Here is a 113,845-nt window from a genome sequence, read left to right as displayed (position 1 = left end):
CGATGACCGGCACGCCCGGCTCATTGTGGAAGTGCGGTACCGCCTTGCCTGCCATCCGGCCCTCGCCTCACCCGCTCCGACCGCGCGGCGAATCTGCCTGCGCACGTCCGGGCGTCTCGCGGCCGCTTATGCCGCCAGCCCCGCGGCCGGCGCAAGCCTCGCCCGACGCGACCCGGTCCGGCGCTTGGCCTGCCGCGCCGCGCACCGTACATAGGTGAGGCTACCGATTTACGACGCCATACAAAGCTTCGATCATGCAACAGGAACAGGCCAGTGCGCAGGGTGCGCGCCGCGCCCCGGAGCCGCCGATTCACGGCCCGGAGGGGTTTGAAGGCATGCGCCGGGCGGGCCGCCTCACGGCCGAGGCTCTGGACCTGCTGATGGAGGCGACGCAACCCGGCGTCACCACCGAGGCCCTCGACCGGCTCGCCTACGAGTTCGCCATGGATCACGGCGCCTATCCGGCGTCCCTGCTCTACCGCGGCTACCCGAAGTCGATCTGCACCTCGATCAACCACGTCGTCTGCCATGGCATCCCGAACGACAAACCCCTGCGCGAGGGCGACATCGTCAACCTCGACATCTGCCTGATCCTCGACGGGTGGCACGGCGATTCGAGCCGGATGGCCTATGTCGGCGAGGTCCCCCGCAAGGCGCAGCGCCTGTGTGAGATCACCTACGAGGCGCTCATGCGTGGCGTGGCGGCGGTGAGGCCGGGCGGCTCCACCAACGACATCGGCCGGGCCATCCAATCCTACGCCGAGAGCGAGCGCTGCTCGGTGGTGCGCGACTTCTGCGGTCATGGTCTCGGGCGGACATACCACGACGCGCCGACCATCCTGCACTACGTGGAAGCGAGCTACGACGTGCCATTCAGGCCGGGGCAGTTCTTCACCATCGAGCCCATGATCAATCTCGGTCGCCCGGCCGTGAAGGTGCTCGGTGACGGCTGGACCGCCGTCACCCGCGACCGGTCCCTGTCCGCCCAGTTCGAGCACACTGTGGGCGTGACCGAGACCGGCGTCGAGATCTTCACGATCTCGCCCAAGGGGCTGCATCAGCCCGTCAACCCCGCGGCCTGACCGGCCGTGACGGCGCTGCCGGAGGACGGTGAGGCGGGGCTGTTCGCCGAGAGCGCTGCCCCCTCACCGGCGGCGAAGGAGGCGCCGCACTATCATGGTCACCGCGACCGCCTGCGGGAGAAATTCGCGGCGCTCGGCGGAGACGCGCTGCCCGATTACGAACTGCTGGAACTGGTCCTGTTCCGCGCGATTCCCAGGCGGGACGTTAAGCCGCTCGCGAAGGCCCTGGTGCGCCGCTTCGGCAGCTTCGCCGAGGTGGTGAGCGCCGAGCCCGCGCGGCTGACGGAGGTCGAGGGCATGACCGCCGGGATCGTCTCCGACCTCAAGGTGGTCGAGGCCGCGAGCCGACGCCTCGCCCGGGGGGCGATCCGCGAGCGGGAACTCCTGTCCTCCTGGGGGGCGCTCAGCGAGTATCTGCGCGCCACGATGGCCTTCGCGCCGCGCGAGGAGTTCCGCGTCCTGTTCCTCGACAGGCGCAACTATCTCATCGCCGACGAGGTGCAGGGGCGCGGTACCGTCGATCACACGCCGGTCTATCCTCGGGAGATCGCCCGCCGGGCGCTGGAACTCTCGGCGACCGCCATCATCCTGGCCCACAACCATCCGTCCGGCGATCCGACCCCCTCCTCCGCCGACGTGGCGATGACCCGCGAGATCGTGGCCGTCCTGGCACCGCTCAAGATCGTCGTGCACGACCATGTCATCCTGGGTCGAAACGGGCACGCCAGCCTGAAAGGCCTTAAGCTCATCTGATCTTCCGGCCGCCTTGAGCGTTGTCGAGCGCGCATATAGCCATGATCGAGTGGCGCGCCTCTTGCCTCAAGAGCGGGAGCGACAGGGAGGAGCGAGATGGCGTTGACGGCCTTCGACGAGATGAACGGGATCGGTGCCGCCGATCCGGCCGCCGTCCGCGATGCCTACGGCAAGCTCAAGACCTGGCTCGAGACGACGCCGCCTGAGCACTTCAACACCCGCCGCAGCCAGGCCGAACTGCTGTTCCGGCGAATCGGTATCACGTTCGCGGTCTACGGCGACAATGAATCCACCGAGCGCCTGATCCCGTTCGACATCATCCCCCGGGTGATCACCAAGCCGGAATGGGCCTTCCTGGAGCGCGGCCTGAAGCAGCGCGTCACCGCCATCAACCTGTTCCTGAAGGACGTATACGGCGCCCAGGAATGCATCAAGGCCGGCATCATCCCGGCCGATCTCGTCTACCGGAACGCTCATTATCGTATGGAGATGCGCTCGTTCCGCGTGCCGCACGACCTCTACGTCCACATCGCCGGCATCGACATCGTGCGGACTGGCGAGAACGATTTCTTCGTCCTCGAAGACAATGCCCGTATCCCGTCCGGCGTCTCCTACATGCTAGAGAACCGGGAGGTGATGCTGCGCCTCTTCCCGGACCTGTTCTCCAAGCACCGGGTCGCCCCGGTGGAGAACTATCCGGACGCGCTGCTCGCCACCCTGCGCAGCCTCGCCCCGGTATCGGCCACCCGGGACCCCACGGTCGTGCTGCTGACCCCCGGCCGATACAATTCGGCCTTCTACGAGCACTCGTTCCTGGCCGACAAGCTCGGCGTCGAGCTGGTGGAGGCGTCCGACCTCTTCACCAAGGACGACGTGGTCTACATGCGCACCACAGAGGGGCCGCGCCGGGTCGACGTGATCTACCGCCGCCTCGACGACGACTTCCTCGATCCGCTGGTCTTCCGCCCGGATTCGGTTCTCGGCGTGCCGGGCCTGATGAATGCCTACGAACGCGGCTCCGTCACCCTCGCCAACGCTGTGGGGACCGGCATCTCCGACGACAAGGCAGTCTACAGCTACATGCCGGAGATCGTGAAGTTCTTCACCGGCGAGGAGCCGATCCTGCACAACGTGCCCACCTACCGCTGCCGCGAGAAGGATGCCTTCGCGTACGTGATGGACAATCTGGCGGACCTCGTGGTGAAGGAGGTCAACGGCTCGGGCGGCTACGGCATGCTGGTCGGCCCGCATGCGAGCAAGCGCGAGCTCGACGACTTCGCCAAGAAGCTGAAGCACGCTCCGGACGGCTTCATCGCCCAGCCGACCCTGTCGCTCTCCACCTGCCCGACCTTCGTCGCCTCCGGTGTCGCGCCGCGTCACGTCGATCTGCGCCCCTTCGTGCTCTGCGGTGCCGATCAGATCCGCATCGTGCCGGGCGGCCTGACCCGGGTCGCGCTCAAGGAGGGATCCCTGGTGGTCAATTCGAGCCAGGGCGGTGGTACGAAGGATACCTGGGTGCTCGACGCCTGAGGTTCATGACGTCCGGACGTTCCGCGGCGCGGACTTTGGGGTCCGCACGACTTGGCTGAAGACAGATGCTCTCCAGGACTGCCGACAACCTCTTCTGGCTCTCGCGCTACGTCGAGCGTGCCGACTTCGTCGCGCGCATCCTCGACGCGGCGCACCGGCTGGCCTCGCTGCCGACGAGCTACGGCGGCGGCGAGACCAATGAGTGGGAATCGGCGCTCGCCTCGGCGGGTGACCCGGATGCATTCAAGACCCATTACAGCGCGGTGAACGCCGACACGGTCTGCGACTTCCTGGCCTTCAGCCTGCACAACCCGTCGTCGATCCGCTCCTGCATCGAGGCGGCCCGCGAGAATGCCCGCTCGGTGCGCACCGCGCTCACCACCGAGATGTGGGACGCGATCAACGGCGCGTGGCTGGAACTGCGCAACTACGCCGGAAAGGACCTCAACCGCGACGAGTTCGGCCGCTTCCTCGACTGGGTGAAGACCGTCTCGCTGACCTTCGACGGCTCGGCCTTCCGGACGATGCTGCGCAACGACGCCTTCTGGTTCACCCGGCTCGGCACGGCGATCGAGCGCGCCGACAACACAGCCCGCATCCTCGACGTGAAGTACCAGATCCTCCTGCCGCACGACGAGACCGTGGGCGGCAGCCTCGACTACTTCCAGTGGACCACGATCCTGCGCGAAGTCTCCGCCTTCAATGCCTATCACTGGGTCTATCGCGAGAGCATCAAGCCGCTGCTCGTGGCGGACCTGCTGATGCTCAACAAACAGATGCCGCGCTCCTTCGCCAACTGCTATGGTGTGATCGTCGAGTATCTCGACCTCATCGCCGATGCTTATGGGCGTCGGGGTCCCAGCCAGCGGCTCGCCGGCAACATGCTGGCGAAGCTGGAGGCTGAAGATATCGACCGGGTGTTCGCCTCGGGACTGCACGAGTTCGTCGAGGCGTTCATCGCCGAGAACAACAAGGTGGGCGAGGCGATCGCCAAGCAGTATCTGGTCGGCTAGACCCTCAACCTGGATCTCGCATCCAGGACGGGGTGTAGTCTCTCGTTTATGCAGCATCGCTTCCGAAAGCCGGCAGCCACCTGTCGGGATGATGCTCTGAGGAAGACGGACAGGACGGCGCATGCGCATCCGCGTGGTCCACGAGACCATCTATACTTATGAGCAGCCGGCCCGCGGGCTCGTCCAGGTCCTGCGCCTGACACCGCGCGACCATGACGGGCAATACGTCCGGAGCTGGCGGATCGACACGACCGTCGACGGTCGGCTCACCGCCCGCGAGGACGGGTTCGGCAACATCGTCCACTGGTTCACCCCGGACGAGCCGTCCGATGCCCTCACCATCCGGGTTACCGGCGAGGTCGATACCGACGACACACACGGGGTCGTGCGCGGCACGGTGGAGCGCCTGCCGGATGAGTTTTACCTCCGCGACACGGATCTCTGCGCCGCGAGCCCGGATCTGCACGTCTTCGCCGAACGTGTTGCCACGAAGGGTGACGCCGCGCCGCTGGCCCTGCTCCATCGTTTGATGGGCGCCGTGCACCGGAGCGTGACCTACGCGCCGGGCCCGGCGGCCAATGGCGTCCCGGCCGGGCGGGCCTTCGCGGCCGGCCGAGGTGTCTGCCAGGATCTCGCCCATGTGTTCATCGCCGCTTCCCGCCATGTCGGCCTCCCGGCCCGGTACGTGGCGGGCTATCGTGCCCGCGACGACGGCCAGGCTGAGGTCGAGGCGCCGCACGGCTGGGCAGAGGCGCTTGTGCCGAACCTCGGCTGGGTGGCCTTCGACCCGTGTTTCGACGTCAGCCCATCGGAGAGCTACATCCGCGTCGCGACCGGACTCGACTATCTCGGGGCCGCGCCGATCCGTGGCAGCCGCACCGGCGGCGGCACCGAGACGCTGGACGTGAAGCTCCGGGTCGAGCAAGGCAGGGCCGCCGCCCAATCCTGATTTCCGAGACACCGGTCCGCCGGCCGCACGAGAGCCCGAAGACGATGACCTACTGCGTCGGTGTCCTGGTCGAGGAGGGGCTCGTGATGGTCGCCGACACCCGCACCAATGCGGGTCTCGACGACATCTCGACCTACCGGAAGCTCCACCACTTCAACGTGCCGGGCGAGCGGGTGATGATGCTGGCCTCGGCCGGCAACCTGTCGATCACGCAGTCGGTCCTGAGTTTGCTGCAGGAGGGCCTGCCCGGCGAGGGGGACGAGCCGGCACAGAAGCTCGTCGAGGCGCCGACCATGTTTCAGGCGGCGCAGCTCATCGGCCGGGCCATTCGGCGGGTGCGGTCGATCGAGCAGGACGGATTCGAGGCGGCCAACATCCGGTTCTCGATCTCGCTGCTGTTCGGCGGCCAGATCGGCGGCGGCGACATGCGGCTGTACCTGATCTACTCGGCCGGGAACTTCATCGAGTGCAGCACCGACGCGCCCTTCCTCCAGATCGGCGAGCATAAATACGGGAAGCCGATCCTAGACCGGGCGATGAAGTACGAGACCGACCTCTACGATGCCCTCAAGGTGAGCCTCGTGTCGATGGATTCGACCATGCGGTCGAACCTGGGGGTCGGCCTGCCGATCGACATCGCGGTCGCCCGCCGGAACGCGCTCAATCTCGAGGTGAACTACCGGATCGAGGCCGGCGAAGGCTATTTCCACGATCTGCGCGAGCGCTGGTCGGCGGCGCTGCGGGCGGCGCACCGGGCAATCCCGCGGCCGCCCTACGGGCCGTCGGACAAGTAGGATTTAGGCCCTCGGACGAACGTGCGGCCTCGACTCCAATCCGTACCCGCATCCAGAGGTGCGGTGGACCCTCCTCGAGAGAGGGCTCCCTCGAGGCCTTCTGCCCTGCGGCATCTCCGGATGAGGGTTTGGGTTGGACGATTCGGGTTCCTCGTCGGAGACGATCGGGACCTTCAGGACCAAGCTCCGCTCCAGGCCTTCAGAAGTACCCCAGTGACGCCGACCGGATCGTCGGCGCGCATCAGGCCACCCATGAGAGCGATTCCCGCCGCGCCCGCCGCGCGGCATTCCGCGACCCGTTCCGCGTCGATGCCGCCGAGAGCCACCACCGGAAGATCGGACTCCCGCGCCGCCGCGAGGCCGTCCGGACCGAGCGCCGGGCCGTAGCCCGGCTTGCTGGCCGTGGCATAGATCGGGCTGAGGGTTACGTAATCTGCGCCCGCGGCCGCTGCCCGGGCGGCTTCCTGGGGGGTGTGGGCCGACACCCCGATCAGAGCCACCTCCCCAAGCACCGCCCGCGCCGCTGCGATCGCCTCCGGACCCGAGGCGCCGCCGAGATGCACGCTGTCGGCGCCGAGGGCACGCGCCAGCGCGACGTCGCCGCCCACCGTCAGGACTCCGCCAGCGGCCCGCACGCGCTCGGCCACGCTCTCGCCGAGGCGTCTGCGCGCCTCCGGCTCCAGGTCGCGGTCGCGGAACCAGATCCAGCGGCCGCCACCCTCCAGGATCGCCCGGACGGTCTCGGCGAGCGGCCGCGCATGCCCGTGCCGGTCCGTCACCGCCAGGAGCGGTGACGGCAGCACCCTCACGAGCCGACGAGGCCGAGCTGCGGGCTCGAGGGCTCGGCACGACCGCGGCGCGGGATCCGGCCCGCCAGATGCGCGTCGCGGCCCGCCTCGACGGCCCGCCGCATGGCGCGGGCCATCCGCACCGGGTCGTCCGCCTTGGCCACCGCGGTGTTGATCAGGCAGGCGGAGGCGCCGAGCTCCATGGCGATCACGGCGTCCGAAGCGGTGCCGATTCCCGCATCGACCACCACCGGCACATTGGCCCGGCGGCAGATCAGCTCGAGGTTGGCCGGATTGGCGATGCCCATGCCGGACCCGATCAGCGAGCCCATGGGCATCACCGCGGCGCAGCCGAGGTCCTCCAGACGCTGGCAGACGATCGGATCGTCGTTGCAGTAGGGCAGCACCACGAAGCCGTCATCCACGAGGTGGCGGCAGGCCTCGATCAGCTCTGCGACATCCGGGTAGAGCGTCTCGCGGTCCCCGATCACCTCGACCTTGATCCAGTTGGTGTCGAGCGCCTCCCGGGCAAGCTCGGCGGTCATGATCGCGTCCCGGGCGGTCTCGCAGCCGGCGGTGTTCGGCAGGAACCGCTTGTCCTTCAGGATCTTCACCGTGTCGGAGCCGTGGCCCTGGAGCGAGACCCGTCGGATCGAGGCGGTCACCACATCGGCGCCGCTCGCCTGGACGGCGTCGCGCATGATCGCCTGCGTCGGATAGCCGGCAGTGCCGATGAACAGCCGGGACGACAGCCTCACTCCGGCGATGGTGAGGCTGTCATCCCCGTTTTCGGGGTGCAGCGGCGTGACGGTGGTGTCCATGCTCAACCTCCCTGCATGGCGCGGACGATCTCGACGCGGTCGCCGTCGGCGATCGGGGTCTCTCCCCAATCCCGGCGGCGCAACACGCGGCCGTTCAGCGCGATGGCGACCCCCTGCGGGCTCTCGATGCCGCTCTCCTCCGCCTCAATGCGGAACAGGGCGTCGATGGTCTCGGCTTCCCGCTCGCGCGGTTCGCCGTTGATGAAGAGTCTCATGCCGAGGCCCTCCGGGGCTCCGGACGCGCGAACCGCGCCCGAGTGAACGGACGGGCGACTTCCGGGAGCGCCCCGTCCGTCACCAGCCCGGCCACGGCATCGGCGGTGACCGGGGCGAGCAGATAGCCGTTGCGGTGGTGACCCGTGGCGGCGACCAGACCCGGCGCGAGCGTGTCGATGATCGGCGCGTCGTCGTCCGAGGTGGGGCGGTAGCCGCTCCACACCGCCTCGACCTCCATCTCCTCGATCCCAGGCAGCACCCGCCGCGCGCCTTCCAGCAGCGCGTAAAGGCCGCCGGCGGTGACCCCCGGCCGGAAGCCGCAATCCTCCACCGTGGCCCCGACGATGAGCTGCCCATCGCTCTTCGGGGCCATGTGGACCTGCTCGGTCCAGACCATGCGGCCGAGCGTTCCGGTGCGGGCGGTGGTGCGCAGGGCGAGGGACTGCCCCTTCAGGGGGCGCACCGGCAGGGCGAGGGCCTCCGGCAGCAGGCCACTCTCCCCGCTCCAGGCGCCGGAGGCGAGAATGACGGTCTCAGCCGCGACGCCGCGATTCCCGGCGCGAACGCCCGTCACGCGACCCCCCGACCAGTCGAGGGCGGTCACGGCAGTCCGCTCCACCACGGCAACGCCGGCCCGCCGGCAGGCTTCGGCCAGAGCACCCATGACGAGGCGCGGATCGACCTGATGGTCGAGTGGGCAATGGACCCCCGCCGTCACCGAGGGGCGCAGGCCCGGTTCCAGGCGCCGCACCTCGCTGCCCGGTAGCCAGGTCGCGTCGAGGCCGGAGCGGCGCTGCAGGTCGTAGCGGAAGCGCAGACGCTCGACCTCGTCGCGGCCGACGGCGAGGACGAGGGTGCCATCGGGGCGATAATCGATCGCAAGACCCGCATCCGCTTCCAGTTCGTCGCGGAAAACCGGCCAACGCCGGAGCGAGGCGAGGGCGAGGGGCAGCAGGGGATCGGAGCCGGGCTCGTGCTCGGCGGCCGGTGCCAGCATGCCGGTGGCCGCGAGGCTCGCGCCCGCCCCGACCGTCTCCCGCTCCAGGACAACGACAGAGCGGCCCGCGCGGGCCAGCCGCCAAGCGGTGGACAGCCCGATCAGGCCGCCGCCGATAACGGCGATGTCGGCCCGCGCCGGCAGGCTCGCATACGTGGGGTTGCCGTCCGGGCTGCGGCGACGTCCGATCGGTGACTCTGGGCGGTCCAAGGGCACGCGCAACTCCGCGGGGTTCCGTCGCGGAGATCGGGCCGTCTGCTTCGGTGAGAAGCTGTGGCCGGCCCTTAAGGCGGCCGCGGTCCAATCCCTACGCCGGTATGAGCCGGATCAGGTTCGAAGGATTTCCGCGCCGCAGGTCCTGACGGACGTGCCAGCGGTTTCTCAGCCCCTTGCCGGGGATCTCCCTGGAACGGTCACAGATTTGGTCCGCCGCACGCCGTCGGTCAACCCCGCCGGCGCCCGGGCTCGCTTGCCCGCACGACAATCGATCGGTTGCGGTCACCGCCTGGACACCAGTTCGGACGAAATCCCGCGTGCGCACGCGACAGCTGGGCACAGAGCACGATCCCTTCATGGCTCGTCGGCCTCATTCCCCCATCGCTCACTCGGAGGCGGGACGTCGTGCGCACAATTCTGGTCCTCTGCACGATCGGCTTCCTGTCAGCCGCCGCTGTGCAGAAGCTGCGGGACCGGCTGTCGCCCGATCCGGTTGCGCCGTTCGCGACCCGCATGTCGACTCCGGACGGGCCGGCCCTCGCCGGCGTCGCGCTTCAGGCGGGGCGCGGCGGCCATTTCTTCGTGAATGCCCTGCTGGACGGCCGCTCTCTCCCGATGATGGTGGATACCGGCGCGACCCATTGCGCCTTCTCGGAGGAGGATGCCGCCCGGATCGGGATACGGGTCGGACCGGCCGATTTCACGCGTGTCTGGAACACGGCGAACGGGACGGTGCGGGTAGCACCGATCCGGATCGGGATTGTGCAAATCGGATCGATCACCGTTCACGACGTCGAGGCGGTGGTGATTCCGCGTGGCCGCCTGTCCACCAATCTTCTGGGCATGTCGTTTCTGAGCCGTCTCCGCGACTTCAGCGTCACCGGGACGACGCTGACGTTGCGGGGCTGATCGCGCTCAGTTCGGATTGCGCGGGCGCAGGAACTTCGGGCGGAACACCGCCATGGGCTCCTGAAAGCCGCTGAGCCTGTGCTCACCCAGTGGGATCGGATCGCCCCAGAGGAAGTCGACGAAGGGCTTCGACATCAGCAGCGGCTCGCCCAAGGCACGGTTCAGCTGCGCGAGGCGGCTCGCCAAGTTCACGTCCCGCCCGATCACCGTGAAGTCGAGCCGCGAGCCCGACCCCACATTGCCGTAGGCAGCCTCGCCGTGATGGAGCGCGATGCCGGCGGCTACCGGCACGGGGAACTGGTGGAGGGCGTTGGCCTCGTCGAGGGCCGCTAGCGCGTGCTGGGCTGCCGTGAGCGCCCCCTTAGCCGCCCCGCCGAGATCGTCGCCGGATTCGCGAAAGATCGCCAGCAGGCCGTCGCCGAGATACTTCAGGACCTCGCCGCCCTCCCGCTCGATGGGGGGCACAAGGCAGTCGAAGAACACGTTGAGCAGGCCCACCACCTCCTCGGGCGTCATGTCGGCGGAGGTGCGGGTGTAGTCGCGCATGTCGGCGAACAGGATCGCCGAGCGGATCCGCGTCACCTGCCCCCGGCGGATGTCGCCCGCCAGGATCGCCCGGTGCGGCTCGTCGCCGACATAGAGCCGCAGCACATGGTCAAGCTGCTTGTTGAGGACGCGCATCTCCATCACGGCGGCGAGCGCCGGCATGACGAAGCGCAGGATCGCGATGTCATCGTCACCGAAGCCCTCCGGCGAGCGGGTCGCGAAGGTGATGCCGTTCTTCGTGCCGTTGGTGAAGAACAGCGGCGCCACGACGTAGCCAGTATAGCCGCCGGCCTTCAGGTCCGGGATGATCGCGTAGGCATCGTCCGGGGTCTCTGCGAGATCGAGGATCAGCCAGTCCCCGGTTTCGTGGACCGTGTGGAACGGGCTGTTGAGGTAGGCGTCCGTCGAGCGGGCGCCGTGCGGGAACAGTCGGACGGTGGTGCCGCCGTCCCGTGTCCAGATCCGGCCGACGCCGGCATATTCCGAATGCAGGGTGTCGATGGCCGTGGACGCCCGATCGACCGGAACGCCGATGGCGATCAGCCTCTCGGCGAGCCCCGCCAGCATATCCTCCGCGTTCGGCATCCGGGCACCCTCGCCCAGCAGCCAGTCACGGATGCCGACCGAGGGTTGCAGCGCCCCGAAGGGAACGTCGTCGGCCTCCGAGCCGTCCGCGAAGGCCGTCGGCAATCCGGGCGTTGACGGGCGGCGTTCGAGCATGGCGCCAGATGGGATGCCGCGGGGCGCCGATGCCACGCGGTTGACGGGAAAGCGCCGCGGCGTCGACCGCGGCGGGGGCTCAGTTGTCCAGGAAGCTCCTGAGCTTCCGGCTGCGCGAGGGGTGCTTCAGCTTGCGCAGCGCCTTCGCCTCGATCTGGCGGATGCGCTCCCGGGTCACCGAGAACTGCTGACCCACCTCCTCAAGGGTGTGGTCGGTGTTCATGCCGATGCCGAAGCGCATGCGCAGCACACGCTCCTCGCGTGGGGTGAGCGAGGCGAGCACCCGCGTTGTGGTCTCGCGCAGGTTCGACTGGATCGCCGCGTCGATCGGCAGGACGACGTTCTTGTCCTCGATGAAGTCACCGAGATGGCTGTCCTCCTCGTCGCCGATCGGCGTCTCGAGGGAGATCGGCTCCTTGGCGATCTTCAGGACCTTGCGGACCTTCTCCAGCGGCATGGCCAGCTTCTCGGCCAGCTCCTCCGGGGTCGGCTCGCGGCCGATCTCGTGCAGCATCTGGCGCGAGGTCCGGACGATCTTGTTGATCGTCTCGATCATGTGCACCGGGATGCGGATCGTGCGGGCCTGGTCGGCGATCGAGCGGGTGATCGCCTGCCGGATCCACCACGTGGCGTAGGTCGAGAACTTGTAGCCGCGCCGGTACTCGAACTTGTCCACGGCCTTCATCAGGCCGATGTTGCCCTCCTGGATCAGGTCCAGGAACTGCAGGCCGCGGTTCGTGTACTTCTTGGCGATGGAGATCACGAGGCGCAGGTTCGCCTCGATCATCTCCTTCTTGGCCTGCCGGGCCTCGCGCTCGCCCTTCTGGACCATGTTGACGATACGGCGGTACTCGCCGATCTCCAGGCCCGTCTCGGAGGCGAGATCGAGGATCTGGGCGCGCAGCTCCCCGACCTGCCGCGAACCCTTCTCGACCAGGTTCTTCCAGCCCTTGCCGCCGAGCGTCCCGACGCGCTCCATCCAGTTCGGATCGAGCTCGTAGCCCTGATAGTGCCGCAGGAACTCGTCACGGGCCACGCCGTGGCTCTCGGCGAAGCGCATCAGCCGGCCTTCGTGGCCGATCAGCTGCTTGTTGATCGAGTAGAGCTGACCGACCAGCGCCTCGATGCGGTTGTTGTTGAGCGACAGGGACTTCACGTCGGCGACGACGATGTCCTTCAGCTCGGCCTGCTTCTGGTCCTGGTCCGGGGTGTTCTGCTCGCCTGCTGCTTTCCGCTCGGTCCCCTCAGTCTGGAACTTGCGCAGCTTGCGATAGTTCGCCGCGATCGCGTCGAAGGTCTCCAGGACCCGCGGCTTGATCTCGGCCTCCATCGCGGCAAGCGAGACGTTGTTCTCGAGATCGTCCTCGTCGTCGCCGCCCTCCGGGGGGGCCGGCGGCTCGCCGTCCTCGGACCCCTCCTCGCCCTCGCCGAGCTGCGGCGCGTTCTTGCCGTCCGGGCCGGCATAGGTCGCTTCGAGATCGATGATGTCGCGCAGGAGGACCTTGCCCTCCACGAGCTCGTCCCGCCAGATGATGATCGCCTGGAAGGTGAGCGGACTCTCGCAGAGACCCGCGATCATCGCTTCGCGGCCAGCCTCGATGCGCTTGGCGATGGCGATCTCGCCTTCGCGGGAGAGCAGCTCCACCGAGCCCATCTCGCGCAGGTACATGCGCACCGGATCGTCGGTGCGGTCCGTCGGCTCCTTGGTGGTCGTGGTGACCGCGACGGCGCGCGTCGGCGCGACTTCGGCGACCTCGCCGCCCTCGGCCTCCTCTTCCTCCCCGTCAGCAGACTTCTCGCCGGCAGCCTCGTCGGTCTCCTCGGCCTCAACGACGTTGATGCCCATCTCGGAGAGCTGCGACAGCACGTCCTCAAGCTGGTCTGGGTCGGACTGGCCCTCGGGCAGGACCTCGTTGACCTCCTCGTAGGTCACATAGCCGCGCTTCTTGGCGAGCTTGACCATTCGCTTGACCGAAGCATCCGTCAGGTCGAGGAGCGGCCCGTCGGTCTGCTGCTCGGGGGCAGCGTCCGTCTCGTCCCGTTCCGTTGCCTTCGTCGCCATGATCAGCCTATTGTTTCGCATGAGGCGCGCTGCGGGGGCCGGGGAAGGCCGCACCACGCTGTCGGCGCCACTGTATGAGTACGGCGCCGGATCGCTCCGTTCGCCTTGAGTCGTCGGTTTCCGTATGCAAGCCTGAGGCTTGACCGATTGTTAACTATGGCGGGACGCTGCCCTCCGCCACCGCCATCGCACAGCCCTCATGCGGCAGTCGAGTCGCTCGACGCCGGTACGTCGGCTTCAGCCTCGGCGGCGATGACGGTTTCAAGCCTCGCCTTCACTTCGCAGAGCCATGCCCATCCGGCATCGGTCGGATCGTTCTCAAACGCCTGCCGTGCTTCGCGAAGTTCGCTATGTAGCGCTCCTGCCTGCCGGTGCAAGATCATCGCCTGTCTGAGCGCGTCTGCGCGATGCGCAGGGTCCGCATGCGGAGCCAGGGTTGTACGATCCCGCGAGCGGGCAAGGGCGAGGATTCGGTCGGCTGCCGCTGTGAGTCCGGCGCGGGTGATGCGATTCTGCAACAGCTCGGCGTCGGTTCGCTCGTCCTCGGCCGCACAGGCGAGGAGGACGGACAGGAGCGCCCGGGCATCGGGGTCCTCGAAATCGAGGTCCGCGATCTCGTCGCCGAATTCCGCGATCATCTCGGGATGCGCCAGGAGCGTGCCGGTGATCACCGCCTCGCGCACCGGCGCGGCGCCGGAAAAGCCCGCCGAAGCCGTCACCGAGGGGCTCGGACTTCCGGTGATGCGCGGTGAGACCGGCTCGCCGGGCCGGACGAAGCGTCCTCGGCTCCGGGCACTTGGCGCCGCGGGTCGCGCGCCATTGCGCGGCGACAAGCTCCGCAGCCGCTCCTCGATCTCGTCGCGGTAATAGCGCCGCACGGTCTCGTCACGGATCGTGGCGACGGTGTTACGCAGCGTCTGAGCGAGGCCCGCGCGCCGCTCGGGTGTATCGGCGGACCCGGTTTCTACCGCCCGTCGCCAGAGCAGTTCCGAGAGCGGGAGCGCCGCCGACAGCACTTGGTCGATCGCCGAGGGGCCGCCGGATCGCAGAAGGTCGTCGGGATCCTGGCCGCCGGGCAGCAGGGCGATCCGGAGGGAGCGCCCCGGCTCGAGGAGCGGCAGCGCGAGGTCGAGAGCCCGGAACGCGGCCCGCTGGCCGGCCTTGTCGCCGTCGAAACACAGGATCGGCTCGTCTGCGTGGCGCCAGAGCAAACCGAGCTGCTCCTCGGTCAGCGCCGTGCCGAGCGGCGCCACCGTCTCCGGATGACCGGCGAGCGCCATGGCGATGACGTCGACATAGCCCTCCACGGCGATAATCGAGCCCCGCTCATGAGCGGCTTTCCGGGCGTCGTGCAGGTTGTAGAGCGTGCGGCCCTTGTGGAAGAGCGGCGTCTCCGGCGAGTTCAGGTACTTGGCGCGCACGTCCTTGGCCAGCGCCCGGCCGCCGAAGGCCACGACCCGGCCGCGGGTATCGGTGATCGGGAACATCACCCGGTCGCGGAAATAGTCGTACGGGACCGAGACCCCCTCTCCTGCGGCGAGCAGCCCCAGTTCGATCATCAGCGCCTTGTCGACGCCCCGGCCGGCAAGGTGATCCCGCAGGGCGTAACGCTCGCCCGGTGCGTAGCCCAGGCGGAACCGCTGCTGGACCTCACGGCCGAGAGCGCGGCGTTCGAGATAGGCGCGCGCCTCGCTGCCCTGCGCGGATTGGAGCCGCTCCTCGAACCAGGAAGCGGCCATCTCCATTACCTCGATGGCGCCGGCGCGCTTGGTCTCGGAGGCGCGGTGATCCTCGGTGGGAGCCGGCAGGCTCACGCCCGCCTCCCCGGCCAGCCGCTCGACCGCCTCAGGGAAGCTCAGCCCCTCCGTCTCCATGAGGAAGGTGAAGATGTCGCCGTGCTTCGACGACGAGAAACAGTGATAGAACTGCTTCTGGTCATTCACGTAGAAGGACGGCGTCTTCTCGGCGTTGAACGGCGACAGGCCGCGCCATTCACGGCCGGCCTTCTTGAGCTGGACCCGCCGTCCGACCACGGAGGAGGCCGGCAGCCGGGCACGGATCTCGTCCAGAATATGGGGCGGGTAGCGCACGGGGCCTGGGGTGGGTTGCGTGAACCGCCAGCTATAGCGCGGCGCACGTACCGGAGTCCCTCGCCTGCCCGGAAAGAGGCGGGGGATTGCGGGGAGAGCCTCAGCCCTTGGCCGCCAGAGCCGCCTTCACCAAGCCGCTCGCCTTGCCGAAATCCATGCGGCCCGCGAAGGTGCCCTTGAGGGCTCCGATCACCCGGCCCATGTCCTTCGGCCCGGCGGCGCCGGTCTCCAGGATCGCCGCCTCGACGGCCGCCTTCATCTCGGTCTCGTCCATCTGCTTCGGCAGGAAGCTCTCGATGATCGCGATTTCGGCGCGCTCGTTGCCGGCGAGTTCCGGGCGCCCGCCCTGCTCGTAGACGGCGGCCGATTCGGTGCGCTGCTTGATCATCTTCTGGAGCAGCGACAGGATCTCCTCGTCGGAGATCGGCTCCTTGCCGTTGCCGCGGGCCTCGATGTCCTTGTCCTTGAGGGCGGCCTGGATCATCCGCACGGTGGCGAGTCGATCCTTGTCGCCGGCCTTCATGGCCTCCTTCATCTCGGTGGTGAATCGTGCGCGCAGCATCTCGATGAGCCTTACCAAGGGTGGAAACGGGGGGCTGGCCTGCGGTTTGCGGGTCTTGAGCCTCGACGACCACAGAGCCACATTGACCCCATCGCGGGCCGCTCGCTAAGAGCGCCGCACACGATCATGCCGCCAGCCGAGAGCGCCGCAATCCGGCGCCTGCCTTCGGCCGGACATAAGCGAGACTCGCCCGATGCTGCAAGACGTCGCCGCGCATGCCCCCGAGCATGCTCCCGAGCCCTGGGCGGAGCCCGTCGCCACGGCTCTGCTTGTCCTGGCCGACGGAACCGTCCTGGAAGGTTTCGGCATCGGGCAGACGGGAATCGCCGACGGCGAGGTCTGCTTCAACACGGCGATGACCGGCTATCAGGAAATCCTGACGGACCCGTCCTATGCCGGGCAGATCGTCACCTTCACATTCCCGCATATCGGCAATGTCGGCACCAACGACGAGGATCTGGAGAGCCTGGAAGCGGCACCGGCCTCCGGCGTACGCGGCACTGTGATCGCCTCGGCCGTAACGAACCCGTCGAACTGGCGCTCGTCGTCGCATCTCGACGGCTGGCTCAAGGCCCGCGGCATCGTCGGCATCACGGGCGTCGACACGCGCGCGCTGACCGCCCGCATCCGCGACCAGGGCATGCCCAACGCCGTGATCGCCAATGACCCGGAAGGCAGGTTCGACCGGGAGGCCCTGAAGGCGCGCGCCGCGGCTCTGGCTCCGATGGAGGGGCTCGATCTCGTGCCGCCCGTGACGAGCCGCACGCGCTCGGAATGGTCCGAGACCGTGTGGGCGCTCGGCAATGGCTACGGCAAGCGCGCACCCGGCCAGGGCCTGAAGGTCGTGGCGATCGATTACGGGGTGAAGCGCAACATTCTGCGGCTCCTCGCCCAGGCGGGCTGCGACGTCACCGTGGTTCCGGCTACCACCAGCGCCGAGGAAATCCTGGCGATGAGGCCGGACGGCGTGTTCCTGTCAAACGGCCCCGGCGACCCTGCCGCCACCGGCGCTTATGCGGTGCCGGTGATCCGTAAGCTGCTGGACGAGAAGATGCCGACCTTCGGTATCTGCCTCGGGCACCAACTCATGGGGCTCGCCCTCGGCGGCCGCACCGTAAAGATGGGCCAGGGCCATCACGGCGCGAATCATCCGGTGAAGGACAAGACCACCGGCAAGGTCGAGATCGTCTCGATGAACCACGGTTTTGCGGTGGATCCGGACAGCCTGCCGGAGACGGCCGTGGAGACCCACGTGTCGCTCTTCGACGGCTCGAATTGCGGTCTCACCCTGACCGACCGTCCGGCCTTCTCGGTGCAGCACCACCCGGAGGCCTCGCCCGGCCCGCGCGACAGCCACTACCTGTTCGAGAGGTTCGTCACGCTGATGCGTTCGGGCGCTCCGGAGACGGGCAAGCAGGCCTGACCGGTGTGAGGCACCCTGGGCGGCGCAATCCCAATCGGGCCGCGCCGGGGCCATAAATTCCGCCGAATCGGACGGCTAAAGAGATCCCACGACGGCCCCTGAACGGCGGCGCATCCGCGTCCGCCGACGGCGGCTCCGTCGCAGGGGATTGCCGGATGACCATCGACGAGGCGCGCGACGATTTCTCCCGCCTGCACCGTACCTTCACGTTCCACCTCGGCGTCGCGGCCGGCCTGTCCTGGCTGACAGCCCTCTACGCCGCCTTCTACGCCCCCTGGGTGCGTAACATCCGGGCGCTGATCGATCCGACCGCCGGCTTCGACCGCGTCGAGAGCACGGTCTCGTATCTGTTCGCCATGCCGGCCGTTCTGGCCCTGGCTTGGGTGTCGCTGTACTTCGGTCGCGAGACCCTGCGCCGCGCGCAGACGCTATCGAACGTCGCCCTGGAGTTCGCGGCCGCCGCCGTCGTGGCGTTCGGGGTGTTCTATCTCTCCATCGACCGCGCCATGGCTGCGCTCCACGCCGGTTTCTGAAAAGGGGTGGCGAGCGCCACCCCGCCTGCCCGGCGCACTGCACCTTCTCGAACAGCGGCTCGAAATGCTTGGCGGCCGGCTTGTTGTGCTGAGCCGCCCGGACTCCTCCAGGTTCTGCTTCCTATCTCCGACCTATTTTGAACCGACCATGCTCAATGCATGATGACGGGTGGCGACTTCTCGAAGCCGAAGCGCCCCGAATTTTCACGGAGCGCGATCTGCTCTTTCGCCGGCCAGGAGCTTGAAGGTCGGCACGCCTGCAGGCGGCGGCGAATCGGGCGTATCTACCGGGCGCCAGAGCCTTGCGATCCGCGAGGGGCCGCGACGGGTTGCGGCGAAATCTCAGGCATAACGCAGAAGAGATCCCCGTCGGAAACCGAACCGGAGGCCATGCAGTGGCTGCGCGTCCAGGTTGCGGATGCGGCCCGGCCTTCTCCCGGCCTTCCAATGAGCCCGCCGCCCGTGTAAACGCGGGGCTCAACGACAATCCCGCCACGCGCGTCCGGGAGCACGGCTGAGACGAGCCGTGCCCGATCGGGCGCGCTTGGCCTGAGAAGGCCGCAGATGCCCAAGCGCACCGACATCTCCTCGATCCTGATCATCGGTGCGGGTCCGATCATCATCGGACAGGCCTGCGAGTTCGACTATTCCGGGACCCAGGCCTGCAAGGCACTCCGCGAGGAGGGCTACCGGATCGTCCTGGTCAACTCGAATCCCGCGACCATCATGACCGATCCGGACATGGCGGACGCGACCTATGTCGAGCCGATCACGCCCGAGATCGTCGCCAAGATCATCGAGAAGGAGCGCCCGGACGCGATCCTGCCGACCATGGGCGGACAGACGGCGCTCAACTGCGCGCTCTCGCTGCAGAAGATGGGCGTACTCGCCAAGTACGGCGTGCAGATGATCGGCGCCACTGCGGAAGCCATCGACAAGGCCGAGGACCGGAGCCTGTTCCGCGACGCCATGACCAAGATCGGGCTCGACACCCCGAAATCGGCACTCGCCAATGCCTCTGCCGCCAAGAAGGCCGACCGCGAGAAGTACCTCGCCGAGGTTGCGCGCATCGAATCCGCCAACACCGATCCGGAGGCGCGCCGGGTCGCCCTTGCGGCCTTCGAGAAGAGCTGGACGGCCGGCGAGACCGACCGGCGCAAGCGCTACGGCGAGCACGCCCTGGGTCAGGCCCTGATCGCGCTGGCCGAGGTCGGCCTGCCGGCGATCATCCGCCCCTCCTTCACCATGGGCGGCACCGGCGGCGGCATCGCCTACAACCGCGAGGAGTTCCTCGACATCGTCGAGCGCGGCATCGATGCCTCGCCGACCAACGAGGTGCTGATCGAGGAGAGCGTGCTCGGCTGGAAGGAGTACGAGATGGAGGTCGTCCGCGACCGGAACGACAACTGCATCATCGTCTGCTCCATCGAGAACATCGACCCGATGGGCGTCCATACCGGCGACTCCATCACCGTCGCCCCCGCGCTGACGCTCACCGACAAGGAATACCAGGTGATGCGCGACGCCTCCCTCGCGGTGCTCCGCGAGATCGGCGTCGAGACCGGCGGCTCGAACGTGCAGTTCGCGATCAACCCCGAGAACGGGCGCATGATCGTGATCGAGATGAACCCGCGCGTGTCGCGCTCCTCGGCGCTCGCCTCGAAGGCCACCGGCTTCCCGATCGCCAAAGTCGCGGCCAAGCTCGCGGTCGGCTACACGCTCGATGAGATCGCCAACGATATCACCGGCGGCGCGACCCCGGCCTCCTTCGAGCCGACGATCGACTACGTCGTCACCAAGATCCCGCGCTTCGCCTTCGAGAAGTTCCCGGGTGCCGAGCCGACGCTGACCACCGCCATGAAGTCGGTGGGTGAGGCCATGGCGATCGGCCGCTGCTTCGCCGAATCGCTGCAGAAGGCGCTCCGCTCCCTGGAGACGGGGCTGACCGGTCTCGACGACATCGAGATCGAGGGCCTCGGCAAGGGCGATGACCACAACGCCATCAAGGCGGCGATCGGCACCCCGACCCCGGACCGACTCCTGAAGGTGGCGCAGGCCCTGCGGCTCGGCGTCAGTCACGAGCAGGTCTACGCCTCCTGCAAGATCGATCCGTGGTTCCTGGAGCAGCTGCAGGCGATCATCGACTTGGAGAACCGGGTGAAGGCCCACGGTCTGCCGGGCACCGCGGGCGCCTTCCGCCAGCTCAAGGCCGCCGGCTTCTCGGATGCGCGTCTCGCGGTGCTGGCAGGCGTCGAGGAGGCCGAGGTGCGCGCCAAGCGCCGGGCGCTCGCCGTGCGCCCGGTCTTCAAGCGGATCGACACCTGCGCGGCCGAGTTCAAGTCGCCCACCGCCTACATGTACTCGACCTACGTGGCCCCCTTCGCCGGTGCGGTGGTGGACGAGGCGCAGCCCTCGGACCGCAAGAAGGTCGTGATCCTCGGCGGTGGCCCGAACCGGATCGGCCAGGGCATTGAGTTCGACTATTGCTGCTGCCACGCCTGCTTCGCGCTCTCGGACGCGGGCTACGAGACCATCATGGTCAACTGCAACCCGGAGACGGTCTCGACCGACTACGACACCTCCGACCGGCTCTACTTCGAGCCGCTCACCGCCGAGGACGTGCTGGAGATCATTGAGACCGAGCGGCAGGCCGGCACCCTGCACGGCGTCATCGTGCAGTTCGGCGGCCAGACCCCGCTGAAGCTCGCCCGCGCCCTCGAGGCCGCCGGGGTACCGATTCTCGGCACCTCGCCCGACGCCATCGACCTCGCCGAGGACCGCGATCAGTTCAAGCGGCTCCTCGACAAGCACGGGCTGAAGCAGCCGAAGAACGGCATCGCCTACTCGGTGGAGCAGAGCCGGCTGGTCGCCGCCGATCTCGGGCTGCCCTTCGTGGTGCGTCCCAGCTACGTGCTGGGTGGCCGCGCCATGGCGATCATCCGCGACGAGACGCAGTTCGCCGACTACCTCCTCGACACCCTGCCGAGCCTGATCCCGTCCGAGGTGAAGGCCCGCTACCCGAACGACAAGACAGGCCAGATCAACACGGTGCTGGGCAAGAACCCCCTCCTGTTCGACCGCTACCTGTCGGATGCGGTCGAGGTGGACGTCGATGCGGTCTGCGACGGCACGGACGTGTTCATCGCCGGCATCATGGAGCACATCGAGGAGGCGGGCATCCATTCCGGCGATTCGGCCTGCTCCCTGCCGCCGCGCTCGCTCTCGCCCGAGATCATGGCCGAGCTGGAACGGCAGACGAAGGCCATGGCGCTGGCCCTGAACGTCGTCGGCCTCATGAACGTGCAGTACGCCATCAAGGACGGCACCATCTACGTCCTGGAAGTGAACCCCCGTGCCTCCCGGACCGTGCCCTTCGTGGCCAAGGTCATCGGCGAGCCGATCGCCAAGATCGCGGCGCGGATCATGGCGGGCGAGACGCTCTCGGCCTTCGGTCTCAAACCGAAGACCCTGCCGCACATCGCCGTGAAGGAGGCGGTCTTCCCGTTCGCCCGCTTCCCGGGCGTCGATGTGCTGCTCGGGCCGGAGATGCGCTCCACCGGCGAGGTGATCGGGCTGGATGCAAGCTTCGGCGTCGCCTTCGCCAAGAGCCAGCTCGGCTCGGGGACTCAGGTCCCGAAGGCGGGCGCGGTGTTCGTCTCGGTGCGGGATGCCGACAAGGCCCGCATCCTGCCGACCATGAAGCTCCTGTCCGATCTCGGCTTCTCGATCCTGGCGACCGGCGGCACGCAGCGCTATCTGGTTGAGAGCGGCGTCCCCGCCGAGCGGATCAACAAGGTCCTCGAAGGCCGACCGCATATCGTCGACGCAATCAAGAACGGCGGGATCCACCTCGTCCTGAACACCACCGAGGGCGCGGGGGCCTTGTCGGACTCGCGCTCCCTCCGGCGCGCGGCCCTCTTGCATAAGGTGCCGTATTACACCACTCTGGCCGGCGCGATGGCAGCGGCCGAGGGGATCAAGGCCTATCTAGAAGGCGATCTCAAGGTCCGCGCGTTGCAGGAATACTTTGCGGCCTGAGCCTCAGGGTCCCGCTGACTTTATCTCGTGGCCCGGAGAGAGTGCTGCACTCTCGGCCGGGCCTCTTCATTGTGGCGCGAGACGATGACGATAGACAAGGTTCCGATCACGGTCCGCGGCTTCGCAGCCCTCGAGGAGGAGCTGAAGCACCGGCAGCAGGTGGAGCGCCAGCGCATCATCCAGGCGATCGCTGAGGCGCGCGCGCTTGGTGACCTGTCGGAGAACGCGGAGTATCACGCCGCCAAGGAAGCGCAGTCCCACAACGAGGGCCGCGTCATGGAGCTCGAGAGCATGATCGCGCGCGCCGAGATCATCGATGTTTCGAAGCTCTCCGGCAACAAGATCAAGTTCGGCGCCACCGTGAAGCTCGTCGACGAGGACACGGAGGAGGAGAAGACCTACCAAATCGTCGGCGAGCCTGAGGCCGACGTGCGGTCAGGCCGCGTCTCGATCACTTCCCCGATCGCCCGCGCCCTGATCGGCAAGGGGGTCGGCGACACCGTCGAGGTCACGACGCCCGGCGGCGGCAAGTCCTACGAGGTCGTCGCCGTGCAGTACGGCGCCTGAACCCAATGCGTCCACGTTTCTGGGGCCGGCTCGCCGGCCTGCTCCTCGGTGCCGTCGCGGGATCCGCGGCGGCGAGCGATTTCCCGCCGACCCCGGTCTTCTCCGACGTCCGGGTCGACGTGCGGCCGCTCCTCGACAAGGGCGCGGGGCTGCAGGCCGAGGCGCTGGCCGGCGACCTGACCGACGCCCTGCGGAAGAACTTCGTCGGCCGGATCGGCGGCCGCGGGCCGCACCTCGTCGTGGTTGTGACGAGCCTGTCGCTGCGGCCCTATGTCGGGAGCGGTGCCCTGCGCGGCTTCGGCGGCAATTTCGAGACCGACTACATGGAGGGCGAGGCGCTGCTCATCGGTCCCAAGGGGCAGGTGCTCGGGCGCTACCCGCAGATGACCGCGACGCCGTCGAGCTACGGCGGCGCTTGGTACGATCCGCAATTCGAGGGGCGACGGCTTGCGGCGATCGCCGACATCTACGCCCAGTGGCTCGCCCGGGACCTGCCGCGGGATTAGAACGGCCGCGAGTCCCTGTCCGTGGCCAGTTCGCGGACCGGGGCGTTTCCGGTGAGGAGCATGGCAAGCATCGACGTGTCGGAGGCGAGAACCGCCCCGCTCAGCCGCCCGGATCCGTGGTCTGAGCGCCTGCCCGAACTCTCCCGCGCCCGCGCCTGGGTCGTCACCGACGGCAAGGCCGGCGACGAGAACCAGTGCGTCGGTATCGCCGAGACCCTGGGCCTCGATTTTGAGATCCGGCAGGTGCCCGCCTCCGGGCCGTTCGGCTGGATGGCACCCTGGGGCCCGATCGATCCCCGCGAGGGACCCCGCCGCCGCGACGGGGCCCTGGCGGGTCCCTACCCCGACCTCCTCATCGCATCCGGACGACGGTCCGTGCCCTATCTCCGGGCCGTGCGCCGCGCCACCGGTGGCCGCACCTTCACGGCCTTCCTGAAGGATCCGCGCACCGGCGAGGACAGCGCGGACTTCATCTGGGTTCCGGATTACGACGATCTGCGCGGCCCCAACGTCTTCACGACGTTGACGGCGCCGCACCTCGTCACGGCGGCGCGCCTGGCCGCAGCCCGTGCCAGACCGGATCCGCGGCTCGCACGGCTCGACGGACCTCGGGTGGCCGTCTTGGTCGGCGGCGACAGCCGGCATCTGAGCTATCGCAAGACCGACATGATCCGCCTCGTGGAGGATCTGCGCAGCCTGGCCGATCAGGGCTGCCGGCTCATGGTCACGATCTCGCGCCGGACGCCCAACCCGCTTCGGGATGCCGTGAAGGCGCTCGCCGCCGAAACCGGGGGGTTCCTCTGGGACGGCACGGGCGACAATCCCTACGTCGCCATGCTGGCCCTCGCGGAGGCGATCGTGGTCACCTCCGATTCGGCCAACATGGTCAGCGAGGCGGTGGCGACCGGCGCCCCGGTTCTGCTGTTCGACCTGCCGCGCACCTATATCCGGCATCGGCGGATGTTCGCCGGCTTGGCGATTGCCGGCGCGTTGCGGCCGTTCACCGGTCAGTTGGTGGATCTGACATACAAGCCCATCGACGCGACGCCGGTGATCGCGCAGGCGCTCGCCGATGCCTATGCTGCGCGCCGTGCGGCCGGACCGGCCTGAGGAGACCGAGAGAGATGGCCCATACCCACGCCAAGCTCGTGATCATCGGCTCGGGACCCGCCGGCTACACGGCGGCGATTTACGCGGCCCGCGCCATGGTCGAGCCGCTGCTGATCTCCGGCTTCCAGCCGGGTGGCCAGCTGATGATCACCACCGATGTCGAGAACTATCCCGGTTTCGCCGAGGCGATTCAGGGCCCGTGGCTCATGGAGCAGATGCGGCTCCAGGCCGAGCACGTCGGCACACGCATCGTCTCGGAATACATCACCAAGGTCGATCTCAAGCAGCGGCCGTTCCGGCTTGAGGCCGATTCCGGGGAGACCTATTCCTGCGACGCCCTGATCATCGCCACCGGTGCGCAGGCGAAATGGCTCGGCCTGCCGTCCGAGGCTGCCTTCCAGGGCGGCGGCGTCTCGGCCTGCGCGACCTGCGACGGGTTCTTCTTCCGCGGCAAGGAGGTGGTCGTGGTCGGCGGCGGCAACACCGCGGTCGAGGAGGCGCTGTATCTCGCCAATATCGCCAGCAAGGTGACGGTGATTCACCGCCGCGACAGTTTCCGCGCCGAACGGATCCTGCAGGAGCGCCTGTTCAAGCACCCGAACGTCGAGGTGCTGTGGCACCGGGAGATTGCCGAGATTTGCGGCGTCCAGAAGCCCGCGCCGAGCGTGACCCATGTGCGGCTCAAGGATCCGCGCTCGGGCGAGATCAGCGAGGTGAAGGCCGACGGCGTGTTCGTGGCGATCGGGCATCAGCCCGCGACCGCGATCTTCGATGGGCAGCTGCCGATGCGCCACGGCGGCTACCTGACCGTGAAGCCCGGCACCACAGAAACCGAGATCCCGGGCGTGTTCGCGGCCGGCGACGTCACCGACGACGTCTATCGGCAGGCGATCACGGCCGCCGGCATGGGCTGCATGGCCGCGCTGGAGGCTGAAAAGTTCCTCGCCAACATGGAGATCGGCGAGAGCCCGGTCCAGGCGGCCGCGGCCGAGTAAGGTCGCGCCGCCGGCCCGTCCGAAAGGCGCTGCCGGCGGCTTCCTTTCAACAACTTCCCCATCGTTGTGCTTGCGCCGGACCATGCACCATGCGCATAGGGGTGCCGACTGCGCCGGGATGCAACTATTGCATACCCGCGCGGTGCCCCGCTTGGCACCGCGTTGTTCGCCCGGTGATTCGCCCACGCGTTGTGCGCTCCCTTATCGAGGCGCAGGGCGCGGGCCCGCGCTGGTAGGGGTTCTTGCCTTGGATTGGGATAAGATCCGGATCTTCCTGAACGTCGCAGAGGCCGGCAGCTTCACCAAGGCGGGCGACGATATCGGCCTCAGCCAATCCGCGGTGAGCCGCCAGATCAGCGCCCTGGAGCGCGAGCTGAAGGCGCCGCTCTTCCACCGTCATGCCCGCGGCCTCCTTCTCACCGAGCAGGGGGATCTGCTGTTCCGCGCGGCGCGGGACATGAAGCTGCGCCTGGAGAACACACGCGCCCGGCTGGTGGAGACCTCCGAGCGGCCGACCGGCGATCTCAAGGTCACCACGACGGTGGGCCTGGGCACGTCCTGGCTGTCCCAGAGGGTCGGTGAGTTCCTCGACCTTTACCCGGACGTGCGCATCGAGCTGATCCTCACCAACGAGGAACTGGACCTCGCCATGCGCGAGGCGGACGTAGCGATCCGCATGCGCCGCCCCGCCCAGCCGGACCTGATCCAGCGACGGCTCTTCACCGTGCACTACCACGCCTTCGCGAGCCACGATTACGTCAAGCGCTTCGGCGAGCCGAAGACCATCGAGGAGCTGGACGACCACCGGCTCGTCTCGTTCGGCGGCAACGAGCCCTCCTACCTTCTGGCCGCCCACTGGCTGGCGGATGCCGGGCGCGAGGGCCGTGAGCGACGCCACGTCCACCTGACCGTCAACAATATCGGCGCCCTGCAGCGCGCCATGGAAGCCGGCGCCGGCATCGGCATCCTGCCGGACTACGCGGTGGATGGTGGCCAGCAGCTCACGCAGGTGCTGCGCGAGACCGAGATGCCGAGCCTCGAGAGCTACCTCGTCTACGCCGAGGAGATGCGCTCGGTCGCCCGGGTCCAGGCGTTTCGCGACTTCCTGGTGTCGAAGGCGCAGCGCTGGACCTACTGAGCACCGGGCTGGTGGCGCTCATGGCCGGTCGAGCGCGTCAGACGAACAGCCGCTCGCCTTCGAGCCCCTTGTAGAGATCGGCGACCTGCTCACCGTAGCCGTTGTAGATCAGCGTCGGCACGCGCTGGTCGGTCCCGAGCACGCGCTCCGTCGCCTGGCTCCAGCGCGGATGTGACACGGCGGGGTTCACGTTGGCCCAGAAGCCGTATTCCGACGATTGCAGCCCCTCCCAGAAAGTTTTCGGGCGGTCGGCGGTGAACGACACCTTCACCAGCGACTTCGCGGATTTGAACCCGTACTTCCAAGGCACCGCGATGCGGATCGGTGCGCCGAACTGGTTGGGGAGCGGCTTCCCGTAGATTCCGGTGACCATGAAAGCGAGGTCGTTGCTGGCCTCAGCGAGCGTCAGGCCTTCCGTATAAGGCCAGGGATAGAAGAAGGCCCGCTGGCCGGGCGCCATCGCCTTGTCCATGAAAGTCTCGAAGCGGATGTACTTCGCGCCCGAACTCGGTTTGGCGAGCGCCACCAGCTTCGAGAGCGGGAAGCCGGTCCACGGTACGGCCATCGACCACGCCTCGACACAGCGGTGACGGTAGAGCCGCTCCTCCAAGCCGACCTTCCGGATCAGGTCGTCGACGCCGATCTCGAACGGCTTCTCCACCAACCCCTCGATCTTCAGCGTCCAGGGCTGCGTCTTGAGCGCGTTCGCGGCCGGCAGGACGGTCTTGGACGTGCCGAACTCGTAGAAGTTGTTGTAGTCGGCGCTGAAGCGCTCGGGCGTGACTGGACGGTCGAGGGTGTAGGCGGGGTTGCGGGAGGCCGGGTAGAGCGCTTCCTCGCCGGAGGCCGCAAACGCCGCCCGACAGTCCAAAAGGGACCCGGCGGCCAGCCCGGCTGCACCGCCGATCAGGGCTCGGCGGTTCAGGAACACGGCCTCGGGCGTGGCGAGGTGCTCCGGAATCTCCCATCGACGCTTGCGCTTGATCAACATGGCCGCCTCCTCGGAACTTCCTTGTGCACAACTCACAGATCGGCTCGCGCCGAAAGAGGTGCAAGCGCCGCAGCCTCACCATTCGGCGATCGGGTCCGGAGGTTACGCTGCCGGGAAGCGCCGGCTTGCCGCCGGCAATTCGAGTCTGGCTTCAGGCCTGCGGAGTCTCGTCCCGCAGCATTCGCCGCAACACCTTGCCGACATTGGTCTTGGGCAGCGACTCGTGGAGCACCACGCGGCGCGGGACCTTGTAGCCGGTGAGCTGCGTGCGCGCATGCGCCCGCAGGGTCTCGGCCGACACGGCTGGGTCCTTCAGGACGACGTGGGCCACGACCATCTCGCCGGTCTCCTCGCTCGGCGCACCGACCACGGCGCATTCGAGCACGGCGGGATGCGCGGCCAGCACGTCCTCGACCTCGTTCGGATAGACGTTAAACCCGGAGACGAGGATCATGTCCTTCATCCGGTCCACGATCTTGAACTGGCCGTCGGCCTGCATGATGGCGACATCGCCGGTCCGGAAGAACCCGTCCGGAGTCATGGCACGCGCCGTTTCCTCCGGCCGGTTCCAGTAGCCGCGCATCACCTGCGGGCCGCGCACGCAGATTTCACCGGGCAGTCCCTGCGGCACCGGCTGACCGGTCACGTCGCGGATCGACACCTCCGTCGATGGCAGCGGGAAGCCGATCGTTCCGGAGAAGCCGCGCATCCCGCGCGGGTTGACGCACACGACGGGCGACGTCTCGGACAGGCCATAGCCCTCGATGATCGTGGTGCCGGTGAGCGCCTTCCAGCGCTCGGCCACCGCCCGCTGCACCGCCGTGCCGCCCCCGACCACGAAATCGAGCTTCGAGAAGTCCACCGTGCCGATCTTCGGGTGGTTGAGCAGCACGTTGAACAGGGTGTTGACGCCCATCAGGTGGGTGAAGGGTGTGCGGCTCAGCGTCTTCACCATGCCGTCGCAGTCGCGGGGGTTGGGGATCAGCAGGCACGAGCCGCCGCTGCGCATGAACTGGAAGAAGCACGCGGTGAGCGCGAAGATGTGATAAAGCGGAAGCGCCGTGACCACGCAGCGCTGGACGTTCGGATCCTTGGAGTCGAACCAGAGCTGCGACTGCTCGACATTCGCCATGATGTTGCGGTGGGTCAGCATCGCCGCCTTGGCGATGCCCGTGGTGCCGCCGGTATATTGCAGGAAGGCGAGATCCTCCGGCTTGACCGGCACCGACACGCGGGGCAGCCCGCGGCCCCGGCGCAGGACGGACTCGAACGGGACCGCGAGACCGTCCGGCAGGTGGAACGGAGGCACCGCCTTGCGCACGTGCCGGCTGGCGAGGTTGATGATCCGGCCCTTCAGGCCGAGCCCGTCGCCCGGTCCCACCAAAGCGACCCGCTGCAGGGTGACGTCCGGCAGGGCCGCCGCGACCGTGGCGCCGAAATTCTCCAGGACGATCAGGATCCGTGCCCCGGAATCGTTGATCTGCTGGGCGAACTCCCGCGGCGTGTAGAGCGGGTTGGTGTTGACCACCGTGCCGCCGGCGAGCAGGACACCGAAGATCGCCACCGCGTAGGCCGGCACGTTCGGCAGCATGATTGCGACGCGGTCACCCTTCGACAGACCCTGCATCCGCAGCCAGGCCGCGAGATCGCGTGCCTGCCGGCCCAAAGTCGCGTAGGTCATGGTCGAGCCGAAGCAGAGCATCGCCGGCCGGTCGGCGAAGGCGGTCATGCTGGTCTCGAACAGATCGACGAGGGTGCCGAGCCTCGCCACGTCGATCTCCGCCGGCACCCCGGGCGGGTAAGAGGCCAGCCACGGGCGCTCCGATCTCCGATCGGCCGTTGGGTCCGACGTCCGCCCGGACGCGGGAGCCTGAGCGCCGTGCTCGATCACGTTCGCCTCGCGCATCGCGGTGCCTCCTGCAGGCTCAGCTCTCGACGGCCGAGTCCCCCCAACGCAGATGCCCCGACTGTGCGCGACCGGGCTCTCGCCCGCAAGGCAGGGGTCTCAGGAGGCTGGACGAAGCCGGCGCAATGTCGCCAGCGTGGCGTGAGGGAGGGCGGCGACGACCAGGAGGAGCCCTGCGAGGCCGGCCTCCTCGGGCCGGAGTGCGCGGCTGGGCCAGGGGCCGACACCGAGGCTTCCGGCCGATCCGATGAGGGTCGCGCCGAACCACAGAGCCAAGAAGGCGAGGGCTGCGGAACCGAACCGGCTGAAGCGCGGCCGCAGCGGGCCGTTCGCCGCGGTCGCGAAGAGACCGAGGATGCCGCCGAACAGGGCCGCCGCCACCCCGGCCCCCAGCGCATAGGCAAGCCACAAAGGCTGATGCGTTAGGAACGCCATCCCGCCGGTGGCGAACCCGGCTCGAAGGATCACGCCGCCGAAGGTCGGATAGAGCCCGGCCAAAGTCAGGGCGATGATGCCGGCGAGGCCGAACAGGATCCGCCGCGGTGTCGAGGCGGGCCCGGGTCCTGCCGCCACCGAGACGAGGTAAGCGATCCCGTAGACGAGCGCGAAGGCGAAGAGCGGGTAGCGCGTGACGAAGTAGCCGTAGATCCAGGGCTCGACCGTCTCCGGCACGGGCGAGCGCTGGCTGAAGCCGCTGGCGGCCACAAGCACGAGCGAAGCCAGCATGACCAGGGTCGGACCGGAGGCCGTGAGCGGGCCAACTCCTCGACGCGCGTGTCCCGCCGCTCCGGCCCGGACCGGATCAGGGGCGGCGTTCGGGTGCGCAGGCATCGGGCCGGAAGGGAACGGCTCTACCGGGCCTCGTAATGATCCCGGACCAGCCGATCCAGCAGGCGCACGCCCCAGCCCGCGCCCCAGCTGCGGTTGATCTCGCTAGCGTTCGACGACATCGCCACGCCGGCGATGTCGAGATGCGCCCACGGCACATCCTCGACGTAGCGCTTGATGAACGACGCCGCGGTGGCCGCGCCGCCGTGACGGCCGCCGGTATTCTTCATGTCGGCGAACTTGGAATCGATCGCCTTGTCGTAGGCGGGGATCAGCGGCATCCGCCAGACCTTCTCGCCCGTCGCCTCGCCGGCGGCGTGGATGTTGCCCGCGAGCGTATCGTCGTTCGAGAACATGCCGGCGATGTCCTGGCCGAGCGCCACGATGATCGCGCCCGTGAGCGTCGCGAGATCCACCATCGCCTTCGGCTTGGCGCTGCGGATCACGTGGGTGATCACGTCGGCCAGAACCAGCCGGCCCTCCGCGTCGGTGTTGATCACCTCGATCGTCTGGCCCGACATCGAGGTCAGGATGTCGGAGGGGCGGTAGGAGCCGCCGTCCGGCATGTTCTCGACGATGCCGATGGCGCCGACCACGTTGCAGCGCGCCTTGCGGGCAGCGAGCGCATGCATCGCGCCGACCACCGCGGCGGCGCCGCCCATGTCGCCCTTCATGTCCTCCATGCCGCCGCCCGGCTTGATGGAGACGCCGCCGGAATCGAACACCACGCCCTTGCCGATGAAGGCGAGCGGCGCCTCGCCGGCGGGGCCGCCGTTCCAGCGCATGATCACGAGGCGCGGCTCGCGGGCCGATCCCTGGGCCACGGCCAGCAGCGCACCCATGCCCAGCTCGCGCATCCGCGCGGGCTCCAGCACCTCGATCTCGACGCCGAGCTTCGACAGTTCCGAGGCGCGCCGGGCGAATTCCTCCGGGAAGAGCACGTTCGGCGGCTCGTTGACGAGGTCGCGGGCCAGCATCACGCCGTCTGCGAGCGTCCTTGCGCTCTCACCCGCGCGCGTCGCTGCCCCGTGATCGGCCAGCAGGAGGGTGAGCGCGGTTCCCGCCTTCTCGTCGGCGTCAGGCTTCTTCTTGGTCTTGTAGCGGTCGAACGCATAGGTGCGCAGCCGGGCTCCGAGGGCGAACTCACCGGCCTCCGTCGCGCTCACCGTCGCGCCGGGCCAGTCGAGCATCACCCGGGCCGTGCGGCCGGAGACCTTGCTGGAGGTGAAGCCGCCGAGCGCGGGCCAGTCGATCTTGGCGCGGTCCTTCTCGGACCCCAGGCCCACGACCACCAGCCGCTCGGCCGGGACGTCCGCCGGCGCCGGCAGGCTCATGGCGCTGAGCGAGCGGCCCTTGAACTTCTCCGAGGTCGCCGCGCGGGCGACGAGGTCCACGCCCGGAGCGCCCAGCATGTCCCGGGCGGCCGGTCCGAGGGCGAGATCGTCGCCGACGAACACCACGAGATCGCCGGATCCACCCGGCCCTTGGCCACTCTGCTCCAGGGGGCCGAAACCGATCTCGATACCGTCCGCCATACCCGCCGCCCTGCCCGTTATCCCGGAGCCGTACTACGCACCCGCACGCCGTCGTGCGGGCCATCCGCCCTGTGTAGCCGCTGAGGCGAAGAACGCAACGCGGCGCGACAGCCCTGGAATCGCCCCTTTTGTCGGTTCCCTGCCGGCCCGAGGGCGCGAGAGGACGGGCGGGACTGCCGGGCCGATGAGGCAGATCGAACGTTACATCTTTCGGATCGCCCTCGGGGCTACCATCGCCTGCCTGGTCGGGCTGACCGGCACGATCTGGCTGACGCAGGCGCTGCGCGAGCTGGACCTCGTGACCGCCAAGGGCCAGACGCTGCTGGTCTTCCTGTTCGTCACGGGCCTGTCGCTCCCGACCCTGCTCGTGGTGATTGCGCCGGTGGCCCTGTTCATCGGCACCGTCTACGCACTCAACAAGCTCAACGGCGATTCCGAGCTGATCGTCATGTCGGCGGCCGGGATGCCGCCGCGCTCGCTCCTGCGGCCGTTCCTGACGCTGGCGCTGATCGTGAGCTTTCTCGTGGGTTTCCTCGTGGTGGTCGTCATGCCGGCGAGCTTCCAGGAGCTGCGCGACGTAATCACCCGGGTCCGGGGCGACTTCATCGCGAACGTCGTCAAGGAGGGGCAGTTCACCCAGCTCGACAACGGCATCACCTTCCATTTCCGCGAGCGCGGACCGGGCGGCACCCTCAAGGGCCTGTTCATCCAGGACCGGCGCGAGGCCGGCAAGACCAAGGTCTACCTCGCCGAGCGGGGCAACGCGGTCGATGTCGACGGCCAGAGCTACCTGATCCTCGAGAACGGCAGCGTCCATCAGCAGCAGAAGGACTCGCACGATTCCTCGATCCTGACCTTCGAGCGGTACACGATCGACCTCGCGGCCTTCGCGCCCCCGGATTCCGACACGATCTACAAGCCGCGGGAGCGCTCGACCGCGCAGCTCCTGTTCCCCGACAGGACTGAGGGCTACTACCAGCTCCAGAAGGGGCGTTTCCGGGCCGAGCTGCACGACCGGCTCTCCGCCTGCCTCTATCCTCTGGCGCTCGTCTTCATCGCCTTCGCGGCGCTGGGAGATCCGCGCACGACCCGCCAGGGACGCGGGCTCGCGATTGCCGGGGCGATCCTCGCCGTGGTGGCCCTGCGCATCGGCGGCTTCGCGGCGGTCAGCGCCGCCGCGCGCAGCCCCGGGGCGGTCGCCGCCGTCTACGGCGTGCCGCTGCTCGCGATCCTCCTCTCCAGTCTCCTGATCTTCTTCGGGCCGCGCGTGCGCGCCTTCAACGCCGCGCTGGGGCGCGGGCTGCGGACCCTGGTTCGCGGCCAACGGCTCGCTCCAGCGACCTGAGCCGGCCATGCTGATCGGTCCAACCCTCGGGCGATACTTCGCCGCCCGGTTCGCCCGCACGGTGCTCGGCGTCTTCGTCACCGTCTTCGCGCTGGTCTACACGCTCGACTTCGTCGAGTTGCTGCGGCGTGCCGGCGATGCCGAGGGTGCGTCCACGGGGCTCATGGCGCAGCTCTCGCTTTACCGCACCCCCGCGGTCGCCGAGGGCGTGCTGCCCTTCGCGGTCCTGTTCGGCTCGATGGCGGCCCTGCTCCAGCTCTCGCGCAAGCTGGAGCTCGTGGTCGCTCGCGCCGCGGGGATCTCGGCCTGGCAGTTCCTGCAGCCGGGCTTCTTCGTGGCGCTGGCCCTCGGCGCGGTGGCGGTGGGGGTCTACAACCCGGTCTCGGCGATGCTGAAGCAGCGCTCCACCGAGATCGAGGCGAAGATCTTCGCCAAATCGACCAAGGCCAGCTCGGGCAAGGATCTCTGGATCCGCCAGAAGGGCAGCGACGGCGAGGCGATCCTGCGCGCCGAGACCGCCGTGGAGGGGACCACGACCCTGTCGGGCGTCTCGGTCTTCACCTTCGACGACGCGGGCAAGTTCGCCGAGCAGCTCGTGGCCGCCCGCGCCACGCTCCACGATGGCTATTGGGAGTTGTCCGATGTGCGCGTTCTCACACCGGACGCACCGCCTGAGTCGTTCGACACCTACCTGATCGCCTCGAACCTCGATCCAGGACAGGTGCGGCAGCGCTTCACGCCCCCGGAATCTGTGCCTTTCTGGCAACTTCCCACAACCATCGCGCGGACGGAGCGGGCCGGTTTGGACGCGACCCGGTACCGCCTTCAGTACGATGTCCTGTGGGCAAGACCGGTCCTGTTCGTCGCCATGGTTATCGTGGCTGCAACCGTTTCCTTACGGTTCTTCCGCTTTGGTGGTGTTGGCAAACTCGTCCTCGGTGGCGTCGCGGCCGGCTTCGCCCTCTACGTGATCCGACAGGTCATGGAGGGGCTGGGTGCGTCCGGCCTCGTCGCCGCACCGGTGGCGGCCTGGTTCCCGGCCGTGGTAGGCAGTCTTCTCGGTACGCTCACGCTTCTGTACCAGGAAGACGGCTGACTCCCGCGATCCTTCGCGGGGAGGGAGACGGGTGTTGAGGTTCGTGGCGGCAAACGTCACAGGGGTTGGGACGCGCGTTGCGTAAGGTCGCCGACATCCTGCGGAAGGCGGGCTCCTTGGCCGCGCTCGCGCTCGTCCCGCCGCTGGCGGTGGGCGTGTCGGCGCACGCCCAGGGTCTGCCCGCCGTGAAGGTCGGCAAGCCCGGCGACAAGCTCCTCGTCGAGGCCGACGAGCTGATCTACGACAACGACCACAGCACAGTGACGGCCCGGGGCAATGCCGAGCTGCATTACGGCTCGCGGACCCTCCAGGCCGACCGCGTCCGCTACGACCGCAACACCGGCCGCGTCTTCGCGGAGGGTAATGTCCGCCTCACAGAGGCCGATGGCGGGGTCGTGACCGGCGAGCGCATGGAGCTCACCGACGATTTCAAGACCGGCTTCGTTGACGCCTTCCGCGGCCAGCAGACGGTGCAGCGGAAGTTCGAGACCGTGCGCACCCGCTTCTCCGCCCCCCGGGCGGAGCGCCTGAACGGCGAGCAGACGAGCTTCGAGTCCGGCAGCTACACCGCGTGCGAGCCCTGCAAGGACAATCCCGAGACGCCGCCGCTCTGGCAGATCAAGGCGAAGAAGATCATCCACGATAACGAGACCCACACGGTCTACTTCGACGAGTCCACCCTGGAGATCGCCGGGATCCCGGTCGCCTACCTGCCGTATTTCGAGGCGCCGGATCCGACCGTGAAGCGCAAGACCGGCTTCCTGACCCCGCGCTTCGTCACGACGACCGCGCTGGGCAATGGCGTATCGCTGCCGTACTTCGTCGACCTCGCGCCCAATTACGATCTGACGCTGACGCCGACGCTGCTCAGCCGCCAGGGCCTGCTCGCTCAGGGCGAGTTCCGCCAGCGGATCGACAACGGCTTCTACAATATCCGCCTGTCGGGCATCTCGCAGACGACGCCCTCGGCCTTCCTGCCGAGCCCACTGGGCGCCGGCGACCGCGATTTCCGCGGCTCGGTGGAATCGGAGGGGCGGTTCTACATCAACCCGCGCTGGCGGACCGGCTGGGATCTCGTCGGCGTCACCGACAAGTGGTTCCTCGACAATTATCGGATCCGCAACCAGAACATCACCACGGACTATTTCCGTGAGGCGACCTCGACGGCCTTCCTTATCGGCCAGGGCGACCGCTCGTGGTTCGAGGCGCGCGGCTACTACTTCAAGGGCCTGTCGAGCTTCGACTGGCAGAAGCAGCAGCCGGTCGTCGCGCCGGTCATCGACTACGACAAGCGCGTCAACGGCCCGTCGGAGATCGGTGGCGAGGTCCGTTTCCAGGCGAACATCACCAGCCTGACCCGCGAGACCACCCAGTACCAAGGTCTGCCGCGCACCGCGAGCTACGTGTTCTCGCCGAGCGTCAACGGCGTCAGCTTCCCGCTCTACCAGACCTGCACGATCTTCCAGCGCGGCACCTGCCTGATCCAGGGACTGGCCGGCACGAACACGCGCGCCTCCGCCGAACTGTCCTGGCGGCGCAGCTTCATCGACGATTGGGGTCAGAAGTTCACGCCGTTCGCCTATCTTCGGACCGATGCGTTCTTCACCAACCCGAGCTTCTCGGGCTACCAGAACAACCTCGCGCCCCAGGTGGCGACGATCAACGAAGGATTCGCCGGCCGCGTCATGCCGGCGGTCGGCCTCGACTATCGCTATCCGTTCGTCGCCAATTTCGGGGCGCTGGGCGTCCATACCCTGGAGCCGATCGGCCAGATCATCGCCCGTCCGTCAGAGACGCGGATCGGCCACCTGCCGAACGAGGACGCGCAGAGTCTCGTCTTCGACGACACATCGCTGTTCGAGTGGGACAAGTTCTCGGGCTACGACCGGGTCGAGGGCGGCGTGCGCACCAATCTCGGCGGCCAGTACTCGGTCGTCACCCCGTCCGGTTGGTACGCGAACGTGCTGTTCGGCGAGTCGATCCAGCTTGCCGGCGTGAACTCGTTCCGCCGCGGCGACATCGCCAATGTGGGTCTCGATTCCGGCCTGGAGACGCAGCGCTCGGACTTCGTGGGCCGCTTCCAGGTCTCCCCGAACCAGAACATCACGTTCATCAGCCGGGCCCGGTTCAACCAGTCCGACTTCCACGTGGCGCGGTTCGAGACCGGGGCGACGGCGCGGTTCGCGCCCTTCGTGCCGCTCACCCTGTCGGCCTTCTACTCGTACTACGAGGCACAGCCGCTACTCGGGTACAGCCACTACCGTGAAGGCATCACGGCCACTGCGACGTACAACATCACGCCGAACTGGTTCCTCTCGGGCTCGCTGCTCGTCGATCTCACGCACTACCTCGACGTGCGCAACACCTACGCGGACGCGCTGACGTCCTACTTGGCCAACCCGGTCGGGACCGTGCCGATCTACCAGAATCCGGGGCGGTTCTATCTCTCGGGCGCCAGCTTCGGCGGCGGCTATCAGGACGAGTGCACCACCGTCTCGCTCAACTACATCAACTCGCCGATCGCCACCGCCACCGGCGTGCGCGAGCGCAATCAGACCGTGCTGCTGCGCGTCGAGCTGAAAACGCTGGGCGAGGCGGATCTGCGGCAGAACGTCGGCACGGCCAATACGGCGGACGGTATCGCCTCGGTGCGGTAGTCGCGAACGGGCCCGCGGCGAGGATGCGCCCGCGCTGCGGGGGCGCTATAGACCCGTCCATGCCACCTCTCGCCCTCACTCTCGGGGACCCTGCCGGGATCGGCCCGGAGCTGGCGCTCAGCGCCTGGCTCGGGCGCGGCGGCGCGGATCCGTTGCCGCCGTTCTTCCTCGTGGGCGACCCGGCTTTCATCGAGCGCCTCGCGCACCGCCTCGGCCGCCCGGTGCCGGTGGCGGAGGTCGATCCGGAGACTGCCGTCGAGGTCTTCCCGCGCGCCCTGCCGGTGGTGCCGCTTCCGAGCGGCGCCAGCGTCGCCGCCGAGCCTGGCGTGCCGGATTCCGTCAATGCCGGTGCGATCATCGAGTCGATCACGGCCGCGGTGGATTTCGTGAAGGCCCGGCGCGCGAGTGCGGTGGTGACCAACCCGATCGCCAAGTTCGTGCTGACCCGGGCGGGCTTCGCCCATCCCGGTCACACCGAGTTTCTGGCCGCCCTGTCGGTGCCCGCTGGCTGCACGCCGCCGCGGCCTGTGATGATGATCTGGAGCACAGAGCTCTCCGTGGTGCCAGTGACGATTCATGTCCCGCTCAAGGACGTGCCGGGCCTCCTCACCCAGGATCTCGTCGAGGAGACCGCTCGCATCGTGGCCCGGGACCTGCGGGAGCGTTTCGGCCTGCCGGAGCCGCGCTTGGTCCTCGCCGGGCTGAACCCGCATGCCGGAGAGGCCGGCACCATCGGCCACGAGGACCGGGACGTGCTCGCTCCGGCGGTGGCGCGGCTGCGCGCCCAGGGGATCGACGTACGCGGACCGCTGCCAGCCGACACCCTGTTCCATGCCCGCGCCCGGCGGACCTACGACGTCGCCCTGGCGCCGACCCACGACCAGGCGCTGATCCCGATCAAGACCATCGCGTTCGATGACGGCGTGAATGTCACCCTCGGACTTCCTTTCGTGCGCACCTCGCCGGATCACGGCACCGCGTTCGACATCGCCGGCAAGGGCATCGCGCGGCCCGACAGCCTCGTTGCGGCACTGCGCCTCGCGGACCGGCTCGCGGCCAACGCGGCCGCCCGCAACGAGGCCGCGCCCGGCAGTGCCGACGTGATCCCGTTCAGCGTCTACGCCGGACGGCCGAAGCCGGCTGGCGCCCGACACTTCGACCCGGAGGACGAGTTGTGAGGGTCGAGCCTTGAGCGCCGGGGACGGACTCCCGCCGCTTCGCGACGTCGTGGCCCGGCACGGCCTGGAGCCGAAGAAGGCGCTGGGCCAGAACTTCCTGTACGACCTCAACCTCACCGGCCGGATCGCCCGCGCCGCCGGACCGCTCGAGGGTATGACGGTGGTGGAGGTCGGTCCGGGCCCGGGCGGCCTGACCCGGGCGCTCCTCGCCGAGGGTGCGGCGCGGGTGGTTGCGATCGAGCGCGATCCGCGCGCCCTGCCGGCGCTCGCCGAGATCGCCGCCCATTATCCCGGTCGGCTCGAAGTGGTTGATGCCGACGCCCTCGCTTTCGATCCCCGGCCACTCGTGGGATCGGGGCCGGCCCGGATCGTCGCCAACCTGCCCTACAATGTCGGCACGGCGCTGCTCACCGGCTGGCTCGACGGCGAGGCTTGGCCGCCCTGGTGGGATCAGGCCGTGCTGATGTTCCAGCGGGAGGTCGCCGAGCGGATCGTCGCGGGCCCGGAGGAGCGGGCCGATTACGGCCGGCTCGGCGTGCTCTGCGGGTGGCGCACCCAGGCCGACATCCTGTTCGATGTCAGCCCCTCGGCCTTCGTGCCGCCCCCCAAGGTCACGTCGAGCGTGGTGCGCTTGGTGCCGCGGGCGCGACCCCTGCCCTGCCGGGCCGGCGCGCTGGAGGCGGTGACCCGGGCGGCTTTCGGCCAGCGCCGCAAGATGCTGCGCCAGAGCCTGAAGGCGCTGACGCCGGAGGCCGGGGCCCTGCTGGCGGCGGCGGGCCTCGCCGAGACGGCCCGGGCCGAGGAGGTCCCGGTGGCGGGCTTCGTGGACCTCGCGAACCTGTGGGACGCCCATAGAAAAACCGGCGCCGCGGTGACGGCGCCGGCGTGACGGATGATCAAGCGGCTCCGGCCCGTGGGCCGGAGTGCGGTCGCGATCAGCGGGTCTGCTGGATCGCCGAGAGCACCCAGCCCCGGCCGGGCTGGCGCGAGAAGGTCCAGAGCTCCGTCGCCTCGGAGGCGTCGGTCTGCACGACACGGCCGCTCGCCCGCTCGACCATCACGTCCTTGAGCGCGTAGCGCATCGCCACGGTCGCGTAGTCGGTGCGATCCTCGCCCCAGGCTTCCGCCAGGTCGCCCTGGAGCAGCTTCACGTCCGAGATCTTGTTCACCACGCCGCGAGCCGCGTTGTTGCGCAGCTCCTCATCGAAGTAGCTCACCATCTCGGGCGTCGACAGGTTCGCAAGCGTCACCCGATCCTCGCGGGAATAGGCGTCCTGGATGTCGCCGAGCAGCCGCTCGAACGCCTGGTAGTCGGCCGGGCCGATCTGCACCGGGCGGGTCTGCGGCGGGCGCTGCCCGCCGAACATGCCGGCTCCGGTGCCACCGGGAGCACCGCCCATCGGACCACCCCGGCCCGGCTGGCCGTCGAAGGAGGAGCGCGCGTAGGGCGCACCGGCACCGGCCGGCTCGCTCCGGCGGCGGAAGAACCGCAGGGCCAGCATCACCACGAGGACGAGGAGCCCGACCTGGAACAGCAGGCCGATCATCGAGGCGAGGCCGCCGAGGCCGCCGAAGAAGCCGCCGCCGAGCAGGGCACCGAGCAGGCCGGCGCCGAGGAGGCCCGCGAAGAAGCCGCCGCCGAACCGGCGCCCGAGCGCGGCCGGAGCCTGCATGCCGGGGCTGCCCATCCCAGGGGATGGCGCGGTCTGGGAGCGCTGCATCGTCATGCCGCCGCCTGGAGCGGTCGGCGTGGCTGACGGCGCCGTGTAGGTGCGCGAGCCCCGGGAACCGAAGGATCCGCCACCGCCCGGACGGGCTTCTGCGACGGGGGCCGCGACGCTCAGTGCGGCGGCCAGCGCCAGGAGGGCGGCCACGCGCCGGCGGCGCGAAGTCTGGGTAAGCATGTACACGCCTCAGAGGACGAGAACAGGATGGCGTCGAGAGCGCCAGTGACCATATGGGAACGGCCGAGGGTAGGTTTTAGTCCTGCGCGAATAGCGCCGCGGTGACGTTTTCCACCGCTCCGCCGATCAGTGCAGCGTGCGCTCCGGCGCCGCGGGAAACGCCAGGCGGACCTGCGTGCCTTCACCCGGCTGGCTGTCGAGGGTGATGGTGCCGTTCTGGCGCTTCATCAGCCCGTGCACGATGGCGAGGCCTGCGCCGCGGCCCGCCTCGCGGCTGGTCTGGAACGGTGCGAGCGCCCGTGCGAGCATCTCGGGCGACATGCCCTGGCCGGTATCGCTTACGACGATGCCGACACTGCCGTCGGCCGGCTGCTGCAGGGCGCGGTCGCCCGGATCGATCCGGAAGGTCGAGAGCGTCAGCATTCCGCCGGACGGCATAGCTTCGCACGCATTGGCGACCAGTTGCCGCAGAGCGAACTCGATCTGTGTCGGGTTGCTGATGGCCCGCGGCAGGCCGGGCGTCGCCGTCACGGTGATGCGGATCCCGGGCGGCAGATCGGGCGCCAGGCGGGCGGCGACATCCGCCACGATGGCGTCGAGGTCGACCGGACGCACGTCGGGGGCGATGCGCCGGGAATAGGCGAGCAGCTGGCGGGTGAGGATCGCGGCCCGCTCGGTGGCATCGGCCGAACGTGTGAGCGCCCGCTGGATGAACGGTTCCTGGCGGTCGCCAAGCCGGCGCTTCAGGCCGTCGATATAGCCGATCAGGATCTGCAGGAAGTTGTTGAACTCGTGTGCCACGCTGTTGGTCAGCAGACCCAGCGCCTCGCGCTGTCGGGAGAGCGCGAGCGCACCTTCGGCCTCGCGCCGCGCCGTGACATCCAGCATCTGGCCGACGCGGCAGGTGGTGCCGGGCAGCGGCGCGGTGTCGAGGCAGGCCCAGAAGTTCGTCCCGTCCGCCCGCACCGCCAGAAATTCCTGCGGCTCGTCGCGGGTCGGGTCGGGCGGCGTGGTTTGGGCCACCAAGATCAGGTCGAGACCGCGCTCCGCCAGCATCGATGCCGAAAAGCCGGACAGCCGTTCGAGGGCCGGATTGGCGTGCCGAATCCGACCCCGCGCGTCGAAGAGGAGGCTCGGCGTCGGGAGGGCGTCGAGGAGCGCGCGGGTCTCGCCCGTGAGCGGCTCACGCTCGTCCGTACCGTGATCCGTCCTGGGCTGCGCCATGCTGCGTTCGCGCTCAGCGGATGCGGAAGGCCCGCGACGGGCCAGCGATAGCGACGAACCGTGCGCTGGCCAAGCGCCGGGCCGAAAGCGAGCCCGCAGCCTGAGGAGCTTACTCTACTGGCGCACCCACATCACCCGGGCCATCCAGGCGACCTCACCGATATTCAGGACGCGGTCCTCGTGCTCCGGATTGAGCGAGGCCAGCTCAACGGTCCGGGCCGTGCGCCGCTTCAGTTCCTTGGCCAGCACCTCGCCCCCGTGCAGCCGGACCACGACGCGGTCGCCCTTGCGCACGCTGGCCGTGGGCGAGACGATCAGCACGTCGCCGTCGCGGAACAGGGGCAGCATGGAATCGCCCTGGATCTCCAGGGCGAAGGCCCGCTCCTCACCGAGATCGGGGAATTCGATCTCCTCCCAGCCGGCGCCGCCGGTGGGCATGCCCTCGTCGGTGAACAGGCGGCCGGCGCCGGCCTGAGTCAGGCCGATCAGGGGAACCATGGTGCGCGCCGGGATCTCCCTGGCCTCGATGAGCCGAAGGAACTCGTCCAGGCTCGCCCCCGTGGCGGCCAGGACCTTGGACACGGACTCGGTGGACGGCCAGCGCTTGCGCCCGTCGGCCCCGATCCGCTTCGAGCGGTTGAAACTCGTCGCATCGAGACCGGCGCGACGGGCGAGCCCGGACGCCGAGTAGCCGTGGCGTTCGGCAAGCCTGTCGATGGCGTTCCAGATCTGCTCGTGAGACAACATGTCAGGCTCGGAGGCTCGTCCTGAGCGGGCCGGCGCCCCCGTCTCGCCAGCCGGCATCCGGCTGCCTCGGGGGCACAGAGACGATCTTCCCGCAGGATAGGGAACGCACCCTGCGGGTACGCGCGGAAATACTGGACAATTCACGATGCGAAGCGGGTCTCCCGCCTCGGACATGGCTCTGTGACGCTCAGCCTAGTCGTAGGAAAGTAGAACTACGGGCTGCAGAATGCAATCGCTCCTCGAATCGCCCGGTTCCCGGAGTTGCCGCCGGGGCGCCGCGCCTCTATCGACGCCTCGATTGCCGGGGAGCTTCGATGCCGCTCATCTACAAGATCTGTCCGCGCGCGCTGTGGCGCGAAGCTGAGGCCGCGGGCCAGTTCACGGGGGCCCCGATCGACCACCAGGACGGCTTCATCCATTTCTCCACCGCCGCTCAGGTTGCCGAGACGGCGGCGCGGCACTTCGCCGGTCAGCGTGACCTGCTCCTCGTGACCGTCGAGACCGGTACGCTCGGGCCGAGCCTGCGCTACGAGCCTTCCCGCGGCGGCGACGATTTTCCGCATCTCTACGGCACGCTTCCGCTCTCCGCCGTGGTCTCGGTGGACGAGTTGCCGCTCGGCGAGGACGGACGCCACAGATTCCCGGCCGGGGTCCTGCCGGCGTGATTGGCGCAGCCTTCCCGCTGGTTCGCCCGCTGCTCCATCGGCTCGACGCCGAGCGCGCGCATGACCTCACGCTCCGCGCCTTGGCCCTCATGCCCCCCGGAGCGGCCCCGGCGGACGATCCACGGCTTGCCGTCGAGCTGCTCGGGCGCCGCTTCCCTAACCCGGTCGGCCTGGCGGCGGGCTTCGACAAGGGCGCGCGGGTGCCGGACGCCATGCTCGGCCTGGGCTTCGGGTTCGTCGAGGTCGGCGGGGTGGTGCCGCTGCCGCAGCCCGGCAACCCGCAGCCGCGGGTTTTCCGCTTGACAGCCGACCGTGCCGTGATCAACCGCTACGGCCTGAACAGCGAGGGGCTCGCGGTCGTGGCCGCCCGCCTGCGCGCCCGAGCCGGCCGGCCCGGCATCGTCGGCGTCAACATCGGAGCCAACAAGGATTCGGCCGACCGCCTCGCCGACTACGCCGCCTGCACGGCGGCGCTGGCGCCGCTGGTCGATTTCGTGACCGTCAACGTCTCCTCGCCGAACACGCCCGGCCTGCGCGACCTTCAGGGCGAGGCGTTCCTCGACGAACTGCTTGCCCGGACGGTCGAGGCCCGCGACGCGGCGGGGGCCTCGGCGGCGATCCTCCTGAAGATCGCCCCCGACATGGCTCTGGACGCCCTCGATGCGGTCTGCGCCACCGCCCAGCGGCGCGGCGTCCAGGCGCTCGTGGTCTCGAACACGACCGTGGCACGGCCGGCGGGCCTCATTGAGCAGAGACTGGCCCGAGAGACGGGCGGCTTATCCGGCCGCCCCCTGTTCGGGCCGGCGACCCGTATGCTGGCCCAGACACGCCTGCGGGTCGGCGACAGCCTGCCCCTGGTGGGCGTCGGCGGCGTGGACTCTGCGGAGGCCGCCTGGACCAAGATCCGGGCCGGCGCGAGCCTCGTGCAGCTCTACTCGGCGCTCGTCTACGAGGGACCTGCGTTGGTCGGGCGCATCAAGGCCGGGCTCTTGGAGCGGATGCGCCGGGATGGCGTGACCAGCTTGGCGCAAGCGGTCGGCCGCGACGCCGCAGATCTCGCCCACGCTGGCTGATGAGCCGGCACCACGGTTTAGAAAGGCTTTGCGGAGTGGGAGCTTAGCCTGTGCTCCGCGCATAAGGGACCTGCGCGCGCACGCCGTTGTGAGGGCGACGCGAGCACGCTTATCTCGCGCTTGCGAGATCGGTCGCGTCTGCAAATTCAGGACGGTTCATGGCCCAGTCTGAGGGGTCTTCCAAGCGCTCATCCGCGGCCGGCGGCTGGGGCGCTCTGAAGAGCTGCGGCAAGCACCTGCTCGGGAGCCGCGCGCCGCTCACCGGCGCCCGCGCCCTGCTGAAGGCCAACCAGCCCGACGGGTTCGACTGCCCCGGCTGCGCCTGGGGTGACCCGGAGCACGGCTCATCGTTCGAGTTCTGCGAGAACGGCGTGAAGGCAGTCTCCTGGGAGGCCACCGACAAGCGCACGCCACCCTCCTTCTTCGCGCGCCACACCCTCACCGAGCTGCGGACCTGGAGCGACTACGCACTGGAGGGCGAGGGCCGCCTCACGCATCCGATGCGCTACGACGCCGCCAGCGACCGCTACCTGCCGGTGAGCTGGGACGAGGCCTTCGCGGAGATCGGCGCGACGCTGCGCGGGCTCGACCATCCGGATCAGGCGGAGTTCTACACCTCGGGCCGCGCCTCGAATGAGGCCGCCTACCTCTACCAGCTCTTCGCCCGGGCTTACGGGACCAACAACTTCCCCGACTGTTCGAATATGTGTCACGAGGCGAGCGGCATCGCCCTCGCGGAGGCGATCGGAGTCGGCAAGGGCACGGTCCTGCTGGAGGATTTCGAGAAGGCGGACGCGATCTTCTGCGTCGGCCAGAATCCCGGCACCAACCATCCGCGCATGCTCGGCGACCTGCGCCGGGCGGCGGAGCGCGGCGCGAAGGTGGTGGTGCTGAACCCGGTGCGCGAGCGCGGTCTGGAGCGTTTCGCGGACCCGCAGAACACCGTCGAGATGCTGCGGGGCGCGAGCCGCCCGATCGCCAGCCACTACCTCCAGCCTCGGTCCGGCGGTGACATGGCTGCCTTCCGGGGCATCGCCAAGGTGATCTTCGCCCGCGATGCCGAGGCCCTCGCGGCCGGCCGCCCGTCGCTGCTCGACCGCGCCTTCCTGGAGCACCACACTGCCGGCCTCGACGCCTACCGCGCTGCGGTGGAGGTGACCTCGTGGGAGACAATCCTCGACCAGTCCGGCCTGACGATGGACGAGATCACCGCCATGGCGGACGTCTATCTCGGAGCGCAGCGGGTCATCGCCACCTGGGCCATGGGCGTCACCCAGCACCGTCATTCCGTAGCGACCATCCGGGAGATCGCCAACCTCCTGTTCCTGCGCGGACATATCGGCCGCCCCGGCGCAGGTCTCTGCCCGGTGCGGGGCCATTCCAACGTGCAGGGTGACCGGACGGTCGGCATCAACGAGCGCCCCTCCCCGACCTTCTTGGACGCGCTGGAGCAGCATTTCGGCACGGCCATGCCCCGGCGGCACGGCCACAATGTGCTCGCGGCGATCCGCGCCATGCGGGACGGCTCGTCCAGGGCCTTCATCGGGCTCGGCGGCAATTTCCTCCGGGCGACCCCAGACACGCCGGTCGTGGCGCAGGCCCTGGCCTCCTGCCGCCTGACCGTGCACATCGCGACGAAGCTCAACCACGCCCATCTGGTGCCCGGCGCGGTCGGCTACCTGCTGCCCTGCCTCGGACGCACCGAGATCGACCGCAACGCCGAGGGCAAGGTCCAGATCGTGACCGTCGAGGACTCGATGAGCATGGTCCACGGATCCGGCGGCATTAACAAGCCGGCCTCGAAGGAGCTGCGCTCCGAGATCGCCATCATCGCCGGGATCGCGCAGGCGACGGTCGGCTCGTCCACCATCGACTGGGCCGGCTTCGCGGCCGATTACGACCGGATCCGCGAGGCGATCGCCGCGACGGTGCCGGGCTTCACCGGTTACAACGCCCGGGTGCGCAAGCCGCGCGGATTCATGTTGCGCAACCTTGCCGCCGAGCGGGTGTTCGAGACCGACACGGGCCTTGCCAACTTCTCGGCGGCCGCCCTGCCGGTCGAGACCGAGCACCAAGCGGCGACGAAGACCCGCGACACCTTCGTGCTGCAGACCTTCCGCAGCCACGACCAGTACAACACCACGATCTATGGCCTCGATGACCGCTACCGCGGGGTCTATGGCGAGCGCCGCGTGCTCTTCGCCCATCCGGACGACCTCGCGGAGATCCGCGACCGGCTCGGTGAGCGCGTTGACATCATCGGAACGCACGATGACGGCATCACGCGCCGGGCGGAGGATTTCCGCCTCGTGCCCTTCGACATGCCCCGGGGTTCGCTCGCGGGCTATTACCCCGAGTTGAACGTGCTCGTGCCGCTCTCGACCTTCGGCGAGAAGAGCGACACGCCGACTTCGAAGTCGGTGCTCGTGACCCTGCAGGCGCGCGAGGCCGCTTGAGCGGTCCGAAGCGGCAGGAGGCACGGGACGCGCTGGATGAGGCGGCCTTCGTGGCCGCTCTCGACCGGACGACGGCGGCGCATCCGGGGCTTTACCCCCTTGAGGCGGGACTGCTGGCGGCTCTCGACCTCGGCCTGCCGGGCGACAGCCGCGCCTTTGCGCGGACCTTCGCGGTGGAGCACGCCCTCGTCCTGCGCGCCCTGGCCGGTCTGGAGGAGGCGGGTCACGTCGCCGTGACGGCGCGCGATCCCCGCACGCAGCGGACTCGCTACTCGGCGTCCGGAGAGCAGTAGCGTGGCGGCACATCTCGAAGGAGCCCTTCAGAGGGCGCCGTGACCCTTGGAGGCCTTCTTCGAGGCCTCCGCTGCGCTCCAGCACCTCAGGATGAGGTCGAGGGTCGGATGTCCCGACAGAGATGGGCGCTCAGAATCCCTTCGCCTTGATCGCCTCGGCCCAGGTCACAGCGCGGCGGTTCACGCCGAGGTGCTGCCGCTCGTAGAGACGGCCCTCAAGCTTGATGGCACCGCGCTTGGCGTATTCCGGCCGCTCGAAGGCTTCGATCACAAGCTTGGCGCGGCGCACCTCCTCCTCGGTGGGAGCGAAAGAGGAATTGGCCGGTTCAAGCTGCGTCGGATGGATCAGGGTCTTGCCGTCGAAGCCGAGGTCGCGCGCCTGCCGGCACTCCTCGCGGCAGCCCTCCGTGTCGGCGATGTCATTGTAGACGCCGTCGAGGATGGCGAGGCCTTCGGCGCGGGCGGCGGCGAGCGCCATCATCATCCAGGGCAGCATCGGCACGCGCCCAGGCACGATCTTCGCCCAGGTGTCCTTGGCGAGGTCGTTGGTGCCCAGTACCAGGCAGGTCAATCGGTTGCGCGGGTCGCGCTTGGCGCGGGCAATGTCCTGGATGTTGAGGATCGAGGCCGGCGTCTCGATCATCGCCCAGATTGCGATGCCCTCCGGCGCGTCGAGGGATTCGAGCCGGTCAGCGATGCTCTCCAGCACGGCCGGAGAGGACACCTTCGGCATCAGGATCGCGTCGGGCTTCGCCCCGATGGCCGCCTGGAGATCCGCCTCGCCCCAGGGCGTCTGGGGAGCGTTGACGCGGATGATCAGCTCGCGGTCGCCGTAAGCCCCACTCTTGACCGCGGCGCAGACCTGCTCGCGGGCGATCTCCTTCTCCTCCGGCCCGACCGCATCTTCCAGGTCCAAGATGATGCTGTCGACCGGAAGGGTCTTCGCTTTGTCGAGGGCCCTCTGATTCGAGCCGGGCATGTAGAGCACGCTCCGGCGCAAGCGCAGGTCTATCGTCGTTGCCATAGGCTTCTCCCTCCTGCAGCCGCCACGCGGCCTGCCGTCGTTGCGCTGCACCCTAAAGCACGCCGCCGTGCAAGCCACACCCCCGTTGGTCGGCGTCGGTGAGTCCGCACGACATTTGACACTGCCTCGGGCCTTCTCTTGTCGAGGCCGCGGTTTGGTCATGTTCGCCCGCTTAAAGGCCGCTCGAAACCAATCCCCGGATCCTTGGACCACGATGATGCGCAAAGTCTTGGCAGTCCTCGCCGTGATCGGGGCCCTGGCCGTTCCAGAGGCGGCCCGGGCACAGAGCCGCACGACGATGGGTGTCGGCTCCGGCGCTGTCGCGGGCGCGCTGGTGGGCGGTCCCATCGGCGCGGTTGCCGGGGCGGTGGTCGGCGGTCTGGTCGGGAACTCGGCGGAGCGCGGACGCCGCCATGTCCGGAGAGGACGCCGCTACGGCTATGCAGGCGCCCGCCATCCGCTCCCGCGTCGGGCAGAGGCCGAGGTCCCGCGCACCCCGCGGGCAGTCGCCCAGACCACGGCACCGACGACCTGGAAGGATCCCCACTAGACCGCAGGCCGGCGGTGTCTCACCTCGCCGGCTGGGCTTCCGGCAAGGCGGCGTCGGAGAACGTCCCACGAGCCAGAGCCGGAAAGGCGACCGCCTGGCCGAGCCCTCGGGCGCCCAGGAAGGCCACGAAGGCGAGCCACAGCCCGGCATTGCCGAGACCGAAAGCCTGAACGAGCCCGAGGATCACGCCGTAGGCGGCGAGCGCACGGAGCATCAGGTTGCGCATCGCCCGCGTCCAAGTCGCACCGATATAGATCCCGTCATACGCAAAGGGTGCGGCAGCCGCGAGGGGCGCCAGGGCTGCGAGCAGCAGATAGGCCCGCGCGGTCTCGCGCACCGGGCCGCTCGTCGTGACGAAGTCGATGAAACCTGGACCGCCGACGATTGAGATCAGGCTGACGGCCAGTCCGAAACCGAGGCACCAGCGCAAGCACAGGCTGCATGCCGACCGGAATGCTTCCGCGTCCCGCGCACCCACGGCCTGCCCGCACAGGGTCTCGGCCGCCGTGGCGAAGCCGTCGAGGAAGAAGCCGCCGATCAAAAAGAGATTCCACAGGACCGAATTGGCCGCGAGCACGACATCGCCCTGTCGGGCGCCGAGCGCCGAGAACAGGACGATCCCGGTGATCAGGGCGAGCGTCCGCAGGATGACGTCGACGTTGACGCTCAGGGTCCTGCGGAGCGCTGCGGCGTCGCGCAAGTCGCGCAAAGGCACCCGGAACGGCCGGGAGCCGAGGCGCGCCAGGACGACCAGACCGAGGCCGAAGCCGGCCGCCTCGGCCCCGAGAGTCGCCAGCGCCGCGCCCGCGAGCCCCAGGCCGAAGCCGAGGACCAGGGCGAGTGTCAGCCCGATATGGGTCAGGTTGATCGCCACCTGGAGCAGGAGGCCGAGATCGGTCCGCCCGCGGCCCAGGACCGAGCCGAGCACGCCGTAGCTCGCCAGCACGAAGGGGGCCGACAGGATGCGGATGTGGAAATAGGTCGTGAGGGCAGCGGTCACGGCGTCGCTCGCCCCGCTGACGGCGAAGGCGACGCGGGCGATAGGCCACTGGAGCACCACCAGGAGGAGCCCGATCAGGGTACCCGCCGTCACGGCCCGGGCCAGGATGCGATCCACCTCCGAACCGTCCCGCGCGCCGACCGCCTGCGCGGTCAGCCCCGCGGTCGCCATGCGCAGGGTGCCGAACGACCAGAAGATCGCGTCGAAAATGATGGCCCCGAGCGCGACCGCGCCGAGCAGGGCGGCGTCCCCGAGACGTCCGATCACCGCCGCGCCGACGAATCCGAGCATCGGCGTGGTGACGTTGGCGAGCGTCATCGGCAGCGCCAGGGCCAGCACGCGCCGATGTGTCGGGCGGCCAGGACTGGAAGCGGCGCGCGTCATGCCGCCGCGACCGGTTCGCGAACGCTCATCGCAGTCTCGGAGGGGTGCGCCGCCTCGCGAACCGTCCGTCAGCGGGAGACGGCAAAGAGGCGGGCGATCAGCCAGAGCGGCACCACTACGACCGCACCCGCAACGATCCAGCCGCCGAAATCGTGGAGCGAGGCGAGGCCGACCTCCAGCAGCGCCCGGGCCGAATCATACAGGTGCCAGAACAGGCGGCCGGGCGTCAGCCCGAGCATCGACATGAAGGCGCCGACCAAGACCGACAGGAATAGCAGGCGCAGGAACACGCCGGCTGGCGAGCCGCCGAGAAAGCGCCGCAGCGCAGCGGGTTGTGGCCGGTAGTGATCCGCCCCATAGGCTGCATTCGGCGGCGGGGCACCGTGCCGGCGCCGGTCGTGATCGACGAGCATCGTGTCCTCGTGAAGCCTGCGACCCACGGATCGGCGACGAAGCGGGCAGAACCGTGGCCGGCGCACCACACCGCGTCGAAACCCGAGCGCGGATCGCGCGTTGGCGGGTTTCTCCCGCGAACCCCAGATGGCAAGCGAGGCCGCTCCCGCCAAGATGTCGGGACTGGCCATGGGTTGGGCACCTCGCGAAACCTCCGCTGCGCCATCTTGGCCAAAAGGAGAACTCCCGGGAATCGGGCGTATTGTTGAGAGGCTCTGAGTGCCGACGGGACCAAAGACACGATGATCGACCACGCCCTGTTCGACCCGGCGACGATCGATCCCGAGACGCTCCGGCTCAATGCCGAGATCGTCGCGGCGCACGCTGCGCTGCCCGATCCCTGGTCGTTGCCGATATCCGAGGTGCGCGAGCGGCGCCGGGCCGGCACGAAGGCGGCACCGGCGATGCCGCACAGCGCCCGCGCGGAATGGCTGACGATCGAGGGCCCCGGTGGCCCCCTCAAGCTCCGCGTCATCCGTCCGAGGCCCGGCACCAAATTGCGGGGCGCGTATCTGCACATCCACCGCGGCGGATGGGTCTGGGGCTCGGCGGATGAGCAGGACCCGTGGCTGGAGCGGATCGCCGACGCCTGTGGTTTCGTCGCCCTGTCGGTGGAGTACCGGCTCGCACCCGAGCATCCCTATCCGGCGGCTCTCCTCGACTGCGAGGCCGCGGCCCTGTGGCTTGCCGGGCCCGGCAAGACCGAACTCGGGATCCACGCCCTCACCATTGGCGGCGAGTCTGTGGGGGCGCATCTCGCCGTGATGGTGCTGCTGCGGTTGCGCGACAAGCACAATTTGCCCCGGGCCTTCCGGGGCGCAAACCTCAACGCTGGCTTCTTCGACCTCGGCCTGACCCCCTCGGTGCGCAACTGGGGCGAGGAGCGACTGGTCGTGAATACCCGCGACCTCACCAAGTTTGCCGACGGCTACGTCCGTGAGGGCATCGACCGGCGCCGGCCGGACGTGTCGCCGATTTATGCCGAGCTGAAGGGCCTGCCGCCGGCTCTGTTCACGATCGGCACCATGGATCCGCTGCTGGACGACACGCTCTACATGTCGGCGCGCTGGGCGGCTGCGGGCAATGGCGGCCATACGGCGATCTACCCCGGCGGCTGCCACGTCTTCGCCCGCTACCCGAGCCCGATGAGCGAGCGGGCTCTGGAGCTGATCGACCGCTTCCTGATGGCGCTCGCCTGAGCGACTCGTCCGAGATCCTGCCGGCGACGTTCCGGGCCTGGTTCGCTGCGCGCGGCTGGGCGCCCAGGCCGCACCAGCTCGACCTCCTGCGGATCGCCGGCGGCGGCCGCTCGGCTCTGCTCGTGGCGCCGACCGGCGCCGGCAAGACCCTGGCGGGGTTCCTGCCGAGCCTCGTCGCCCTCTCCGCGCGCGGAGCGCAGCCGCTGAGGTCGAAGGGGCTGCACACCCTCTACGTCTCGCCGCTGAAGGCGCTGGCGGTGGACATCGCACGCAATCTTGACGCGCCGATCGCCGAGATGGCGCTCCCCATCCAGGTCGAGACCCGTACCGGCGACACGCCCGCCCACAAGCGCACCCGCCAGGTCAGCCGTCCGCCCGACATCCTGCTGACTACGCCCGAGCAGCTGGCGCTGCTGATCGCCCATCGCGAGGCCGCGGCGTTCTTCGCGGGGCTGCGGTGCGTGATCTTGGACGAGCTGCACGCGCTGGTGACCTCCAAGCGCGGCGATCTCCTCGCGCTGGCGCTGGCGCGGCTGCACCGGCTGAGCCCCGGTCTCGCGGCGGTCGGGCTCTCTGCGACGGTGCGCGAGCCGGACGAATTGCGGAAATATCTGGTGCCGCAGATGACGGCTCGTCCTTCCGAAGACGATGACGATCCCGGGTCGGAGACGGCAACCCCGGTTCAGGATTGCGCGCGGGTGCCCACTCCCGCACGGGAGAGGGGGCATGTCGAGCTCCACATGGCCGATCTCGTCACTGTGGCGGGCGGCGCGAAGGCGGACCTGCGCATGCTCGATCTCGGCCGGACGCTGCCGCTCTCGGGCCACACCGCCTGGCACTCGATGCCGGCGATCTACGAGCTGATCCGCGAGCACCGCACGACGCTGGTCTTCGTGAACACGCGCCTCCAGGCCGAGTACACCTTCCAGGAGCTGTGGCGGCTCAACGAGGACGCGCTGCCGATTGCCATCCACCACGGCTCACTGGACGCGCAGCAGCGCCGCCGGGTCGAGGCCGCCATGGCGGCAGGCCAGCTCCGGGCGATCGTCTGCACCGCCACCCTCGATCTCGGCATCGACTGGGGCGACGTCGACCTCGTGGTCAATGTCGGCGCGCCGAAGGGCGCGAGCCGGATCATGCAGCGGATCGGCCGGGCCAACCATCGCATGGACGAGCCCTCGAAGGCCTATCTGGTCCCCGGCAACCGGTTCGAGATGCTGGAGTGCCAGGCCGCGCTGGACGCCGTCGAGGAGGCCGCGCAGGACACTCCCGACGCTCGGCAGGGCGCCCTCGACGTGCTCGCCCAGCACGTGCTGGGCATGGCCTGCGCGGACGCCTTCGATCCTGTCGATCTCTATGACGAGATCGTCTCAGCCGCGCCCTATTCCGCCCTCACCTGGGAATCCTTCGAGCAGGTGGTCGATTACGTCGCCACAGGCGGTTACGCGCTGCGCGCCTACGAGCGCTTCGCCAAGATCGTGCGCGGGCCGGACGGGCTCTGGCGTGTGCGCGATGCCCGCACCGCCCAGGCCTACCGGATGAATGTCGGCACCATCGTCGAGGCAGCGCGGGTGAAAGTTCGGCTCGGGCGGACGCTGCGCGGCAAGCCCGGAACCGTTCTGCCGAAGTCCGGCCGCGTGCTCGGCGAGATCGAGGACGAGTTCGCCGAGACGCTGACGGTCGGCGACACTTTCCTGTTCGCGGGCGAGACCCTGCGCTTCGAGGGTCTCGCCGAGGATGAGTGCCTGGTGACCCGCGCACCGCCTGGCACAGATCCGGCGATCCCCTCCTACGCGGGCGCGAAATTCCCGCTCTCGACCTTCCTGGCCGCCCGGGTCCGGGCGCTCATCGCCGACCCGTTCGAATGGGACCGCCTGCCGAAGCAGATCGGCGAGTACCTGCTGCAGCAGCGCCGTCGGTCGGTCCTGCCGGGTGAGCGCGATCTCCTGGTGGAGACGTTTCCGCGGGGCAAGCGCTACTACCTGACCGCCTTCCCGTTCGAGGGTCGCCTCGCCCACCAGACGCTCGGCATGCTGCTCACCCGCAGGTTGGAGCGCGCCGGCCTGCGGCCGCTTGGATTCGCGGCCAACGATTACGGCATCGCGATCTGGGCGAACCGTGACCTGTCCGAGCGCGCCGCGCTCGATCCGGACTTCATCGGCGACCTCTTCGCCGTCGACATGCTGGGCGACGACCTGGAAGCGTGGCTCGATGAATCGGCGATGATGAAGCGCACCTTCCGGCAATGCGCGGTGATCGGCGGGCTGATCGAGCGCCATCATCCCGGGCAGAAGAAGACCGGACGGCAGGTCACGATCTCCACCGACCTGATCTACGACGTGCTGCGCAAGCACCAGCCCGACCACCTCCTCCTGCGGGCCGCGCGGCAGGATGCGGCAACCGGACTCCTCGACGTGAGGCGCCTCGGCATGATGCTAGAGCGCATCCAGGGGCGAATCATCCACAGGTCTCTCGACCGGGTCTCGCCGCTCTCCGTGTCCGTCATGCTCGAGATCGGGCGCGAGCGGGTCTACGGCGAGGGCGCCGACGAGATCCTGGCCGAGGCCGAGGCGGAGCTTCTTCAGGAGGCTCTGTCCTGACCCGTGATCCGCCCTCCCCCGACGATTCCGAGGATGCGATCTTGGTGGCCGGCCTGAGACTTGAGAAGACATCCAAGCACCCCACCCTGCAGCTCGCGGGCGAGACACTGGTTCTCGACCTCTGCGGCGGTCTCTGGCTGCCGGAGCACCGGACGCTCATCGTCTCGGACCTGCATCTGGAGAAGGGCTCGTCCTACGCGGCCCGGTCCGGTCAGTTCCTGCCGCCCTACGATACCCGCGAGACGCTGGCCTGCCTGCACGAGGCGTTGGTGCGCCACGATCCCGTCCGCGTGGTGGCCCTCGGGGATTCCTTTCACGACGCCCGGGGACCGGAGCGCATGGAGCCCGGCGACCGGGCCATGGTGGCGGCGCTTCAGGACGGCCGCGACTGGGTCTGGATCGCCGGAAACCACGACGCGGCCGTCAGCGAGGGCGTCGGCGGCCGCTACGCCGACGCGCTGACGATCGGCGGATTGGTGCTGCGCCACGAACCGGGTCCTGAGCCCGTGCCCGGCGAGATCGCCGGACATCTCCACCCCTGCGGCAAGGTCGCGATGCGCGGCCGTGCGGTCCGCCGCCGCTGCTTCGTCACCGACGGGACGCGCCTCGTGATGCCGGCCTTCGGCGCCTATGCGGGTGGCCTCAACGTCCGCGACCGGGCGTTTGAGAGCCTGTTCCCGAAGGGCTTTACGGCTCACCTCCTCGGCGACGGACGGGTCTTCGCCATCGGCCGGGCGCAGCTCGCCCGGGACTGACGAGGCCGATCAGGCCGACCTCATGAATCGGGTCACGCTCTCGGAGAGTCCCGCCGAATGGCCGGCGAGGTTCTCGGCGATACCCTGAACGGTCCGGGCGAGCTGACCGGTCGCGCTGGCAGCCTCCGAGACGCCGCCGATGTTGCCGGCCATCTCGTGCGTCGACACCGCCTGCTCCTCGACGGCGCTCGCCATCGCGAGCGTCAGCTTGGAGAGTTCGCCCACCGCCGCGGTGATCGTCTCGATGGCGCCGACCGCCTCGCCCGTGGCGCTCTGGATCGCCGAGACCTGTTGGGTGATCTCGCCCGTGGCCTTGGCGGTCTGCTCGGCCAGCGCCTTCACCTCGCTGGCCACCACCGCGAAGCCCCGGCCGGCCTCGCCGGCCCGCGCCGCCTCAATGGTGGCGTTGAGCGCCAGCAGGTTGGTCTGACCGGCAATCGACTTGATCATGCCGACGACCGCGTCGACCTTGCGGGCGTTCTCGGCGAGCTGCCGCATCGTCGCGTCCGTGGCCTCGGCCTGAACGGCGATCTGCTGCGCCTGTTCCGAGACCCGCGTGACCTGCCCGGAGATCTCCTGGATCGCGCCGTTCATCTGCTCGGACGTCGCCGCGACCGATGAGGCTTTGGCGCGGGCGGATTCGGCCGACTGCATCAACCCCTCGGCCGAGTTCTGCATCTCGTGGATTGCGGAGCCGACGGCGTCGACGACCTGCTTCACCTCCAGTTCCATGTTCACCTGCGCGGTGACCACGGCCCAGGTCAGCATCGGCCCGATGTAGCGGCCGGTCTCGTCGTTCACCGCGGTCACCCGCAGGTTGAGCGTCTCCGGCCTGACCTTGATCTTGGTGGTGTGCGGCAGGCGGCTCGCATCCGCCAGCATGGTGCGCTGGTGGTGCGGATTCTTGTGGAAGACGTCGAAGGAGCACCCGAGCATATCGCCGGCCTTGACCGGCAGATGCTGCTCGATCGTCGCCAGCGTCCGACGCGACGTGGCGTTGAGGTAGTCGATCTTGCAGTCGTCGTTGAGGTCGGCGGTCATCACTGCCACCGGAACGTTGTCGATCATCGTCAGGAGCCGGCTGATCTCCTTTTTCTTCGCCGAGATGTCGGAGGCGAACTTGACCACCTTGATCGGTCGTCCTTTCGCGTCGAGCACCGGGTTGTAGGTGGCCTCGAGCCAGACCGATGCGCCATCCTTGTCGACCCGCAGGAACTCACCGGTGACATACCGGCCGCGCCTCAGGCCGTCCCAGAAGGCGGCATAATCCGGGCTTGCGGCGTAGACCTTCTCGATGAAGAGCTGATGATGCTTGTTCCTGATGTCCGCGAGATTGTATTTCATCAAATTCAGGAAGTTCTGGTTCGCATGGAGGACGTTGCCATCCATGGAGAACTCGATGATCGCCAGCGATCGGTCGAGCGCTTCGATCTCGGTCTGAGCTTCATTGTACATGGTTCGATTGAACATGACGGTGCTCGCAGTATCCGAGTGCGGACCTAACATCTATTATGTTGAAAATTTTATAATTATGCGACGACTGGCAGATTTCGCCGCGCTGTGTCGATGTGATCTGCGGCGCTCTGTTCCGAGAAATCGATCAAAAGACCAGCTAACGGCGCTCAATCCATATTGAGCCGGCAATGTCTTTGTCGAAATACATTTGCAGGCTGAATATCAGAACCAGCCGCGTATCCGGAAGTACACGATCGGCACGACGGCACTGAGCAGGATCAGCCCGAGCGCGTAGGGGTAGCCGTAGGTCCAGTCCAGTTCCGGCATGTGCTTGAAATTCATGCCGTACATGGAGGCGATCAGCGTCGGGGGCACGCCCACGACGGAGACGACGGTCAGCACCCGGAAGACATTGTTCTGCTCGATGTTGATGAGACCGAGGGCCGCGTCCAAGAGGAACTGCACGTTCTCGGCCAGCCGCGTCTCGAACTCATCGAGGGATTCGATGTCGCGCCGGATCGTCTCGAACCGGCCGTCCTCGGGCAGCCCCAGCCCGTCACAGGCCGCCGCGACGAACGGTACGATCCGCTCCAGGCCGAGCAGGCTTGCGCGGATCTTGCCCAACACCTTTCCGCGGTTGCTGATCCCGCGCAAGATCCGGCGCAAGGCAAGGTCGCGGCGGCGGGGCGGCGGGCTCTCCAGCCGCCGCCGATCCGCGCCGCGCACGTCGAAATCGAAGATCCGTGTGGAGAGCGTGTCGAGTTCCGACGCCATGTCTTCAAGTGCGTCCGCGAGACTGTCGACCAGCTCCTCAAGGACGATCAGGAAGATCTCGCTCGGTGTGGCGCTCCCGTCGCCCTCGGCGATGCGCTTTGCCGAGGATTCGAAGGCCCGCAGGTCGTGGAAGCGGATCGTGACGAGGTGGTCCTTCGACAGCAGGAAGCCCAGCGGTTTCAGCTGCGAATCGCTGCGCTCGAAGGTGATCATCGGCGTCGAGAGGGAGAGGCCGCCCTTGACGCGGCGCAGCCGGCTCGACGTCTCGACCTCGGAGAGGGCCGCGCGGGATGGGACGCGGAGGCCGGTCGCGGTCTCGACAGTAGCCGCCTCCTCTGGGCTTGGGTCGTTGAGGTCCAGCCAGACGGCATGGCGGGCGCCTGTGCCGCCGGCTTCCGGTGCCAGCGGCCCGTCTGGTCCGTGCAGGCTCAGCATGAAGGCGCATTATCCATGAGCAGGGAGGAGGCCACCGGGACGTCATCTCGCCGTCACGCGAGGGTGCGACAGCCTTGACTCGGAAGTCACGCGAGACTATCTCGCCGCCGTCATTGGCACTCGCCGAGACAGAGTGCTAACAGTCGGGTTCGCCAGCGGTCCCGCCGGCCGCATCAACGCCAACTCCAGACCTGAAGCAAGAGGGCAGCTCATGAAGTTCCGTCCGCTGCACGACCGCGTGGTCGTCCGTCGCATCGAGAGCGAGGAGAAGACCAAGGGCGGCATCATCATCCCGGACACCGCCAAGGAGAAGCCGCAGGAGGGCGAGGTCGTCGCCGTCGGTCCCGGCGCCCGCGACGAGCAGGGCCGCGTCAACGCGCTCGACGTGAAGGCCGGCGACCGCGTGCTGTTCGGCAAGTGGTCCGGCACCGAGGTCAAGATCGACGGTCAGGATCTCCTGATCATGAAGGAATCCGACATCATGGGCGTCGTCGCCGCCTGATCGGATCACCCCTCCCCGCCCTTTGAGGCCGTCAGGGCCTTGGGGTCCAACCCTACGACAAGAGGCACACAATGGCAGCGAAAGACGTTCGTTTCTCCGCCGACGCGCGTGACAAGATGCTGCGCGGCGTCGACATCCTCGCCGACGCGGTGAAGGTGACGCTCGGCCCGAAGGGCCGCAACGTCGTGATCGAGAAGAGCTTCGGCGCCCCGCGCATCACCAAGGACGGTGTGACGGTCGCCAAGGAGATCGAGCTCGCCGACAAGTTCGAGAACATGGGCGCCCAGATGGTGCGCGAAGTGGCCTCGAAGACCAACGACATCGCCGGTGACGGCACCACCACTGCGACCGTGCTGGCCCAGGCCATCGTCCGCGAGGGCGCCAAGTACGTCGCCGCCGGCATCAACCCGATGGACCTGAAGCGCGGCATCGACCTCGCCACGCAGGCCGCCGTGAAGGACATCACCTCGCGCGCCAAGAAGGTCTCGACCTCCGACGAGGTCGCCCAGGTCGGCACGATCTCCGCCAACGGCGACAAGGAGATCGGCGAGATGATCGCCCACGCCATGCAGAAGGTGGGCAACGAGGGCGTCATCACGGTCGAGGAGGCCAAGACGGCCGAGACCGAGCTCGACGTCGTCGAGGGCATGCAGTTCGACCGCGGCTACCTCTCCCCGTACTTCATCACGAACGCGGAGAAGATGGTCGCCGAGCTCGAGGATCCCTACATCCTCATCCACGAGAAGAAGCTCTCCTCGCTCCAGGCCATGCTGCCGGTGCTCGAGGCGGTTGTTCAGACCGGCAAGCCGCTGCTGATCATCGCCGAGGACATCGAGGGCGAGGCGCTCGCCACCCTGGTGGTCAACAAGCTGCGCGGCGGCCTGAAGGTCGCGGCCGTCAAGGCGCCGGGCTTCGGTGACCGCCGCAAGGCGATGCTCGAGGACATCGCGATCCTGACCAAGGGCCAGATGATCGCCGAGGATCTCGGCATCAAGCTCGAGAACGTGACGCTCCCCATGCTCGGTCGCGCCAAGCGCGTGCGCATCGAGAAGGAGAACACCACGATCATCGACGGCGTCGGCGAGAAGTCCGACATCGAGGGCCGCATCGCGCAGATCAAGGCGCAGATCGAGGAGACCACCTCGGACTACGACCGGGAGAAGCTGCAGGAGCGTCTGGCCAAGCTCGCCGGTGGCGTCGCGGTGATCCGCGTCGGCGGTGCGACCGAGGTCGAGGTGAAGGAGAAGAAGGACCGCGTCGACGACGCCCTCAACGCCACCCGCGCGGCGGTCGAGGAAGGCATCGTCCCGGGCGGCGGCACCGCGCTGCTGCGGGCCAAGAAGGCGGTTTCCGAGCTGAAGTCCGACGTTCCGGACGTGCAGGCCGGCATCAAGATCGTGCTGAAGGCGCTTGAGGCGCCGATCCGCCAGATCGCCCAGAACGCGGGCGTGGAGGGCTCGATCGTGGTCGGCAAGATCACCGACAACACCTCCTCGGAGACCTTCGGCTTCAACGCCCAGACCGAAGAGTACGTCGACATGATCCAGGCCGGCATCGTCGACCCGGCCAAGGTGGTGCGCACCGCCCTGCAGGACGCCGCGTCCGTGGCCGGCCTGCTGGTGACCACCGAGGCGATGGTCGCCGACGCGCCGAAGAAGGACAGCCCTGCTCCGGCGATGCCGGGCGGCGGCATGGGCGGCATGGACTTCTAAGTCCGCGCCATCCATCGAGACGGAGGAAGGGGGTCGCCGAGAGGCGGCCCCTTTTCTTTTGGGCGCGCCGCTCCGCGGAGAGCCCTCTCGTCGTGTATCGCGTCCTCTGGATCGCTCGGGCAGTCTGACCCGCACTGTCATCTCGGAGCCGCGCAATAGGGGCCGGGATCGAGAGCCGCCGACGCGCGAGAGACCGGACCGACAGCGGTTCCCGGATGCCCGCCTCTACCTGCCCGTTCGCGGCCGGGCTCGCCGGCGGGGTTCCGGGATTACGGCGCGGGAGCGAAGACGCTCGCTCAGCAGAACATCATTGTTCGACTGCGATCGCCCCGCTTTCCGGGAGAGGGCATCTCGCCCGCTGAGGGGTCTTGGTGCACGGCGACCAGCCCCTGTGCCCAAAAGAAAACGGGACGGCTTTCGCCGTCCCGTTCGTGGTTGTTCCTATCGGCCTAGGAAGATCGAGGCCAGTCGCTGGAGCAGGCCCCGCGGTGCGGGCGGAGGCGCGCTCTGCCCAGGACCGTCCCCGATCTAAGCGTTGGCGGCGAAGGGGTGCTGGGCCGAGTTGCGCTGCTCGGTGACGGTCGAAGCCTTCGGCTCGCCGTTGACGGCGCGCTGGATCGACAGCTTGGTCGCCTCGTAGTTGTACTTCTGGATCTTGGCGTCGTCCGCCGCCTCCCAGTGGATGAACACGCCGACCAGGATGTACAGGTCGTCGGCCTCGTCAGCCGGGATGATGCCCTCGGCGACGCAGTCCTGAACGGCCTTCGCAACGCCGTGCTGGGCCGGGCCGAACATCTGGACGGCCTGACGGGCGTCGTTGATGGTGACCTTGTTGAACATCAGGGTATTCGGCTTGCACGGCAGGTTCGGCGCGATGACCGCGAGCAGGCTGGTGAAGCCGTGCTTGTTGTTGACCAGGCCGTTGCAGAAAGCCGTCTCGGCCGGCGAACCGCGCGGTCCGATGATGAGGTCGATGTGGGCAACCTCGTTGCCGTCGCCGACGAGTGCTTCGCCGACCTGAACCTTGGTGATCTTCGCCATTCGGTGTCTCTCCCTGGATTCCGAAATAGAGCCGCGCGCCGGGCGATGCCGCGGCCGGGAAGCCATCCTTGTTATCGGCGCCCGACCATGCCGGCCGAGCCGGATGAGCCGAGCCGGTTGGGCCGGACAGCGCGGCGGACCCTACAGCGGGGCCCTGCGGCTCACAACCCGCGCAACGCCCTGCCCCGAAGGAATTTCTGTCCCTCTGCGCCGGGAAAGACCGGAACCTGTGCTCGGTTCAGGCCAAGGCAGCGCCAGCGGCCGCGAGCGCGTCCCAGAACAGGGTCGCGACCGTGAAATCCGCACTCGTTCCGGGGTTGAGCCCGCGCGCCTTCAGCGACGTATCGAGCGCGAGGAGCGTCTCGACCGGCCGGTCTGCAAGGTCGAGCCCGGCCAGCGTCGCCTCGGCTTCCTGACGGAGCGCTTCGGCCGCGACCGCACCCGCCTTGCGCGCGACGTGGCTGTCCGGCACCGATCGCAGATAGGCCAAGTGGATCGCGGTCGTGCACCAAGACGGATCGAGGCCCTTCGCGCGCGCCTCGGCCAGGGTCGCAAGGCCGATACCTGGCACGTCTGCGAAGTCGGTCACGTAGGCCCGTGCGATGCGGTCCCGGTCGGCGGCTTCCGCCATCGCATCCAGAAGGGATTCAGGTGCGGCGGCGGCGACGTCGTGGCGGCCGGCACGCCCGAGGCCGCCGGGATTGGCGCGCCGGATCGCGGTGAAGACGCCCTCGGCATCGCTCCGATCGAGGCTGCGCAATACCGACGCGATCGGTTGATCCCGCTCGGCGGCGGCGGCCAGGGGCGCGCAGAGCAGCAGGATGCCGAGATTGGTGTTCTGACCCACCGCCACCATGGTCGCGGCGACGCCTTCGCGGATGCGCCTGCCGATGCCCGCTCCCGCCTCCGCCAGGGCCGGCGCGGAGACATCGGCGCTGGCCACGAAATCTGCCACTACCATCCGGTGGCCCGCCGCGAAGGCATGGACGTTGCCCGGCTTAAGGGCATCGAGCTCCGCGAGGCAGGCGGCCCGATAGAGCGTTCCGATCAGCGCCGGGTCTAGGCCGGTCATGCCACGACGAGCCGGGGGCGGCTGGCGCCGCGGACGGCGGCGAGGAAACCGCGGACCACCGCGGTGGCGATGTCGGTCTCGCACACGGTCTGAAGGCCCGACCAAGCCGGCATGGAGTTGACCTCCAGGATGGAGAACCCGCCCTCTCCATCCTCGACGAGGTCGACGCCAGAATAATCGACCCCTACGGCACCGGCCGCCGCCTCGGCGAGCTCGGCAGCGGCGCGTGGCATCGCCCACGGCAGCGGGCGGCCGCCCCGGTGAACGTTGGTGATCCAGCCGTCGCCCTCGCGGATCATGCCGGCGATCGCCCGTCCGTCGCAGACAAAGACCCGGTAGTCGCGCCACAATCCGTCCCGGCGCGGAACGTAGCGCTGGAGATAGTAGACCCGCGCCACCGCCTCTTCGTCGGGGAGATCCTCCGGGCGCTCGATCAACGCGAGCCCCTCTCCCTGCGAGCCGAAGAGCGGCTTGAGCACGAGGGGCGCGCCCGGCCGCGCCTCGGCCGCAACCAGGGACGCGGCGGCTTCGCGCTTGGAGAACACCCAGGTGGCCGGAGTTGGCAGGCCTGCCCGGGCGATGAGCAGCGAGGTCGCCGCCTTGTCCACGGAGCGCTCGATGGCGGTGGGCGCGTTCCAGACCGTGACGCCCGCGCCGACCAGAGCGTGCAGGACCCCGAGCCGCATCGTCGTGGCCTCGAAGGTGCCGCCCGCGATGGTCCGCATCAGCACGCCGTCCGGCAGCGAGTCCGGAAAGCCCGGTACCCGCAGGGGTTCGCCGCCGCCCGTCACGACGGCGACGTCGGACAGGGAGAACAGCACCGGCTCGACGCCCTGCGCCTGGAGTGCCGCCAACAGCCGGTTCTTGTGCCAGTTGCCGTTATCGGCCGCGAGCCCGATGTGCATGGGGTTCCTGATCGTCACGGGAGAGGCCCGCCTTCAGAGGCGGGCCGGGGATTGATGCCGCTGAATGCGTCGGGCGCGGACCCCTCTCCCGAGGAGAGGGGGGGCAGTCTTGCTCCCTACAATCGGCTCAGCAGGTGGTCCCGACTCCGGGGAGGGCCGTAGACCTTGAGCGCGGCAAGCGCGCCTCCTCAGGCGAAGGACGCGTCCACGAGCGTCGGCTCCAGGCGGCCGCCCCGATAGGTGGCGCCCGAGCGCACCGACGTGACGATCGCCTCGGCCGGCGAGAACAGGGCGCCGTCGATCTTGTAGAAGTCGCCGTTCACCCGCGCGAAGATGTCGGCGAAGGGAGCGCCGTGGTCGCTCGACGTGGTGGATGGCAGCTGCTCGGCGAGCTGCCTGGCGTCGGCATCGTCGGCGTCGACGAAGAGCTGGACCCGCCCGCCATAGATGATCGCGTCGTTGGTCCGGCCCATCGCCTTGATGAAATCCGGGTGCGGCGGCGAGAGCGGCGCCGAGCCGATGCCGTCCACGATCGCGTGCAGGTCGAAGCCGACCGTGTGCGCCTTGTGCAGGGCGACCTCCAGGACGCGGGCCACCACCTGGGTGGAACCGGCGAGGCTCTGGGTCGGGGCGAAGATGAAGGTCAGGTCCTCGGGCCGCAGCCCGGACGCCTCGGCGACCTTGGCGACGACGCTCTCGGGCGGGCCGCCCGCCGCTTCCAGCACCAGGGTGGTCTTGGTGGCGGAATCGCGAAAGCCGAGCTCCTGGTACAGGTCCTCGACGGCCGCCACAGCGCGGCCCGGGCCCGAGCCGAGGGCGAAGAAGCCGGAATCACCGGTCTCGTCGGCGAGGCTCCAGCCCGCATACTGGCTGCCCAGGCAGGCGAGAACCGGATCGGCGGCGTGCACCGTCACCGAGTAGGGCCAGGACGCGATCGGCCCGCTCGGCGCGATGGTGACGGTGCCGAGACCGCCGAGGCAGATCTCGGCGATGCGCCGCCCGGCCTCGATCGAGCCCCTCGCCTGCGCGCCGGCATCGACCATGCGGGCGCCGCCGGCGGCCTGCGACACGGAGAGCCGCAGCGTCGCGGCGTCGGCCACGAGCCGCTCGACCAGGGGGCCTGAGAGCGCGTTGATGCTGGGATAGGATTGGCTGGCACTCATAACGGGGCTTCCTCGGGGTGTGTTTTCTTCGCCGCGCGGTCGGCCCGCAGGTGTGCCGTCCGCGTTTCCAACAGGGCGAGCACCTCCGCCCGGTCCGCGCCTTCGGCCAGCACCGTGCAGAGCGGCGCGTCGCGGCGGACCACCGAGCCGCGGCACGGACGGTCGCGCACGCAGTCCGGCCAATCGAGGTCCGGCACAGGCGCAAGCTCACGGTCGGCGTAACAGATCTGCGCGGCCGCCGCACCCGCCGGGTGCACGCCGGGATCCGGCATCGTGCCGAGACAGGCGGCGATGTGGGAAGCGAGCAGCGGCGTCCCGCGCCGGTCGAGGATGTCGAGCGTCGCGCCGGGCCTCGGATTGATCTCGGTGAGCCACCAGTCGGTCCCGTGGACCAGCAGGTCGGCGCTGGCGAGGCCGCGAAGACCGGTCGCGGCGACGATCTGCTCGGTCCCGGCGGCGACGGCCTCGACGACGTGAGCGGGAAGCACCGGGGCTTCTCCGGCGCCGCGGGCCAGGGCCCCCGCGTAGCGGAACGGGCGGATCGGCGACGGCGCGCACCATTGCTCGGTGAGCGCGAGGATGCGGATCGTGCGTCCGTCGGCGAGGAAGTTCAGGGCATGCGGCCGCCCCGGCACGCGCGCCTGGAAATAATGGCCCGGCGGCGCGGGCGACCGGGTAGCCGGCCGAATGTGGCTGCCGCCGGAGCCCCCTTCCCGCTTGAGCAGCCAGGCCGCCGGATCCGGCGGCGGGTCGATCGCCACGGCGGGATGCGGCACGCCGAGGCGCGCGCACAGGGCCGCGAAGGCCGGAGGATCCTTGAGGGCGGCGACGGTCCCGGCCGACGCGCCGATCAGCCGGTGCCGCGCGGCGAGGCGGCCGATCAGGCCGGGCGCGTCTTCGAAGCCGCTGCCCAGGACGAGGCCGACCGGGCTCCCGGCCCGCGCGGCGAGGTCGTCAAGCGCCGCCAGGGTGGCGTCCGAGGCGGGGGCGGTGCCGAACCGGCCGGGAAGTGGCCTGTAGGCCTCGGCGAGAGCCAGGGTGTCGGAATCGCCGAACAGATCGGCGACGTAGGGGCGAAGTCCGGCGCGCCGCGCCGCCTCGGCCAGGGCGCGCCCGGCCTGGGCGGCAATCAGGACCGCATCCGCCATTGGAATCCGGTCCGGGAGCGACCTAGCCGGCGATCTCCACCGCGAGCTCGTAGGCGTCGCGGAAATCGAGGCAGAGGGGCGTGTCGGAGGCGAGCATCCGGTCGAACAGGCGCCGCTGCGTCTGGTACTTGACGTTGCCGACCGCCAGCGCGCCGATACCCACGCCCTGGCCGGTGGGCAGGGGCACGTCCACCGCGTTGACGTCGATCCCCGCGATGCCGGCGGGCGGTACGGCGTTCACGTCCGAGGCGACGAGGAGCTTCGGTGCCGATTTCAGGTCGTCCGCCGAGAGGATCGGGATGCCGGCCGGGCCGGCCGAGAGGATCACGTCGGCGTCCCGGATGGCGGCGCGGCGATCCTCGGGCGTGGTGCCGTCGACCGAGCCAACCTCGATGCCGAAGCGCCACTTCATCGTGAAGGCGATCTTCGAGACCCGCTCCTCGCCGTCATGGCCGACCAAGACGGTTGTCGCCCCTTGGAGCGCGCCGATCACCGCCGCCACGTAGGCGACGACGCCGGCACCGCCGAAGATCACGATGCGCTTGCCGGTAAGATCGGTGTTGAATTTCTGCCGCAGCGCGCGGGAGACCTGCGCCACCATGGCGGCGCCGGTGGTGAACGAGCCCGCCGGATCGGCGAAGACATGGTTCACGAAGGGCGGCACGAAGGCCTTCTTGGCGCGGTCGACCATGTCGAGCGCGTCCTCGGCGTTCTTGCCGCCGATGAAGATCCCGGTGCGGGTCCCGTCGGCCGGTGCGCGCGAGAAGATCGAATCCTGCGTCAGCGACACCACATCGGCGAGACTGACCTCGGTGTAGGTCACCACCGTCTCGAAGCCGGCATCCACGGCCATGTTCACATCGAACGGGCTCATGTGCCGGAGCGGCGTCAGCATGTGGAGGATCGAGCGGGCCATGGCGTCCTCTGCGGCGCGCGTCCAATGCGCCTGCCCCGTCCAAACCCGGAGCGGTGTCCTGGGTCAAGTCCGCGGATGCGGGCTCAGTCCGGTCCGGTGACCGCGGCGCCGGCATTTCGGCCGCGCGCGACGAGGAACCGGAGCGTGCTGCCGCGATCCAGGCTTCTCACCAGGGCGCGCGCCTCGCCTTCGGAGGGCATCAGCACGAAGCCGGTGGGCCCCCAGGAGGATTGGCCGTAGCCGGGCACGCCCTGGGCGGCGGCATTGGCCAGCGCCTGCGCCACCGCTCCGCTCGCGTAGCGGCCGCCCTGGTGGGGCGCGAAGTGATCGCCAATCAGGTCTTGAATCCGCGTGATCCCGGCCCCGAAGCCTTGCGGATCGGCAAGGGCGACGGCGGGCAGAACCTGCATCAGCACGATCCGGCAGATCTCGGCCGCCTGAGATTCGGGGAAGCGCGGAAGATCGCGAAACGCCTCCACCTCGCGCGTTCCGTGCACACCGGCCATGCTCGGATCGAGGATGAGCACGACCCGCCATGCCTCGGGATAGGGCAGCCTGGCGATGACCGGGGGCGGTCCGCCGTCCGGTCCGCGGCCGCCGTCGACGATCAGGCCCCCTTCGGTGAAGGCACAGAGGCCGACGCCCGATCGGTTGCCCCGGTCGAGGGTGGCGGAGAACGCGTCGGCCGCGAAGCGTGACCCGTTCAGGCGCGCCATGGCGGCCGCCACTGCCAAAGCGAGCTGCGTCCCGGAGCCGAAGCCGGCATGGGCCGGGATCGCGCGCTCGACCTGGATGGATACGCCTGCGCCGCTTCCGAGATGGGCGGCGGCAGCGCCGACGTAGCCGCGCACGCGCTCGGCCTCCGGGCCTTCGACGGAGAGCCGCGCCGACCGACGGGCGGTCAGCGCCAGGGACGGCTCGTCAATGGCGAGGCCGATGCTGCCGAAACGCCGGCCGAGACCGCCGTGGAGGTCCAGGAAGCCGAAATGCAGCCGCGCCGGCGCCTCGACCCGCACGAGGCCCTCAGGCGCCACATCGTTCCGTTTGGGGACCTCGCCCACGCCAACTCCCTCGAAACCCGCCGGCGGGCCGCCTGATCGGCGCGCTTTTCCCACGCCGCGTGCCGCCGGGGCAACGGGATCGTGAGGTCGATCGGCCGAACCCCCTTGCCGCGGTGCGCGGATGAATGCAAACCTATGATCCGCGACGGCGTGCCGAGTTTGCCGCCTGCCCGGAACTCGCCGGGCGGATGAGCCATTCCGATTCGGTGGGGGAGCCCTTCCATTGGGCGTACCCGCTTCGTCCGGTCTTACGGCCGTCGCCCGCTCCGAAGCCAAGCAAGAACGTTGCGAGAGGGAGCATGGCAGCCTGGGTGAAAGGTGGCGCGACGGACGCGGACACCGCCATCGAGGCGGCCGCATCCCTGCTCGCCAAAGCGCGCTCGCCGGTCATCGCCGGTCTGAGCGCGGACGTCGCCGCAATTCGCGCGGCCTTTGATCTCGCGGGTCGAATCGGTGCGTCGATCGACACCGCCGGAGCCGCGTCGACCTACGCCGAACTCGGATCGCTCAGCCGGATCGGCGGCATGACGACGACGCCGGCCGAGGCGGTCGGGCGCGCCGACACGGTGCTGGCCGTCGGCGCCGCACCCTGGCAGGCGCAGCTCTTGAAGCGGCTGGCGGATTCCAAGCCGTCGCGCGGGCGCGCCGCCGGTGCGGATCGTGCCATCCTTTCCATCGGCGCGAACGTTGGCGGCACCTCCGTGTCGCTGGCTTGGCCGGCCGAAGGCGGTCTGCTGGAGGGACTTGCCGAGCTGCGGGCCTACACCCGCGGCCACTTGGCGGGCGACACGCTTCCGTCGCAGATCGCCAAGCGTCTCGCCGAGGGGCGGTACGGCGTCCTGCTCTACGATCCCGCCGAGATCGGCGAGCTCGGTGTCGAGATGCTCCAGGGCCTCGCCATGGAGCTGAGCGAGACGACGCGCTGCTTCACGCTTCCCGTCGGGCGGGCGGGGCAGGACCGGGCCGTCGTGCCGGTCTCTGCCTGGATGACCGGCCAGGCTCCGCGCAGCGGCTTCGGGCGCCGGGTGCCGGAGCATGATCCGTGGCGCTTCGACGCCGCTCGGCAGGTCGCCGCCGGCGAGGCCGATGCCGTCCTGTGGCTCGCGTCCATGCCGGTCGACCGGCCGGCATGGCTTTCGTCCGTGCCGTCCGTCAGCCTGATCGCGGACGCAGAGGCTGGCGCTGCCGACGTGGTGATCGCGGTCGGTCAGCCTGGCCGCGACCACGGTGGCGTCCTGTGGAACGAGCAGCGCGCCGCGATGACCTACTGGCCGGCTTCGGCGCCGTCCGACCGGCCGTCGGCCGCATCGGTGCTGGGCGCCCTCAAGGAGCGCCTGATCGCCGGCCAAGCCGCGTCGAGGAGTGAGTCCGCATGCTGAGCGTGATCCGGGGCGGGCGCGTCGTCGATCCGACCGCGTCCCGCGATGCCGTCGGTGACGTCTGGATCGAGGACGGCCGCGTGATCGATCCGCCGGGCCGTGAACCCGACCGGGTGATTGACGCGGCAGGCTGCGTGGTGATGGCCGGCGGCGTCGAGGTGCATTCACATATCGCCGGCGGCAACGTCATCACCTCGCGCCTGCTCCTGCCCGACCTCTACGTGAGCGAGACCGCGCCAGAGGGGCATCCCTTCGCGCATGCGGGCGGGGCCGCGGCCTGGATCGGGTCGACTTATGCGCGGATGGGCTACACCACCGCGGTCGAGCCGGCGATGCCGCCGACCCACGCTCTGGGGACACAGCTCGAACTCGCCGACATCCCGCTGCTGGACCGCGGCGCGCTGACCGTGATGGGCAACGACGACCAGCTGCTCCAGATGCTCCGTGACCGCGAGGGCGGGAACGCGGTTCGCGACTTGGTGGCGCTCACGCTCGCCGAATCGCGCGGGCTCGGCGTGAAATGCATCAATGCGGGTGGCGCCTCCGCCTTCAAGGACGGATTCCTCCGCCTGTCCATCGACGAGGAGATCCCGTGCTACGGGCTCACCACGCGTCAGATCATGGGCTCGCTGCTCGACGCGGTGGAGGAGATCGGCGTCCCGCACCCGCTGCACGTCCATTGCAACAATCTGGGCCTGCCCGGCGCGGACGAGTCGTTCATGGCGACGCTGGAGGCGGCCGAAGGCCGGCGAATCCACTTCGCCCACGCGCAGTTCTACGCTTACGGCGCGGTCGATCCGGCGAATCCCGGGACCGGTGGCTTCCGCTCGGCTGCGGAGCGTATCGCCCGAGCGATCACCGACAATCCGAACGCCACTCTCGATATCGGGCAGGTGGTCTTCGGGCAGACCGTCACTGTCTCCCTCGACATCCTCCGCCAATTCGCGGGCCGGAAAGGCGCCAAGCCGAAGAAGTGGGTGCTGAACGCCGGCGACGCGGAGGGCGGCGGCGTGGTGCCGTTCCTGTACCGGCCTCGCGGCCCGACCAGCTCGCTGCAATGGGCAATCGGTCTGGAGATCATGCTGCTCTCCACCGACCCGGAGCGGACGATCCTGACCACGGACCACCCGAACGGCGGTCCGTTCACGCAATATCCCCGCATCATCCATCTCCTCATGGATAAGGCTGAGCGCGACCGCGAGATCGCGACGCTGCCAGGCATCGTGGGCGAGCGCTCGAGCCTGCCGAGCCTGGAGCGCGAGTATACACTGTCGGAGATCGCCCAGATGACCCGGTCGGGACCGGCCAAGCTTCTGGGACTCACCGACCGCGGACACCTGCGGCCCGGCGCCCGAGCGGACGTGGCGGTCTACCGCGACGACACCGACCGGACCGCGATGTTCACGGCCGCCAAGCTTGTCCTCAAGGACGGCGTGCCGATCATCGAGGACGGCGAGGTGGTCGAGTGGCGCTCCGGCCGGACGCTGGCACTTTCGGTCGAATCCGATCGGGCGATGGCGAAGCGCGCCGACGCCTATCTCACCGACCGCTTCGGCGAGGGCCTCGGCAGCTTCGCCGTGCCGGACGCGGCCTTCGGCGGAGGCGCGGAGATCTTCGAGGACGTTGCATGCCGGGCGTGATCAGCGGGGCGAGCCGCGGAAGAACCAATGTCTGACCTCTCCCTCAACGGCATCCGGGTCGTCGACACCTTCGCGGAAGCGTTCGACGTGGCCGGCACCGCCATCATCGTCACCAACGACACCGCCAAATGGGCGATGATCGCCGCGACCACGATGACGGGCTTCGCCACATCGGTCATCGGCTGCGGCGCCGAGGCCGGGATCGATGCCGAACTGTCACCGGAGGAGACTCCGGATGGGCGTCCGGGCGTGCGCATCCTGCTGTTCGGGTTCGAGCCGAACGGCCTCAAGGATCAGCTGATCAAGCGTGTCGGACAGTGCATTCTCACCTGTCCGGGCACGGCCTGCTACGCGGGCGTCGGCGGTCCCACTAAGATCAAGCTCGGCGGCGCGATCCGCTACTTCGGCGACGGTTTCGCGGTGGCCAAGCGCCTACCCGATGCCGCCGGCAAGGCCCGGCGCTACTGGCGCATCCCGGTGATGGACGGCGAGTTCCTGTGCGAGGACTCCGTCCGGGCCGTCGACGGTGCGGTCGGCGGCGGCAACCTGCTGTTCCTCGGCCGCAACCATGCGGAGACGCTGAAGGTCGCCGAGATCGCCGTGGAAGCCGCCAAGGCGGTGCCCGGCGCGATCCTGCCGTTCCCCGGCGGCATCGTGCGATCCGGGTCCAAGGTCGGCGGCCGGACCAAGGGCATGATGGCATCCACCAACGACGCTTACTGCCCCACCCTGAAGGGACGCGCCGGCTCGGCGCTGCCGGCCGAATGCGGAGTGGTCCTGGAAATCGTGATCGACGCTCTCACCTCGCAGGGTGTGTCCGATTCGATGCGGGCCGGCCTCCATGCGGCCACCGAGGTTGGCGGCAAGCACGGGCTGATCGCCGTCACGGCCGGCAATTACGGCGGCAATCTGGGCCGCCACCACTATCACCTGCGCGACCTGATCGCGCGAAACGACTCCAAGTCGGAGGGCTGAGCGTTGAGCACCCTCACCCTGCGCGCGACGCCGCCTGAGCGGCTCGACTTCCTCAACATCAATCCCCTGGCGCTGAGCCGCCTGTCCAAGGCCGAAGCCGAGCGCCTGGAGGTCGGGACGAGCCGGACTGGCGTATGCCTCGGCGACTGCTTCTCCGTCTCCCTCGACGGTTCGAACTCGCTGACCATCGAGGGCGGCCACGAGCGCCTCGACCGCGTGGGTGCGGCCCTGTCGGAGGGCGCGATCCGCGTGACCGGCGATGTCGGCCAGCGCCTCGGCGCCGGCATGGTCGGCGGAAGACTGACGGTAGCAGGCCATGCCGGTCCCTACGCGGCAGCGGGTGCCACCGGCGGCATCATCACCATCGAAGGTGACGCGGGTGACCACGCCGGCGGTGCCGTCTACGCCGCCAAGGCAGGGCTCGACGGGGCGACGCTGATCATCCGGGGCACGGCGGGGGACTATCTCGGCGACCGGATGCGCCGCGGAACGATCGTGGCCGGGCGCGCCGGTGCGTTCGCCGGCGCGCGCATGATCGCCGGAACCTTGGCGGCGCTCACGGTCGGCGATCATCCGGGCTTGGGCATGCGCCGCGGCACGCTCGTCGTCGGCGCACACGGGCGGCTGGCCCCGACTTTCGTGGAGACCGGCTCGCACGACCTCGTGTTCCTGCGCCTGCTGACCAAGGTCCTGCGCGGTCTCAGCGCCGAGCACGCCGAGCTCCTCGGCCGGCCGCTGCGTCGCTACTCCGGCGATCTCGCTACCATCGCCAAGGGGGAGATCTGGGTCGCGTCCTGACGCCGCCTGGGCACGGCCGGTCAGGGCATCATATGCTTGGCCGAAGCCGGCCCGAGCGAGGCCGGCAGCCCGGGGAGGCACCCATGCTGCTGCTGTTGTCAATCTGCCTCGTCGCCCAGCCCTCGACCTGCCGCGAGGACCGGATCGAGATGTCCTACGAGAATTCCAGTCCTTTCGTGTGCCTGCGCAACTCGCAGAGCGCGCTGGCGACCTGGCAGGCCGCGCATCCCGAATGGCACGTGGAACGCTGGCGCTGCGCCGCCAAGGGCAGCCTGCCGAAGGACCTGTGACGGCGCCTTGGCTCCGCATCCGGGCAGTGACATGCTCGGGACCGCGTTGAGAGCGGGACGGGAACGATGCGCTCGCTGAAGGTCCGCTTCGCGCTGCTGCTCGGCGGCACTGCCATCGTGGTGATGCTGGCGGCCGTGGCCGCGCTCACGGCGATCGGGGCGGCCGAGCGCACCGTCGACCGCACCCTGGAGGCCCAGCGTCGGCTGGAGCTGCTCGCTGAGCTGTCCGGCCGTCTCACCCAGTTCGGCCTCGCGGCCGTCGAGACCGTTGGCAATCCTGACGGCCAGCCCGAAGCGATGGGGATCGCCCGCGACAATGCGGATCGCGCCCTGACCACCGTGGACGAGGCACTGGCGAAGAGTTTCCCACCGAGTGACGATCCCGCCGACCGGATGCAGTACGCGGCACGGACGCGCCCCATGGCGCAGCTGAGGGCCGCCCGGGCCATCCTCGACCGGCAGGTGGCGCTGATCAGCCGCCAGACCGATCCCGAGAAGCGTCAGGACGCCATCAAGGGCGCTCTCAACGGGTTCGGTGCCATGACCGGCCAGCCGCTCTCGTTCCTCATCGAGGCGGAGCGGCGCAGTATGGCGCTGGGCTCCGAGCAGGCCCGCGCGCTCTCGGTGCGCCTGCGCGTTGCCGCCGCCGCCGCGGTGGCGGCGGCCCTCGTCCTGCTGGCGATCCTCTATCGCGGCGTCACCCGGCCGACCCTGGCGCGGATCGAGGAGGTTCGGCGGGCGGCGAGCGCCATCGGGCATGGCGCCCTCGACACGCGCCTCTCCGTAGCGACCCGCGACGAACTCGGCCTGCTGATGACCAACGTCAACCGCATGGCCGCCCGCCTCGCCCGGCGCGAGTCCCGGGTGGCGGCGGATCGTGCGGCTCTGGAGGATACCGTAGCGGCCCGGACGGCGGATCTGCGCGCCGCCAATGCCCGCCTTGAGGCCGTCGACCAATCCCGGCGGCGCTTCTTCGCCGATGTCAGCCACGAGTTGCGGACGCCGCTCACCGTGATCCTCGGTGAATGCGACCTCGCCCTGCGCGGCGCGTCCCGCGGGGCTGATCCGGCGCCGATCTTCGCCACGATCAAGAAGCGCGCGCAGCGCCTGAAGCTGCGTGTCGAGGATCTCCTGCGCGTCGCCCGCTCCGAAACGGGCGAGATCGAGTTCGACAAGCGGCCGCTCGGGCTCGCCCTGGTCTTGTCGGAAGCGGTCGACAACATGGCTTCGGAGGCCGCCCGCCGCCGGGTCGCACTCACCCTCGATCCCGGAACCCGGGACGTCGAGTGCCTCGCCGACCGCGAGTGGATCCGGCAGACCGTCGAGAGCCTCGTGGACAATGCCCTGCGGCACGCCACCGGCTTGACCCGGGTCGAGGTTGCGCTGTCGGCCGGTCCGGGGCCAGTCGGGCGGATCACCGTGACCGATGACGGGCCGGGATTCGGCGCGTCCGAGGCCGACCTGTTCGAGCGGTTCCGGCGCGGCAAGGGCGCCGGCCCGGACGAGACCGGGTTCGGGATTGGCCTCGCCCTGGCGCGCTGGATCGTCGAGCAGCACGGCGGCACGATCCGGCTCGGCACGGGTGCCGGGGGCTGCGGCGCCCGCGTCAGCCTGGACATCCCGGCGTACGATCCGGCATGGGAAGGGAGCACGGCCGGGGACGCGGCCGGCAACGCGCAGGTGAGGGAGCCGGCTGCATGACGCGGATCCTGATCGTCGAGGACGATATCGACATCCGGGGCCTTCTGGCCCGGGGTCTGGAGGCGGAAGGATTCGAGGTCGGCACGGCGGCCTGCGTGGACGAGGCTCTCAAGGCCGCGCACGATCCGGCGCCCGGGGCGGTGCTCCTCGACATCAACCTGCCCGATGGTTCCGGTCACGACGTCTGCCGGTCGCTGCGCGAGGGCGGGTTCCCCGGCCCGATCCTGTTCCTCTCCGCCCGGGACGAGATCCGCGACCGTGCCGAAGGTCTGGCGATGGGCGCCGACGACTACATCGTCAAGCCGTTCGAGTTCGACGAATTGGTCGCGCGGCTGCGCACGCACCTGATGCGCCGCGAACAGGCAGAGGCGCCGCGCTCGCGCATCACTGTGGGCAAGCTGATGCTCGACCTCGACACCCGCCAGGCCAGTTGCGGCGAGGCCAGTGCCCGGCTCACTCCCCGCGAGGCGGATCTCCTTGGCATGCTGATGGAGAGCATAGGCAAGCCGGTTTCCCGCGCCGAGATCTTCGACAGGCTCTGGGCGAGCCAGGGTGGCCTGTCGCTCAACGTCGTCGACGTCTACATCGGCTATCTGCGCTCGAAGATGGCCGATTTCGTCCGCTACGGCGGGCCGGGATTGGTCACCGTGCGCGGAAAGGGGTTCATGCTCGAGCTTCGCGGCCCCGACTTTCGTCAGTGACAAACTATACTTAAGTCGAAGCAACGGCGTTTCTCGATGGTTTCTGGGCGTTTAGGCAGTGTCTCGCAAAAAATTTGGGAGGATCCGGCAACTTAGTGCTTGAAGAGCGCAGCTGAATCGTCGATACCGGTTCTGCGCCGGAAATGAGAGCGCCATCAGTGTCTTAGGGTCTTCTTAGGAACCTCGCGACACTCGGTGAGGATACCGCCAAGGAGAAACACCATGAAGTGGGCTGCCCCCGTCGTGTCCGAGATCTGCGTCGGCATGGAAGTGACGAGCTACGAGTCAGCCGAGATCGACACCTTCAACTGAGTTTCCGAGGGCCGGGGATCGCGGGAGCCGCACCATGCGCATCGTGATCCTCGGTTCCGCGGCTGGCGGCGGCCTTCCACAGTGGAATTGCCGCTGCCCCAATTGCACGCTGGCGCGGTCCGAGCCGGACCGGGTGCGGCCCCGGACCCAGTCGAGCATCGCGGTTTCCGCGGACGGGTCGGATTGGCTGCTGATCAACGCCTCGCCGGACATCCGGCAGCAGCTTTTCGACAATCCGCAGATGCACCCCCGCGAAGGCCTGCGCCATTCGCCCATCCGGGCCGTGCTCCTGACCAACGGCGATGTCGATCACGTCGCGGGTCTTCTGACCCTGCGCGAAGGTCAGCCCTACACCCTCTACGCGACCCGCGGCATCCTCGACTCCGTGAACGCGAACCGCGTCTTCGACGTGATGGCGGAGGGCGTGGTTGCCCGGCAGTCGATCGGCATGGGCGAACGGTTCGAGCCCCTGCCCGGCCTGTCGGTCACCCTTTTTCCTGTCCCCGGCAAGGTGCCGCTCTGGCTCGAGGACGAGACCATGGAGATCGGCGCCGAGACCGAAACCACGGTCGGCGCGCTGATCGAGGCCGGCGGGCGTCGCCTCGCCTATATTCCTGGCTGCGCGCGGGTAACGAACGGCCTGCGGGATCGGATCACCGGTGTGGACGCGCTCCTGTTCGACGGCACCGTCCTGCATGACGACGACATGATCCGCGCCGGCGTCGGCACGAAGACCGGTTGGCGCATGGGGCACGTTCCGATGCGCGGGGAGAACGGCTCAATCGACGCCCTCGCCGGCGTGCCGATCGGACAGCGCATCTTCGTGCACATCAACAACACCAATCCGGTGCTGGTCGAGGGCTCGCCCGAACGGGCCGACGTCGAGGCCGCCGGCTGGACCGTGGCTCACGATGGTCTGAGCCTGTCGCTTTAGAACGCTTTTGCCGCAGGGGATCTTGGGGGTTGGGGCCCGACCGCCGGCCCCCGCAGCCGGGACCGGCGGTTGGGTGCCGGGCTGGCCAGCACTATATCGTTCCTGAGGCCCGACAGTCGCCCCGAGGACGAGGGCGGGATCAGGATACAGGAAACGCGACCCGAGAACGGACGCCGGAAACGCCATGAACGCAGTCTTCCCGACCCCCGACACCGCCGACAGCCAGCGTCTCCTGAGCCCTGACGAGTTGGAAGCGGCGCTGCGCGATATCGGCGCGCGCCGGTACCACAACCTGCATCCGTTCCACCGGCTGCTGCACGATGGCAAGCTGTCGAAGGATCAGGTCCGGGCCTGGGCGCTGAACCGCTACTATTACCAGGCGATGATCCCCGTGAAGGATGCGGCGGTGCTCGCCCGGATGACCGACGCGTCGCTGCGGCGGATCTGGCGCCAGCGCATCGTCGATCACGACGGCGACCACGATGGCGACGGCGGGATCGAGCGCTGGCTGAAGCTCGCCGAGGGCGTCGGTTTCGACCGGGACTACGTGCTGTCGACCCGCGGCATTCTTTCAGCCACCAAGTTCTCGGTGGAGGCCTACGTCCATTTTGTCTCGGAGAAGAGCCTGCTCGAGGCGATCGCCTCGTCGCTGACCGAGATGTTTTCGCCGACGATCATCTCCGAGCGCGTCGCCGGTATGCTGAAGAATTATGACTTCATCACCAAGGAGACGCTCGCCTATTTCGACAAGCGCCTCACCCAGGCGCCGCGCGATGCCGATTTCGCCCTCGATTACGTGAAGCAGCACGCGACTACCCCGGATCTGCAGCGCAAGGCGATGGCGGCTCTGACCTTCAAGTGCAACGTCCTCTGGACGCAGCTCGACGCCCTGTACTTCGCCTACGTGGCGCCCGGCATGGTTCCCCCGGACGCCTGGCGACCCGGCGAGGGCCTCGTTGCCGAGGCGGCACCAGCTCGGACGGGTGGCACCGGCAAGATGGCGGCCGGTGACCGTCCGCGCCTGCCGCGCGGCGTGCGGCTGCGCAACGACGAGACGCGCGGCAAGTACGTCCTGCTCGCTCCGGAGCGCACCTTCGACCTCGACGACAACGCGGTCGCGGTGCTCAAGCTCGTGGACGGCTCGCGCAGCGTTTCCGAGATCGCCGACGAGCTGGGCAAGACCTACGCGGCCGACCCGCGTGCCATCGAGGCCGACATCCTGACGATGCTCGACGGCCTCGCCGAAAAACGAGTTCTTGAGCGATGAACGCGCTGACACCGAACCGGCCCGAAGCGCCGGCTCCGGTGGGCCTGCTCGCCGAGCTGACCCATCGGTGCCCGCTGCGCTGCCCCTACTGCTCCAACCCACTGGAACTCGACCGCCGCTCGGGCGAGCTCGATACGGCGACGTGGCAGCGTGTCCTCAAGGAGGCTGCCGGCCTCGGTGTCCTCCACGTGCACCTGTCGGGCGGCGAGCCGACGGCGCGCAACGACATCGTCGAGATCGCCAAGACCTGCGCGGATCTCGGCCTGTACTCCAACCTGATCACATCCGGGGTCGGCGGGGCACTCGCGAAGCTGCAGGCCCTCTACGATGTCGGCCTCGATCACGTTCAGCTCTCGGTGCAGGGCGTCGACGCGCAGAATGCGGAGAAGATCGGGGGATTGAAGAACGCGCAGCCGCAGAAATTCGAGTTCGCCGCAAAGGTGGTGGAGCTCGGGCTGCCCCTGACGCTGAATGCGGTGATCCACCGCGGCAACATCCATGAGGTCGCGGACTTCATCGATCTCGCGGTTGAGATGGGCGCCAAGCGGCTCGAAGTGGCGCACACGCAGTATTACGGCTGGGCCTACGTCAATCGTGCCGCGCTGATGCCCAACAAGGCGCAGGTGGACGAATCGATCCGCATCGTCGAGGCGGCGCGCGAGCGTCTCAAGGGCCAACTCGTCATCGACCTTGTGGTGCCGGATTACTACGCGAAGTACCCGAAGGCTTGCGCGGGCGGCTGGGGCCGCAAGCTGATGAACGTGACGCCGCAGGGCAAGGTCCTGCCGTGCCACGCGGCCGAGACGATCCCGGGTCTTGAGTTCTGGAACGTCAACGACCATTCCCTCGGCGAGATCTGGCGCGACTCGCCGGCCTTCACGGCTTACCGGGGCACGGACTGGATGAAGGAGCCCTGCCGGTCCTGCGACCGACGGGAGAAGGATTGGGGTGGCTGCCGTTGCCAGGCGCTGGCGCTTGCCGGCGATGCTGCGGCCACCGATCCGGCCTGCTCCCTCTCCCCGCTCCACGCCAAAGTGCGCGCTCTCGCCGTCGAGGAGGCGGCCGAGAACCCGCCCGACTACGTCTATCGGACGATCGGCAGCAACGTTCGGTCGCCGTTCAAGGAGGAAGTCCACTCGTGAGAGTTCTTGCTACGACCGCCATCGCGCTGGTGCTGGCCGCGCTGCCGGCTCTTGCCGAGGACGCAGCGAAACCCGCCACCGTCACCCAGGCGAACGCCGTAGCGCCACCGCGGGCGGCCGATCTGCTGTTCGACCAGCCGCACATGAAGAACACGGCGCCGGGCTCGACCATCACGTACGACTATCTGCGCCGCTCCGGCATCTCGAAGGGTCTGTTCGGGGCGCCTCTGGAGGACACGGTCACGCTCAAGCTCGAGCCCGGCAAGAGCCCGGAGGCGCGCGACATCACCGTGACGATGTTCTCCGGTCTGAACCGCGTGCCCGCCGGCCCCTTCGAGGACATGTCGGGCAATCCGATGGTGTCGCTGTTCCTTGAGAACCACCTCCGCGCGCTGGCCAAGGTGCTCGAGGCGAACCCGCGCTACCTGAAGCTCGCGATCCGCCGTGGCCTGCGCGAGCGCGCCACCGTGACGCCCACCAAGGTGAGCTTCGGCGGCCGCGAAGTCGACGGCTGGCGCGTCGTCACCAAGCCGTTCGAGGGCGATCCGATGGCGCAGCGGATGCGCGGCATGGATGACCTGACCTACACCTTCGTCACCGCACCGTCCGTCCCGGGCGAGATCGTCTCAATCGAGGCGTCGTCGAAGAGCCAGGATGGCGGCGAACTGCTTGAGGAGAAGCTGAACTATGATCAGAAGGCTGGCTGAACGCGGCGCGCTGGCCGTCCTCGCCCTGACGCTGTCGGGGATGGCCGGCTGGGCCGCTGAGGAGAACGACTATCCGACCGACGCGCGGGTCGATTACGTCTTCGGCTGTATGGCGGCCAACGGCCAGACCCGCGACAGCCTGCAGAAATGCTCCTGCTCGCTCGACCAGCTTGCCGCGATCCTGCCCTACGACAAGTACGTCCAGGCGAGCACGATCCTGTCGATGCGCCAGGGCATCGGCAACCGCGCCAACGAGTTCAAGTCGACCAAGGTCTTCGACGACAAGGTCGCGGAACTCCGGCGCGCGCAGGCCGAGGCGGAAATCCGCTGCTACCACGGCTGATCGTGAGACGAGGCCGGCCGCCGTTGCGCCGGCCTCGCGATTCAAGCACACCGGGTCCCCGACCGCGCTGGCGAACGAGACCCGATCCGTGATCCCCTCCTCTGGCCTGTCTGACCTGCTGCCCGAACTCGGAGGGCGCACGCTGGTCATGGGCATTCTCAACGTCACGCCCGACTCGTTCTCCGATGGCGGCCTGTTCTCGGGCGAAGCCGCGGCCGTGGCGCAGGCCGAGCGGCTTGTCGCCGAGGGCGCGGCGATCCTCGACGTGGGCGGCGAGTCGACGCGGCCCGGACACGTCCCGGTTCCGGCCGAGGAGGAGCAGGCGCGCGTCCTTCCGGTCATCCGTGCGGTTGCCCCTCGCCTGTCTGTCCCGATCTCCATCGACACCTACAAGGCGTCCACAGCCCGCGCGGCGCTGGAAGCCGGCGCCAGGATCGTCAACGATGTCTGGGGGCTCCAGCGCGAGCCCGACATCGCCGCGGTGGCGGCTGCGCACGGCGCGCCCGTCGTGATCATGCACAACCGCGAGACGATCGACGCCGAACGCGACATCGTTGCCGATATGCTGGCCTTTTTCGAGCGCTCTCTCGCCATCGCGCATCGTGCCGGCATCAAGGACGCCGATATCGTGCTCGATCCGGGCGTGGGCTTCGGCAAGACCTGGGCGCAGCATCTGGAGGCCCTCCGCCGGCTCCCGGAGATCCGCGCCCTCGGCTTTCCGGTCCTGGTGGGCGTCTCCCGGAAGTCGCTCCTCGGGCGGCTGCACGATCGTGAGACCCGACCGGCGGACCGTCTCTACGGCTCCATCGCCGCGCATGCCCTGGCGGCGACGCTCGGCGCCGACATCGTGCGCGTGCATGACGTGGCTGCCCATATCGACGCCATGCGGGTCGTGGATGCCGTGATGCGGCCGGAGGGGCGGTAATCATGGACGGGGATTTGATCCGGGTCACACGGATCGCCGTGTTCGGGCGGCACGGCCTGCTGCCCGAGGAGGCCGTGCTCGGCCAGCGCTTCTACATCTCCCTCGAAGCGCGCCTCGACTTGCGCGAGGCGGGACGCTCGGACGACGTCGCCGGAACCGTGAGCTACGCCGACCTGACGCAGATCGCCTGCGCGATCGCCAGCGAGAGGCGGTTCAACCTGATCGAGGCCCTGGCTGAGGCCATCGCGGCCGAGATCCTGGAACGCTTCCCGCCGGTGGAAGCAATCGGGGTGCGCGTCGACAAGCCGAGCGCGCCGGTCCCGGCGATTCTGGAGGGGGTCAGCGTCGAGATCACGCGGCGCCGGGGAGCGCGCGCATGAGGGCCTATCTCGGGATCGGCAGCAATATCGGCGACATGGCGGCTATGCTGGACCGGGCGATTGCGGGGCTTGCTGCGACGCCCGGCATCACCGTGGTGGCGCGCTCGGCCGATTACCGTACGCCGCCCTGGGGCAAGACCGACCAGCCCTGGTTTCTCAACGGTGCCGTCGCGGTCGATACCGAGCTCGATCCGCACGGTCTGCTCGACGCGTGCCTGACGGTGGAACACGATCTCGGTCGCATCCGCGAAGAGCGCTGGGGACCGCGCGTGATCGACATCGATGTCTTGTCTTACGAGGGTGCTTCCGTGGATGACGCGCGCCTCGTGTTGCCGCACCGTTTTGTCCGTGAGCGGGCCTTCGTGCTGGTGCCTCTCGCCGAGATCGCGCCCGATCTCGTCATCGGCGGCGAGCGCGTCGTGGATGCGTTGGCGAAGCTGGATCGCACCGGCATCGAGCGGGCCTGAGGCCGCCCGAGCTTAGGCTGGAGCACTGTCATTCCTGGCACCCAGGCCCTGAAGCGCCTCGAGGTCGACTTCAGCGCTCGCCGGGCTGGGCCAGCTTGTTCTCTTCCTCATCGAGGAGCGGAACGTCGTAGTCGCGCAGCACCTTGTCGATGTCGGCTTTGTGCTTGCGCAGAACGGTATTGAGCGTGCGCTTCCAGTCGTTCTCACCGATCCGCACCCCCATGGCGATCCGGTAGGCCATCGGCGGCCGCTCCGGCTCCTTGAGCAGCGGCACGACGACCATCGGGGTGCCCGACTGCTTGGCGAGCCAACCGGCGGCCGGACCCCAGAGCACAGCGGCGTCGATCTCCTTGCCGGCGAGCGCCGCGATGATCTCGGCAGCGACCGTCTGGTACTTGCGGGACGGGTCGAGCTGGTAGGGCGCGTAGGCCTTCATGGTCGAGACGAGGCCGAGTTCACCCATCCGGTTCACCGGAGGCGTCCCGGCGATCACGCCGATGCTTTTGCCCTTCAGGCGCGGGTCATCGAGGGCCGTCACGCCATCGAACTCGCCCGCGCGGGTGACCAACGTGTAGGCGGAGCGGTAATAAGGATTGGTGGTCTGAACGAGGTCGCTGCCGAAGGCCTGACCCATGATCAGGTCACACAGTCCGGTGCCGAGCGTGTTGCGCACGAAACCGGGACCTTGAGTCAACCAATAATAGCGGACCTTGACCTTCAGCTCATCGGCGATGATGGCTGCGATCTTGTTCTCGAAGCCGTCCTCCTTGCGCTCGGAGAACGGCATGTTGCCCGGGTCGCCGCAGACGCGCAGCACGTCCGTGGTGACCGTATCCGGCAGATGCTGGGCGAGAGCCCCCTGCGCCCCGGTCAGAGACAGGACGCAGAGGACGGCGATCCGGGCAAAAGACGACATCAGCCGCCCATGCATTCCTTCTCGGCCTTCTTGGCGGCCTCAGGCTTGTCCTCGTGCTCGGAGGGACGAATCCGCCCGATAGCTCCGGCGGCGCGCGCCTTGAGGTAGACGTACAGGTCGTCCGAGTAGCACATGACGTTCTTGTTGTCGCCGAAGGCCGGCATGACCTTCTGCTCGGCGGCGTTTACGTCCTGCTTGCCGCCGACGAGGATGCCGATGAACTCTTCGTAGGAGAGGTGCTTCAGCGAATCCTTGAGCGCCGGCGCGTAGGTCGAGCCCATGCCGTCCGGGCCGTGGCAGACGTGGCACTCGGCGTGATAGCGGCGGTAGCCGGAGTAGGAGTACCAGTCGAGCTTCTTGCCGTCCTGGGTAACGTGGAACGTCGGATGCCCGTCGGCATCCAGATACTTGCCGTCCTCGACCTTCACGGCGGCATCCTGCTTCAGCAGCTTGGGGTCCTGCTCTGCAGTCTTGTCATTCGCATTGAGCGAGTTGGCGAGGGCGGGATCGGCGGGCTTGGCATCCTCAGCATGTACGGCAACCGCGGAGACGGTCGCTAGGGCGAGGGCGGCGATAACCGGCCGCGTTACGATCTTGCTGAGGTTGAGCAACGCATGTGTCTCCCTGGATCGAGGCTCTCCGGCTCCCTCCGAGCCGCAGCCCCTTGCGAGAAAGTCTAATCACAAGGATGCCGGCGCGGGAACCCGCGCCGGCACCGATTTCACAGTCTGACCCTGCGGCCGATTAGTTCGGCAGGGCGAAGACCGTCAGCTGGCCGCCGAGGTTGGTGTACTGCGACAGAGCCGCATAGCCACCCACCGCACCGAGGCCGGCGTTCGGGTCGGTCAGGCCGGCCGCGAGGCCGATGCCAGCCCAGCCGCCGACGCCCGACAGGACGCCAACGTACTGCTTGCCCTTGTGCTGGTAGGTCATCACGTTGCCGATGATGCCCGACGGGGTCTTGAACTTGAACAGCTCCTTGCCGGTCTTGTCGTCGACCGCCTTCAGGTAGCCCTCAAGCGTGCCGTAGAACACGACGTCGCCAGCGGTGGCCAGAGCACCGGACCACACCGAGAACTGCTCGGGGTTGGACCACTTGATCTTGCCGTTGACGCCATCCCACGCGATGAAGTTGCCCATGCCACCGTGCGAGTTCGGGGCCGGGTACATCGAGAGGGTCGCACCGACGTAGGGCTGGCCCGGGGTGTAGGTCACCCGGAACGGCTCGTAGTCCATGCAGACGTGGTTGGTGGGCACGTAGAACAGGTTGGTCTTCGGCGAGAAGGCCGCAGGCTGCTGATCCTTCGACCCGAGGGCCGCCGGGCAGATGCCCTTGGAGTTGGTGTCCTCACCGTTCTGCTCGGTCGAGTACTTCGACACGACCAGAGGCCGGCCGTAGTTCTTCGAGCCCTTGTCCATGTCGACCTTGGACGCCCAGTTGACGGCCGGGTCGTACTTCTCGGCGACCAGGAGGGCGCCGGTCTCGCGGTTCAGCGTGTAGCCGAAGCCGTTGCGGTCGAAGTGGGTCAGGAGCGGCTGCTCCTTGCCGTCAACCTTCTGATCCGTGAGGATCATCTCGTTGATGCCGTCATAGTCCCACTCGTCGTGGGGGGTCATCTGGTAGACCCACTTGGCCATGCCGGTGTCCGGATTACGCGCGAAGATGGTCATGGACCACTTGTTGTCGCCCGGACGCTGCTTCGGGTTCCAGGTCGAGGGGTTGCCCGAGCCGTAGTACATCAGGTCGAGCTTCGGGTCGTACGAGAACCAGCCCCAGGTGCAGCCGCCGCCGGTCTTCCACTGATCGCCTTCCCAGGTCTTCAGCGAGGAGTCCTTGCCGATCGGCTTGCCGAGCGAGGTGGTCTTCTCCGGGTCGACGATCATCTGATCGTCCGGGCCCTCGGAGTAGGCGCGCCACACGCGCTTGCCGTCTTTCAGGTTGTAGGCGGTGACGTGGCACTGCACGCCGAACTCGCCGCCCGAGATGCCGACGATGACCTTGTCCTTGACCGGCAGAACCGTCGCGGTGTTGGTCTCGCCCTTCTTCGGGTCGCCGTTCACGACCGACCAGTTGACCTTGCCGGTCTTGGCGTCGAGCGACACGAGGGTGGTGTCGGCCTGGTGCAGGAGGATGGCGCCGTCGGCGTAGGCCAGACCACGGTTGACCGTGTCACAGCACATGACCGGGATCACGGACGGATCCTGCTTCGGCTCGTACTTCCAGAGGATCTTCGCCTCGTGATCGAGGTCGAGGGCGTACACGATGTTCGGGAACGGCGTGTGCACGTACATGACGTTGCCGACGACGAGCGGCGAGCCCTCGTGGCCACGCAGAACGCCGGTCGAGAAGGTCCAGGCGACCTGGAGATTCTTCACGTTCGACGCGTTGATCTGGTCGAGCTTTGAATACCGAGTATTCGCGTAGTCAACCGTCTGAAGCACTTGCTCCGCCGGGTTGGCGATGCCCTTCATGACGCTTTCATTGGCCAGCGCCGGCGCGGCGATTGCCGCGACGCCCGCGCCGAGCGCAAGGAGATGTACCGCTCTCATGGGTTCCTCCGACAAGTCTTTGAGAGTTCTTGCGACGCGTTTCGAGAACGGCGTCGCTTGGACTCCGACCTGACTGTTTGCGACAGGGATGGACGCCTCGGTAGCGGGCATTGCGGACTCGTGGAGATCAACAGATCCCGAAGCCAGGAGCCGCCATCCCTGAGGCGGCCCCCTCGAAACCGAGGCTTGAACGGACCTTAAGAGATTTTTGAGCGCCGTCAACTCGCTCTTCTGGGGCTCTTGGCACACGGTGAAGGCTTCTTTTCGAGTGACAAAAGCTGGAGCGATGTCATCCGGCTGCGAAAAGAAATGCTGCAACGCACAAACGGCTTGGCAATTATTGCCGGGCGCCTGGTCGCAACGTGAGCGCTGCCCATGCACATCTTGCAATCGGTCAGGGGTTGCTGAGGGTACGCATGCGTCAGCCGCGCGGAGAAAGGCAGTTTTGGCCGGAGCTGCTCCCTTTCTCGGCGGTGTGGTTGATTGCATTGCGAGATAACTCGGCGACGAGAGAGCCGATCGAAAGTTGTCGATACGTCGTGCGCCCGGTCGCCGCAGGCCCTCAAAACGAGGGATCCAAGCGCCGTCTACGTGGTTCGCGCGCGACAAATTGCCGAATCATCCCGCGTGCCTCTTTCGACATCGGACCGAGTCGGGTGCCTCGGGGCTTCATGGGGCGATCAGCGGTGGGTCGAATCGTCGACGCGTCGGATGACGGCTCAGAGGGCTCCGACCGGGCCGGTACTCTCGAAATCCGCGACGTCGCCGATCAGGTCAGTCACGGAGATGTTGAGCCGGCGCCCATTTGCCAAGCGGAGCTGGGCATCCGGCTCCAGCCAGATCGGCCGCAAACCGGCATAGCTGCCATACAGGTTGCCGTAGGCCACGATCCCGCCGTCGCGCCGCTCCACCACGACGCGGTAGCGGACGCGCACGGGCTCACATCCTTCCGCTGCGACGCGCCCGCGCCCCGTCAGCGTCTTGAGGACTTCGTTCGGCTCGAACATGCGCGTGAGGCGGGGGTGGGACTAAACGGCAGTCCCATTGCCGTTTAGTCCCGGTCCGGAGGTGAGTCACGCGTGAGCGACGGAATTGCCGCGGCGGGTGCCGCTCTCTGTCAGTCGGCAATATCGGAAGGTTGAGTGGTCGGCGCCGCTTCAAGAGGCCGAACGACGATGCGCCCGGCCGCTACGGAGAGCGCCAGCTGGCCATGTTTCAAGGCCAGAGCCTTCTCGCCGAACAGGGCTCGACGCCAACCCTGCAGGGCCGGAACGTCGGCGGCATCGTCGTCCGCGATCGCCTCCAGGTCGTCGACGGTGCCGATGATCTTCGGTGCGACGCTCTCGGCCTCGCAGACCGCTTTCAGCAGGACCTTGAGAAGTTCCACAAGCGCACCGTTTCCGCCGCTCCGGCGGACGCGCTCGGGCATGCGGATCTCGCTGGTGTCGCGCGCAAGGCCACGCTCCACCGCAGCCAGGATGTCCGCGCCCGTACGGGAGCGCTCGAAGCCCGCCGGAATCGTGCGCAGGCGGCCAAGGGCCTCGGCGTTGCGCGGTGCCGCCGAGGCGATGTCGATCACCGCCTCATCCTTCAGCACGCGCCCGCGCGGAACGTTGCGCGCCTGCGCCTCGCTCTCGCGCCAAGCGGCCACTTCCATCAGAACGGCGATCTCGCGCGGCTTGCGCATCCGGCCCGAGAGACGCCGCCACGCCTGCGCCGGCTCGGCTCGGTAGGTCTCCGGCGAGGTGAGCACCGCCATCTCCTCGTCGAGCCACACGCCGCGGTCGGTGCGCAGCAGCTCGGCGACGAGGACCTCGTACACCCTCACAAGGTGGGTCACGTCCGACAGGGCATAGGTCAGCTGCGCCTCGGAGAGCGGCCGCCGCGACCAGTCCGTGAAGCGCGATGACTTGTCGATCTTGGCCTTGGCCACGTCGTTGACAAGCTGCTCGTACGAGACGGAATCGCCATAGCCGCACACCATGGCGGCGACCTGCGTGTCGAAGAACGGGTGAGGTAGGATCCCGCCGATCAGCCAGATGATCTCGAGGTCCTGGCGGGCCGAGTGGAACACCTTCACGGTCCGCTCATCCGCCATCAGGTCGATAAACGGCTGAAGGTCGAGGCCGGGCGCGAGGGGATCCACCAGGACGGCCGTGCCGTCCGGAGCCGCCATCTGGATCAGGCACAGCTTCGGGTAATACGTCGTCTCGCGCATGAACTCCGTGTCGACGGTCACGAAGGGCTGCTCGGCGAGACGCGTGCAGATTTCGCGCAGCGCGCCGGTGGTGGTGATCAGGTCCATGGTCCGGCTATACGCAACCGCCGCGACCATGGGGAGCCGCACGCGCGAAGGTCCCCATGTTTCACGCATCTCCTGTGTTCGGGCGGCTCATGCGGGGCCTGCGAGGACCGCCCGGCGGCGCGCCCGCGTCTGCCGGCGGATCCGCAAGGCGTCGGCGCGGCGCTGCGCCTCTGCACGGCCGAGGAGCCGATCCAGGATGCCGGTTTCGATGCGCTCGCCGGTGGCGCCGTCGGTGAGGCGGCGGATCCGGTCGACGCGGAAGCCCCGATAGCCGCCGCGCCGGGCATCGATGCCGCCGAGCAGGGTCCGGCCCGGGCCGAGCTTCAGCTCGCGCGCCTCCAGGGACCGGTTGCTCCACGCGCCGGTGGCGTCCTCGTAGACGAGGTCGAAATGGCCGTCGAGCGGCAGCGTCCGCCAAGCGCTCGGCGAAGCCTTGAATGGCGGCTCCGGATGGCCCACCGGATGGGAAAAGGCGTTGTGGCTCATGCACATCATATGGGGATTGACGGTACTTCCCGGTAGGTCGGCGGGCTGCGCGGAGGGCGCTTTCTGAGCCGCCGCGCGCGGACCGCGCTTGACTTGGGGGGCCTCGCGTGAATGGTGCCGGCCTTCCCTTAGAAGAAGCCCGCCATGCACCGTTACCGTTCCCATACCTGCGGGGCGCTCCGCCCGTCCGATGTCGGGCAATCCGTCCGTCTCTCCGGCTGGTGCCACCGTATCCGCGACCATGGCGGCGTGCTCTTCATCGATCTGCGCGATCATTACGGGCTGACGCAGTGCGTCGTGGATTCCGATTCCCCGGCCTTCAGGGCCGCCGAGACCGCGCGCTCGGAATGGGTCGTGCGGATCGACGGACGCGTGCGCACCCGCCCCGCCGGCACCGAGAATGCCGAGCTGCCGACCGGCGCGGTCGAGGTCTACATCGACGACCTCGAGGTGCTGGGCCCGGCGGGCGAGCTGCCGCTGCCGGTCTTCGGCGACTTGGAGTATCCGGAGGAGACGCGGCTTCGATACCGCTTCCTCGACCTGCGCCGGGAGAAGCTCCACGCCAACATCATGAAGCGCGGCGCGATCATCGACTCGCTCCGCCGCCGGATGCGCGAGGGCGGGTTCTTCGAGTTTCAGACGCCGATCCTGACGGCGTCCTCCCCCGAGGGTGCGCGCGACTACCTCGTGCCGTCGCGCGTCCATCCCGGCAAGTTTTACGCGCTGCCGCAGGCGCCGCAGCAGTTCAAGCAGCTCACGATGATCGCGGGTTTCGACCGCTACTTCCAGATCGCGCCCTGCTTCCGCGACGAGGACGCCCGGGCCGACCGCTCGCCGGGCGAGTTCTACCAGCTCGACATTGAGATGAGCTTCGTCACCCAGGAGGACGTGTTCCAGGCGGTGGAGCCGGTCCTGCGCGGCGTGTTCGAGGAGTTCGCCGAGGGCAAGCGGGTCACGAAGGAGTTCCCGCGCATCACCTTCGCGGATTCGATGCTGAAGTACGGCGTCGATAAGCCGGACTTGCGCAACCCGCTCATCATCGCGGACGTCACGGACCTGTTCGCCCGCGAGGACGTGGCCTTCAAGGCGTTCAAGGGCGTGATCGCCGGGGGCGGCGTGGTTCGGGCGATCCCCGCGACGGGGGCGGCGACGCAGTCGCGGTCGTTCTTCGACAAGCTCAACGACTGGGCTCGTTCCGAGGGCGCGCCGGGGCTGGGCTACATCGTCTTCGAGGAGGAGAACGGCCAGCTCTCCGGCAAGGGGCCGATCGTCAAGTTCATCCCGGCCGAGGTCCAGGCGCTGATCGCCGAGCGGGCCGGCGCGAAGGCCGGCGATGCGGTGTTCTTCTCCGCCGGCCCCGAGGCCAAGGCGGCCGGGCTCGCCGGCAAGGCCCGTATCCGTATCGGCGACGAGCTGGGCCTGTGCGACAAGGACCAGTACGCCTTCTGCTGGATCACCGACTTCCCGATGTACGAGTGGAGCGAAGAGGAGAAGCGGATCGACTTCTCGCACAACCCGTTCTCGATGCCCAATATCGACCGGGAGGAGTTCCTGGCACTCGACTTGGGCGCCCTCGCCTCCGAAGACGAGAACGGCCCGAACACCAAGAAAATCCTCGGCATCAAGGCGTTCCAGTACGACATCGTCTGCAACGGCGTGGAACTCTCCTCGGGCGCGATCCGTAACCACCGTCCGGACGTCATGGAGAAGGCCTTCGCCATCGCGGGCTACGGCCGCGAGGTGCTGGAGCAGAAGTTCGGCGGCATGCTGAACGCCCTGCGCATGGGCGCCCCGCCGCACGGCGGTATCGCGCCGGGCGTCGATCGCATCGTGATGCTTCTGTGCAACGAGCCGAACATCCGCGAGGTGGTGCTGTTCCCGATGAACCAGCGCGCCGAGGACCTGATGATGGGTGCGCCCTCCGAGGCGACCCCGAAGCAGCTGCGCGAACTGCACATCCGGCTCAACCTGCCCGAGAAGAAGGCCTGAGGCCTCCGCCGTAGACCGGTCGCGCCGTGGCGAGCCTCGTCGCGATCGTCGTCGCGCATGACAGCGCCGACGTGCTGCCGGCCTGCCTCCAGGCACTGGCCGGGCAGCACGTGCCGGCGATCGTCGTGGACAATGCGAGCCGCGATGACTCCGCGGCAGTTGCGGAGGCCGCCGGCGCGCAGGTCATTCGGAACGCCCGGAACGAGGGCTACGGCCGTGCGAACAACCGCGGGGTCCGCGCTGCCGGAACCGCGGACCTTGTCCTCATCGTCAACCCGGACGTGATCCTGCACCCGGGCGCCGTCGACGCCCTGCTAGAGGCCGCTCGCCGCTGGCCGGATGCCGGCCTGTTCGCGCCGCGCCTCGTGGAGCCGGACGGGCGCTTCTTCTTCCAGGCGCGTTCGCTGCTGGCGCCCTATCTCACCAATCCCGGTGGTCGCCCCGCGCTGCCGCAGGGGGATACGTGCGCGCCATTCCTCTCCGGGGCCTGCCTGATGATGTCGCGCGCCCTGTTCCTGGACCTCGGCGGCTTCGACGAGAACATCTTCCTGTTCTACGAGGACGATGACCTGTGTCGGCGCATCGCGGACATGGGTCGGGCGCTCGTCCATGTCCACGGCGCAGAGGCGCTGCACGGAAGGGGCCGCTCGTCGGCGCCGGAGCCCGGCCGGGTATTCCGCTCGCGCTGGCATCAGGCCTGGTCGCGGGCCTATGTCAGCCGCAAGTACGGTCTGCCGGATCCGAGCCGCGCAGATCTCATGAGCAACCTGCCTAAGGCGCTTCTGTCGGCCCTGGTGCTGCGCCGCGCCGGTCTGGAGCGCTACGGCGGCTCGGCCGCCGGCGCCCTCGCCTTCCTGTGGGGCCGGGACGCCCTGGCGCGCGAAGGCCTGCTCTGATGGCCGTGCCGACCGTTGCGGCCGCGCTCGGAAACGGGCGGAACGGCTTCACCGGCCTGCGCCTGGCGCTGGCCCTGGCCGTTGTCGTCTCCCACGCCTTCAGCGTGGCGACTGGCGCGGCCGGCGACGAGCCCCTGGCACGGATCACGGGCTACACGCTCGGCGAGCACGCGGTGAACGGCTTCTTCGCCGTCTCGGGATTCCTAGTCACCATGAGCTGCGACCGGCGCGGGATCCGCGACTACGCCCTCGCCCGGACCTTGCGGATCCTGCCGGGTCTCGTCGCCGCGACGCTCCTCGTATCCCTGGTGCTCGGCGCGGCGATGACCCGCCTGCCTTTGGCCGAGTACTTCCGCGATCCCGCGCTGTGGTCGTTCATCCGCGGGACGCTCACGACTTTCAAGAGCAACGCCGCCCTCCCCGGGGTCTTCGACGCCAATCCCTACCGGGCACCCCTCGGGACGGTCTGGACGCTGAAATACGAGGTGCTGTGCTACCTCGGCATTCTCGTTGCCGCCCTGTGCGGGCTACTCCGGAGGCGGTGGCCGGCGCTCCTGATCGTGGCGGGCCTGGCCCTGGCCCTGTCAATCGCTGGCGGCCTTCGCGGACCCGAGCTGCCGAAGGGCATCGAAACGGCCCTGCGCCTGCCGCTGATCTTCGCGGCCGGCGCGTGCCTTTACCTGTGGCGCGACCGCCTGCGGGTCTCCGCGGCTGCCCTCGCCTGCCTCGCCTTCGCGGCCGTCGCCCTGGCGCGGACACCGGCCTATCCGCCTCTCCTGTTCCTGGCGGAAGCCTATGGGGTGGTCTGGCTGGCGCTGGGACCAATGGCCCGCGGAATCTTCGATCCCGCAGCCGACCTGTCCTATGGGATCTATCTCTACGGCTGGCCCGTCCAGCAGAGCCTGCACGCCCTGTGGCCGGACGCTTCGGGCCCCGCCCTCCTCGCTCCGGCGCTCGCTTTGACGCTGCCGGTGGCGGCGCTGTCCTGGTACGGGATCGAGCGGCCGGCTCTGGCGCTCAAGGCACGGGCGCTCGGGCGGCGCAGCCTCGGCACGATCGAGCCGGCCGGGCCGTGAGCGGCGCCGAGACGTCTCTGCCGCCGGTGGCGGCTCTCGCCCTCGCGGCGCGGCTGCTGGAGGCGCACGGCTTCATGATCGTCGCGCGGAACGAGCGCGGCGACAGCCTCTATCTCAGGCCGGCTGATTGCCCGTGGCACCTGCGTGTGTCGAACCATCCCCGGACCGCCAAGCAGCGCGCGCGGCGAACTGACATCCTGGCGAGTCTCGTCATTGAGGCGCCGCGCTCAGCCAAACAGGTCCAGGATCTGGTCCGCGGCGCAATCCGGAACTTTCAGGCCGCGCTGGCGCGGAAGGCCGATCAGGCGTCCGGCGCGGGGTCGCGGAAATAGGGCTCGACGGTGCCCTTCAGCTTCACCGTCATCGGATTTCCGGCCCGGTCGAGTGTCTTGCCGGCCGAGAGCCGGACCCAGCCCTCGCTCACGCAGTATTCCTCGACGTTGGTTTTCTCGACGCCCTTAAATCGCACGCCGACGCCGCGCTCCAGCACCTTCTCGTCGTAGAACGGGCTGTTCGGGTTGGCGGCGAGGCGGTCGGGAGGCGTGTCGGTCATCGTCCGGATCTCGGGTCGGCGTCGTGGTGGACCCCGCGCGCAGGCATCGGGGACAGGGGCTCGCCGGTAAGCGAATCCGAGCCCGGGCGCAACGCCGCGAGGAGGTCCGCGACCCGACCACTCTGCAGCAACGGCACAAGCCGCATTACCGCCTCGTGTGGCAGATCCCACCACGCCGCGTCCACTAGCGCGTCCGCGGTAGCCGCGTCGAAACGGTATCGCACCACGCGGGCCGGATTGCCCGCGACGACCGCGTAGGCAGGCACGTCGCGCGTCACCACGGCCCGCGCCGCCACCACCGCGCCGTGGCCGACCGTGACGCCTGACAGGATCATGCAGCCGGATCCGAGCCAGACATCGTGCCCGATGACCACATCGCCGCGAGAGGCGTGGTAATCCTCCGGGGCCCGCGCCTCCGGGAACAGCCCACGCATCGCCGCGAAGGGATAGGTGGAGACCCAATCGAGCCGGTGGTCGCCGCCGAGCAGGATCTCGACCTTGTCGGCGATGGAACAATAGCGGCCGATCGTCAGCCGCCGCCCGCTCTCCGGGAAGCGGACTTTTGGACGCCCATACGAATAAGCGCCTATGGAGAAGCCGTAGATCCTCGCCAGTTTGGCGAGGTGGATCCGGGTTTCGTTGTGCGGGTTGCGCCCCCTGCGCAGCCGGTGCAACAGACCGGTCAAGACGCGAGCCCGTGCGATGCGCACTCGCGTCGTCCTCGGGAAAGCAGGTGAGCGGGAGCGTAGGCGATGGCCGATAACATGTCCGAGGACCTCAAGGCCGGGGCGCTCGTTTACCACCGCCTGCCCAAGCCCGGGAAGCTGGAGATCCAGGCGACCAAGCCGCTCGGCAACCAGCGCGACCTCGCGCTGGCCTACTCGCCCGGCGTGGCCGCGGCCTGCATGGCGATCCACGATGACCCGCAGGAGGCCGCCACTCTCACGATTCGCCAGAATCTCGTGGCGGTGCTCTCCAACGGCACGGCCGTGCTGGGCCTGGGCGATATCGGCCCGCTGGCTTCGAAGCCCGTGATGGAAGGCAAGGCGGTCCTGTTCAAGAAATTCGCCGGCATCGACGTGTTCGACATCGAGGTCGACCAGAAGGATGTCTCGAAGCTCGTGGAAGTGGTCTGTGCCCTGGAGCCGACCTTCGGCGGCATCAACCTGGAAGACATCAAGGCGCCCGAGTGCTTCGAAATCGAGGAGCAGTGCCGGGCCCGGATGAACATCCCGGTCTTCCACGACGACCAGCACGGCACCGCTATCATCGTGGCGGCGGCCGTCCTCAACGGACTGGAACTCGCCGGCAAGAACCTGTCCGACGTCCGGATCGTCACCTCCGGCGCGGGCGCGGCGGCACTCGCCTGCCTGAACCTCCTCGTCTCGCTCGGCGCGACCCGGGAGAACATCACGGTCACTGACATCAAGGGCGTGGTCTACAAGGGCCGCACCGAACTGATGGACCGGTGGAAGGATGCGTACGCGCAGGAGACCGATAAGCGCACGCTCGCCGAGGTCATTCCGGGGGCGGACGTCTTCATCGGCCTCTCGGCCGGCGGCGTGCTGAAGCCCGAATACCTCAAGGAGATGGCCGAGAAGCCGCTGATCATGGCGCTGGCCAACCCCTATCCCGAGATCATGCCGGACCTCGCCGAGCAGGAGCGTCCCGACGCGATGATCTGCACCGGCCGGTCGGACTTCCCGAACCAGGTCAACAACGTCCTGTGCTTCCCCTACATCTTCCGCGGCGCGCTCGATGTCGGCGCCCACAAGATCAACGAGGAGATGAAGAAGGCCGCCGTTAAGGCGATCGCGGGGCTCGCCCACGAGACCACCTCCGACGTGGTCGCCCGGGCCTATGGCGGCGAGGCCCGGCCGTTCGGACCGAAATCCCTGATCCCGAGCCCCTTCGATCCGCGCCTGATCCTGCGCATCGCCCCGGCCGTGGCGAAGGCCGCGATGGATTCGGGCGTGGCCGGGCGGCCGCTCGCGGATCTCGACGCCTATGTGGAGAGCCTCGACCGGTTCGTGCACCGGTCCGGCCTGATCATGAAGCCGCTCTTCTCCAAGGCGAAGGAGGCGCCCAAGCGCGTGATCTACGCGGAGGGTGAGGATGAGCGCGTGCTGCGCGCGGTCCAGGCGATCGTCGAGGACAAGGTTGCGTTCCCGATACTGGTCGGCCGGCCGCGGGTGGTGGAGACGAGGCTGAAGCGCTTCGGTCTGTCGATCGTGCATGGCCGGGATTTCGAGCTGATCGATCCCGAGGACGATCCGCGCTACCGCGCCTACGTGCAGACCTACCTTGAGGTTGCTGGGCGGCGCGGCATCACGCCGGACGCGGCCCGCACGCTGGTCCGCACCAACAACACGGTGATCGGGGCCATTGCGGTCCGCCGCGGCGAAGCCGATGCCCTGATCTGCGGTCTTGAAGGCCGGTTCGAGACGCGGCTGCGCATCATTCGCGACGTGATCGGGCTCGCGCCCGGTGTTGAGCAGTGCGCCGCCATGAGCCTCGTGGTGACCCACGAGGGCGCCTACTTCCTGGCCGACACCCATGTCCGTCCGAACCCCTCCGCCGAGGAGATCGCCGACGTGGCCCAGGCCTGCGCCAGTCATGTCAGCCGCTTCGGCCTCACGCCGAAGATCGCGCTGCTCAGCCACTCGGATTTCGGCCAGTCGGACTCGGCCTCCGCGATGAAGATGCGCGATGCCCTCGCGCTGCTTCAGAAGCGGGATCCAGACCTGATGGTTGACGGCGAGATGCAGGCGGATTCGGCGCTCAGCGAGATGGTCCGTGACCGGGTACTGCCGGGCTCGCGTCTGAAGGGCGCGGCCAACGTCCTGATCTTCCCGAACCTCGACGCGGCCAACATCGCGTTCCAGTTCGCCAAGATCCTGGCAGACGCGCTGCCGGTCGGCCCCCTGCTGATCGGTCCGGCCAAGCCCGCCCACATCCTGACGCCGTCGGTGACCGCCCGCGGCATCGTCAACGTGACGGCGGCGGCGGTGGTCGAGGCGCAGGCGGATCAGTCGGTTCCGGCCAAGCCCGGCGAGAGCGGCGTCGGCATGATCTCGGAATGAGGAAGCTCCTCGACGGCCACCAGCGTGGCCGTCGATTTGCTTGCCCGCTCCCGGGGAACGAAGCCACCGGAAGCGGACGCTATGTGCCTGGGCGATGATCCGAACTGCCATGCCTTTGAGGCGCATCGCCGCCGTTTCAGGCGCGACCTGGAGCCGGAACGGCGTGCCTTCCTGAAGAGCGGCTTCGCGGCCACGGGGGCCGCGGCGGCGGCCTTCGCGGCCGGCGGTCCCTCGCTGGTGAGCCCGGCCCTCGCCGAGGCGAGCGGCGCCAAGATCGCCGCGACGGCGCACTACCATCTGCCGGCCAATGCCGAGACCGTGCACTGGGGCTTCTTCAGCCGCAGCCTCAAGCCGCGGGTCGAGATCGGCTCGGGCGATTTCGTGACGATCGAAACGCTCACCCATCAGGCGAGCGACGATGCCGAGCGGATGATCGAGAGTGATCCCGGCGCCGAGAGTGTCTATTTCTGGACCAAGGACAGGATGGGGGTCTTGCCCCGCGGAGCGGGTCCGATGGATGCGAAGACCGGTCCGGGCGGCGGCCTCGGCGTGCACATCTGCACCGGACCTGTGGCGATCCGCGGCGCAGAACCCGGCGACGTGCTGGAGGTGCGCATTCTCGACGTCGCGCCGCGGCCCTGTGCCAACCCGAAATACAAGGGCCTTGCCTTCGGCAGCAACGCGGCGGCTTGGTGGGGCTACCACTACAACGACCTGATCACCGGCGATAAGCCTCGTGAGGTCGTGACCATCTACGAGGTCGATGCCACCGGCGAGCGGGACTGGGCCCGGGCGGTCTACAGCTTCCGCTGGCCCGGCGTGACCGATCCGTTCGGCGTCTCGCACCCGACCATCGACTATCCCGGCCTGCCGGTGGATCATTCCAAGACGCAGAAGACCTTTGAGGTGCTGAAGGGGATCCGCGTTCCGATCCGGCCGCATTTCGGCACGATGGGCGTGGCGCCAGCCGAGGCCGACCGGGTCAACACGATCCCGCCGAGCTACACTGGCGGCAACATCGACAACTGGCGGATCGGCAAGGGCGCGACGCTCTACTACCCGGTGGCTGTGCCGGGGGCGCTGTTCTCCGTGGGTGACCCCCATGCCAGCCAGGGCGATTCCGAATTGTGCGGGACGGCGATCGAGTGTTCGCTCACGGGCACGTTCCAGTTCATCCTGCACAAGAAGGCCGATCTGCCCGGCACGCCGCTCGAAGCCCTCGATTTCCCGATGATCGAGACCCGTGACGACTGGGTTCTGTCCGGCTTCAGCTACCCGAACTACCTGCGCGACCTCGGCCCGGACGCGCAGAGCGCAATCTTCCAGAAATCCTCGATCGATCTCGCCATGCGCGACGCTTTCCGCAAGATGCGCCAGTTCCTGATGTACGCGAAGGACCTGACCGAGGACGAGGCGATCTCGCTGATGTCGGTGGCGGTGGATTTCGGGATCACCCAGGTTGTCGACGGCAACTGGGGTGTCCACGCCGTGGTCAAGAAGGCGATCTTCTCAGACCGCGTTGCCTGAGCATCGTCCGCGGCTTGACCGTACGCGGCGCCCTCAGCACGAACCCCCTTCGGGGACTTCGAGAGTGGGCGTGCGCGTATGTGTTTCTCGCCGGAAGTCGATTTCATCGCGAGCGGGTTCATCGGGGTCGTCGGTGTGGCGACGCTCGCGCATGTCCGGCAACCCCGTGCCGTCCTGTTCGCGGCGACGCCGATCTTCTTTGCCCTGCATCAGTTCACGGAGGGCTTCGTCTGGCTGGGTCTCGAAGGGAAGATCCGCCCGGAGGCCCAGGGTCACCTCGTCTTCCTGTATATGCTCTACGCGCAGGGCATCCTGCCGCTGCTGATGCCGCTGTCGGTGCTCCTGATGGAGCCGCCCGGCCGCCGCCGATGGCTCATCGCGGGGCTGACGCTGATCGGGGCGGGGCTCGCCGCCTTCGTGTTCCGAGGTCTGATCGTCTATCCGAGCACCGCCTGCATCGAGCAGCACTCGATCCACTACGATAACCCCGGCACTGCCCTGACCGCCGTTGCGGTGATCTACGTCCTGGCGACCTGCGGGGCCCTGGTCCTGTCGAGCTACCGGGTGGTCCGCTGGTTCGGTTGGTTGAACCTCTTGGGCGTCGTCGCGACCCTGGTCGTGAAGGGCTATGCCTTCACGTCCGTCTGGTGCCTCTACGCGGCCGTCGTGAGCGCAATCCTGTATTGGCAGTTCCGGGGGCGGCGCATCGATATCGCGGACCCGAATGGGCGGGTCCACGCGCCGGTTACGGCTTGATCGAGGCGCCGCCGCGCAAGCCTGGTGGCTTCCCGTTTTCGCGTCGTCTCGGCTTCAGGCAGCGCGCACCGTTTCGAGGAACCGCCTCACCTCGGAGGAGAGCTGCTGGGATTGCCGCGACAGCTCGGAGGCCGAGGCCAGGACTTGGCATGCCGCCGCCCCGGTCTGCTCGGCCGCCCCGGCCACGCCGGCGATGTTGCGGGTCACCTCGCCGGTGCCTGTCGCTGCCTGGCCGACGTTCCGGACGATCTCCTGCGTCGCCGCGCCTTGCTCCTCGACCGCCGCCGCGATCGAGGCCGCGACGCCGCTGATCTCCTGGATGCGCTTGGTGATCGAGCCGATTGCCGAGACCGCCTGATGGGTCGAGGACTGAACCGATGCGATCTGGCCAGCGATGTCCTCGGTGGCCTTGGCGGTCTGGCTGGCCAATGCCTTGACTTCGCTCGCCACGACGGCGAAGCCGCGACCGGCCTCGCCGGCGCGCGCAGCCTCGATGGTGGCGTTGAGCGCCAGCAGGTTGGTCTGCCCGGCGATCGATGAGATCAGCCCGACGACGTCGCCGATCTTGGCGACGGCGACGCTGAGTTCCTGGACCAGCGCGCCGGTCTGGTCTGCCTCCGCCACCGCACCCTGAGCGAGCTTGGCCGATCCGTCGACCTGCCGCCCGATCTCCTGAACGGAACTTCCCAGCTCTTCGGCGGCGGCAGCCACCGTATTCACGTTGGACGCCGCCTGTTCCGCCGCGGAGGCCACGGTCGTGGACTGGGTTGCCGTCTCGGCGGCGTTGGACGTCATCGCCTGCGCGGTGGCCTGCAGGTCGGCGGCGGAAGCGGAGACGCGCTCGATGATGCTGCCGGCCGCGCGTTCGAAATCCTCGGCCACCCGGCGCATTGCGGCTCGTCGCTGCTCTTCGGCTGCGCGCCGGGCCTGCGCGGTGTCGGCCTCAAGCTGACGGGTTCGGATCAGATTCTCCTTGAAGACCTGCACGGCTTCCACGATCGGGCGGAACTCGTTCCGATAGTCGCGCACCGGCACGTCCACCGCCACGTCGCCGGACGCAAGCGCCCGCATCGTCGCCGAGATCGTCCGGATCGGCCGCAGCACGCCGGCGAATACGGCGAGCAGACCCAGGGCTACGAGCAGAGCCGCTACCAGCAGCGCTGCGGCATTGCGCAGGAGAGCGCCGCGCGCCTCCCCGGCCAGAGCCTCGGCGCGCGCAACCATCTCGTCGAGCGCTGCGTAAGCGAGATCGACGATCGTCATCTGATCGGCAGTGTTGCGCCGCCGAAGTTCCTGGAACGTGTATGGCGATGGCTTCTGCTGGCTCAACGCTTCGAAGACAACGCGCGCGACCGAATCGGCCTCGCCTTCGAAATTGCTGGCCTTCGCCTTCTGGAAAGCGGCCCGCACCGTCTCCGAGACATCGGCTGCCGCCTCGGCCGTGGTAGCCCAGGCGCCTTGCACCCGCGCGCGCTCTTCGGCGGCAGCGACCGTCTCGGGTAGGGTCCATGTTGTACCGGCCGCCAGGGACGTCTGCACCCGGAGAGCGACGTTACCGATCGCCACACGTGTCTTCCACGCCGAACGTTTCAGCAGAAGGTAACGCTGCAGACGGGTGTCCTCACGCGGAATGGCAGCGTCCACCGCGTCGGTCGTGGCTGTCAGCGCGTCGAGCAGGTTCTGGAAGGCCGTCAGCACGGCGGGCATAAGCGTGGCATCGCGCTGCGCCTTACGTAGGCGCAGGGCTTCATCGATTCGGGGACGCAGGGCGTTCATGGCATCCTGCGCCGCAGTCAGCCCACCGAGCGTGGCCTTGACGGCCGGCACATCCTGCTCGCGCAGGAGAGCCTGAGCTCTCTGGTAATTCTCGACCATAGCCTGCCGGTTCGTTGAGATTACCGAGAGGGTCTCCGAATCCGCGGGGGGCTCGCTGCCGAGGGCCAGCGTCGAGCCTCTCTCCAGGCGCAGCGGCAGGATGGCCTTGAGCAGAGTACGGCTCGCGCGGGCCAGCGTCACGGCTTCCTGTGCCTGTACAGTCTGCAGCCGCGCGTCGATTAATGAATTAGCGGCATAGCTCAATAGCATCGCAGCTATTGCAAATATCGCCGAGCACAGGATTGTGCGAATTGATATTGATCCAAGTCGCCACATCGTAACTGACCCAATCTACAAGGAATCTGAGCACAAAAATTTCCTCATGATAGCGCCAAATTGAGTGTCGTGCATCATCCATATCGTGCGAATTTGTGATGGATGGAGGATTTTGAAATAGTAAGTCAGGTTTTTATCAATAATCACAATAAAATTGCAGAAAAGGTCTGCATATCAGGCGAAGATGGGATTAAAACTTCATTTTGAGATCAGAAATTGAAGATGCGGATAGACCTCTCGCGACTCGATCCGTCGAGTATAGCCGCCGCGTTGCAGCCTGAGGCGGACGCAAGCTGGTTTTGAGGCCAAAGCTTTCGCCTCTGGTCCCTGTCCCGGCCTGCTCAAGGCCGCCAGGCTGCGTCGCACATGCCCTGTACCGGCCGAAGATGGCCAAGCCCTACGCCGCCCGGCTTCGGTCCAGGCGCAGGCGCGGTGTTCACGGCCACGCGGGGCCGTCAGCCGGGCAGCTTCTCCGCAACCCTGATCAGGCGGATGCGCCTGTGATCTCGATCCGGCCGTCCAGACCCACGACCCGACCGAGACCACGCACGCGATTCAGCAGGCGGTCTCCGTTGAGGGCCTCCCATTCACGCGGCAGCCGCAGGATGACGCGTCCATCCTCGACGATGAGGGGTGCCCGGCCAAGCGCACCGTCCATACCGGCCGAAATGGGAAAGGCGACGCGCAGCAGTGCGCCGAGGAGGCGCGCCCGCTCGAAGAGGCGGGGGCCGGCCACGCTCCGCAGCATCGGGTTGGCCTTCTCCGGAGCGAGGCCGGTGTGCCGAAGCGACACCGCGAGGGCGAGATAGGCGCGACCCGGATGGTCGACACCCACGAAGGCGGCATTCTGGATCGCCGCGATGCTCTGCTCGTCGCGGTAATCGGGATGGGCCCGCCACCCGACGTCCGAGAGCAGGCAGCCCGCATGCCGCAGGCGGCGCTCGTCGGCGGTCTCGTGCCCTTCGAGGGTCGTCACGAAACGGTCGGTCCAGGCGATCAGCTCTTCCCCGTGACGGGGCGCGCGGGCACGCAGGGCATTGAACTCGGCCGCGGAGGCAAGCAGCGGGTCGATGAGTCGAGCGTCGCGGTCGAGCTGCTCGAACAGCAGACCCTCCCGCACGCCCGAGGCCGAGATCGCGACCTCTCGCGGGCGCCCGACCCGAATGATCTCTTCCAGCACCACAGCCCCGTAGGCGAGCAGCGGACGCCGGGCCTCCGAAATCGCGTCGACATCCTGCAGCAGGGACACGTCGGTCTGCTCCACGACCTGCAGGAAGCTCAACTCGTCGGTGGGCTCCACGGTGTACCCGTGCATTACGTGGACGGGGTAGCCGCGGGCGGCCTGGTGCAGCCGCGCGATGGCGCGCCAGGTGCCGCCGACTGCGTAGAAGGTGCGTCCACGCAGAGTCTCGAGCTGCGGCACGGCCTTGCGCATGTGCTCGCGCACGATCTTGGCGGCCTTCTTGAGCGAGCCGCCGGACAGGTCCTGGAGGGCGAGGCCGCCGAGCGGCATGGTCACGCCCTGGCCCACCACGGTGCCGCGGACGTCCACGAGTTCGAGCGAGCCACCGCCGAGGTCCCCCACCACCCCGTCCGGCGCATGGAAGCCGGAGACCACGCCGAGCGCCGACAATTCCGCCTCGCGCCGGCCCGACAGGAGCTGGATCTCCTGGCCGCAGGCCGCCTCCGCGGCGCGCAGGAAATCGGGGCCGTTCTCGGCGTCCCGGGCCGCCGCAGTGGCCAGCACGAACACCCGTCCGACGCGCATCGTCTCGCAGAGCACCCGGAAGCGCGCTAGTGCCGCGAGAGCCCGCGTCACGGCGTCCTCGTTCAGCCGGCCGGTCGTCAGCACGTTGCGACCGAGGCCGCAGAGCACCTTCTCATTGTAGAGGGGCGTCGGTGCCCGGCTCAGGCCGTCATAGGCGACGAGCCGGACTGAATTGGACCCGATATCGATGATCGCCACAGGATGGCGCAGGCCGTCGGCAAGCGGGTCCGCGGCATGCGCGAGGGTGAGATTGGCACGAGGGCTGCCCAAACGTCCGAGTCCTTGATGAGTCCGACGCGCTGGCTGGCGCGTCAGGCAGGAAGTTTAGCCCAGCGCCGCGGCGCGGCGAAACTCAGGCGCGCTGTGCACGGCGGCTCAGCGCCCGCGGGCTCGACTTCTTCGAGGCCTTGCCGCGGCCCGATAGACTCGGGTTCGTCATGAAGTATTTGTGCGCGTTGAACGGCTCCTCGCCCTCCGCAGGTTGAATACGCTCACAGCCACCCGAGGCCAGCAGCCGCCAGCTCTGACGGTTATCGAGCAGATTGGCCAGCATGATCTGGTCGAGGACCTGCTGGTGCACCGTGGGATTGGTGATCGGCAACAGCGCCTCGACGCGCCGGTCGAGGTTGCGGCTCATCAGGTCGGCGGACGAGATGTAGACTGTAGCTTTCGGGTGGGGCAGCCCGACGCCGTTGCCGAAGGCGTAGATGCGCCCGTGCTCCAGGAAGCGCCCGACGATCGATTTGACCCGGATCGTTTCCGACAGGCCCGGGATGCCCGGCCGCAGGCAGCAGATGCCGCGCACCACGCAGTCGATCTGAACGCCCGCTTCCGAGGCGTCGTAGAGCGCGTCGATGATCTGGCCGTCGACCAGCGAGTTGCACTTGATCCAGATCGCCGCAGGCCGGCCAGCCTTGGCGTGGGCCACCTCGGCCTCGATGTGTTCGAGCAGCCGGTTCTTCAGCGTCAGCGGCGAGACCGCCATCCGTTCCAGCTCGGCCGGCTCCGCGTAGCCGGTGATGAAGTTGAAGATCCGCGAGACATCCCGGGCGATCGCCGGATCCGCTGTGAAGAAGGACAGGTCCGTGTAGATGCGCGCGGTGATCGGGTGGTAGTTGCCGGTGCCGACGTGGCAGTAGGTGACGAGCTTGTCGCCCTCACGCCGGACCACCAGCGACAGCTTGGCGTGGGTTTTCAGCTCGACGAAGCCGAACACCACTTGCGCGCCGGCCTTCTCCAAGTTGCGCGCCCAGCGGATATTGGCCTCCTCGTCGAAGCGCGCCTTCAGCTCAACGAGCGCGGTTACCGATTTGCCGAGCTCGGCGGCCTCCGCAAGCGCCGCCACGATCGGCGAGTTCGAGGAGGTGCGATAGAGCGTCTGCTTGATCGCCACCACATTCGGGTCACGGGCGGCCTGCGCCAGGAACTGCACCACCGAGTCGAAGGATTCGTAGGGGTGGTGGACGATGAAGTCCTTCTGGCGGATCGCCGCGAACACGTCGCCGCCGCTCTCCCGGATCCGCTCGGGGAAGCGCGGGTTGTAGGGCTTGAACTTCAGGTCCGGCCTGTCGATCCCGACCACCTGGGACAACTCGTTCAGGGCCAGCATGCCCTCGACCAGGAAGATCGCTTCGGGGGCGATCTCCAGCTCGTCCGCGACGAAGCTGCGCAGATCCTCGGACATCCCGGCCTCGACTTCGAGGCGGATCACGACGCCGCGGCGGCGCTGCTTCAGGGCCGTCTCGAAGTGAAGGACGAGGTCCTCCGCTTCTTCCTCGATCTCAAGATCCGAGTCGCGCACCACCCGGAACGCGCCACTGCCCTTGACGAGGTAGCCGGGGAACAGCCGCCCGGTGAACATCCCGATCACCTGCTCGATGGGGATCAGCCGCGCCGAGGTCTCGCTGTTGCTCACCGGCAGGCGCACGAACCGGTCGAGGACACCCGGCACGCGGATCAGGGCCCGCAGCACGCGCCCGTCCCGCGGCCGCACCAGCATCAGCGCGATGGTAGTGCCGAGGTTGGGGATGAAGGGGAACGGATGAGCCGGGTCAATCGCCAGGGGCGTCAGGACCGGGAAGACGTGATTGAGGAAGTACTCCTCCAGCCAGGCCGCTTGCTCCGCTGTGAGCGAGGCGGGCTCGACGATGTCGATGTCGGCGGCGTGCAGCTCCGCGCGCAGCTCGCGCCAGCGGGCCTGCTGGTCGGCGGCGAGGCGCGAGACCTCCGCACCGATCCGCACGAGCTGCTCGGACGGCGACAGGCCGTCCTGGGACGGAACCGTGAGTCCTGCCCGAACCTGATCGATCAGGCCGGCCACGCGGACCATGAAGAACTCGTCGAGGTTGTTTGCCGAGATCGACAGGAAGCGCAGGCGTTCCAGGAGCGGATGGTTCGGGTTGGATGCCTCCTCCAGCACGCGTCGATTGAACTGGAGCCAGGACAGCTCGCGATTCACGAAGCGCTCCGGCGAGTGGCGCAGGGAGCGGCCGGCTTCCAGCACCGGCTCCCGGGCCGCGCTGGTCACCGCGGGCTCAACGGGAGACACCGTGGCCGGCCACTCGTCGTTCGCATCCAAGGCGGTGCCGGCGACGCCCGGAGCCGTCACGCCGCCCGTGGGCTCGGCTGGTGCGCGCCGCGCGGCAGGAGCACGACGCGCTGTCGGATTGGCTATCGAGCGCCGACGGGGCTCCGTTGCCTCGTCGGCGACGTCGCGTTCCATGGGCTTCTGCGTCGATTCCATCCCCGATCCTTGTTCCTGCCTGCGGCTCCTCGCGGACGGAGCGTTTACCACCGTACACCCGCAGCCTTCACGACGGTTTCGTGACTGGCGCGGGATTCGGCCTTCAGCCGCTGGGCTCCGCCTCGCCGTCGAGGCCCATGCGACGCAGCACCGCCAGAGCCAGGGGACGGCTGATGCGGCGTCCGCGGCCCAGAGCGTCGCGGTCGAGTTCCGCCACCACGTCCCGAGCCCGACCGAGGGATCGGTCGATCCGCAGCGCCAACGCATCGATGACGCCCAGATCGACCACGAGTTGCCGATCCACGAACAGCTTGACCAACACGGCGCGCAGCAGCGCATCGTCCGGCGCCTCGATGGCGATCCGCGGCGCGAGGCGCAGACGGGATCGCAGGTCGGGCGTGGCGAGGCCGAGGGCGTCGATCCCGGTGGCGCTCGTCAGCAGCACGGGACAGGCGCGCTCGCGCGCGCGGTTGAGCAGATGGAACAGGGCCGCCTCGTCCCGGCTCTCCGCCCGGTCGATGTCCTCGATGACGAGGGCTCCGTTGGAGACGAGGTGCTGGACCGCGTCCGCGCCCACCTCGGCGGCTGGGATCGTCCAGGCATGGGCCCGCTCTGCCCAGATCGCCGCGAGGTGGCTCTTGCCGCTGCCCGACGGACCGGTGAGCACGAGCACGCTGTCCGGCCAGTCGGGCCACGCCTCGATCAGCCCGTAGGCGGCCTCGTTGGCCGGCCCCACGAGAAAATCCTCGCGCCCGTAGCGGGGATCGAGCGGCAGGTCGAAGGCCAACTGCCGCGGTGGTGCATTCTCGCGCATGCGTCGTCCAGGTTCATCCCGCACCGGCGGCGGTCAAGGGCTGCCCTGCCTCGGCTCAGAGTCGCGAGCGAACCCGCGCTCGCACCCGGACGCAGAGTGGGCATGCGGCCGTCGCCGATCAAGGCACCTCGTGGCCGACTCGCGCCGCGCGCGGTAAGCCGCTAGAGCGGGACCAGTATGGAACGAGGTGGCGCGGGCATGACAGCCAAGGACGGCAAGGAGCCGAACACGGGGCTGACCTACGCGGCGGCAGGCGTCGACATCGACGCCGGCAACGCCATGGTCGAGACGATCAAGCCGCTGGTGCGCTCGACGCGGCGTCCCGGCGCCGATGCCGAGATCGGCGGGTTCGGCGGCCTGTTCGATCTGAAGGCTGCGGGATTCCGCGATCCGATCTTGGTCGCGGCCAACGACGGTGTGGGGACCAAGGTCAAGATCGCCATCGAAACCGGTCGCCACGACACGATCGGCATCGATCTCGTGGCGATGTGCGTGAATGACATCATCGTTCAGGGGGCTGAGCCGCTGTTCTTCCTGGACTACTACGCCACCGGCAAGCTGGTCCCGGGCGTCGGCGCCGACATCGTGCGCGGCATCGCCGAGGGTTGCCGCCAGGCCGGTTGCGCGCTGATCGGCGGCGAGACAGCCGAGATGCCCGGCCTCTACGACGGTTCCGATTACGACCTCGCTGGCTTCTCCGTCGGGGCCGCCGAGCGCGGCTCGCTGCTGCCGCGACCCGGTATCCGTCCGGGCGACGTGGTGCTGGGCCTGCCCTCCTCCGGGGTACATTCCAACGGCTTCTCGCTGGTCCGGCGGATCGTCGCCAAGACCGGGCTCGGCTGGGATGCGCCGGCTCCGTTCGCTCCTGGCCGCAGCCTCGGCGAGGCGCTGCTTGAGCCCACCCGGATCTACGTGAAGCCGCTCCTGGCCGCCCTCGGTGCAACGGACGGAATCCGCGCTCTGGCGCATATCACCGGTGGCGGCTTCCCCGACAATCTGCCCCGGGTCCTGCCGGACGAGATCGGCATCGCCATCGACCTCGATGCCGTGAGCCCGCCGCCGGTTTTCGGCTGGCTGGCCGGCGAGGGCGGTGTCGCCGAACCCGAGATGCTGCGGACCTTCAACTGCGGCATCGGCATGGTGGTGATCGCTGCCGCCGACGCTGTAGACGACGTCGACGAAGCCCTGACGCGGGCCGGCGAGACGCCGGTGCGCCTCGGAAGGGTCACGGCGCGCGGGGCTGAGCCCGTGACGTTCAGCGGACGCCTCGCGCTCTGATGGCGGTCGACCGGAAAACCCGCGTCGCGATCCTGATCTCCGGGCGCGGCTCGAACATGGTGGCGCTGATCGAGGCGGCGAAGGATCCGGCCTATCCGGCCGAGATCGTGCTGGTCCTCTCGAACCGACCGGAAGCCGCGGGCCTCGGGCGGGCGGCCGAGGCCGGCATCCCGACCCAGGTCATCGACCATAAGGCCTTTCCGGACCGCGCCAGCTTCGACGCCGCGTTGGACGCCACGTTGCAGGCCGCGGGTGTCGATCTCGTGTGCCTCGCCGGCTTCATGCGGATCCTGACACCGGACTTCGTAGCGGGTTGGGCAGGCCGGATGCTCAACATCCACCCGTCCCTGCTGCCCCTGTTCAAGGGCACCCACACGCACGCGCAGGCGCTTGAGGCCGGCGTGCGGCTCCACGGCTGCACGGTCCACTTCGTGGTGCCGGAACTCGATGCCGGCCCGATCGTGGCGCAGGCGGCGATCCCGGTCCGTCAGGGAGACGACCCGGACAGCCTCGCCGATCGCGTGATCGTCCAGGAGCGGCGCCTCTACCCGGCCGTGCTGGCCGTTGTTGCGGGCGGCCGCGCCCGCTTGGAGGGCGAGCGCGTTGTCATCGCCGATGCGGCGCCGGACGGCGCGCTCTTCAGCCTTTAGCGGGCTTCTGCGGCAGGGGCCGCTCTCGCGTCTCTGCGAGCGAAGCGAAGCAATCCATCTGCGCCCCGCTCGCCAAGATCCTGCTGCGCCGGGTTGCTTCGCCCCGCCCGCAGGGACGGAGGTGCCACACAGCAGTCTCGCCTGGGCTTTCTCAGACCGGCCGCTGCAGCTTGCAGCTGTCGACCGCCGACAGCGCCTTGGCCCGGGCCGTATCGTTGAAGTAGCCGGTGGTGCGGTAGGCCTCGATCTCGGACTCGTCGAGGCTGCGCAGGGTCTGCCGGGCATAGCAGCCGCAGGGACGCTCCAGGGATGCCTCGGTGGCGCTGGTCATGCGCGCCTGGACGACGGTGCAGGCGTGGCGCACGCGGCCTTCGAGGTTCGCCTTGGTGGCCGTCTTGAGCGCCGGATCGGGCTCGTATTGCTGGAACGGGGCCGAGGATCCGCCCGCGAGGGCGGCGGTCGCGCCGAGCGCGATCAGGCCGGTCGCGATCAGCAGGGGCAGGCGGCGCATCGTCATGGTCGTGGTGGTCCGGGTGCTGAGGTTGGCTAAGCTCAGCCGTTGGACGCTTCCACGCTCCGTCCCGTCAAGGACGGTCCGGACACACCCGGCTGCATTCACCGCGCGGCCGGGTGCAGTGCGGAACAATGGCGGACCGGTGTGCCCGACCCGCCACCGTCCGTCGCCTCACGCGACGATGTCGGAGTCCTGGAAGAACTGCGCAATCTCGATCTTGGCGTTCTCGGCGCTGTCCGAACCGTGGACGGTGTTCTCGCCGACGGACTCGGCGAACTTCTTGCGGATCGTGCCCTCGGCGGCCTGGGCCGGGTTCGTGGCGCCCATCACCTCACGGTACTTGGCGACGGCGTTCTCGCCCTCGAGCACCTGAACCACCACCGGGCCGGAGGTCATGAAGGTGACGAGCTCGCCGAAGAACGGGCGCTCCTTGTGTACCTCGTAGAACTTCTCTGCCTGGGCCTTGGTCATGCGGATGCGGCGCTGGCCGACGATGCGCAGGCCCGCCTCCTCGATCACCGCATTGACGGCGCCGGTCAGGTTCCGCCGCGTCGCGTCGGGCTTCAGGATCGAGAAGGTGCGCTCGGTGGCCATGGTGCGTCCGGTCTGTCTGTGGAAAGAACGTGCGGCGCGTCCGAGATCTCGGACGCGCGTCTCGGGCGAAAATTTCGCTTCGGCGCCGGGCTTATAGCGGGCGCCCCATCCTGCCTCAAGCCGCGCGCCCGAACCGGGCGGGACAAGCATGGCCGTGGCTCTGCCGCAACACCGCCGAAAAATCGCCGGATTGCGGCGGCTCATTCGCGCACCAGCCGACTTCGTCCACCCCCTCAGGCGTCCGCGACGCCTCAACCCCGGAGACGAACCATGCGACTCGCTCTCAGCGCCGCCCTGCTTCTCACCGGCCTCTCCGCCGCTGCCGCCGACACTGCCAAGGACCCGTCCGGGACTTGGCTCACGGGCGACGGCCGCGCCAAGATCCGCATCGATCGCTGCGGCCCGGGCCAGAAGCTGGTCTGCGGCAAGGTCGTCTGGCTCAAGGTGCCGACCTTCGAAAACGGCGCCCCGCGCACCGACCTGAAGAATCCCGATCCGAAGAAGCGTACCCGCCCGGTGATCGGGCTTCAGCTCATCGACGGTCTCAAGCCGGATGACGAGAAGTACACCGGCGAGCTCTATAATATCGAGGAAGGCAAGATTTACACGGTCAGCCTGGAGCGCGAGAGCGAGGCCGAACTCAGCGTCTCGGGCTGCATGCTCAAGGTGCTGTGCGGTTCGCAGACCTGGACGCGGGTGCCTGACGTGAACCAGCAGGCCGCCAACAAGAACTGACCGGCCGTCAGATCGCCGCGAGGCCGCGTTGCACAGCCGGCCTCGCCAGTACGGTCTCCAGCCAGCGCGCCACGTTCGGTAGGGCGCCAATATCGACGCCCTGCTTGAAGTTGAGCTTGGCCCAGGTCACCGTCGCGATATCGGCGATGGAGTAGGTGCCGGCGATAAAGTCCCGGCCTTCGAGCCGGCGATTGAGAACGCCGTAAAGGCGATTCGCCTCGGCGGTGAACCGGTCGATCGCGTACGGGACCTTCTCGGGCGCGTAGATCTTGAAGTGGTGTGTCTGCCCGAGCATCGGCCCGAACCCCGCCACCTGCCAGAACAACCATTCCTCCACGACGACCCGGGCCCGCTCGTCCTTCGGGTAGAACTGGCCGGTCTTCCGGCCGAGATATTGCAGAATCGCGCCTGACTCGAAGACCGAGATCGGCTTCCCGTCCGGTCCATCCGGGTCGACGATCGCCGGGATCTTGTTGTTCGGCGAGATCGCCAGGAAGTCGGGGGCGAACTGCTCGTTCTTGGCGATGTCCACCGGGACAACCCGATAGGGGAGCCCGCACTCCTCCAGCATGATCGGGATCTTCCAGCCGTTCGGCGTGCTCCAGGTATGGACGTCGATCGGCCGCCCGGACACCGCTGCCATGGTCTGACTGCTCCTCGACCGAACCGTCGGCGGCGCGGCGGACCTCCGCCGACTTCGGACAACCCGGGCAGTGAAAACGATTTCCCGGCCGCGCTCAAGGGCAACGCCGCTGCGCGGCTCACGATTGCGAGAGTCCGAGCCGTGCCTGTTGGCGACGGTCCATGGACCCTTGTCGGCGCAGCGGCCGAGCGGCGAGACTGGCGTCAGGCGTCGTCGATACGCCTGAGGGGGAGATTTTCGATGGTCCACCGTCTCGTGAGGATCGCGGCGTTCTGCGCGCCGCTTGTCGCTATGGCGCCCGCGCTCGCCAAGGAAGCGCCTGCCAAGGCGCCGGCGGCGAGCGAGGCCCCGGCCGCCGCGCCGGCGGCAAAGCAGCCGAGCCCGGGTCAGGCCGCGGCGCGCGAACGGCAGAAGAAGTGCGGAGCCGAGTGGCGCGGTCTTACCGATGCTCAGAAGACCGCCCAGGGGCCGAAGTGGCCGCAATTCTGGAGCAAGTGCAACAAGCGCTTGAAAGGCGGCGACAAGGCCTGATTGTGGCCGCGAACCGCTGAGCTTCTCGTTCGTTCCCACCCCCGACAGGCGGCCCTGGGGAGGCGTGAGGCCATGACGGAGCGAAGGCCGCGTAGGCAAGCGGTGAGTGAGTCGGCCCATCGGCACGGCCCGCTCCCGCATGCCTCGGACAGAAGCGGGCCGAGCCCGGACCGACATGGCTGAGATCTCGGCCGCGGCGCGTCGGTATCGGCCGTTCGGCGCGATCGTCGACCGCGTGCTCGCCGTGCTGGACGATTGGGTTCCGAGGCCGGCCGCCTGGGCGTTCGCCTTTCGCATCTGGATCGCCATGATGCTGGCGCTTGCCGCAGCCTTCTGGTTGCAGCTCGACAGCGCCTCTTCGGCCGCCACCTGCGTGGCGATCCTCGCCCAGCCCAAGCGCGGGCAGGCAATCTCCAAGGCCGTCTACCGCCTGCTCGGCACGCTGATCGGCGCCGCCGTGTCGATCGTCGTGATGAGCCTGTTCGGTCAGGACCGGGTCCTGCTCCTCGTCTCCTTCACGGTCTGGCTCGGCCTGTGCGTGTTCATCGCGCAGTATCTGCAGGATACCCGAGCCTACGGGGCGATGCTGTCGGGCTACACGGTCGCGATCATCGCCCTTGGCCAGATCGACGACCCGCAGGGCACCTTCGATGCCGCTGTCGCCCGCGTGGCCGTGATCGTGTTGGGCATCGTGGCGATCACGTTCATCAACGACGCCCTTGCCTCCCCGAGCACGTGGCGGGCGCTGCTGCCCCAATTGCGCAGTGCCTGGGAGGGTACCAGAGCCTATGCCCGCGAGACCCTGACAAAAGGCGATCTCGGCGCCGGCCGGACCGCCGCACTGATTCGAACGATCGCGCCGATGCGGGCCGATGCGAGCGCCATCGCGGGGGAACTGGACGACGGCCGCTTCCGCGCCGCCGGTGCGCGCAGCTGCATCGCCGCGCTCTACGTGATGGCGGCGGCGATCCGCGCCGTTGCGGCCGCATCCGCCTGCCTGCGCGATCGGAGCCCGGCGGTTGCCGAGGCCATGGCCATCTGCCGGCGGGTGGCCGATGTGCCCGACGCCGAGACGCTCGACCGGGACGACGAACGCTTGCGCGACCTCGTCGATGACGCGATCCGCGACGGGGAGCGCCCCCTCGACGAGGTGGTGGTGCTGCAGCGCGCCCTGGATTTCGTCTGCGCGGCCACCTTCGCCCAGGACGGGATTCGGGCCGTGGCCGCCGGTCACGCCCCGCTGCGTGACGCGCGCCTGCCGACGCACCGGGACTTCCCGGTGGCCCTGCGCAGCGCCTTTCGGGTCGCCCTGGGCTTTGCCGTGACGGCGGCCGCATTCGTGGCGCTCGGCTTACCGCAGGCCTCGTTCGCGCTGGTGCAGGTCGCGGCGACCGGAGCCCTGGCCTCGGTGAACCCGGATCCCAGGAAATTCGCCAATGGGGTGGTGATCGGGATGTGCCTCGCCGCTACCCTCGCGGGGATCGCCCGGTTCGCGTTCCTCAACGGCGTCCAGGGCTTCCCGATGCTGGCCATCGTCATGGCGCCGGTGATCTTCTTCGGCTGCTTCCTGTCGCTGAACCCGAAAACCTTCGGCATCGGCTTCATCGTGATCGTGTTCTTCCCGGTCCTTCTCGGCCCGTCCAATCCGCAGAGCTACGACGCCCTGGTGTTCCTGCTGAACGCGTTCCTCGTCGTCGTAGCGGCGGTGATCCTGTCGATCGTGGTCCGACTGCTCCTGCCGATCACGCCCGCACAGCAGCGCGTCTTCGCCCTCGACTCGGCGCGGTGGGCGCTGGCCGACGCCCTGGTCGGTGAGGGCGGCGACGCCACCACCCGTACCAGCCTGAATGCGGATCGGCTCTACCAGTTCGCGGGCTATAGCTCGGGGAGCAGCGCCGTGCGACGGGCGAGCCTTTCGCACGCCTTCGCCCTCGCGCGGCTGGAGGCCGCAGCCGCCCGCGCGCATGCCGAGCTGCGCCGGCTCTGGTCGGTGACGTCCCTGCGGAATTCGATCCCGCGGGCGCGCGCCGGTCTCGCCGCGGGGGACGACCGGGCACTCGAAATCGCCGCGCGTGACCTGATCCGCGGCGCGTCCCGGCAGGAGCGGAGTGTGCGGCTCACCACGGCGCGCGCCGCCAGCGATCTCGTGACGGCGGCGCGAACCATCGCGCGCCATCGGCGGTTCCTCCGACGCCTCGAAGTCGCGCTATTCTGACGGGCAGGTTCTCTCGGTGCGGACATGTACGAGGATATCCATATCGGTGGAGTACTGATCTCCTCCTTCGTCGCCTATGCACTGGCCGCGTTCGCGATTTTCCTCGTTTTGCGCTGGTTCTTCGCCCGTATCCGCTTTAGCCGTTACGTTGCCAATGTCCCGCTCGCGGAGGCCGGCATCTACGTCTGCGTGCTCGCCCTCTTGATCGCGTTGATCTGAATGCCCGATACGACTGCCGACGAGGATGATCCCAAGGCCGCCTCCCACGAGGGCACGACCAACCGCGACGATCGGCTGCCGGTCGTCCCCCGCCGGGGGCGCGCCGCCAAGATCTTCCGTCTGGCCGCGACCGGCGTGATCCTGATTGTTGCGTTCCTCGCGGCGGCCTTCGTCTGGGAGTTCTACGTCGCGGCGCCGTGGACCCGGGACGGCACGGTCCGGGTCCAGGTTGCCAACATCGCGCCGCAGGTCGCCGGACAGATTGTCGACATTCGCGTTCGCGACAACCAGAACGTCCGCAAGGGCGATGTTCTCTACGTGATCGATCCGGCCGATTTCGAGATCTCGGTTACCTCCGCGGATGCCGAGGTGAAGAATCGGGAGGCGGATCTCCAAGTGAAGAATGCCCAGTCGGCCCGGCGGCAGGAACTGACCACAGTCTCGACCTCGATCGAGGAGAAGCAGCAATTTGCCGGCACCGCCAAGATCGCCGCGGCGGCGCTGGAAAGCGCGCAGGCGCAGCTGCGGCAGGCGAAGATCAACCTCGAACGGACCCAGGTCAGGTCCACGGTCAACGGCCGCGTGACCAACCTGCTGCTGCGGGTGGGCGACTACGCCCGCACCGGCACCTCGAACATCAGCGTTGTCGACACCGATTCCTTCTGGATCGACGGCTATTTCGAGGAGACCAAGATGCCCAACATCCATGTGGGCGACCGGGCCGACATCAAGCTGATGGGTTTCGATCCTCACCTGGCGGGAACGGTCGACAGCATTACGCTGGGCATCTCCACGGCGAACGCCTCGGCGAGCACGCAGGGCCTACCCGAGGTCAACCCGGTCTATACCTGGGTGCGCCTGGCCCAGCGGGTCCCGGTGCGGATCCGCATCGACCATGTGCCGCCGGAGGTCCCGCTGATCGCCGGCATGACCGCGACGGTCGTGGTGAATGGCGGCCGTGCGCCGACTCCGGACTGGTTCATGAACCTGCGTGACCGCGTGTCCGCGCTGACCACGCCGGCCGCCGGGCCCACCGTCGAGGCAGACCGACGCTGACCCCACTGCCCGATCACGACCGCAAGCCCGCGCGCCGCATTGACCAAGTCGGGGCCTCGTCGCGGAAGGCGCTCATGATCCGGTTCGCGGCGCTCGCGGCTTTCCTCATCGCAGGCGATTCAGCCCTGGTGATTCCCCAGAAAACGGCGGAGTTCGACCTCCAGTTCTCCAACCTCTCGCCCGTGCCGAGTGACCTTGCCGACGAGGCGCGCCTCAAGCGGGTGAGCGCCGAGTTGCGCGACCTGCTCCAGATCAAGGGCCAGTTCCCCGTCATCTCCACCGCGCCGGCGCGGGAGGAGGTCGCCAAGAGTGCCGACCTGCGTCGCTGCAACGGCCGCGCCGACGCGCCGGCCCGCAAGCTCGGGGCCGACTTGGCGATCACCGGCGAGGTCCAGAAGGTCTCGACCTGGTCCTGAACCTCAATGTCTACGTGAAGCCGCTCGCCGACTTTGCCCCGGAGCGCGCCTGCAGCGTCGATCTGCGCGGCTGCACCGGCGAGTCCTTCGATCGCGGCATCCGCTTTCTGGTCGGGAACAATAGGGGCGCCGGCAAGTGTCTCGCGCGGCGCACACTATTTTGCGGTGCGGCGAGATCGATCCAAGTGCTTGACGCTACGATTGCTGCGTCGCCGAACGCAGGGCCAAGTTGAATCAAAGAGCAATGCATCGGAGAAATAGGTGTTGACCTGTTTCGAGGACGGGGGCAGTGTCCGGATGTGCTTCGCGAATGCGGGCACGGATCGGCCGGAAACCTTGACTGGGTCAGGTTTCGGAGCAGCGTCGATCGTCGGAGGCTGGAGGAGACAGGAATGACTCCACCGCAGCGCAAAGCCGCCTAGACGGTTTCGGGATCGGTTCGGCCTGGGACTCAGCGGCACCACACGAGCAGCCGGACGGAAACGGCTCCAGGGGCGCAGAAGCGGCCGACACGGCACGCCTTCGAATGCGCGAAAGGCCCCACTTTGAGCCGTTCCGCCAGGTTTTCTTCTGGATCCGTTTGACCATCACCCGCCTGGCAGCGCCAGCGCGGGATATCGTCGTTTCGGATCGCGCTCTGAGGCTTCGCCAATCGCGCGAACGTGCGGATGGGCCACAATCGCTGCCGGTCTACACAGTCTCCGCTGCGGCTCCGGATCGCTAAGCCACTGAGCGGCTCGAGCGCCGGCGCTTGCTCGATGCCGCTGCTAGCCGGCTGACACTCAGGCGATGCCGAGCTTCTCCTTGAGCAGCGCATTGACCGCTGCCGGATTCGCCTTACCGCCGGTGGCCTTCATGGTCTGACCGACGAACCAGCCCAGCAGAGTCGGCTTCTCCTTGGCCTGGGCGACCTTGTCGGGGTTGGCCGCGATGATCTGGTCCACTGCCGCCTCGATGGCGCCGGTGTCGGTCACCTGCTTCATGCCGCGGCTCTCGACGATGGCGCGCGGGTCGC

At 68.5% G+C, this 113,845-nt stretch carries 105 protein-coding genes and 1 riboswitch (2 of these 106 cut by a window edge); of the genes, 61 read left to right on the top strand and 44 right to left on the bottom strand.

Annotated elements, in window-relative coordinates; translation table 11 throughout:
- On the bottom strand, positions 1–55 hold the beginning of the coding sequence (locus ACYCO6_RS09950; protein ID WP_459771596.1) for a zinc-finger domain-containing protein. The gene continues 203 nt to the left of window position 1, outside the view; the window shows 55 of its 258 coding nt (coding positions 1–55); the start codon lies at positions 53–55; its stop codon lies off the left edge, out of view.
- A 199-nt stretch (positions 56–254) separates the two neighbouring features.
- Between ACYCO6_RS09950 and map the strand changes: the two genes are divergently transcribed.
- The 6 genes from map (at position 255) to ACYCO6_RS09920 (ending at position 6,121) form a co-directional block, all read left to right on the top strand.
- Positions 255–1,082 (top strand): type I methionyl aminopeptidase, encoded by an 828-nt coding sequence (map, locus tag ACYCO6_RS09945; protein WP_459771594.1) that lies wholly within the window; start codon positions 255–257, stop codon positions 1,080–1,082.
- A 15-nt stretch (positions 1,083–1,097) separates the two neighbouring features.
- Entirely contained in the window at positions 1,098–1,835 is a 738-nt protein-coding gene (gene radC, locus ACYCO6_RS09940; protein ID WP_459773496.1) for a RadC family protein, read from the top strand.
- 96 nt (positions 1,836–1,931) lie between these two features.
- On the top strand, positions 1,932–3,365 hold the full coding sequence (locus ACYCO6_RS09935; RefSeq protein WP_459771592.1) for a circularly permuted type 2 ATP-grasp protein: 1,434 nt from the start codon (positions 1,932–1,934) through the stop codon (positions 3,363–3,365).
- 65 nt (positions 3,366–3,430) lie between these two features.
- Entirely contained in the window at positions 3,431–4,378 is a 948-nt protein-coding gene (locus tag ACYCO6_RS09930; protein ID WP_459771590.1) for an alpha-E domain-containing protein, read from the top strand.
- Positions 4,379–4,499: 121 nt separating this feature from the next.
- Entirely contained in the window at positions 4,500–5,327 is an 828-nt protein-coding gene (locus ACYCO6_RS09925) for a transglutaminase family protein (RefSeq protein WP_459771588.1), read from the top strand.
- 44 nt (positions 5,328–5,371) lie between these two features.
- Positions 5,372–6,121 carry a peptidase gene (locus ACYCO6_RS09920; RefSeq protein WP_459771586.1) on the top strand — a complete coding sequence of 250 codons (750 nt, stop codon included), beginning with the start codon at positions 5,372–5,374 and terminating at the stop codon, positions 6,119–6,121.
- A gap of 173 nt (positions 6,122–6,294) precedes the next feature.
- Here the strand turns inward: ACYCO6_RS09920 and ACYCO6_RS09915 are convergent, their stop codons facing one another.
- The 4 genes from ACYCO6_RS09915 to thiO are packed head-to-tail and all read right to left on the bottom strand — an operon-like array spanning position 6,295 to position 9,159.
- Positions 6,295–6,930: a thiamine phosphate synthase gene (locus ACYCO6_RS09915; protein WP_459771584.1), complete on the bottom strand. Its 636-nt coding sequence runs from the start codon at positions 6,928–6,930 to the stop codon at positions 6,295–6,297.
- Positions 6,927–7,730 carry a thiazole synthase gene (gene thiG / locus ACYCO6_RS09910; protein WP_459771582.1) on the bottom strand — a complete coding sequence of 268 codons (804 nt, stop codon included), beginning with the start codon at positions 7,728–7,730 and terminating at the stop codon, positions 6,927–6,929. Before thiG ends, ACYCO6_RS09915 begins: the two co-directional genes overlap by 4 nt.
- 2 nt (positions 7,731–7,732) lie before the next feature.
- Positions 7,733–7,945, bottom strand: a complete 213-nt coding sequence (thiS, locus tag ACYCO6_RS09905) for a sulfur carrier protein ThiS (RefSeq protein WP_459771578.1) — start codon at positions 7,943–7,945, stop codon at positions 7,733–7,735.
- A complete protein-coding gene (thiO, locus tag ACYCO6_RS09900; protein WP_459771575.1) occupies positions 7,942–9,159 on the bottom strand; it encodes a glycine oxidase ThiO in 1,218 nt (405 codons plus the stop codon). The genes thiS and thiO overlap by 4 nt, the downstream gene beginning before the upstream one ends.
- Positions 9,160–9,229: 70 nt before the next feature.
- Positions 9,230–9,358: riboswitch (TPP riboswitch) on the bottom strand.
- Between the two features lie 206 nt (positions 9,359–9,564).
- Here thiO and ACYCO6_RS09895 point away from each other — a divergent pair.
- The gene (locus ACYCO6_RS09895; RefSeq protein WP_459771573.1) at positions 9,565–10,068 is read left to right on the top strand and encodes a TIGR02281 family clan AA aspartic protease; all 504 of its coding nucleotides are present in this window, start codon (positions 9,565–9,567) and stop codon (positions 10,066–10,068) included.
- A gap of 6 nt (positions 10,069–10,074) precedes the next feature.
- On the opposite strand, the gene ACYCO6_RS09890 is transcribed toward ACYCO6_RS09895, so the two are convergent.
- From ACYCO6_RS09890 to ACYCO6_RS09875, 4 genes are all read right to left on the bottom strand, one after another.
- On the bottom strand, positions 10,075–11,334 hold the full coding sequence (locus ACYCO6_RS09890; protein WP_459771571.1) for an adenylate/guanylate cyclase domain-containing protein: 1,260 nt from the start codon (positions 11,332–11,334) through the stop codon (positions 10,075–10,077).
- 79 nt (positions 11,335–11,413) lie between these two features.
- On the bottom strand, positions 11,414–13,396 hold the full coding sequence (gene rpoD, locus ACYCO6_RS09885; protein ID WP_459771568.1) for an RNA polymerase sigma factor RpoD: 1,983 nt from the start codon (positions 13,394–13,396) through the stop codon (positions 11,414–11,416).
- A gap of 197 nt (positions 13,397–13,593) precedes the next feature.
- Positions 13,594–15,486, bottom strand: a complete 1,893-nt coding sequence (gene dnaG / locus ACYCO6_RS09880; protein WP_459771566.1) for a DNA primase — start codon at positions 15,484–15,486, stop codon at positions 13,594–13,596.
- Positions 15,487–15,586: 100 nt separating this feature from the next.
- Positions 15,587–16,048: a GatB/YqeY domain-containing protein gene (locus ACYCO6_RS09875; RefSeq protein WP_459771564.1), complete on the bottom strand. Its 462-nt coding sequence runs from the start codon at positions 16,046–16,048 to the stop codon at positions 15,587–15,589.
- 193 nt (positions 16,049–16,241) lie between these two features.
- Between ACYCO6_RS09875 and carA the strand changes: the two genes are divergently transcribed.
- From carA to ACYCO6_RS09835, 8 genes are all read left to right on the top strand, one after another.
- Positions 16,242–17,471, top strand: coding sequence for a glutamine-hydrolyzing carbamoyl-phosphate synthase small subunit (carA, locus tag ACYCO6_RS09870; RefSeq protein ID WP_459771562.1), 1,230 nt, complete (start codon positions 16,242–16,244; stop codon positions 17,469–17,471).
- Between the two features lie 155 nt (positions 17,472–17,626).
- The gene (locus ACYCO6_RS09865; protein WP_459771560.1) at positions 17,627–18,004 is read left to right on the top strand and encodes a hypothetical protein; all 378 of its coding nucleotides are present in this window, start codon (positions 17,627–17,629) and stop codon (positions 18,002–18,004) included.
- Between the two features lie 564 nt (positions 18,005–18,568).
- Positions 18,569–22,042, top strand: a complete 3,474-nt coding sequence (gene carB, locus ACYCO6_RS09860) for a carbamoyl-phosphate synthase large subunit (protein ID WP_459771558.1) — start codon at positions 18,569–18,571, stop codon at positions 22,040–22,042.
- Positions 22,043–22,132: 90 nt separating this feature from the next.
- A complete protein-coding gene (gene greA, locus ACYCO6_RS09855; RefSeq protein ID WP_459773495.1) occupies positions 22,133–22,609 on the top strand; it encodes a transcription elongation factor GreA in 477 nt (158 codons plus the stop codon).
- Between the two features lie 5 nt (positions 22,610–22,614).
- The gene (locus ACYCO6_RS09850) at positions 22,615–23,115 is read left to right on the top strand and encodes a hypothetical protein (RefSeq protein WP_459771556.1); all 501 of its coding nucleotides are present in this window, start codon (positions 22,615–22,617) and stop codon (positions 23,113–23,115) included.
- 60 nt (positions 23,116–23,175) lie between these two features.
- On the top strand, positions 23,176–24,225 hold the full coding sequence (locus ACYCO6_RS09845) for a mitochondrial fission ELM1 family protein (protein ID WP_459771554.1): 1,050 nt from the start codon (positions 23,176–23,178) through the stop codon (positions 24,223–24,225).
- A 14-nt stretch (positions 24,226–24,239) separates the two neighbouring features.
- Positions 24,240–25,220, top strand: coding sequence for a thioredoxin-disulfide reductase (gene trxB / locus ACYCO6_RS09840; protein ID WP_459771552.1), 981 nt, complete (start codon positions 24,240–24,242; stop codon positions 25,218–25,220).
- Positions 25,221–25,467: 247 nt separating this feature from the next.
- The gene (locus ACYCO6_RS09835) at positions 25,468–26,358 is read left to right on the top strand and encodes a LysR family transcriptional regulator (protein ID WP_459771550.1); all 891 of its coding nucleotides are present in this window, start codon (positions 25,468–25,470) and stop codon (positions 26,356–26,358) included.
- A 37-nt stretch (positions 26,359–26,395) separates the two neighbouring features.
- Here ACYCO6_RS09835 and msrP read toward each other — a convergent pair whose 3' ends face one another.
- From msrP to ACYCO6_RS09815, 4 genes are all read right to left on the bottom strand, one after another.
- Positions 26,396–27,349, bottom strand: coding sequence for a protein-methionine-sulfoxide reductase catalytic subunit MsrP (gene msrP / locus ACYCO6_RS09830; protein ID WP_459771548.1), 954 nt, complete (start codon positions 27,347–27,349; stop codon positions 26,396–26,398).
- A gap of 151 nt (positions 27,350–27,500) precedes the next feature.
- Positions 27,501–29,255, bottom strand: coding sequence for an AMP-binding protein (locus tag ACYCO6_RS09825; protein WP_459771546.1), 1,755 nt, complete (start codon positions 29,253–29,255; stop codon positions 27,501–27,503).
- Between the two features lie 99 nt (positions 29,256–29,354).
- Positions 29,355–29,981, bottom strand: a complete 627-nt coding sequence (locus tag ACYCO6_RS09820; RefSeq protein ID WP_459771543.1) for a hypothetical protein — start codon at positions 29,979–29,981, stop codon at positions 29,355–29,357.
- Between the two features lie 125 nt (positions 29,982–30,106).
- Entirely contained in the window at positions 30,107–31,618 is a 1,512-nt protein-coding gene (locus ACYCO6_RS09815; RefSeq protein ID WP_459771540.1) for a leucyl aminopeptidase, read from the bottom strand.
- Positions 31,619–31,802: 184 nt separating this feature from the next.
- Here ACYCO6_RS09815 and lptF point away from each other — a divergent pair, with 184 nt between their 5' ends.
- The 5 genes from lptF (at position 31,803) to rsmA (ending at position 38,783) form a co-directional block, all read left to right on the top strand.
- Positions 31,803–32,963 carry an LPS export ABC transporter permease LptF gene (gene lptF / locus ACYCO6_RS09810; protein ID WP_459771536.1) on the top strand — a complete coding sequence of 387 codons (1,161 nt, stop codon included), beginning with the start codon at positions 31,803–31,805 and terminating at the stop codon, positions 32,961–32,963.
- Between the two features lie 7 nt (positions 32,964–32,970).
- Positions 32,971–34,059, top strand: coding sequence for an LPS export ABC transporter permease LptG (gene lptG, locus ACYCO6_RS09805; protein WP_459771533.1), 1,089 nt, complete (start codon positions 32,971–32,973; stop codon positions 34,057–34,059).
- A 77-nt stretch (positions 34,060–34,136) separates the two neighbouring features.
- On the top strand, positions 34,137–36,716 hold the full coding sequence (locus ACYCO6_RS09800) for an LPS-assembly protein LptD (RefSeq protein ID WP_459771531.1): 2,580 nt from the start codon (positions 34,137–34,139) through the stop codon (positions 36,714–36,716).
- Between the two features lie 59 nt (positions 36,717–36,775).
- The gene (pdxA, locus tag ACYCO6_RS09795; RefSeq protein WP_459771529.1) at positions 36,776–37,894 is read left to right on the top strand and encodes a 4-hydroxythreonine-4-phosphate dehydrogenase PdxA; all 1,119 of its coding nucleotides are present in this window, start codon (positions 36,776–36,778) and stop codon (positions 37,892–37,894) included.
- Positions 37,895–37,904: 10 nt separating this feature from the next.
- On the top strand, positions 37,905–38,783 hold the full coding sequence (gene rsmA, locus ACYCO6_RS09790; RefSeq protein ID WP_459771527.1) for a 16S rRNA (adenine(1518)-N(6)/adenine(1519)-N(6))-dimethyltransferase RsmA: 879 nt from the start codon (positions 37,905–37,907) through the stop codon (positions 38,781–38,783).
- A gap of 46 nt (positions 38,784–38,829) precedes the next feature.
- Here the strand turns inward: rsmA and ACYCO6_RS09785 are convergent, their stop codons facing one another.
- The 3 genes from ACYCO6_RS09785 to ACYCO6_RS09775 all read right to left on the bottom strand — a co-directional run bounded on the left by ACYCO6_RS09785 (position 38,830) and on the right by ACYCO6_RS09775 (position 41,769).
- Entirely contained in the window at positions 38,830–39,798 is a 969-nt protein-coding gene (locus tag ACYCO6_RS09785) for a TIM44-like domain-containing protein (RefSeq protein ID WP_459771525.1), read from the bottom strand.
- Between the two features lie 126 nt (positions 39,799–39,924).
- Positions 39,925–41,022 carry a two-component system sensor histidine kinase NtrB gene (locus ACYCO6_RS09780; protein WP_459771522.1) on the bottom strand — a complete coding sequence of 366 codons (1,098 nt, stop codon included), beginning with the start codon at positions 41,020–41,022 and terminating at the stop codon, positions 39,925–39,927.
- A 114-nt stretch (positions 41,023–41,136) separates the two neighbouring features.
- A complete protein-coding gene (locus ACYCO6_RS09775; RefSeq protein ID WP_459771520.1) occupies positions 41,137–41,769 on the bottom strand; it encodes a S24 family peptidase in 633 nt (210 codons plus the stop codon).
- Between the two features lie 314 nt (positions 41,770–42,083).
- On the opposite strand from ACYCO6_RS09775, the gene ACYCO6_RS09770 reads away from it, so the two are divergent.
- The 4 genes from ACYCO6_RS09770 (at position 42,084) to ACYCO6_RS09755 (ending at position 46,256) form a co-directional block, all read left to right on the top strand.
- Positions 42,084–42,434, top strand: coding sequence for a DUF952 domain-containing protein (locus ACYCO6_RS09770; RefSeq protein WP_459771517.1), 351 nt, complete (start codon positions 42,084–42,086; stop codon positions 42,432–42,434).
- Positions 42,431–43,507 (top strand): quinone-dependent dihydroorotate dehydrogenase, encoded by a 1,077-nt coding sequence (locus ACYCO6_RS09765; protein ID WP_459771515.1) that lies wholly within the window; start codon positions 42,431–42,433, stop codon positions 43,505–43,507. The genes ACYCO6_RS09770 and ACYCO6_RS09765 overlap by 4 nt, the downstream gene beginning before the upstream one ends.
- Positions 43,508–43,665: 158 nt before the next feature.
- Positions 43,666–45,963, top strand: a complete 2,298-nt coding sequence (locus ACYCO6_RS09760; protein ID WP_459771513.1) for an FdhF/YdeP family oxidoreductase — start codon at positions 43,666–43,668, stop codon at positions 45,961–45,963.
- Positions 45,960–46,256, top strand: coding sequence for a hypothetical protein (locus ACYCO6_RS09755; protein ID WP_459771511.1), 297 nt, complete (start codon positions 45,960–45,962; stop codon positions 46,254–46,256). Before ACYCO6_RS09760 ends, ACYCO6_RS09755 begins: the two co-directional genes overlap by 4 nt.
- A 130-nt stretch (positions 46,257–46,386) precedes the next feature.
- Here ACYCO6_RS09755 and ACYCO6_RS09750 read toward each other — a convergent pair whose 3' ends face one another.
- Positions 46,387–47,280 (bottom strand): HpcH/HpaI aldolase/citrate lyase family protein, encoded by an 894-nt coding sequence (locus ACYCO6_RS09750; protein ID WP_459771509.1) that lies wholly within the window; start codon positions 47,278–47,280, stop codon positions 46,387–46,389.
- Between the two features lie 214 nt (positions 47,281–47,494).
- Here ACYCO6_RS09750 and ACYCO6_RS09745 point away from each other — a divergent pair, with 214 nt between their 5' ends.
- Positions 47,495–47,830 (top strand): hypothetical protein, encoded by a 336-nt coding sequence (locus tag ACYCO6_RS09745; RefSeq protein ID WP_459771507.1) that lies wholly within the window; start codon positions 47,495–47,497, stop codon positions 47,828–47,830.
- Between the two features lie 19 nt (positions 47,831–47,849).
- Here ACYCO6_RS09745 and ACYCO6_RS09740 read toward each other — a convergent pair whose 3' ends face one another.
- Positions 47,850–49,214 (bottom strand): MATE family efflux transporter, encoded by a 1,365-nt coding sequence (locus tag ACYCO6_RS09740; protein ID WP_459771505.1) that lies wholly within the window; start codon positions 49,212–49,214, stop codon positions 47,850–47,852.
- 68 nt (positions 49,215–49,282) lie between these two features.
- The gene (locus ACYCO6_RS09735) at positions 49,283–49,627 is read right to left on the bottom strand and encodes a DUF6460 domain-containing protein (RefSeq protein WP_459771503.1); all 345 of its coding nucleotides are present in this window, start codon (positions 49,625–49,627) and stop codon (positions 49,283–49,285) included.
- Positions 49,628–49,909: 282 nt separating this feature from the next.
- On the opposite strand from ACYCO6_RS09735, the gene ACYCO6_RS09730 reads away from it, so the two are divergent.
- The 3 genes from ACYCO6_RS09730 to pdeM are packed head-to-tail and all read left to right on the top strand — an operon-like array spanning position 49,910 to position 54,221.
- A complete protein-coding gene (locus ACYCO6_RS09730) occupies positions 49,910–50,866 on the top strand; it encodes an alpha/beta hydrolase (protein WP_459771500.1) in 957 nt (318 codons plus the stop codon).
- Entirely contained in the window at positions 50,863–53,466 is a 2,604-nt protein-coding gene (locus tag ACYCO6_RS09725; RefSeq protein WP_459773493.1) for a ligase-associated DNA damage response DEXH box helicase, read from the top strand. Before ACYCO6_RS09730 ends, ACYCO6_RS09725 begins: the two co-directional genes overlap by 4 nt.
- A 41-nt stretch (positions 53,467–53,507) precedes the next feature.
- A complete protein-coding gene (pdeM, locus tag ACYCO6_RS09720; RefSeq protein WP_459771498.1) occupies positions 53,508–54,221 on the top strand; it encodes a ligase-associated DNA damage response endonuclease PdeM in 714 nt (237 codons plus the stop codon).
- 9 nt (positions 54,222–54,230) lie between these two features.
- Here the strand turns inward: pdeM and ACYCO6_RS09715 are convergent, their stop codons facing one another.
- The gene (locus tag ACYCO6_RS09715; protein ID WP_459771495.1) at positions 54,231–55,691 is read right to left on the bottom strand and encodes a methyl-accepting chemotaxis protein; all 1,461 of its coding nucleotides are present in this window, start codon (positions 55,689–55,691) and stop codon (positions 54,231–54,233) included.
- A gap of 207 nt (positions 55,692–55,898) precedes the next feature.
- On the bottom strand, positions 55,899–56,885 hold the full coding sequence (locus tag ACYCO6_RS09710; protein ID WP_459771492.1) for a magnesium transporter CorA family protein: 987 nt from the start codon (positions 56,883–56,885) through the stop codon (positions 55,899–55,901).
- 211 nt (positions 56,886–57,096) lie between these two features.
- Between ACYCO6_RS09710 and groES the strand changes: the two genes are divergently transcribed.
- Positions 57,097–57,387: a co-chaperone GroES gene (gene groES, locus ACYCO6_RS09705; RefSeq protein ID WP_459771490.1), complete on the top strand. Its 291-nt coding sequence runs from the start codon at positions 57,097–57,099 to the stop codon at positions 57,385–57,387.
- Between the two features lie 71 nt (positions 57,388–57,458).
- Positions 57,459–59,099, top strand: a complete 1,641-nt coding sequence (gene groL / locus ACYCO6_RS09700; RefSeq protein WP_459771488.1) for a chaperonin GroEL — start codon at positions 57,459–57,461, stop codon at positions 59,097–59,099.
- A gap of 528 nt (positions 59,100–59,627) precedes the next feature.
- Here groL and fae read toward each other — a convergent pair.
- From fae to ACYCO6_RS09665, 7 genes are all read right to left on the bottom strand, one after another.
- Positions 59,628–60,140 carry a 5,6,7,8-tetrahydromethanopterin hydro-lyase gene (gene fae, locus ACYCO6_RS09695; RefSeq protein WP_459771486.1) on the bottom strand — a complete coding sequence of 171 codons (513 nt, stop codon included), beginning with the start codon at positions 60,138–60,140 and terminating at the stop codon, positions 59,628–59,630.
- Positions 60,141–60,378: 238 nt separating this feature from the next.
- Complete coding sequence (locus ACYCO6_RS09690; protein ID WP_459771483.1) at positions 60,379–61,212, bottom strand: triphosphoribosyl-dephospho-CoA synthase; 834 nt, start codon at positions 61,210–61,212, stop codon at positions 60,379–60,381.
- The gene (locus ACYCO6_RS09685; protein WP_459771481.1) at positions 61,209–62,117 is read right to left on the bottom strand and encodes an ATP-grasp domain-containing protein; all 909 of its coding nucleotides are present in this window, start codon (positions 62,115–62,117) and stop codon (positions 61,209–61,211) included. The genes ACYCO6_RS09690 and ACYCO6_RS09685 overlap by 4 nt, the downstream gene beginning before the upstream one ends.
- Before the next feature lie 188 nt (positions 62,118–62,305).
- Positions 62,306–63,280, bottom strand: coding sequence for a methenyltetrahydromethanopterin cyclohydrolase (gene mch / locus ACYCO6_RS09680; protein ID WP_459771479.1), 975 nt, complete (start codon positions 63,278–63,280; stop codon positions 62,306–62,308).
- Complete coding sequence (locus tag ACYCO6_RS09675) at positions 63,277–64,428, bottom strand: ATP-grasp domain-containing protein (protein ID WP_459771477.1); 1,152 nt, start codon at positions 64,426–64,428, stop codon at positions 63,277–63,279. The genes mch and ACYCO6_RS09675 overlap by 4 nt, the downstream gene beginning before the upstream one ends.
- A 22-nt stretch (positions 64,429–64,450) precedes the next feature.
- Positions 64,451–65,344 (bottom strand): NAD(P)-dependent methylenetetrahydromethanopterin dehydrogenase, encoded by an 894-nt coding sequence (locus tag ACYCO6_RS09670; protein WP_459771474.1) that lies wholly within the window; start codon positions 65,342–65,344, stop codon positions 64,451–64,453.
- 83 nt (positions 65,345–65,427) lie between these two features.
- Positions 65,428–66,405, bottom strand: a complete 978-nt coding sequence (locus ACYCO6_RS09665) for a beta-ribofuranosylaminobenzene 5'-phosphate synthase family protein (RefSeq protein WP_459771472.1) — start codon at positions 66,403–66,405, stop codon at positions 65,428–65,430.
- 299 nt (positions 66,406–66,704) lie between these two features.
- Between ACYCO6_RS09665 and ACYCO6_RS09660 the strand changes: the two genes are divergently transcribed.
- The 16 genes from ACYCO6_RS09660 (at position 66,705) to folK (ending at position 80,366) form a co-directional block, all read left to right on the top strand.
- Positions 66,705–67,784: a formyltransferase gene (locus tag ACYCO6_RS09660; RefSeq protein WP_459771469.1), complete on the top strand. Its 1,080-nt coding sequence runs from the start codon at positions 66,705–66,707 to the stop codon at positions 67,782–67,784.
- Positions 67,778–69,424, top strand: coding sequence for a formylmethanofuran dehydrogenase subunit A (locus tag ACYCO6_RS09655; protein ID WP_459771467.1), 1,647 nt, complete (start codon positions 67,778–67,780; stop codon positions 69,422–69,424). Before ACYCO6_RS09660 ends, ACYCO6_RS09655 begins: the two co-directional genes overlap by 7 nt.
- A gap of 27 nt (positions 69,425–69,451) precedes the next feature.
- Positions 69,452–70,399, top strand: coding sequence for a formylmethanofuran--tetrahydromethanopterin N-formyltransferase (fhcD, locus tag ACYCO6_RS09650; RefSeq protein WP_459771464.1), 948 nt, complete (start codon positions 69,452–69,454; stop codon positions 70,397–70,399).
- A gap of 3 nt (positions 70,400–70,402) precedes the next feature.
- On the top strand, positions 70,403–71,197 hold the full coding sequence (locus ACYCO6_RS09645) for a formylmethanofuran dehydrogenase subunit C (protein WP_459771462.1): 795 nt from the start codon (positions 70,403–70,405) through the stop codon (positions 71,195–71,197).
- Between the two features lie 83 nt (positions 71,198–71,280).
- Entirely contained in the window at positions 71,281–71,487 is a 207-nt protein-coding gene (locus ACYCO6_RS09640; protein ID WP_459771460.1) for a hypothetical protein, read from the top strand.
- Between the two features lie 66 nt (positions 71,488–71,553).
- Complete coding sequence (locus ACYCO6_RS09635; protein ID WP_459771458.1) at positions 71,554–73,188, top strand: sensor histidine kinase; 1,635 nt, start codon at positions 71,554–71,556, stop codon at positions 73,186–73,188.
- Positions 73,185–73,889, top strand: a complete 705-nt coding sequence (locus ACYCO6_RS09630; RefSeq protein WP_459771456.1) for a response regulator transcription factor — start codon at positions 73,185–73,187, stop codon at positions 73,887–73,889. Before ACYCO6_RS09635 ends, ACYCO6_RS09630 begins: the two co-directional genes overlap by 4 nt.
- A 222-nt stretch (positions 73,890–74,111) precedes the next feature.
- A complete protein-coding gene (gene pqqA / locus ACYCO6_RS09625) occupies positions 74,112–74,201 on the top strand; it encodes a pyrroloquinoline quinone precursor peptide PqqA (protein WP_007564431.1) in 90 nt (29 codons plus the stop codon).
- A gap of 34 nt (positions 74,202–74,235) precedes the next feature.
- Complete coding sequence (gene pqqB, locus ACYCO6_RS09620) at positions 74,236–75,135, top strand: pyrroloquinoline quinone biosynthesis protein PqqB (protein ID WP_459771452.1); 900 nt, start codon at positions 74,236–74,238, stop codon at positions 75,133–75,135.
- A 184-nt stretch (positions 75,136–75,319) separates the two neighbouring features.
- Positions 75,320–76,402 (top strand): pyrroloquinoline-quinone synthase PqqC, encoded by a 1,083-nt coding sequence (pqqC, locus tag ACYCO6_RS09615; protein WP_459771450.1) that lies wholly within the window; start codon positions 75,320–75,322, stop codon positions 76,400–76,402.
- On the top strand, positions 76,399–77,544 hold the full coding sequence (gene pqqE, locus ACYCO6_RS09610) for a pyrroloquinoline quinone biosynthesis protein PqqE (RefSeq protein WP_459771448.1): 1,146 nt from the start codon (positions 76,399–76,401) through the stop codon (positions 77,542–77,544). Before pqqC ends, pqqE begins: the two co-directional genes overlap by 4 nt.
- A complete protein-coding gene (locus tag ACYCO6_RS09605) occupies positions 77,541–78,251 on the top strand; it encodes a hypothetical protein (protein ID WP_459771445.1) in 711 nt (236 codons plus the stop codon). The genes pqqE and ACYCO6_RS09605 overlap by 4 nt, the downstream gene beginning before the upstream one ends.
- A complete protein-coding gene (locus tag ACYCO6_RS09600; RefSeq protein WP_459771443.1) occupies positions 78,232–78,594 on the top strand; it encodes a hypothetical protein in 363 nt (120 codons plus the stop codon). The genes ACYCO6_RS09605 and ACYCO6_RS09600 overlap by 20 nt, the downstream gene beginning before the upstream one ends.
- Positions 78,595–78,682: 88 nt before the next feature.
- Positions 78,683–79,519 (top strand): dihydropteroate synthase, encoded by an 837-nt coding sequence (gene folP / locus ACYCO6_RS09595; protein ID WP_459771441.1) that lies wholly within the window; start codon positions 78,683–78,685, stop codon positions 79,517–79,519.
- A gap of 2 nt (positions 79,520–79,521) precedes the next feature.
- Positions 79,522–79,899 carry a dihydroneopterin aldolase gene (gene folB, locus ACYCO6_RS09590; RefSeq protein WP_459771439.1) on the top strand — a complete coding sequence of 126 codons (378 nt, stop codon included), beginning with the start codon at positions 79,522–79,524 and terminating at the stop codon, positions 79,897–79,899.
- The gene (gene folK, locus ACYCO6_RS09585; protein WP_459771437.1) at positions 79,896–80,366 is read left to right on the top strand and encodes a 2-amino-4-hydroxy-6-hydroxymethyldihydropteridine diphosphokinase; all 471 of its coding nucleotides are present in this window, start codon (positions 79,896–79,898) and stop codon (positions 80,364–80,366) included. Before folB ends, folK begins: the two co-directional genes overlap by 4 nt.
- A 70-nt stretch (positions 80,367–80,436) precedes the next feature.
- Here the strand turns inward: folK and xoxJ are convergent, their stop codons facing one another.
- The 6 genes from xoxJ to ACYCO6_RS09555 all read right to left on the bottom strand — a co-directional run bounded on the left by xoxJ (position 80,437) and on the right by ACYCO6_RS09555 (position 86,623).
- Positions 80,437–81,297: a rare earth element methanol dehydrogenase accessory protein XoxJ gene (gene xoxJ, locus ACYCO6_RS09580; RefSeq protein WP_459771434.1), complete on the bottom strand. Its 861-nt coding sequence runs from the start codon at positions 81,295–81,297 to the stop codon at positions 80,437–80,439.
- Positions 81,282–81,893, bottom strand: a complete 612-nt coding sequence (locus tag ACYCO6_RS09575; protein WP_459771431.1) for a c-type cytochrome, methanol metabolism-related — start codon at positions 81,891–81,893, stop codon at positions 81,282–81,284. The genes xoxJ and ACYCO6_RS09575 overlap by 16 nt, the downstream gene beginning before the upstream one ends.
- A gap of 133 nt (positions 81,894–82,026) precedes the next feature.
- Positions 82,027–83,832, bottom strand: a complete 1,806-nt coding sequence (gene xoxF1 / locus ACYCO6_RS09570; protein WP_459771429.1) for a lanthanide-dependent methanol dehydrogenase XoxF1 — start codon at positions 83,830–83,832, stop codon at positions 82,027–82,029.
- Positions 83,833–84,551: 719 nt separating this feature from the next.
- A complete protein-coding gene (locus ACYCO6_RS09565) occupies positions 84,552–84,767 on the bottom strand; it encodes a hypothetical protein (RefSeq protein WP_459771427.1) in 216 nt (71 codons plus the stop codon).
- 182 nt (positions 84,768–84,949) lie between these two features.
- Positions 84,950–86,137 (bottom strand): ribonuclease D, encoded by a 1,188-nt coding sequence (rnd, locus tag ACYCO6_RS09560; RefSeq protein WP_459773491.1) that lies wholly within the window; start codon positions 86,135–86,137, stop codon positions 84,950–84,952.
- Between the two features lie 87 nt (positions 86,138–86,224).
- Entirely contained in the window at positions 86,225–86,623 is a 399-nt protein-coding gene (locus ACYCO6_RS09555) for a hypothetical protein (protein WP_459771425.1), read from the bottom strand.
- Positions 86,624–86,767: 144 nt separating this feature from the next.
- Here ACYCO6_RS09555 and aspS point away from each other — a divergent pair, with 144 nt between their 5' ends.
- The 4 genes from aspS to ACYCO6_RS09535 are packed head-to-tail and all read left to right on the top strand — an operon-like array spanning position 86,768 to position 90,916.
- Positions 86,768–88,612: an aspartate--tRNA ligase gene (aspS, locus tag ACYCO6_RS09550; protein ID WP_459771421.1), complete on the top strand. Its 1,845-nt coding sequence runs from the start codon at positions 86,768–86,770 to the stop codon at positions 88,610–88,612.
- Positions 88,613–88,638: 26 nt separating this feature from the next.
- Complete coding sequence (locus ACYCO6_RS09545) at positions 88,639–89,508, top strand: glycosyltransferase family 2 protein (RefSeq protein WP_459771419.1); 870 nt, start codon at positions 88,639–88,641, stop codon at positions 89,506–89,508.
- Positions 89,508–90,584 carry an acyltransferase family protein gene (locus ACYCO6_RS09540; protein WP_459771417.1) on the top strand — a complete coding sequence of 359 codons (1,077 nt, stop codon included), beginning with the start codon at positions 89,508–89,510 and terminating at the stop codon, positions 90,582–90,584. The genes ACYCO6_RS09545 and ACYCO6_RS09540 overlap by 1 nt, the downstream gene beginning before the upstream one ends.
- A complete protein-coding gene (locus ACYCO6_RS09535) occupies positions 90,581–90,916 on the top strand; it encodes a hypothetical protein (RefSeq protein ID WP_459771415.1) in 336 nt (111 codons plus the stop codon). The genes ACYCO6_RS09540 and ACYCO6_RS09535 overlap by 4 nt, the downstream gene beginning before the upstream one ends.
- Here the strand turns inward: ACYCO6_RS09535 and ACYCO6_RS09530 are convergent.
- Together ACYCO6_RS09530 and ACYCO6_RS09525 are read right to left on the bottom strand one after the other, a co-directional pair.
- Positions 90,886–91,137 carry a DUF3297 family protein gene (locus tag ACYCO6_RS09530; protein WP_459771412.1) on the bottom strand — a complete coding sequence of 84 codons (252 nt, stop codon included), beginning with the start codon at positions 91,135–91,137 and terminating at the stop codon, positions 90,886–90,888. The two genes, ACYCO6_RS09535 and ACYCO6_RS09530, sit on opposite strands and share 31 nt — an antisense overlap.
- Complete coding sequence (locus ACYCO6_RS09525) at positions 91,134–91,811, bottom strand: CatB-related O-acetyltransferase (protein ID WP_459773490.1); 678 nt, start codon at positions 91,809–91,811, stop codon at positions 91,134–91,136. Before ACYCO6_RS09525 ends, ACYCO6_RS09530 begins: the two co-directional genes overlap by 4 nt.
- Before the next feature lie 78 nt (positions 91,812–91,889).
- On the opposite strand from ACYCO6_RS09525, the gene ACYCO6_RS09520 reads away from it, so the two are divergent.
- From ACYCO6_RS09520 to ACYCO6_RS09510, 3 genes are all read left to right on the top strand, one after another.
- Positions 91,890–94,220, top strand: coding sequence for an NADP-dependent malic enzyme (locus ACYCO6_RS09520; protein WP_459771410.1), 2,331 nt, complete (start codon positions 91,890–91,892; stop codon positions 94,218–94,220).
- Between the two features lie 81 nt (positions 94,221–94,301).
- Entirely contained in the window at positions 94,302–95,747 is a 1,446-nt protein-coding gene (locus ACYCO6_RS09515; protein WP_459771408.1) for an acetamidase/formamidase family protein, read from the top strand.
- Positions 95,748–95,825: 78 nt separating this feature from the next.
- The gene (locus ACYCO6_RS09510) at positions 95,826–96,503 is read left to right on the top strand and encodes a DUF6629 family protein (protein WP_459771406.1); all 678 of its coding nucleotides are present in this window, start codon (positions 95,826–95,828) and stop codon (positions 96,501–96,503) included.
- A 54-nt stretch (positions 96,504–96,557) separates the two neighbouring features.
- Here ACYCO6_RS09510 and ACYCO6_RS09505 read toward each other — a convergent pair whose 3' ends face one another.
- The 4 genes from ACYCO6_RS09505 to ACYCO6_RS09490 form a co-directional block, all read right to left on the bottom strand.
- Entirely contained in the window at positions 96,558–98,654 is a 2,097-nt protein-coding gene (locus ACYCO6_RS09505; RefSeq protein ID WP_459771403.1) for a methyl-accepting chemotaxis protein, read from the bottom strand.
- Positions 98,655–99,138: 484 nt separating this feature from the next.
- Positions 99,139–100,692, bottom strand: coding sequence for an exopolyphosphatase (ppx, locus tag ACYCO6_RS09500; RefSeq protein WP_459771401.1), 1,554 nt, complete (start codon positions 100,690–100,692; stop codon positions 99,139–99,141).
- Between the two features lie 82 nt (positions 100,693–100,774).
- A complete protein-coding gene (locus tag ACYCO6_RS09495; RefSeq protein ID WP_459771399.1) occupies positions 100,775–103,165 on the bottom strand; it encodes an RNA degradosome polyphosphate kinase in 2,391 nt (796 codons plus the stop codon).
- 103 nt (positions 103,166–103,268) lie between these two features.
- Positions 103,269–103,979, bottom strand: coding sequence for a P-loop NTPase family protein (locus ACYCO6_RS09490; protein WP_459771397.1), 711 nt, complete (start codon positions 103,977–103,979; stop codon positions 103,269–103,271).
- A 198-nt stretch (positions 103,980–104,177) separates the two neighbouring features.
- Between ACYCO6_RS09490 and purM the strand changes: the two genes are divergently transcribed.
- The gene (purM, locus tag ACYCO6_RS09485; protein ID WP_459771394.1) at positions 104,178–105,257 is read left to right on the top strand and encodes a phosphoribosylformylglycinamidine cyclo-ligase; all 1,080 of its coding nucleotides are present in this window, start codon (positions 104,178–104,180) and stop codon (positions 105,255–105,257) included.
- Entirely contained in the window at positions 105,257–105,907 is a 651-nt protein-coding gene (gene purN, locus ACYCO6_RS09480; protein WP_459771392.1) for a phosphoribosylglycinamide formyltransferase, read from the top strand. The genes purM and purN overlap by 1 nt, the downstream gene beginning before the upstream one ends.
- Before the next feature lie 151 nt (positions 105,908–106,058).
- On the opposite strand, the gene ACYCO6_RS09475 is transcribed toward purN, so the two are convergent.
- Positions 106,059–106,424: a hypothetical protein gene (locus tag ACYCO6_RS09475; protein ID WP_459771390.1), complete on the bottom strand. Its 366-nt coding sequence runs from the start codon at positions 106,422–106,424 to the stop codon at positions 106,059–106,061.
- Between the two features lie 168 nt (positions 106,425–106,592).
- Complete coding sequence (gene ndk / locus ACYCO6_RS09470; protein WP_459771388.1) at positions 106,593–107,015, bottom strand: nucleoside-diphosphate kinase; 423 nt, start codon at positions 107,013–107,015, stop codon at positions 106,593–106,595.
- Positions 107,016–107,285: 270 nt separating this feature from the next.
- On the opposite strand from ndk, the gene ACYCO6_RS09465 reads away from it, so the two are divergent.
- Positions 107,286–107,750, top strand: a complete 465-nt coding sequence (locus ACYCO6_RS09465; RefSeq protein WP_459771386.1) for a DUF2147 domain-containing protein — start codon at positions 107,286–107,288, stop codon at positions 107,748–107,750.
- Positions 107,751–107,757: 7 nt separating this feature from the next.
- Here ACYCO6_RS09465 and ACYCO6_RS09460 read toward each other — a convergent pair whose 3' ends face one another.
- Positions 107,758–108,393: a glutathione S-transferase N-terminal domain-containing protein gene (locus ACYCO6_RS09460; protein ID WP_459771383.1), complete on the bottom strand. Its 636-nt coding sequence runs from the start codon at positions 108,391–108,393 to the stop codon at positions 107,758–107,760.
- Positions 108,394–108,633: 240 nt separating this feature from the next.
- Between ACYCO6_RS09460 and ACYCO6_RS09455 the strand changes: the two genes are divergently transcribed.
- From ACYCO6_RS09455 to ACYCO6_RS09435, 5 genes are all read left to right on the top strand, one after another.
- Positions 108,634–108,924 (top strand): hypothetical protein, encoded by a 291-nt coding sequence (locus tag ACYCO6_RS09455; protein ID WP_459771381.1) that lies wholly within the window; start codon positions 108,634–108,636, stop codon positions 108,922–108,924.
- Positions 108,925–109,099: 175 nt separating this feature from the next.
- A complete protein-coding gene (locus ACYCO6_RS09450; RefSeq protein WP_459771379.1) occupies positions 109,100–111,139 on the top strand; it encodes an FUSC family protein in 2,040 nt (679 codons plus the stop codon).
- A gap of 24 nt (positions 111,140–111,163) precedes the next feature.
- Positions 111,164–111,358, top strand: coding sequence for a DUF1656 domain-containing protein (locus ACYCO6_RS09445; protein WP_459771377.1), 195 nt, complete (start codon positions 111,164–111,166; stop codon positions 111,356–111,358).
- Positions 111,359–112,414 carry an efflux RND transporter periplasmic adaptor subunit gene (locus tag ACYCO6_RS09440; RefSeq protein WP_459771374.1) on the top strand — a complete coding sequence of 352 codons (1,056 nt, stop codon included), beginning with the start codon at positions 111,359–111,361 and terminating at the stop codon, positions 112,412–112,414.
- A gap of 74 nt (positions 112,415–112,488) precedes the next feature.
- Positions 112,489–112,830 carry a DUF2380 domain-containing protein gene (locus tag ACYCO6_RS09435; protein WP_459771372.1) on the top strand — a complete coding sequence of 114 codons (342 nt, stop codon included), beginning with the start codon at positions 112,489–112,491 and terminating at the stop codon, positions 112,828–112,830.
- A gap of 782 nt (positions 112,831–113,612) precedes the next feature.
- Here ACYCO6_RS09435 and gatB read toward each other — a convergent pair.
- A protein-coding gene (gatB, locus tag ACYCO6_RS09430; RefSeq protein WP_459771370.1) for an Asp-tRNA(Asn)/Glu-tRNA(Gln) amidotransferase subunit GatB crosses the window boundary here: on the bottom strand, positions 113,613–113,845 show its final stretch. It continues 1,240 nt past the right edge of the window; the window shows 233 of its 1,473 coding nt (coding positions 1,241–1,473); the start codon falls outside the window, past its right edge — the gene reads right to left on this strand; the stop codon is at positions 113,613–113,615.

It is taken from the genome of Methylobacterium sp. CM6257 (genome assembly GCF_054611515.1).
This window is presented reverse-complemented; position numbering and strand designations above follow the sequence as displayed.

Bases quoted from the DNA above. Each gene is read 5' to 3' on its own strand.
- ACYCO6_RS09675 (WP_459771477.1), bottom strand. From the start codon at position 64,428: ATGGCGGATGCGGTCCTGATTGCCGCCCAGGCCGGGCGCGCCCTGGCC.
- folK (WP_459771437.1), top strand. From the start codon at position 79,896: ATGAGGGCCTATCTCGGGATCGGCAGCAATATCGGCGACATGGCGGCT.
- lptG (WP_459771533.1), top strand. From the start codon at position 32,971: ATGCTGATCGGTCCAACCCTCGGGCGATACTTCGCCGCCCGGTTCGCC.
- xoxF1 (WP_459771429.1), bottom strand. From the start codon at position 83,832: ATGAGAGCGGTACATCTCCTTGCGCTCGGCGCGGGCGTCGCGGCAATC.
- fae (WP_459771486.1), bottom strand. From the start codon at position 60,140: ATGGCGAAGATCACCAAGGTTCAGGTCGGCGAAGCACTCGTCGGCGAC.
- ACYCO6_RS09460 (WP_459771383.1), bottom strand. From the start codon at position 108,393: ATGGCAGCGGTGTCCGGGCGGCCGATCGACGTCCATACCTGGAGCACG.
- ACYCO6_RS09515 (WP_459771408.1), top strand. From the start codon at position 94,302: ATGTGCCTGGGCGATGATCCGAACTGCCATGCCTTTGAGGCGCATCGC.
- ACYCO6_RS09670 (WP_459771474.1), bottom strand. From the start codon at position 65,344: ATGGCCCGCTCGATCCTCCACATGCTGACGCCGCTCCGGCACATGAGC.
- ACYCO6_RS09730 (WP_459771500.1), top strand. From the start codon at position 49,910: ATGATCGACCACGCCCTGTTCGACCCGGCGACGATCGATCCCGAGACG.
- ACYCO6_RS09850 (WP_459771556.1), top strand. From the start codon at position 22,615: ATGCGTCCACGTTTCTGGGGCCGGCTCGCCGGCCTGCTCCTCGGTGCC.
- ACYCO6_RS09540 (WP_459771417.1), top strand. From the start codon at position 89,508: ATGGCCGTGCCGACCGTTGCGGCCGCGCTCGGAAACGGGCGGAACGGC.
- rnd (WP_459773491.1), bottom strand. From the start codon at position 86,137: ATGGACCTGATCACCACCACCGGCGCGCTGCGCGAAATCTGCACGCGT.
- ACYCO6_RS09770 (WP_459771517.1), top strand. From the start codon at position 42,084: ATGCCGCTCATCTACAAGATCTGTCCGCGCGCGCTGTGGCGCGAAGCT.
- ACYCO6_RS09815 (WP_459771540.1), bottom strand. From the start codon at position 31,618: ATGGCGGACGGTATCGAGATCGGTTTCGGCCCCCTGGAGCAGAGTGGC.
- ACYCO6_RS09505 (WP_459771403.1), bottom strand. From the start codon at position 98,654: ATGTGGCGACTTGGATCAATATCAATTCGCACAATCCTGTGCTCGGCG.
- thiS (WP_459771578.1), bottom strand. From the start codon at position 7,945: ATGAGACTCTTCATCAACGGCGAACCGCGCGAGCGGGAAGCCGAGACC.
- ACYCO6_RS09715 (WP_459771495.1), bottom strand. From the start codon at position 55,691: ATGTTCAATCGAACCATGTACAATGAAGCTCAGACCGAGATCGAAGCG.
- ACYCO6_RS09820 (WP_459771543.1), bottom strand. From the start codon at position 29,981: ATGCTGGCTTCGCTCGTGCTTGTGGCCGCCAGCGGCTTCAGCCAGCGC.
- ndk (WP_459771388.1), bottom strand. From the start codon at position 107,015: ATGGCCACCGAGCGCACCTTCTCGATCCTGAAGCCCGACGCGACGCGG.
- carB (WP_459771558.1), top strand. From the start codon at position 18,569: ATGCCCAAGCGCACCGACATCTCCTCGATCCTGATCATCGGTGCGGGT.
- pqqC (WP_459771450.1), top strand. From the start codon at position 75,320: ATGAACGCAGTCTTCCCGACCCCCGACACCGCCGACAGCCAGCGTCTC.
- ACYCO6_RS09510 (WP_459771406.1), top strand. From the start codon at position 95,826: ATGTGTTTCTCGCCGGAAGTCGATTTCATCGCGAGCGGGTTCATCGGG.
- ACYCO6_RS09740 (WP_459771505.1), bottom strand. From the start codon at position 49,214: ATGACGCGCGCCGCTTCCAGTCCTGGCCGCCCGACACATCGGCGCGTG.
- purN (WP_459771392.1), top strand. From the start codon at position 105,257: ATGGCGGTCGACCGGAAAACCCGCGTCGCGATCCTGATCTCCGGGCGC.
- aspS (WP_459771421.1), top strand. From the start codon at position 86,768: ATGCACCGTTACCGTTCCCATACCTGCGGGGCGCTCCGCCCGTCCGAT.
- ACYCO6_RS09490 (WP_459771397.1), bottom strand. From the start codon at position 103,979: ATGCGCGAGAATGCACCACCGCGGCAGTTGGCCTTCGACCTGCCGCTC.
- ACYCO6_RS09445 (WP_459771377.1), top strand. From the start codon at position 111,164: ATGTACGAGGATATCCATATCGGTGGAGTACTGATCTCCTCCTTCGTC.
- ACYCO6_RS09925 (WP_459771588.1), top strand. From the start codon at position 4,500: ATGCGCATCCGCGTGGTCCACGAGACCATCTATACTTATGAGCAGCCG.
- ACYCO6_RS09845 (WP_459771554.1), top strand. From the start codon at position 23,176: ATGGCAAGCATCGACGTGTCGGAGGCGAGAACCGCCCCGCTCAGCCGC.
- ACYCO6_RS09690 (WP_459771483.1), bottom strand. From the start codon at position 61,212: ATGACCGGCCTAGACCCGGCGCTGATCGGAACGCTCTATCGGGCCGCC.
- folB (WP_459771439.1), top strand. From the start codon at position 79,522: ATGGACGGGGATTTGATCCGGGTCACACGGATCGCCGTGTTCGGGCGG.
- ACYCO6_RS09930 (WP_459771590.1), top strand. From the start codon at position 3,431: ATGCTCTCCAGGACTGCCGACAACCTCTTCTGGCTCTCGCGCTACGTC.
- pqqA (WP_007564431.1), top strand. From the start codon at position 74,112: ATGAAGTGGGCTGCCCCCGTCGTGTCCGAGATCTGCGTCGGCATGGAA.
- ACYCO6_RS09455 (WP_459771381.1), top strand. From the start codon at position 108,634: ATGGTCCACCGTCTCGTGAGGATCGCGGCGTTCTGCGCGCCGCTTGTC.
- ACYCO6_RS09660 (WP_459771469.1), top strand. From the start codon at position 66,705: ATGGCAGCCTGGGTGAAAGGTGGCGCGACGGACGCGGACACCGCCATC.
- carA (WP_459771562.1), top strand. From the start codon at position 16,242: ATGCTGCAAGACGTCGCCGCGCATGCCCCCGAGCATGCTCCCGAGCCC.
- msrP (WP_459771548.1), bottom strand. From the start codon at position 27,349: ATGTTGATCAAGCGCAAGCGTCGATGGGAGATTCCGGAGCACCTCGCC.
- ACYCO6_RS09440 (WP_459771374.1), top strand. From the start codon at position 111,359: ATGCCCGATACGACTGCCGACGAGGATGATCCCAAGGCCGCCTCCCAC.
- ACYCO6_RS09745 (WP_459771507.1), top strand. From the start codon at position 47,495: ATGATGCGCAAAGTCTTGGCAGTCCTCGCCGTGATCGGGGCCCTGGCC.
- pdxA (WP_459771529.1), top strand. From the start codon at position 36,776: ATGCCACCTCTCGCCCTCACTCTCGGGGACCCTGCCGGGATCGGCCCG.
- ACYCO6_RS09825 (WP_459771546.1), bottom strand. From the start codon at position 29,255: ATGCGCGAGGCGAACGTGATCGAGCACGGCGCTCAGGCTCCCGCGTCC.
- pqqE (WP_459771448.1), top strand. From the start codon at position 76,399: ATGAACGCGCTGACACCGAACCGGCCCGAAGCGCCGGCTCCGGTGGGC.
- purM (WP_459771394.1), top strand. From the start codon at position 104,178: ATGACAGCCAAGGACGGCAAGGAGCCGAACACGGGGCTGACCTACGCG.
- ACYCO6_RS09655 (WP_459771467.1), top strand. From the start codon at position 67,778: ATGCTGAGCGTGATCCGGGGCGGGCGCGTCGTCGATCCGACCGCGTCC.
- trxB (WP_459771552.1), top strand. From the start codon at position 24,240: ATGGCCCATACCCACGCCAAGCTCGTGATCATCGGCTCGGGACCCGCC.
- ACYCO6_RS09435 (WP_459771372.1), top strand. From the start codon at position 112,489: ATGATCCGGTTCGCGGCGCTCGCGGCTTTCCTCATCGCAGGCGATTCA.
- ACYCO6_RS09475 (WP_459771390.1), bottom strand. From the start codon at position 106,424: ATGACGATGCGCCGCCTGCCCCTGCTGATCGCGACCGGCCTGATCGCG.
- ACYCO6_RS09710 (WP_459771492.1), bottom strand. From the start codon at position 56,885: ATGCTGAGCCTGCACGGACCAGACGGGCCGCTGGCACCGGAAGCCGGC.
- groL (WP_459771488.1), top strand. From the start codon at position 57,459: ATGGCAGCGAAAGACGTTCGTTTCTCCGCCGACGCGCGTGACAAGATG.
- ACYCO6_RS09520 (WP_459771410.1), top strand. From the start codon at position 91,890: ATGGCCGATAACATGTCCGAGGACCTCAAGGCCGGGGCGCTCGTTTAC.
- ACYCO6_RS09920 (WP_459771586.1), top strand. From the start codon at position 5,372: ATGACCTACTGCGTCGGTGTCCTGGTCGAGGAGGGGCTCGTGATGGTC.
- map (WP_459771594.1), top strand. From the start codon at position 255: ATGCAACAGGAACAGGCCAGTGCGCAGGGTGCGCGCCGCGCCCCGGAG.
- ACYCO6_RS09495 (WP_459771399.1), bottom strand. From the start codon at position 103,165: ATGGAATCGACGCAGAAGCCCATGGAACGCGACGTCGCCGACGAGGCA.
- ACYCO6_RS09760 (WP_459771513.1), top strand. From the start codon at position 43,666: ATGGCCCAGTCTGAGGGGTCTTCCAAGCGCTCATCCGCGGCCGGCGGC.
- ACYCO6_RS09775 (WP_459771520.1), bottom strand. From the start codon at position 41,769: ATGTTGTCTCACGAGCAGATCTGGAACGCCATCGACAGGCTTGCCGAA.
- ACYCO6_RS09780 (WP_459771522.1), bottom strand. From the start codon at position 41,022: ATGGCGCAGCCCAGGACGGATCACGGTACGGACGAGCGTGAGCCGCTC.
- ACYCO6_RS09635 (WP_459771458.1), top strand. From the start codon at position 71,554: ATGCGCTCGCTGAAGGTCCGCTTCGCGCTGCTGCTCGGCGGCACTGCC.
- ACYCO6_RS09865 (WP_459771560.1), top strand. From the start codon at position 17,627: ATGACCATCGACGAGGCGCGCGACGATTTCTCCCGCCTGCACCGTACC.
- ACYCO6_RS09890 (WP_459771571.1), bottom strand. From the start codon at position 11,334: ATGCTCGAACGCCGCCCGTCAACGCCCGGATTGCCGACGGCCTTCGCG.
- fhcD (WP_459771464.1), top strand. From the start codon at position 69,452: ATGTCTGACCTCTCCCTCAACGGCATCCGGGTCGTCGACACCTTCGCG.
- ACYCO6_RS09750 (WP_459771509.1), bottom strand. From the start codon at position 47,280: ATGGCAACGACGATAGACCTGCGCTTGCGCCGGAGCGTGCTCTACATG.
- ACYCO6_RS09875 (WP_459771564.1), bottom strand. From the start codon at position 16,048: ATGCTGCGCGCACGATTCACCACCGAGATGAAGGAGGCCATGAAGGCC.
- ACYCO6_RS09465 (WP_459771386.1), top strand. From the start codon at position 107,286: ATGCGACTCGCTCTCAGCGCCGCCCTGCTTCTCACCGGCCTCTCCGCC.
- ACYCO6_RS09530 (WP_459771412.1), bottom strand. From the start codon at position 91,137: ATGACCGACACGCCTCCCGACCGCCTCGCCGCCAACCCGAACAGCCCG.
- xoxJ (WP_459771434.1), bottom strand. From the start codon at position 81,297: ATGCATGGGCGGCTGATGTCGTCTTTTGCCCGGATCGCCGTCCTCTGC.
- ACYCO6_RS09450 (WP_459771379.1), top strand. From the start codon at position 109,100: ATGGCTGAGATCTCGGCCGCGGCGCGTCGGTATCGGCCGTTCGGCGCG.
- rpoD (WP_459771568.1), bottom strand. From the start codon at position 13,396: ATGGCGACGAAGGCAACGGAACGGGACGAGACGGACGCTGCCCCCGAG.
- thiG (WP_459771582.1), bottom strand. From the start codon at position 7,730: ATGGACACCACCGTCACGCCGCTGCACCCCGAAAACGGGGATGACAGC.
- ACYCO6_RS09640 (WP_459771460.1), top strand. From the start codon at position 71,281: ATGCTGCTGCTGTTGTCAATCTGCCTCGTCGCCCAGCCCTCGACCTGC.
- mch (WP_459771479.1), bottom strand. From the start codon at position 63,280: ATGAGTGCCAGCCAATCCTATCCCAGCATCAACGCGCTCTCAGGCCCC.
- ACYCO6_RS09735 (WP_459771503.1), bottom strand. From the start codon at position 49,627: ATGCTCGTCGATCACGACCGGCGCCGGCACGGTGCCCCGCCGCCGAAT.
- ACYCO6_RS09935 (WP_459771592.1), top strand. From the start codon at position 1,932: ATGGCGTTGACGGCCTTCGACGAGATGAACGGGATCGGTGCCGCCGAT.
- groES (WP_459771490.1), top strand. From the start codon at position 57,097: ATGAAGTTCCGTCCGCTGCACGACCGCGTGGTCGTCCGTCGCATCGAG.
- ACYCO6_RS09685 (WP_459771481.1), bottom strand. From the start codon at position 62,117: ATGCACATCGGGCTCGCGGCCGATAACGGCAACTGGCACAAGAACCGG.
- ACYCO6_RS09600 (WP_459771443.1), top strand. From the start codon at position 78,232: ATGATCAGAAGGCTGGCTGAACGCGGCGCGCTGGCCGTCCTCGCCCTG.
- ACYCO6_RS09785 (WP_459771525.1), bottom strand. From the start codon at position 39,798: ATGCTTACCCAGACTTCGCGCCGCCGGCGCGTGGCCGCCCTCCTGGCG.
- lptF (WP_459771536.1), top strand. From the start codon at position 31,803: ATGAGGCAGATCGAACGTTACATCTTTCGGATCGCCCTCGGGGCTACC.
- ACYCO6_RS09630 (WP_459771456.1), top strand. From the start codon at position 73,185: ATGACGCGGATCCTGATCGTCGAGGACGATATCGACATCCGGGGCCTT.
- pqqB (WP_459771452.1), top strand. From the start codon at position 74,236: ATGCGCATCGTGATCCTCGGTTCCGCGGCTGGCGGCGGCCTTCCACAG.
- ACYCO6_RS09555 (WP_459771425.1), bottom strand. From the start codon at position 86,623: ATGAGCCACAACGCCTTTTCCCATCCGGTGGGCCATCCGGAGCCGCCA.